103 protein-coding genes, 3 tRNA genes and 1 pseudogene (2 of these 107 cut by a window edge) are annotated in these 114,269 nt (G+C 69.4%); 64 read left to right on the forward strand and 43 right to left on the reverse strand.

Going from position 1 to position 114,269, the window contains the following annotated elements; translation table 11 throughout:
- From DDE18_RS15260 to DDE18_RS15270, 3 genes are all read left to right on the forward strand, one after another.
- A protein-coding gene (locus tag DDE18_RS15260; RefSeq protein WP_116573111.1) for an ExeM/NucH family extracellular endonuclease crosses the window boundary here: on the forward strand, positions 1-885 show its end. Its footprint begins 1,602 nt before the window's first position; 885 of the gene's 2,487 nt are visible here — the last part of the coding sequence; its start codon lies beyond the left edge, outside the window; its stop codon occupies positions 883-885.
- Between the two features lie 10 nt (positions 886-895).
- The gene (locus DDE18_RS15265; protein ID WP_116573112.1) at positions 896-1,375 is read left to right on the forward strand and encodes a CinA family protein; all 480 of its coding nucleotides are present in this window, start codon (positions 896-898) and stop codon (positions 1,373-1,375) included.
- Between the two features lie 69 nt (positions 1,376-1,444).
- Positions 1,445-1,750, forward strand: a complete 306-nt coding sequence (locus DDE18_RS15270; RefSeq protein WP_116573113.1) for a helix-turn-helix domain-containing protein — start codon at positions 1,445-1,447, stop codon at positions 1,748-1,750.
- A gap of 4 nt (positions 1,751-1,754) precedes the next feature.
- On the opposite strand, the gene DDE18_RS15275 is transcribed toward DDE18_RS15270, so the two are convergent.
- Together DDE18_RS15275 and DDE18_RS15280 are read right to left on the reverse strand one after the other, a co-directional pair.
- Entirely contained in the window at positions 1,755-2,534 is a 780-nt protein-coding gene (locus DDE18_RS15275; protein WP_116573114.1) for an Fpg/Nei family DNA glycosylase, read from the reverse strand.
- Entirely contained in the window at positions 2,527-7,020 is a 4,494-nt protein-coding gene (locus DDE18_RS15280; RefSeq protein WP_116573115.1) for an ATP-dependent helicase, read from the reverse strand. The genes DDE18_RS15275 and DDE18_RS15280 overlap by 8 nt, the downstream gene beginning before the upstream one ends.
- Positions 7,021-7,172: 152 nt before the next feature.
- Here DDE18_RS15280 and DDE18_RS15285 point away from each other — a divergent pair, with 152 nt between their 5' ends.
- From DDE18_RS15285 to DDE18_RS15315, 7 genes are all read left to right on the forward strand, one after another.
- The gene (locus tag DDE18_RS15285) at positions 7,173-7,628 is read left to right on the forward strand and encodes a WXG100 family type VII secretion target (RefSeq protein ID WP_116573116.1); all 456 of its coding nucleotides are present in this window, start codon (positions 7,173-7,175) and stop codon (positions 7,626-7,628) included.
- Entirely contained in the window at positions 7,625-8,572 is a 948-nt protein-coding gene (locus tag DDE18_RS15290; RefSeq protein WP_116573117.1) for a hypothetical protein, read from the forward strand. Before DDE18_RS15285 ends, DDE18_RS15290 begins: the two co-directional genes overlap by 4 nt.
- Entirely contained in the window at positions 8,569-10,020 is a 1,452-nt protein-coding gene (locus DDE18_RS15295; protein WP_116573118.1) for a PGAP1-like alpha/beta domain-containing protein, read from the forward strand. The genes DDE18_RS15290 and DDE18_RS15295 overlap by 4 nt, the downstream gene beginning before the upstream one ends.
- A 13-nt stretch (positions 10,021-10,033) precedes the next feature.
- Positions 10,034-10,870 (forward strand): hypothetical protein, encoded by an 837-nt coding sequence (locus DDE18_RS15300; RefSeq protein ID WP_116573119.1) that lies wholly within the window; start codon positions 10,034-10,036, stop codon positions 10,868-10,870.
- A gap of 65 nt (positions 10,871-10,935) precedes the next feature.
- On the forward strand, positions 10,936-11,862 hold the full coding sequence (locus DDE18_RS15305) for an ABC transporter ATP-binding protein (RefSeq protein ID WP_245916734.1): 927 nt from the start codon (positions 10,936-10,938) through the stop codon (positions 11,860-11,862).
- Positions 11,862-12,683, forward strand: a complete 822-nt coding sequence (locus DDE18_RS15310; protein WP_116573120.1) for an ABC transporter permease — start codon at positions 11,862-11,864, stop codon at positions 12,681-12,683. Before DDE18_RS15305 ends, DDE18_RS15310 begins: the two co-directional genes overlap by 1 nt.
- Positions 12,683-13,492 (forward strand): ABC transporter permease, encoded by an 810-nt coding sequence (locus tag DDE18_RS15315; protein ID WP_116573121.1) that lies wholly within the window; start codon positions 12,683-12,685, stop codon positions 13,490-13,492. The genes DDE18_RS15310 and DDE18_RS15315 overlap by 1 nt, the downstream gene beginning before the upstream one ends.
- A 1-nt stretch (position 13,493) precedes the next feature.
- Here DDE18_RS15315 and DDE18_RS23025 read toward each other — a convergent pair whose 3' ends face one another.
- Positions 13,494-13,982 carry a GNAT family N-acetyltransferase gene (locus tag DDE18_RS23025; protein ID WP_165821184.1) on the reverse strand — a complete coding sequence of 163 codons (489 nt, stop codon included), beginning with the start codon at positions 13,980-13,982 and terminating at the stop codon, positions 13,494-13,496.
- Between the two features lie 70 nt (positions 13,983-14,052).
- On the opposite strand from DDE18_RS23025, the gene DDE18_RS15325 reads away from it, so the two are divergent.
- From DDE18_RS15325 to DDE18_RS15350, 6 genes are all read left to right on the forward strand, one after another.
- A complete protein-coding gene (locus tag DDE18_RS15325) occupies positions 14,053-14,601 on the forward strand; it encodes a DinB family protein (RefSeq protein ID WP_116573122.1) in 549 nt (182 codons plus the stop codon).
- Positions 14,598-15,218 carry a class I SAM-dependent methyltransferase gene (locus DDE18_RS15330; RefSeq protein ID WP_116573123.1) on the forward strand — a complete coding sequence of 207 codons (621 nt, stop codon included), beginning with the start codon at positions 14,598-14,600 and terminating at the stop codon, positions 15,216-15,218. The genes DDE18_RS15325 and DDE18_RS15330 overlap by 4 nt, the downstream gene beginning before the upstream one ends.
- The gene (locus DDE18_RS15335) at positions 15,215-15,409 is read left to right on the forward strand and encodes a DUF3046 domain-containing protein (protein WP_116573124.1); all 195 of its coding nucleotides are present in this window, start codon (positions 15,215-15,217) and stop codon (positions 15,407-15,409) included. The genes DDE18_RS15330 and DDE18_RS15335 overlap by 4 nt, the downstream gene beginning before the upstream one ends.
- Positions 15,406-16,650: an MFS transporter gene (locus DDE18_RS15340; protein WP_116573125.1), complete on the forward strand. Its 1,245-nt coding sequence runs from the start codon at positions 15,406-15,408 to the stop codon at positions 16,648-16,650. Before DDE18_RS15335 ends, DDE18_RS15340 begins: the two co-directional genes overlap by 4 nt.
- 163 nt (positions 16,651-16,813) lie before the next feature.
- Positions 16,814-17,869: a recombinase RecA gene (recA, locus tag DDE18_RS15345; protein WP_116573126.1), complete on the forward strand. Its 1,056-nt coding sequence runs from the start codon at positions 16,814-16,816 to the stop codon at positions 17,867-17,869.
- Positions 17,859-18,509 (forward strand): regulatory protein RecX, encoded by a 651-nt coding sequence (locus DDE18_RS15350; protein ID WP_116573127.1) that lies wholly within the window; start codon positions 17,859-17,861, stop codon positions 18,507-18,509. Before recA ends, DDE18_RS15350 begins: the two co-directional genes overlap by 11 nt.
- Here DDE18_RS15350 and DDE18_RS15355 read toward each other — a convergent pair.
- Positions 18,464-18,838: a hypothetical protein gene (locus tag DDE18_RS15355; RefSeq protein WP_116573128.1), complete on the reverse strand. Its 375-nt coding sequence runs from the start codon at positions 18,836-18,838 to the stop codon at positions 18,464-18,466. The two genes, DDE18_RS15350 and DDE18_RS15355, sit on opposite strands and share 46 nt — an antisense overlap.
- A 138-nt stretch (positions 18,839-18,976) precedes the next feature.
- Here DDE18_RS15355 and DDE18_RS15360 point away from each other — a divergent pair, with 138 nt between their 5' ends.
- The 6 genes from DDE18_RS15360 to DDE18_RS23265 are packed head-to-tail and all read left to right on the forward strand — an operon-like array spanning position 18,977 to position 23,766.
- Positions 18,977-20,314: a sensor histidine kinase gene (locus tag DDE18_RS15360; protein ID WP_116573129.1), complete on the forward strand. Its 1,338-nt coding sequence runs from the start codon at positions 18,977-18,979 to the stop codon at positions 20,312-20,314.
- Positions 20,311-20,961, forward strand: coding sequence for a response regulator transcription factor (locus DDE18_RS15365; RefSeq protein ID WP_245916736.1), 651 nt, complete (start codon positions 20,311-20,313; stop codon positions 20,959-20,961). The genes DDE18_RS15360 and DDE18_RS15365 overlap by 4 nt, the downstream gene beginning before the upstream one ends.
- A gap of 59 nt (positions 20,962-21,020) precedes the next feature.
- The gene (locus DDE18_RS15370) at positions 21,021-21,746 is read left to right on the forward strand and encodes a GNAT family N-acetyltransferase (protein WP_116573130.1); all 726 of its coding nucleotides are present in this window, start codon (positions 21,021-21,023) and stop codon (positions 21,744-21,746) included.
- Positions 21,747-21,755: 9 nt separating this feature from the next.
- Positions 21,756-22,607: a PPK2 family polyphosphate kinase gene (locus DDE18_RS15375; RefSeq protein ID WP_116573131.1), complete on the forward strand. Its 852-nt coding sequence runs from the start codon at positions 21,756-21,758 to the stop codon at positions 22,605-22,607.
- Positions 22,604-23,392 (forward strand): HipA family kinase, encoded by a 789-nt coding sequence (locus DDE18_RS15380; protein ID WP_116573132.1) that lies wholly within the window; start codon positions 22,604-22,606, stop codon positions 23,390-23,392. Before DDE18_RS15375 ends, DDE18_RS15380 begins: the two co-directional genes overlap by 4 nt.
- A complete protein-coding gene (locus tag DDE18_RS23265) occupies positions 23,389-23,766 on the forward strand; it encodes a DUF3037 domain-containing protein (protein WP_116573133.1) in 378 nt (125 codons plus the stop codon). Before DDE18_RS15380 ends, DDE18_RS23265 begins: the two co-directional genes overlap by 4 nt.
- Before the next feature lie 6 nt (positions 23,767-23,772).
- Here the strand turns inward: DDE18_RS23265 and DDE18_RS15390 are convergent, their stop codons facing one another.
- The 4 genes from DDE18_RS15390 to DDE18_RS15410 form a co-directional block, all read right to left on the reverse strand.
- On the reverse strand, positions 23,773-24,519 hold the full coding sequence (locus tag DDE18_RS15390; RefSeq protein ID WP_116573134.1) for a hypothetical protein: 747 nt from the start codon (positions 24,517-24,519) through the stop codon (positions 23,773-23,775).
- Positions 24,520-24,667: 148 nt separating this feature from the next.
- The gene (locus DDE18_RS15395) at positions 24,668-25,411 is read right to left on the reverse strand and encodes a sirohydrochlorin chelatase (RefSeq protein ID WP_116573135.1); all 744 of its coding nucleotides are present in this window, start codon (positions 25,409-25,411) and stop codon (positions 24,668-24,670) included.
- Positions 25,412-25,526: 115 nt separating this feature from the next.
- The gene (locus DDE18_RS15400) at positions 25,527-26,270 is read right to left on the reverse strand and encodes a phosphoadenylyl-sulfate reductase (protein WP_116573136.1); all 744 of its coding nucleotides are present in this window, start codon (positions 26,268-26,270) and stop codon (positions 25,527-25,529) included.
- Between the two features lie 154 nt (positions 26,271-26,424).
- Entirely contained in the window at positions 26,425-28,167 is a 1,743-nt protein-coding gene (locus tag DDE18_RS15410) for a nitrite/sulfite reductase (RefSeq protein ID WP_116573138.1), read from the reverse strand.
- 348 nt (positions 28,168-28,515) lie between these two features.
- On the opposite strand from DDE18_RS15410, the gene DDE18_RS15415 reads away from it, so the two are divergent.
- Positions 28,516-29,952, forward strand: a complete 1,437-nt coding sequence (locus DDE18_RS15415) for a glycine hydroxymethyltransferase (protein WP_116573139.1) — start codon at positions 28,516-28,518, stop codon at positions 29,950-29,952.
- 77 nt (positions 29,953-30,029) lie between these two features.
- On the opposite strand, the gene glgA is transcribed toward DDE18_RS15415, so the two are convergent.
- A complete protein-coding gene (gene glgA / locus DDE18_RS15420) occupies positions 30,030-31,217 on the reverse strand; it encodes a glycogen synthase (RefSeq protein ID WP_116573140.1) in 1,188 nt (395 codons plus the stop codon).
- Positions 31,218-31,281: 64 nt separating this feature from the next.
- On the opposite strand from glgA, the gene glgC reads away from it, so the two are divergent.
- On the forward strand, positions 31,282-32,529 hold the full coding sequence (glgC, locus tag DDE18_RS15425) for a glucose-1-phosphate adenylyltransferase (protein WP_116573141.1): 1,248 nt from the start codon (positions 31,282-31,284) through the stop codon (positions 32,527-32,529).
- The gene (pgm, locus tag DDE18_RS15430) at positions 32,526-34,154 is read left to right on the forward strand and encodes a phosphoglucomutase (alpha-D-glucose-1,6-bisphosphate-dependent) (protein ID WP_116573142.1); all 1,629 of its coding nucleotides are present in this window, start codon (positions 32,526-32,528) and stop codon (positions 34,152-34,154) included. Before glgC ends, pgm begins: the two co-directional genes overlap by 4 nt.
- A 3-nt stretch (positions 34,155-34,157) precedes the next feature.
- Here pgm and DDE18_RS15435 read toward each other — a convergent pair whose 3' ends face one another.
- Together DDE18_RS15435 and DDE18_RS15440 are read right to left on the reverse strand one after the other, a co-directional pair.
- Positions 34,158-34,844, reverse strand: coding sequence for a response regulator (locus DDE18_RS15435; protein ID WP_116573143.1), 687 nt, complete (start codon positions 34,842-34,844; stop codon positions 34,158-34,160).
- Positions 34,841-36,430, reverse strand: a complete 1,590-nt coding sequence (locus DDE18_RS15440) for a sensor histidine kinase (RefSeq protein WP_116573144.1) — start codon at positions 36,428-36,430, stop codon at positions 34,841-34,843. The genes DDE18_RS15435 and DDE18_RS15440 overlap by 4 nt, the downstream gene beginning before the upstream one ends.
- 136 nt (positions 36,431-36,566) lie before the next feature.
- On the opposite strand from DDE18_RS15440, the gene DDE18_RS15445 reads away from it, so the two are divergent.
- Positions 36,567-37,952, forward strand: coding sequence for a cation:dicarboxylate symporter family transporter (locus DDE18_RS15445; RefSeq protein WP_116573145.1), 1,386 nt, complete (start codon positions 36,567-36,569; stop codon positions 37,950-37,952).
- Between the two features lie 27 nt (positions 37,953-37,979).
- Here DDE18_RS15445 and DDE18_RS15450 read toward each other — a convergent pair whose 3' ends face one another.
- A complete protein-coding gene (locus DDE18_RS15450) occupies positions 37,980-39,623 on the reverse strand; it encodes an acyl-CoA dehydrogenase family protein (protein WP_116573146.1) in 1,644 nt (547 codons plus the stop codon).
- A gap of 17 nt (positions 39,624-39,640) precedes the next feature.
- On the opposite strand from DDE18_RS15450, the gene DDE18_RS15455 reads away from it, so the two are divergent.
- From DDE18_RS15455 to DDE18_RS15465, 3 genes are all read left to right on the forward strand, one after another.
- Complete coding sequence (locus DDE18_RS15455; RefSeq protein ID WP_116573147.1) at positions 39,641-40,606, forward strand: YihY/virulence factor BrkB family protein; 966 nt, start codon at positions 39,641-39,643, stop codon at positions 40,604-40,606.
- A 2-nt stretch (positions 40,607-40,608) separates the two neighbouring features.
- Positions 40,609-41,703, forward strand: coding sequence for a potassium channel family protein (locus DDE18_RS15460; protein ID WP_245916738.1), 1,095 nt, complete (start codon positions 40,609-40,611; stop codon positions 41,701-41,703).
- A 77-nt stretch (positions 41,704-41,780) separates the two neighbouring features.
- Positions 41,781-43,760: an ATP-binding protein gene (locus DDE18_RS15465; RefSeq protein ID WP_116573148.1), complete on the forward strand. Its 1,980-nt coding sequence runs from the start codon at positions 41,781-41,783 to the stop codon at positions 43,758-43,760.
- A gap of 3 nt (positions 43,761-43,763) precedes the next feature.
- Here DDE18_RS15465 and DDE18_RS15470 read toward each other — a convergent pair whose 3' ends face one another.
- Genes DDE18_RS15470 through DDE18_RS15480 form a run of 3 tightly spaced genes read right to left on the reverse strand, consistent with a single transcriptional unit; the run spans position 43,764 to position 45,556 of the window.
- Positions 43,764-44,348: a Trp biosynthesis-associated membrane protein gene (locus tag DDE18_RS15470; protein WP_116573149.1), complete on the reverse strand. Its 585-nt coding sequence runs from the start codon at positions 44,346-44,348 to the stop codon at positions 43,764-43,766.
- Positions 44,341-44,691, reverse strand: a complete 351-nt coding sequence (hisI, locus tag DDE18_RS15475; RefSeq protein WP_116573150.1) for a phosphoribosyl-AMP cyclohydrolase — start codon at positions 44,689-44,691, stop codon at positions 44,341-44,343. Before hisI ends, DDE18_RS15470 begins: the two co-directional genes overlap by 8 nt.
- 43 nt (positions 44,692-44,734) lie before the next feature.
- Positions 44,735-45,556: an aminotransferase class IV gene (locus tag DDE18_RS15480; RefSeq protein ID WP_116573151.1), complete on the reverse strand. Its 822-nt coding sequence runs from the start codon at positions 45,554-45,556 to the stop codon at positions 44,735-44,737.
- Positions 45,557-45,693: 137 nt separating this feature from the next.
- On the opposite strand from DDE18_RS15480, the gene DDE18_RS15485 reads away from it, so the two are divergent.
- From DDE18_RS15485 to DDE18_RS15495, 3 genes are all read left to right on the forward strand, one after another.
- Positions 45,694-45,766 (forward strand) — tRNA-Gly (locus DDE18_RS15485).
- A 33-nt stretch (positions 45,767-45,799) separates the two neighbouring features.
- Positions 45,800-45,873: transfer RNA gene (locus DDE18_RS15490), tRNA-Cys, on the forward strand.
- 25 nt (positions 45,874-45,898) lie between these two features.
- Positions 45,899-45,973, forward strand: a tRNA-Val gene (locus DDE18_RS15495).
- Between the two features lie 165 nt (positions 45,974-46,138).
- Here DDE18_RS15495 and DDE18_RS15500 read toward each other — a convergent pair.
- The 13 genes from DDE18_RS15500 to DDE18_RS15560 all read right to left on the reverse strand — a co-directional run bounded on the left by DDE18_RS15500 (position 46,139) and on the right by DDE18_RS15560 (position 63,421).
- Entirely contained in the window at positions 46,139-46,336 is a 198-nt protein-coding gene (locus tag DDE18_RS15500) for a helix-turn-helix domain-containing protein (protein WP_116573152.1), read from the reverse strand.
- Complete coding sequence (locus tag DDE18_RS15505) at positions 46,329-46,568, reverse strand: hypothetical protein (RefSeq protein ID WP_116573153.1); 240 nt, start codon at positions 46,566-46,568, stop codon at positions 46,329-46,331. The genes DDE18_RS15500 and DDE18_RS15505 overlap by 8 nt, the downstream gene beginning before the upstream one ends.
- 170 nt (positions 46,569-46,738) lie before the next feature.
- Positions 46,739-49,432, reverse strand: coding sequence for a MobF family relaxase (gene mobF / locus DDE18_RS15510; RefSeq protein ID WP_245916740.1), 2,694 nt, complete (start codon positions 49,430-49,432; stop codon positions 46,739-46,741).
- Positions 49,433-50,058: 626 nt separating this feature from the next.
- Complete coding sequence (locus DDE18_RS15515; RefSeq protein ID WP_116573155.1) at positions 50,059-52,386, reverse strand: ATP-binding protein; 2,328 nt, start codon at positions 52,384-52,386, stop codon at positions 50,059-50,061.
- Positions 52,387-52,535: 149 nt separating this feature from the next.
- Positions 52,536-53,582: an AraC family transcriptional regulator gene (locus DDE18_RS15520; protein WP_170313289.1), complete on the reverse strand. Its 1,047-nt coding sequence runs from the start codon at positions 53,580-53,582 to the stop codon at positions 52,536-52,538.
- Positions 53,583-53,985: 403 nt separating this feature from the next.
- Positions 53,986-54,996: an NADP-dependent oxidoreductase gene (locus DDE18_RS15525; protein WP_116573157.1), complete on the reverse strand. Its 1,011-nt coding sequence runs from the start codon at positions 54,994-54,996 to the stop codon at positions 53,986-53,988.
- Complete coding sequence (locus tag DDE18_RS15530) at positions 54,993-55,421, reverse strand: nuclear transport factor 2 family protein (protein ID WP_116573158.1); 429 nt, start codon at positions 55,419-55,421, stop codon at positions 54,993-54,995. The genes DDE18_RS15525 and DDE18_RS15530 overlap by 4 nt, the downstream gene beginning before the upstream one ends.
- 348 nt (positions 55,422-55,769) lie before the next feature.
- Positions 55,770-56,672: an MBL fold metallo-hydrolase gene (locus DDE18_RS15535; protein ID WP_116573159.1), complete on the reverse strand. Its 903-nt coding sequence runs from the start codon at positions 56,670-56,672 to the stop codon at positions 55,770-55,772.
- A gap of 941 nt (positions 56,673-57,613) precedes the next feature.
- The gene (locus tag DDE18_RS15540; RefSeq protein ID WP_116573160.1) at positions 57,614-59,398 is read right to left on the reverse strand and encodes an AMP-dependent synthetase/ligase; all 1,785 of its coding nucleotides are present in this window, start codon (positions 59,396-59,398) and stop codon (positions 57,614-57,616) included.
- Positions 59,399-59,612: 214 nt separating this feature from the next.
- Complete coding sequence (locus DDE18_RS15545) at positions 59,613-60,095, reverse strand: tautomerase family protein (RefSeq protein WP_116573161.1); 483 nt, start codon at positions 60,093-60,095, stop codon at positions 59,613-59,615.
- A 61-nt stretch (positions 60,096-60,156) separates the two neighbouring features.
- On the reverse strand, positions 60,157-61,041 hold the full coding sequence (locus DDE18_RS15550; RefSeq protein ID WP_211754569.1) for an alpha/beta hydrolase: 885 nt from the start codon (positions 61,039-61,041) through the stop codon (positions 60,157-60,159).
- Between the two features lie 205 nt (positions 61,042-61,246).
- Positions 61,247-61,756, reverse strand: coding sequence for a hypothetical protein (locus DDE18_RS15555; RefSeq protein WP_116573163.1), 510 nt, complete (start codon positions 61,754-61,756; stop codon positions 61,247-61,249).
- A gap of 564 nt (positions 61,757-62,320) precedes the next feature.
- Entirely contained in the window at positions 62,321-63,421 is a 1,101-nt protein-coding gene (locus tag DDE18_RS15560; protein ID WP_116573164.1) for a tyrosine-type recombinase/integrase, read from the reverse strand.
- A gap of 1,424 nt (positions 63,422-64,845) precedes the next feature.
- On the opposite strand from DDE18_RS15560, the gene DDE18_RS15570 reads away from it, so the two are divergent.
- Entirely contained in the window at positions 64,846-65,172 is a 327-nt protein-coding gene (locus DDE18_RS15570) for a hypothetical protein (RefSeq protein ID WP_133241235.1), read from the forward strand.
- A gap of 14 nt (positions 65,173-65,186) precedes the next feature.
- On the opposite strand, the gene DDE18_RS15575 is transcribed toward DDE18_RS15570, so the two are convergent.
- Genes DDE18_RS15575 through DDE18_RS15595 form a run of 5 tightly spaced genes read right to left on the reverse strand, consistent with a single transcriptional unit; the run spans position 65,187 to position 71,407 of the window.
- The gene (locus DDE18_RS15575) at positions 65,187-66,356 is read right to left on the reverse strand and encodes a DNA cytosine methyltransferase (RefSeq protein WP_116573167.1); all 1,170 of its coding nucleotides are present in this window, start codon (positions 66,354-66,356) and stop codon (positions 65,187-65,189) included.
- Entirely contained in the window at positions 66,353-66,796 is a 444-nt protein-coding gene (locus DDE18_RS15580) for a very short patch repair endonuclease (RefSeq protein ID WP_211754570.1), read from the reverse strand. The genes DDE18_RS15575 and DDE18_RS15580 overlap by 4 nt, the downstream gene beginning before the upstream one ends.
- Positions 66,793-67,395, reverse strand: coding sequence for a hypothetical protein (locus DDE18_RS15585; RefSeq protein WP_116573168.1), 603 nt, complete (start codon positions 67,393-67,395; stop codon positions 66,793-66,795). The genes DDE18_RS15580 and DDE18_RS15585 overlap by 4 nt, the downstream gene beginning before the upstream one ends.
- Positions 67,396-67,415: 20 nt before the next feature.
- On the reverse strand, positions 67,416-69,077 hold the full coding sequence (locus DDE18_RS15590; protein ID WP_116573169.1) for a DEAD/DEAH box helicase family protein: 1,662 nt from the start codon (positions 69,075-69,077) through the stop codon (positions 67,416-67,418).
- Positions 69,074-71,407, reverse strand: coding sequence for an ATP-binding protein (locus DDE18_RS15595; protein WP_116573170.1), 2,334 nt, complete (start codon positions 71,405-71,407; stop codon positions 69,074-69,076). Before DDE18_RS15595 ends, DDE18_RS15590 begins: the two co-directional genes overlap by 4 nt.
- A 278-nt stretch (positions 71,408-71,685) precedes the next feature.
- On the opposite strand from DDE18_RS15595, the gene DDE18_RS15600 reads away from it, so the two are divergent.
- Positions 71,686-72,477 (forward strand): FRG domain-containing protein, encoded by a 792-nt coding sequence (locus tag DDE18_RS15600; protein WP_133241236.1) that lies wholly within the window; start codon positions 71,686-71,688, stop codon positions 72,475-72,477.
- Positions 72,474-73,628, forward strand: a complete 1,155-nt coding sequence (locus tag DDE18_RS15605) for a GmrSD restriction endonuclease domain-containing protein (RefSeq protein ID WP_116573172.1) — start codon at positions 72,474-72,476, stop codon at positions 73,626-73,628. The genes DDE18_RS15600 and DDE18_RS15605 overlap by 4 nt, the downstream gene beginning before the upstream one ends.
- A 72-nt stretch (positions 73,629-73,700) precedes the next feature.
- Here the strand turns inward: DDE18_RS15605 and DDE18_RS15610 are convergent, their stop codons facing one another.
- The 3 genes and pseudogenes from DDE18_RS15610 to DDE18_RS24275 form a co-directional block, all read right to left on the reverse strand.
- Positions 73,701-74,507 (reverse strand): protein NO VEIN domain-containing protein, encoded by an 807-nt coding sequence (locus DDE18_RS15610; protein WP_116573173.1) that lies wholly within the window; start codon positions 74,505-74,507, stop codon positions 73,701-73,703.
- Between the two features lie 360 nt (positions 74,508-74,867).
- Entirely contained in the window at positions 74,868-75,995 is a 1,128-nt protein-coding gene (locus tag DDE18_RS15615) for a DUF1173 family protein (protein ID WP_211754571.1), read from the reverse strand.
- Positions 75,970-76,161 (reverse strand): annotated as a pseudogene (locus DDE18_RS24275) (DUF1173 family protein); the annotation flags it as partial. The gene DDE18_RS15615 and the pseudogene DDE18_RS24275, both read right to left, overlap by 26 nt.
- Positions 76,162-76,497: 336 nt before the next feature.
- On the opposite strand from DDE18_RS24275, the gene DDE18_RS15620 reads away from it, so the two are divergent.
- The 3 genes from DDE18_RS15620 to DDE18_RS15635 all read left to right on the forward strand — a co-directional run bounded on the left by DDE18_RS15620 (position 76,498) and on the right by DDE18_RS15635 (position 79,473).
- The gene (locus DDE18_RS15620) at positions 76,498-76,851 is read left to right on the forward strand and encodes a hypothetical protein (RefSeq protein ID WP_116573174.1); all 354 of its coding nucleotides are present in this window, start codon (positions 76,498-76,500) and stop codon (positions 76,849-76,851) included.
- Complete coding sequence (locus DDE18_RS15625) at positions 76,848-78,281, forward strand: hypothetical protein (protein WP_116573175.1); 1,434 nt, start codon at positions 76,848-76,850, stop codon at positions 78,279-78,281. The genes DDE18_RS15620 and DDE18_RS15625 overlap by 4 nt, the downstream gene beginning before the upstream one ends.
- Positions 78,282-78,903: 622 nt before the next feature.
- A complete protein-coding gene (locus tag DDE18_RS15635) occupies positions 78,904-79,473 on the forward strand; it encodes a hypothetical protein (RefSeq protein WP_165821185.1) in 570 nt (189 codons plus the stop codon).
- Between the two features lie 310 nt (positions 79,474-79,783).
- Here the strand turns inward: DDE18_RS15635 and DDE18_RS22650 are convergent, their stop codons facing one another.
- Positions 79,784-80,176, reverse strand: coding sequence for a hypothetical protein (locus tag DDE18_RS22650; protein WP_133241237.1), 393 nt, complete (start codon positions 80,174-80,176; stop codon positions 79,784-79,786).
- Between the two features lie 241 nt (positions 80,177-80,417).
- Between DDE18_RS22650 and DDE18_RS15645 the strand changes: the two genes are divergently transcribed.
- From DDE18_RS15645 to DDE18_RS15675, 7 genes are read left to right on the forward strand one after another with little or no spacing between them, the layout of a single operon-like run.
- The gene (locus DDE18_RS15645; RefSeq protein WP_165821186.1) at positions 80,418-81,170 is read left to right on the forward strand and encodes an SAF domain-containing protein; all 753 of its coding nucleotides are present in this window, start codon (positions 80,418-80,420) and stop codon (positions 81,168-81,170) included.
- Between the two features lie 4 nt (positions 81,171-81,174).
- Positions 81,175-81,945, forward strand: coding sequence for a hypothetical protein (locus tag DDE18_RS15650; RefSeq protein WP_116573180.1), 771 nt, complete (start codon positions 81,175-81,177; stop codon positions 81,943-81,945).
- On the forward strand, positions 81,942-83,237 hold the full coding sequence (locus DDE18_RS15655) for a TadA family conjugal transfer-associated ATPase (protein ID WP_116573181.1): 1,296 nt from the start codon (positions 81,942-81,944) through the stop codon (positions 83,235-83,237). The genes DDE18_RS15650 and DDE18_RS15655 overlap by 4 nt, the downstream gene beginning before the upstream one ends.
- 4 nt (positions 83,238-83,241) lie before the next feature.
- The gene (locus tag DDE18_RS15660; protein WP_116573182.1) at positions 83,242-84,141 is read left to right on the forward strand and encodes a type II secretion system F family protein; all 900 of its coding nucleotides are present in this window, start codon (positions 83,242-83,244) and stop codon (positions 84,139-84,141) included.
- Positions 84,138-85,031: a type II secretion system F family protein gene (locus DDE18_RS15665; protein ID WP_116573183.1), complete on the forward strand. Its 894-nt coding sequence runs from the start codon at positions 84,138-84,140 to the stop codon at positions 85,029-85,031. Before DDE18_RS15660 ends, DDE18_RS15665 begins: the two co-directional genes overlap by 4 nt.
- 35 nt (positions 85,032-85,066) lie before the next feature.
- Complete coding sequence (locus DDE18_RS15670; protein ID WP_116573184.1) at positions 85,067-85,264, forward strand: hypothetical protein; 198 nt, start codon at positions 85,067-85,069, stop codon at positions 85,262-85,264.
- Between the two features lie 17 nt (positions 85,265-85,281).
- Entirely contained in the window at positions 85,282-85,707 is a 426-nt protein-coding gene (locus DDE18_RS15675) for a TadE family protein (RefSeq protein ID WP_116573185.1), read from the forward strand.
- Positions 85,708-85,795: 88 nt separating this feature from the next.
- On the opposite strand, the gene DDE18_RS15680 is transcribed toward DDE18_RS15675, so the two are convergent.
- On the reverse strand, positions 85,796-86,488 hold the full coding sequence (locus DDE18_RS15680) for an MBL fold metallo-hydrolase (RefSeq protein WP_116573186.1): 693 nt from the start codon (positions 86,486-86,488) through the stop codon (positions 85,796-85,798).
- Positions 86,489-86,497: 9 nt separating this feature from the next.
- Positions 86,498-86,806, reverse strand: a complete 309-nt coding sequence (locus tag DDE18_RS15685; protein WP_133241238.1) for a hypothetical protein — start codon at positions 86,804-86,806, stop codon at positions 86,498-86,500.
- Between the two features lie 27 nt (positions 86,807-86,833).
- On the opposite strand from DDE18_RS15685, the gene DDE18_RS15690 reads away from it, so the two are divergent.
- From DDE18_RS15690 to DDE18_RS15745, 12 genes are all read left to right on the forward strand, one after another.
- A complete protein-coding gene (locus tag DDE18_RS15690; protein ID WP_211754572.1) occupies positions 86,834-87,250 on the forward strand; it encodes a TadE family protein in 417 nt (138 codons plus the stop codon).
- The gene (locus DDE18_RS15695) at positions 87,250-87,672 is read left to right on the forward strand and encodes a pilus assembly protein TadG-related protein (RefSeq protein ID WP_165821187.1); all 423 of its coding nucleotides are present in this window, start codon (positions 87,250-87,252) and stop codon (positions 87,670-87,672) included. Before DDE18_RS15690 ends, DDE18_RS15695 begins: the two co-directional genes overlap by 1 nt.
- 54 nt (positions 87,673-87,726) lie before the next feature.
- Positions 87,727-90,906 carry a LysM peptidoglycan-binding domain-containing protein gene (locus DDE18_RS15700; protein ID WP_211754573.1) on the forward strand — a complete coding sequence of 1,060 codons (3,180 nt, stop codon included), beginning with the start codon at positions 87,727-87,729 and terminating at the stop codon, positions 90,904-90,906.
- A gap of 288 nt (positions 90,907-91,194) precedes the next feature.
- Positions 91,195-92,055: a hypothetical protein gene (locus DDE18_RS15705; RefSeq protein WP_116573190.1), complete on the forward strand. Its 861-nt coding sequence runs from the start codon at positions 91,195-91,197 to the stop codon at positions 92,053-92,055.
- Between the two features lie 78 nt (positions 92,056-92,133).
- On the forward strand, positions 92,134-92,382 hold the full coding sequence (locus tag DDE18_RS15710) for a hypothetical protein (RefSeq protein WP_116573191.1): 249 nt from the start codon (positions 92,134-92,136) through the stop codon (positions 92,380-92,382).
- Positions 92,379-93,338 carry a hypothetical protein gene (locus DDE18_RS15715; protein WP_116573192.1) on the forward strand — a complete coding sequence of 320 codons (960 nt, stop codon included), beginning with the start codon at positions 92,379-92,381 and terminating at the stop codon, positions 93,336-93,338. Before DDE18_RS15710 ends, DDE18_RS15715 begins: the two co-directional genes overlap by 4 nt.
- A gap of 18 nt (positions 93,339-93,356) precedes the next feature.
- Complete coding sequence (locus tag DDE18_RS15720) at positions 93,357-93,680, forward strand: hypothetical protein (protein WP_116573193.1); 324 nt, start codon at positions 93,357-93,359, stop codon at positions 93,678-93,680.
- A gap of 1 nt (position 93,681) precedes the next feature.
- Positions 93,682-94,509, forward strand: a complete 828-nt coding sequence (locus tag DDE18_RS15725) for a hypothetical protein (RefSeq protein WP_245916743.1) — start codon at positions 93,682-93,684, stop codon at positions 94,507-94,509.
- The gene (locus tag DDE18_RS15730) at positions 94,506-95,885 is read left to right on the forward strand and encodes a TrbL/VirB6 family protein (RefSeq protein WP_116573194.1); all 1,380 of its coding nucleotides are present in this window, start codon (positions 94,506-94,508) and stop codon (positions 95,883-95,885) included. Before DDE18_RS15725 ends, DDE18_RS15730 begins: the two co-directional genes overlap by 4 nt.
- A complete protein-coding gene (locus tag DDE18_RS15735) occupies positions 95,882-97,414 on the forward strand; it encodes an SCO6880 family protein (RefSeq protein ID WP_116573195.1) in 1,533 nt (510 codons plus the stop codon). The genes DDE18_RS15730 and DDE18_RS15735 overlap by 4 nt, the downstream gene beginning before the upstream one ends.
- Positions 97,415-97,672: 258 nt before the next feature.
- On the forward strand, positions 97,673-99,217 hold the full coding sequence (locus tag DDE18_RS15740) for an ATP-binding protein (protein ID WP_245916745.1): 1,545 nt from the start codon (positions 97,673-97,675) through the stop codon (positions 99,215-99,217).
- A 27-nt stretch (positions 99,218-99,244) separates the two neighbouring features.
- Positions 99,245-101,089, forward strand: coding sequence for a peptidoglycan DD-metalloendopeptidase family protein (locus DDE18_RS15745; protein WP_116573196.1), 1,845 nt, complete (start codon positions 99,245-99,247; stop codon positions 101,087-101,089).
- A 387-nt stretch (positions 101,090-101,476) separates the two neighbouring features.
- Here the strand turns inward: DDE18_RS15745 and DDE18_RS15750 are convergent, their stop codons facing one another.
- Entirely contained in the window at positions 101,477-102,268 is a 792-nt protein-coding gene (locus DDE18_RS15750) for a class II glutamine amidotransferase (protein WP_116573197.1), read from the reverse strand.
- Positions 102,269-102,949: 681 nt separating this feature from the next.
- On the opposite strand from DDE18_RS15750, the gene DDE18_RS15755 reads away from it, so the two are divergent.
- Together DDE18_RS15755 and DDE18_RS15760 are read left to right on the forward strand one after the other, a co-directional pair.
- Complete coding sequence (locus tag DDE18_RS15755) at positions 102,950-103,288, forward strand: histone-like nucleoid-structuring protein Lsr2 (RefSeq protein WP_116573198.1); 339 nt, start codon at positions 102,950-102,952, stop codon at positions 103,286-103,288.
- A gap of 267 nt (positions 103,289-103,555) precedes the next feature.
- Entirely contained in the window at positions 103,556-105,475 is a 1,920-nt protein-coding gene (locus DDE18_RS15760) for an AAA family ATPase (RefSeq protein ID WP_116573199.1), read from the forward strand.
- A 965-nt stretch (positions 105,476-106,440) separates the two neighbouring features.
- On the opposite strand, the gene DDE18_RS15770 is transcribed toward DDE18_RS15760, so the two are convergent.
- Positions 106,441-106,746: a DUF6221 family protein gene (locus DDE18_RS15770; RefSeq protein WP_116573201.1), complete on the reverse strand. Its 306-nt coding sequence runs from the start codon at positions 106,744-106,746 to the stop codon at positions 106,441-106,443.
- Positions 106,747-106,968: 222 nt separating this feature from the next.
- On the opposite strand from DDE18_RS15770, the gene DDE18_RS15775 reads away from it, so the two are divergent.
- The gene (locus tag DDE18_RS15775) at positions 106,969-107,931 is read left to right on the forward strand and encodes an HNH endonuclease family protein (protein WP_116573202.1); all 963 of its coding nucleotides are present in this window, start codon (positions 106,969-106,971) and stop codon (positions 107,929-107,931) included.
- A 688-nt stretch (positions 107,932-108,619) separates the two neighbouring features.
- Positions 108,620-109,180 (forward strand): helix-turn-helix domain-containing protein, encoded by a 561-nt coding sequence (locus tag DDE18_RS15785; protein ID WP_116573204.1) that lies wholly within the window; start codon positions 108,620-108,622, stop codon positions 109,178-109,180.
- 207 nt (positions 109,181-109,387) lie between these two features.
- Here the strand turns inward: DDE18_RS15785 and DDE18_RS15790 are convergent, their stop codons facing one another.
- Positions 109,388-109,735, reverse strand: coding sequence for a hypothetical protein (locus tag DDE18_RS15790; protein WP_133241239.1), 348 nt, complete (start codon positions 109,733-109,735; stop codon positions 109,388-109,390).
- 327 nt (positions 109,736-110,062) lie between these two features.
- Here DDE18_RS15790 and DDE18_RS23030 point away from each other — a divergent pair, with 327 nt between their 5' ends.
- The gene (locus DDE18_RS23030) at positions 110,063-110,215 is read left to right on the forward strand and encodes a hypothetical protein (RefSeq protein WP_165821188.1); all 153 of its coding nucleotides are present in this window, start codon (positions 110,063-110,065) and stop codon (positions 110,213-110,215) included.
- Positions 110,216-110,353: 138 nt separating this feature from the next.
- Here DDE18_RS23030 and DDE18_RS15795 read toward each other — a convergent pair whose 3' ends face one another.
- The gene (locus DDE18_RS15795) at positions 110,354-111,247 is read right to left on the reverse strand and encodes an SMI1/KNR4 family protein (protein WP_133241240.1); all 894 of its coding nucleotides are present in this window, start codon (positions 111,245-111,247) and stop codon (positions 110,354-110,356) included.
- 523 nt (positions 111,248-111,770) lie between these two features.
- Between DDE18_RS15795 and DDE18_RS15800 the strand changes: the two genes are divergently transcribed.
- Positions 111,771-112,298 carry a hypothetical protein gene (locus DDE18_RS15800; RefSeq protein ID WP_116573207.1) on the forward strand — a complete coding sequence of 176 codons (528 nt, stop codon included), beginning with the start codon at positions 111,771-111,773 and terminating at the stop codon, positions 112,296-112,298.
- Between the two features lie 511 nt (positions 112,299-112,809).
- A protein-coding gene (locus DDE18_RS15805; RefSeq protein WP_116573208.1) for a hypothetical protein crosses the window boundary here: on the forward strand, positions 112,810-114,269 show its 5' portion. It continues 508 nt past the right edge of the window; only the first 1,460 of its 1,968 coding nucleotides appear in the window; its start codon is at positions 112,810-112,812; the stop codon falls past the right edge of the window.

The raw sequence follows: 114,269 nt of genomic DNA on the forward strand, positions 1-114,269 counted from the left end.
GCCTGGAACCAGGTCAACTTCGAACGTCAGCAGGCCAAGATCGTCCGCGCGATCAACACGATGGACGCCGACGTGGTCTCCCTCGAGGAGCTGGAGAACTCGCGCGTCGTCGACGGCGGCGACCGCGACGAGGCCATCGCCTCCCTCGTGGGCGCCCTCAACGCCGACGCCGGGAACGTCCGGTGGGCCTACGTCCCGTCACCGTCGGCGCTGCCCGCCAGCGAGGACGTGATCCGCACCGGGTTCATCTACGACCCGTCGACGATCGAGGTGGTCGGGGAGAGCAAGATCCTCGACGTCCCGGCCTTCGACAACGCCCGCGAGCCGCTCGCGCAGGTCTTCAAGGGCACGGGCGGGCCGGCGGGGCAGAGGTTCGCGGTGATCGCCAACCACTTCAAGTCCAAGGCCTCGGGCTTCGACGACGGCACCGGCCAGGGCAACGCCAACCCCGACCGGGTGGCGCAGGCCAGGGCGCTGGTGGCGTTCGCGAACAGCTTCGCCGCCGAGCGCGACACGGACAAGGTGTTCCTGACCGGCGACTTCAACGCCTACTCGGAGGAGGACCCGGTCCAGGAGATCGAGGGCGCCGGCTATGTGGCCCTCACGTCCACGGACGACCCGGACGAGGAGAGCTACAGCTTCGCGGGCACCTCCGGCTCGCTTGACCACATCTTCGCCAACCCCGCCGCCAGGGCGATGGTGACCGGCGTCGACGTCTGGGAGACCAACGCCAACGAGTCGGTCTTCTACCAGTACAGCCGCTACAACTACGTGGGCACCGACCTCTACCGTCCGACCGTCTACGCGGCGTCCGACCACAACCCGGAGGTGATCGGCATCAACCTGCGCGGCCGGGAGACGAAGCCCCTGCACCCGCGGGGCTAGCATCGGGCCCATGAGCCAGGCGCTGCAGGACCGTCTCGTCGAGCTGGGCAGCACGGTGGCCACGGCGGAGTCCCTCACCGGAGGGGCTCTCGCCGTCCGCCTCACCCAGCTGCCCGGCTCGTCCGACGTGTTCCTCGGCGGCGTGGTCGCCTACGCCACCGAGGTCAAGGAGTCGGTCCTCGGCGTGCCGGAGCAGGTGGTGCGCGAGCACGGCGTCATCTCGGGGGAGTGCGCCGTGGCGATGGCCAGCGGAGTCCGCGACCTGCTGTCCGCGACGTACGGCCTCAGCACGACCGGGGTGGCGGGGCCCGAGCCGCAGGAGGGCCAGCCGCCCGGCACCGTGTGGATCGCGGTCGCCGGGCCGGAGGGGGTCGAGACGCGGCTGCTGGAGCTCGAGGGGGACCGGACCGATGTCCAGTCCGCGACCTGCGACGAGGCGTTGTCCCTGCTCGGTGGCATCCTCCGCATGGAAGGATCCGTGCTCGGGTAGCGTTGGCCTCCATGATGCGCCTCGACAGGGGCGTCCCCGGTGAGCCGGCTCGAGAGAAGGGAGAGGCGCATGGTGCTCTTTCGCAAGTTGCTCGGCGACGTGCTCCGCAGCGAGCGGGTCCAGCGTGGGATGACCCTCCGCGAGGTGTCTGCGGAGGCCCGGGTGAGCCTGGGCTACATCTCCGAGATCGAGCGCGGCCAGAAGGAGGCGTCGTCCGAGCTGCTCGCCTCGCTGTGCTCCGCCCTCGACCTGCCGCTCTCCGAGGTGCTGCGCGAGGTCTCCGACGCGGTCGCCGTCGAGGAGGCCGCACTGCGCGCCACCCCCATCACCGTCGCCCGGGCCCAGGCCGCCGACGTCGTCGCCTCCGCCGCCTGAGGCCTCAGGCCGGCTGGCAGGAGGGACACCAGTACGCCGCGCGCTCGCGGCCGTCCGGTCCCTGCATCTCCACCTCGACCGCCGTGCCGCAGCGCCGGCAGGCGCGCTGGCGGTAGACCCACGTGGTGCGTCCCCGCCGCAGGTCGCCCGTCGTCGACTGGGTGGAGCGGCCGACGTTGGTCGTCAGCACCTGGTGTGCCCGGCGGACCAGCCGCGCGAGGTCGGGCACCTCGCCCACGGGTCGGTCCGGGCGGACGCCCGCCAGGAAGCACAGCTCGGCGGCGTAGAGGTTGCCGATGCCGGCGAGCAGTCGCTGGTCGAGCAGCGCCTCGTGCACCGGTCGACCCGGCTCGGCCAGCAGCCTGCGCACGGCCTCGTCGGCGTCCCAGCCCGGCCCGAGCAGGTCGGGCCCGAGGTGTCCGACCGCGTCGTCCTCGCGCGCGGTCGGCAGCAGCTCGACGCCCAGGGAGAAGCCGACCGCCGTGCAGCGGGGCGTCTCGAGCACCACCCGGGCCTGGTCCGAGGGGCGCTGCCACCGCTCGCCGGGCCGGTGCACCCGCCACGCGCCCTCCATCTTGAGGTGGGTGTGCAGCGTCCACCGCTCGTCGCCGGCGATGCGGGTCAGCAGGTGCTTGCCCCGGGCCACGGTGTCCTCGACCCGCGCCCCGGACAGGTCGACCGTCGCGAGCTGGGGCACCCGGAAGTCGGTGCGGGTGAGCAGGTCACCGGACAGGGCCCGGTCGAGCATCCGGGCCGTGCGGTGGACGGTGTCGCCCTCAGGCACGCATCCTCAGCCCCTTGGGCGTCGCCACGAAGCCGGCCGCGTCCAGCGCCGCGCGGAGAGGGGTGTCGCCCGAGCCGAGCAGCGCCGCCCCGTCGGCCCGCTCGACCGTGAGCCGGCCCAGGCCACCGCGCCGGGTGACCTCGGCGAGCGCGGCCGCCGCCGGCGTGAGGCGGTCGGCGTCGTCGCCCCAGGTCAGCAGCGTGCGGCCGCCCCGCTCGACGTACATCGTCAGCGCGCCGTCGACCAGCACCACGAGCGCCCCGGCCTTGCGGCCCGGGCGGTGGCCACCGCCGTCGCCGGGCTCGGGCCAGGCCAGCGCAGCGCCGTAGGGGTTGGCGGGGTCGGTCGCGGCGAGCGCGACGGCGGCCGGCTTGGAGTCGTCGGGCTCGGTGAAGGTGCGCAGCCGGTCGACGGCGCCCGGTGTGCCGAACTGGGCGGCGCCCAGGCCCTCGACGAAGTAGCCGCGGCGACAGCGGCCGGAGTCCTCGAAGGCGGTGAGCACCTTGTAGACCCCGGCGAAGCCGCCCGGCACGCGCTCGCTGGCGACGGCACCGCGGGTGACCACGCCGTGGCGCTCGAGCAGGTGCTCCGCGGCGGCGTGCGCCCTGCGGGTGGGGTCGGGGTCGCGCTCGGGCAGCAGGGCCCAGCGGCCGGCCGTGCCCGGCGGGCCGGTGCGCACCGGCATCCGGCCCGCGCGCGGCGGCGTACGGCGCGTGCGGTGGGTGGTCCGGCCCGAGCCCGTCCGGGCCCGCAAGGGGGTGAGGGTGTCTCCGGCGACGTGGCCGCCCCAGGCCAGGTCCCAGAGCGTGTCGGCCAGCGCGGCGTCGGTGAGCGGCTCGTCGGTGGTCGCTGCGACCCGCTCCGCGAGCTGGCGGAAGAACCAGGCCCCACCGGGCTCGAGCGCAGCGAGGACCGCCCGGTGCAGGTCGCCGAGGTCGAGGGGGACGGGGTCGGGAAGGGTGAGCGGGGCCTGGTCGGCGAGGTGGAGGCTGACCCAGCCGTCGCTGCCGGGCAACGCGCCGTGACCTGCCCAGACCACCTCGCCGCTGGCGGCCAGCTCGTCGAGCAGCGCGGGCTCGTAGTCGCGGACCCGGCTGGCGAGGACGAGGGGCTCGAGCGCACTCGCGGGCACGGGACAGCCGGCGAGCTGGTCGACGACCGTGACCACGCCGTCCAGTCCGCGAAGCCGGCCGCCGACGTGCTGCCAGACGGGGAGGTAGCGGGCGAGGGTCTCCTGGGTGACCGGCTCGACCTCCTTCCGGAGGCGGGCCAGCGACCTGCGGCGCAGCTTGCGCAGCACCTCGGCGTCGCACCACTCGGAGCCGGAGCCCGCGGGACGGAACTCGCCATCCAGCAGCCTGCCGCGCGACACGAGGCGCTGCAGCGTGTGGCGGGCCACGGCCTCGCCGATCCCGAGCCGGGCCGCGATCTCGGCCGTCGTGAAGGGCCCGTGGGTGCGCGCGTAGCGGGCGACGAGGTCGCCGAGCGGGTCCTCGGACGGGTCGAGGAACGCCTCGGGAGTGCCCGGCGGCACCGGCACACCGAGGGCGTCCCGGAGGCGGCCGACGTCCTCGATCGTCGTCCAGCGTTCCTCGCCGGCGATGCGCACGGCGACCACGCGCCGCGCGTCGGCCAGGGCCGTGAGCCAGTCGACCGGGTCGGCGGTCGCACGAGAGGCGATCTCGTCCGCACCCAGCGGTCCCAGCAGCCGCAGCATGTCGGCGACGGCCTCCGCGTCCTTCGCCCGGCGCTCGGGTGCGAGCCACTGCAGCTCGGCCTCGACCTCGGCGAGCACCTCGGGGTCGAGCAGCTCGCGCAGCTCGGCCCGGCCGAGCAGCTCGGCCAGCAGGCCCTGGTCGAGCGAGAGGGCCGCCGCGCGGCGCTCCGCGATGGGGGAGTCACCCTCGTAGACGAACTGGGCGACGTAGCCGAAGAGCAGGTCGCGGGCGTAGGGCGAGGGCGACTGGGTCGCCACGTCGACGACCGACACCTCCCGGCGCTGCACCCGGCCGAGCAGGGCGACGAGCGCGGGCAGGTCGTAGACGTCCTGGAGGCACTCGCGCACGGCCTCGAGCACGATCGGGAACGAGGGATACTGCGCCGCCACCTCGAGCAGCTGGGCGCTGCGCTGCCGCTGCTGCCACAGCGGGCTGCGGCGGCCGGGATCGCGGCGGGGGAGCAGCAGGGCGCGGGCCGCGCACTCGCGGAAGCGGCTGGCGAACAGGGCCGAGCCGCCCACCTCCTGGGTCACCAGCTGCTCGATCTCGTCGGGCTCGAAGACCACCAGCTCGCCGCCGGGTGGCTCCGCGTCGGTGTCGGGGATCCGGATCACGATGCCGTCGTCGGAGGCCATCGCCTGGCCGTCGACGCCGTAGCGCTCCCGGAGCCGGGCGTTGATCGCCAGCGCCCACGGCGCGTGCACCGGCGTGCCGTAGGGGGAGTGGACGACCAGCCGCCAGTCACCGAGCTCGTCGCGGAAGCGCTCGACGACGAGCTGCACGTCGCTCGGGAGGACCCGGGTGGCCTCCTGCTGCTCGGTCACGTGGGCGACGAGGTTGGCCGCGGCGAACGCGTCGAGGCCACGCTCCACCGCCCGCTCCTCCGCCGCGCGCCGCGGGACTGACGCCAGCCCCCGGGTGAACTCGCCGATCGCCTCGCCCAGCTCGGCGGGCCGCCCGAGCGTGTCGCCCTTCCAGAACGGCAGGCGTCCCGGGATGCCCGGCGCCGGCGTGACGAGCACCCGGTCGTGGGTGATGTCCTCGATCCGCCAGCTCGTCGCGCCCAGCGCGAAGACGTCGCCGACCCGGGACTCGTAGACCATCTCCTCGTCGAGCTCGCCCACCCGGCGGCCGACGCCCTCACCCACGAGGTAGACCCCGAAGAGGCCGCGGTCGGGGATCGTGCCGCCGCTCGTCACGGCCAGCCGCTGCGCGCCCGGCCGCCCGGTGAGGGTGCCGCTGACGCGGTCCCAGACGACGCGTGGCCGCAGCTCGGCGAACTCTTCGCTGGGGTAGCGGCCGCTCAGCAGGTCGAGCGTCGCGTCGTACGCCGAGCGGGGAAGGCCCTGGAACGGCGCGGCCCGCCGGACCAGCTCGAACAGGTCGTCGACCGCCCACTCGTCGAGGGCGGTGGCCGCGACGATCTGCTGGGCCAGCACGTCGAGCGGGTTGGCGGGGATGCTCAGGGACTCGATCGCGCCGCTGCGCATCCGCTCGACCGCCACGGCCGTCTGCGCCAGGTCGCCCCGGTGCTTGGGGAAGAGCACCCCGCGGCTCACCTCGCCCACCTGGTGTCCCGCCCGGCCGACCCGCTGCAGGGCACTGGCGACGCTGGGCGGGGACTCGATCTGGACGACCAGGTCGACCGCGCCCATGTCGATGCCCAGCTCGAGGCTGCTGGTGGCGACGACGCAGGGCAGGCGTCCGCGCTTGAGGTCGTCCTCGATCAGCGCCCGCTGCTCCTTGGAGACCGACCCGTGGTGGGCCTTGGCGATCACCGCGGGCGCGCCGTAGGAGGCCCCGGACTGCGCCATGATCTCGGCGGGTGATGCGACCGCGCTGACCACGGCAGCGCCGGCTCGCTCGCCCGCGATCTCGTTGAGCCGGGCGGTGAGTCGCTCGGCGAGGCGGCGCGAGTTGGCGAAGACGATGGTCGAGCGGTGCTGCTCGATCAGGTCGACGACGTGCTCCTCGACGTGTGGCCAGATGCTGCTGGCGCGGGCGGGATCGCCCGACTCCTCGTCGTACTCCGCCGGCGCCGTCATGTCCTCGACGGGGACGACGACGCGCAGGTCCCACTGCTTCTCGCTGGGCGGGGCGACGATGTCGACGGGTGCGGAGCCGCCGAGGAAGCGGGCCACCTCGTCGAGGGGCCGCACGGTCGCACTGAGGCCGATGCGCTGGGCCGGCCGGTCGAGGAGGGCGTCGAGCCGCTCGAGGCTGAGCGCCAGGTGGGCGCCGCGCTTGCTGCCCGCCACGGCGTGGACCTCGTCGAGAATCACGGTCTCGACGCTGCGCAGCACCTCGCGGGCCTGGGAGGTGAGCATCAGGAACAGCGACTCCGGCGTCGTGATCATGATGTCGGGCGGCGTGGTCTGGAGGCGCCGGCGGTCGGCCGCGGGCGTGTCGCCCGACCGCACGCCGACGGTGATCTCGGGGACCGCCTCGCCGAGCCGCGCGGCGGTGTGGCGGATCCCGGCCAGCGGTGCCCGGAGGTTGCGCTCGACGTCGACGGCGAGCGCCTTGAGGGGCGAGACGTAGAGCACGCGGCAGCGCTCCCGCTTCGGCGGGACCGGGCTGGACGCCAGCCGGTCGAGCGACCACAGGAAGGCGCTCAGGGTCTTGCCCGAGCCGGTCGGGGCGACGACCAGCGCGTGCCGGCCCTGCGCGATGGCCGTCCAGGCGCCCTCCTGGGCCGACGTGGGCGCGGCGAAGGCGGCCTCGAACCAGGCGCGGGTGGGCGCGCTGAACAGGTCGAGGGCGGACATGCCGCTCAGTCTTCCACCGCCCACCGACACCGGCGCCCGGACGTTGTCCACAGCCCTCGAGGCCGCGGTTTCGACCGCACCCGGCGCGGGGCATCGTGCCCTCATACCCACGGGCGCCGAGGGGCGACCGGGCCGAGACGACGGGGGCACACATGTACGGGGACACCGGGGTGATCAGGCACCTCGCCCAGCAGATGGCCGACCAGGCGACGGAGATCCGCCTGGACGCCGAGGAGCTGGTGCGGGCAGCCGACACGGTCACGTGGGAGGGCACGGCGGCCCAGGCGATGCGCGAGCGGATGGCCGGCCGGGCGGTCGCCCTGCGCGGCACGGCCGACCAGCACGACGACGCCGCCCAGGCGTTGCGCGACCACGCCGACCGGGTCGACCAGCTCAAGGAGCTGATCGCCGACATCGCGGAGAAGGTCAGCTCGCTCGTGGAGGGCGCCAGGTCGCGGCTCGCCGCGCTGGCGGACAAGGCGATCGACCTGGCCACGTGGGTCACGCCGGACCCGATCGACCGGCTGCTCGCCTCGTTCTCGCCGCCGCCGATCGGCCACAAGGACTGGCTCGACGTGCCCGACCAGCTGCCCGGGGTGTTCCGATGAGCCAGGTCACCCTCGACGCCGAGGGCAACGAGATTTCGTACGACGCGGTGCGACCGCGCCGGGTGACGCTGACCCTGGCCCAGGTGGACCACCTCGCCGCGCTGGCCGCGCTGCCCTCTCCGGCCCGGCAGATGCTGGAGTCCGGCTCGGAGCCGAGCAGCCTGGCCACCCGCCTCGGAGGTGAGCTGCCGGATGTCGAGCCTGCAGAGCCGGGCGACGACGACCTGGACGGCTCGCTGCGAGAGCTCGGGCTGGTCGACGACGACGGCCCGGTGTCCGAGATACGCGCCGCCCTCCAGGTCTGGCACTCTGCGGCGCTCGCGACCGAGGTGGACCTGCTGTTGTCGCTGCGGATCGGCCAGGTTCGGGTGCGTGCCTGGCACCGCAACCTCGAGGACTGGGTGGTGGCCCTCTCGACGGCTGACCGTCAGCACTTCGAGCTGCTGTGGCTGCCCGCCGAGGACTGGTGGCGGGAGCTGACCCGGGTAGGCGTGGTCGAGCCCGCGCGCCTGGCGCCCGCGGAGAGGGACCAGGTGTCCCTGCCCGAGGTGATCGAGACGCCGTGGGAGCTGCTCCTGGCCACGGGTGAGGCGATCGACGCCGGCCGTCACGACCTGCTCGACCAGCTGGTGCAGGACTACTCCGGGCTCACCACCACGGGCAGCACCACCGACGACCTCGAGCCGGCGTCCGACGCCGACGTCCGGGCGTGGCACGAGACCCTCGAGCGCGCCTCGCGCGGCCGGCTACACGCAGCGATCATCGGTCGCAGCGAGCGAGGGCGACCCGGGGTCGGCGTCGTCGAGTGGGTGCTCTTCCACGACGGGTGGCGCTCCCTCACGCCGGTCCGGCGGGAGGGCTGGAACATCGTCCGCATCGAGCGGCGGGAGGCCACCGAGCTGTCCCGTCAGCTCGCGCTCCGCGCGGCGGCGGTGACGTCATGAGCAGCAACACCCCACTGCCCCCGATCCAGTCCGTCTCGGGCGGCTCGCACGGCGTCGAGGCCGGCTACGACGAGATGCTCGCCCTGGCGGCGCGCTACCAGCAGAAGGCCGGCGACTTCCTCGAGATGGCCGGGCTCGGCGCCCAGGTGATGGCCGACGGCGATCTGCTCGAGTCGGCCGTCCTGTCGCCGATCACGTTCGGGGACGCCGAGCTCCAGGTGCTCGACGCGACCGCCGGTCCGGACGGACTGACCGTCCGCGCGGTCGGCATCGAGGCAGACGCGCTCGCCGTGACGGCCTGCGTCTCCGCCTTCAGGGCGAGCGACACCTTCAGCAGGCAGCTCTCCGAGGCCGTCGACCACGCCTTGGGGTTCGGGCTGGGCCTGTTCATCCGCACCAACCTGGTGCCGCTGCTCGCCGTCGCCGGCGTCAGCTACGCGGCGTACACGCTGATGAGCGACGACCAGAGGGCCGCCGTGACGAGGTCGATGGGCCAGCTCCTCCACGACCACCCCGAGGTCGCCGAGCACCTCATCAACTCGGGTGGTGGCCTCCTCGAGGGCCTCACCCTGATGCCGCTCGGCGGCCTGAACACCGGGGACGGCCCAGTCGACGGCGCCACGACCAACGATGCCGCCAGGCTGCTCGCGCTGCTCTTCGGCAACGACTCGGCCTACTCGGTGACTGCCCATGACATCGACCAATCGCAGCACCTGACCAGCACTCCGACGTCGCTCACCGATCTCCTGCGCTCGCTGAACGACACCAACGAGCTCGACGCGGTGAAGAACGAGGACGGCGAGAACCACCTCAACGGAGCCATCCAGATCCAGAAGATCGTCGACGCTCAAGGGGACGAGCGCCACATCGTCTACATCCCCGGCACGGACGACATGGGTCCGGTCCCGGAGCGCGACGAGACGACCCGCGACATGCTGACCAACTACCAGCTGATCGGCGGCATGGACACCGCCTACGGCCAGGGGATCGCTGACGCCATGCGCGACGCAGGGCTGTCCGGCAAGGACGTGATGCTGGTGGGTCACTCGCAGGGCGGGATGGTCTCGACGTCGCTCGCGGCGGATCCGGAGTTCGCGAGGGAGTTCCACGTCAGGCACGTGGTCACCGCGGGCTCGCCCACGGCCCAGGTGCCCGAGATCCCGGGCGGCACCCGGGCGATCCACTTCGAGAACAGGGGCGATGCGGTCCCGCTCCTCGACGGCGAGGACAACCCCAACCAGCCCAACCGCACGACCGTGACGTTCGACGACGGCAACAACGACGTGTGCGGCAACCACGACATCGTGCACTACATCGGCGGTGCTCAGGCAGCGGATGCCTCCAGCATCGGTTCGATCCGCGACCACGTCGACCAGATGGGCAAGGATGGCTTCCTCGGGGGCGGCACGGTCGTGAGCGTCGACACCTACACCATCTCCCGCACGTGACAGGGAGGCACTCGTGACGCGCACGCATCGCCTGGTGGCTCTGGCGCTGGCTCCCGTGGTGCCGAGCCTGGCGTCCTGCGTCCCCTTCTCGCCCGAGGGAGGCCCGTGGAGCGGCCGTGAGCCCGCGCCGACGCGGGGCTGCGGCGAGTGCGTCGAGCAGGTCCGGCAGCTCGAGCGTCGCCTCGCGTCGGTGCGTGGCGTGGCAGAGGTGCGGGAGGTCAGCTTCTCCCAGGACTTCAACGACCGCGGCGAGCTGAGCCTCGGCCTCGATCTCCAGGCGGAGGACCTCGCCGGCACCGACATCCGTGCCGAGACGGACCGCATCGCGCGCGTCGCCTGGAGGTCCCGCATCGACCCCCTCGACGCGCTGGACGTGTCGGTGAGCCTGCGTTCCGGCTACCGCGACGAGGCCGTCTACGAGTTCGGTGTCGAGCCGGAGAGGTATGCGGCGATGTTCGGGCCGCGCCCCGATGGCGTTCCCGTCCCGTCCGTGGCCCCGGAGGGGGAGGTCGAGGGCTGTGGGGACTGCGAGGAGGAGGCGAGGGCGGTCGCTGTCGCAGCGATCGACATCCCGGGAGTGGAGGCCGTGCTGGAGTCGGACTTCGTCCCCGACTCGCCGACCAACGGCAACTCCCTGGACGTGACAGTGCGGGCCGACGCCGTCGACGCGGAGACGGTCACCGACGAGATCGCCGAGCTCGCATGGCGGTCCCACGTCACGCCGCTGGACTGGATCTCGGTCGGCGTGGTCACCGACGACGACATCGTGTCGACGCTGCTGGACGTCGACCCCGAGGGAGACGAGTGGGCAGCCCTCGAGGAGCGTTGGGGGCCGCGGCCGGTCGAGTGACGCCGTCGAGGCCCACCGGAAAAGGCGTTAGTGGCCTGTCGGTGCGCTCGTCTAGGGTCGCTGGGGTGAGCGAGTCGATGATCCTGGCGCGGGGGCTGCGGAAGTCGTTCGGGGAGTTCGACGCCGTGCGCGGCATCGACGTCGACGTACGCCGAGGCGAGGCGTTCGGCTTCCTGGGCCCCAACGGCGCGGGCAAGTCCAGCACCATGCGGATGATCGCCGCCGTCAGCCCGGTGAGCGGCGGGGAGCTGCGCATCCTGGGCCTCGACCCGGCCACCGACGGACCGGCGATCCGCGCGCGGCTCGGGGTGTGTCCGCAGGAGGACACGCTCGACAACGAGCTCAACGTCCGCGACAACCTCTACATCTACGGCCGCTACTTCGGGATCCCCAAGGCTGTCGTGCGAGAGCGCACCGACGAGCTGCTCGAGTTCGCGATGCTCACCGACAAGGCGAAGGCCAAGGTGGAGGAGCTCTCGGGCGGCATGAAGCGTCGGCTCACGATCGCCCGCAGCCTGATCAACAAGCCCGACCTGCTGCTGCTCGACGAGCCGACCACCGGGCTCGACCCGCAGGCGCGTCACCTGCTGTGGGACCAGCTGTTCCGGCTCAAGCAGGCGGGCGTGACCCTGGTGATCACCACCCACTACATGGACGAGGCCGAGCAGCTGTGCGACCGCCTCGTCGTGATGGACCGCGGCGTGATCGCGGCCGAGGGGTCGCCGCTCGACCTGATCCGCCAGTTCTCCACGCGCGAGGTCGCGGAGCTGCGCTTCGGGGTCGGCGAGCACGAGTCGCTGGCCGCCAAGGTCGAGGACCTCGGCGCCCGGGTCGAGGTGCTGCCCGACCGGCTGCTGGTCTACACCGACGACGGCGAGGAGGTGCTCGCCAAGGTCCACGAGCGTGGGCTCGAGCCGATCGCGGCGCTGGTGCGCCGCTCCACGCTCGAGGACGTCTTCCTGCGCCTCACCGGCCGGAGCCTGGCGGACTGATGAGCGCGACCCCGATCGCCTCCACCGCGCCGTCCCGGCTGTCCGTCCGCGACGGCATCGGCCGCCAGCTCGACTACTGGTGGACCGTCTACAAGCGCACGTGGCGCGGTGGCATCATCTCCAGCTTCGTCTCGCCGCTCTTCTACGTCGTCGGCATGGGCGTCCTGCTGGGCGGCTTCATCCAGGTCGATCCGGCGCGGCTCGAGGGCGCGCCGTCCTACCTCGCGTTCATCGTCCCCGGCCTGGTTGCCGCCCACGCCATGCAGATGGCGGTGGGGGAGACGACCTACCCCGTGATGGGCGGCATCAAGTGGCACAAGAGCTACCACGCCCAGATGGCGACGCCGCTGGAGGTGCGCGACCTGGTCAATGCCCACCTCGTCTTCGTGCTGGCCCGGGTCGCCTCCGCCTGCGCCATCTTCATGCTCGTGCTCGCGCCGTTCGGCGTCTTCGCGTCCTGGTGGGGGCCGTTCCTGGCCTGGGGCGCGCAGGTGCTCGTCGGGATGGCCTTCGCCACCGTCGTGTTCGGCTTCAGTGCCCGGCTGCGCTCGGAGGAGGGCTTCGGCGTGCTCTTCCGGCTGGGCGTCGTCCCGCTCGTGCTCTTCTCGGGGTCGTTCTTCCCCGTGTCGAACCTCGGGCCGCTGCTGGAATGGGTCGCGCGGTTCACGCCGCTGTGGCACGGGGTCAACCTGTCCCGGATGCTGTGCCTCGACACCGTCGACTGGCCGCTCGCGGTGCTGCACGTCGTGGTGCTCGGCACGATCACGGCCGCGGGGTGGCTCTGGGCGATCCGCGGCCTCGAGAGGAGGCTGAGCAGCTGATGGCCACCGACCAGGCGCCTCGCGCCGCGGCCTACCCGCACCTCACCCCGGGCGGCGCGCTCGCGGTGATCACGCTGCGCAACTTCACGACCTACCGGCGCTACTGGAAGCTCTTCCTCACCGGCTTCCTCGAGCCGGTGTTCTACCTCTTCTCGATCGGCATCGGCGTCGGCCAGCTGATCGACACGTTCGAGTTCAACGGCCAGCAGATCCCCTACGCCGAGTTCGTGGCTCCGGGCATGCTCGCGGCCAGCGCCTTCAACGGCGCGCTGCTCGACTCGACCTACAACGTCTTCTTCAAGCTGAAGTACGACAAGCTCTACGACCAGATGCTCGCCACGCCGCTCACCACGGCCGACGTCGCCCGCGGCGAGATCCTGTGGGGACAGCTGCGCGGCGCCACCTACTCCGGCGCCTTCCTGCTCGTGATGCTGGCCCTGGGGATGATCCACTCCTGGTGGGCGCTGCTGGCGCTGCCCGCGGCGCTGCTGATCGGGTTCGCGTTCTCGTCGGTGTGCATGGCGCTCACGACCTACATGAAGAGCTTCCAGGACTTCGACAAGATCACGCTCGCCCAGCTGCCGCTGTTCCTGTTCTCGGCGACGTTCTTCCCCATCACGGCGTACGACGGGTGGCTGCGCTGGGTGGTCGAGGCCACCCCGCTCTATCGCGGCGTCGTGCTCTGCCGGGAGCTCACGACCGGGTCGCTCACCGCCGCGTCCGCGGTGTCGGTCGTCTACCTGGTCGTGATGGGCCTGATCGGGCTGGTGGTCGTCAGGCGGCGGCTCGACACGCTGCTGCTGACCTGAGTCAGTCGAGCAGCTTCTGCAGCCACATCACGTCGAGCCAGCGGTCGAACTTCCTGCCGACCTCGCGCATGGTGCCGACCTCCTGGAAGCCGCACGCCCGGTGCAGCGCGAGGCTCGCGTCGTTGGGCAGGGCGACGCCGGCGAGCGCCACGTGCATGCCGTCGTCCCGCAGCGACCCCAGCAGGGCGTCGTACAGGCCGCGGCCCAGCCCGCGGCCCTGGGCACCGGGCGCGAGGTAGACGGACACCTCGCGGGTGTGCCGGTAGCCGAGCTTGGGGCGGTAGGGCGCCGCGTTGGCGTAGCCGAGCACGTCACCGCCCTCGACGGCGACGAAGAACCGGTCGCCGGGCACGGTGGACGCCAGCCGCTCCTGCCACTCCTCGAGGGGGCGGTGCTCGGTGTCGAACGTGGCGTAGCCCTCGTCGATCTCGCGGTCGTAGAGGGCAGCGACGGCAGGGAGGTCCGCTGGCTGCGCGGGACGGATCAGCATGGCGGCATTGTCGCGAACGGTGACCGGAAACCGGCGTGAGGGCTGCCCGTGCGGCTGGTTGGATGGGCACATGCCCAGCCTCGAGACGACCGGCGACCCGATCCCGCCCGACACCAAGGACTGGACCTGGGTGCTCGAGCGGCCCTGCCCCGAGTGCGGCTTCGACGCCGCAGCGGTCGGAGTGGCCGACGTGCCGGGCCTCGTCCACGACACCTCGATGGCCCTCGCCGACGCGCTGCTGCGCGCCGACGCCACGACCCGGCCGGACGCCACCACGTGGTCGGCGGTGGAGTATGCCTGCCACGTGCGCGACGTGCATCGCATCTTCGGTGAGCGGCTCGCCCTGATGCTCGCGGAGGACGAGCCGCGCTTCGCCAACTGGGACCAGGACGAGACGGCCGTCGCGGAGCGCTACGCCGAGCAGGACCCCGCCGTCGTCGCCGCCGAGCTGGTCGAGGAGGCCGGTGCGACGGCGGGCCTGTTCGCCGGGGTCACGCCAGACCAGCACGCACGCCGGGGCGTGCGCAGCAACGGCAGCGAGTTCACGGTCGAGACCCTGGGCCGCTACTACGTGCACGACCTCGTGCACCACGTGCACGACGTGGGGGCCCGTCCATGACCGACGCCCAGGCGGCCACGGTCCAGGCGTACGACGCGGACGCGGCCCGCTACGCGGCCGAGACGCGGGAGCTGCCCGAGTCCGTGCGGCGAGCCCTCGATGAGATCGTCGGCCGGCTGCCGTCGGGCGCGAGGGTGCTGGAGATCGGCAGCGGCGGCGGCCGCGACGCGGCGTACCTTGAGGAGCACGGCCTGCGGGTGCGGCGCACCGACATCACGCCGGGCTTCGTCGCCTTGTTGCGGGAGCAGGGACACCAGGCCGACGTCCTGGACCCGCTGACCGACGACCTGGCGTCGCCGGAGGGTCCGTACGACGCGGTGTGGGCGAGCGCCTCGCTGCTGCACGTGGCGCGGACCGACCTCGGCACTGTCCTGGCACGGCTCGCCGAGGCCACCCGGCCGGGCGGACTGCTGCGCATCTCGCTCAAGGAAGGCGACGGCGAGGCCTGGTCGACGCACGGGGCGATCTCGGCGCCGCGGCTGTTCACCTACTGGCGCGAGGAGGACCTGCGCCGGCTGGCCGACGCGAGCGGGTGGGTCGACGTCGCCGTCGACCATGTCATGGCGGGCCGGACGGAGCTGCAGCCATGGCTGGAGATCACGGCGGTGCGGGCATGAGGCACACCGAGTTCTGGGCTCGCATGGAGCACGCACTCGGCAGCTCCTACGCGAAGACCTGGGCAGAGATGACGGTGCTCTCCGAGCTCGGTGGGCGCACCCCGTCCGAGGCGCTCGCGGCCGGGATGGCTCCCAAGCAGGTCTGGGCGGCTGTATGGCGCAAGCTCGAGCTCCCCGAGGCGCAGAGATGACCGCGGCAGCGAGCGTCGACGTCGCCCGCGTGCAGTCGCGCACCCTCGGCACCCTCGTCGTCTCGCAGGCGGTCGGCGCCGTCGGGATGACCATCGGCGTCGCGACCGCGTCGCTGCTGGCGCGCGACATCTCCGGCTCCGACAGCATGGCGGGCCTGGCCCAGACGTTCCAGGTCCTCGGCACCGCCGCCGCGGCGTACCTCCTTGCCGGGCTGATGGCTCGGCGTGGTCGACGGGCCGGCCTGGTCACGGGCTACGTGCTCGGCGCGGGTGGAGCGCTGCTCGCCGTGGCGGCGGGGGTGGCCGACTCGATGCTCCTGCTGCTCGCCGGAGCGGTGCTGCTCGGCGCGACGACCGCGGCCAACCAGGGCTCGCGGTACGCCGCGACGGACCTCGCGCCGGAGGAGACCCGTGCGCGCGCGCTCTCGATGGTGGTGTGGGCGACCACGATCGGCGCGGTGGCGGGCCCGAACCTGACCGGGGTCGGCGCGGCGGTGGCGCACAGGCTCGACATCCCGGAGCTCACCGGCGGCTTCGCCCTCGGGGCGGTCGCCCTGGTGGTGGCGGCGGCGTGGGTCTGGCTGCGGCTGCGGCCCGACCCGCTCCTGCTGGCCCAGTCGGAAGCAGGAGTGGTGCACGAGACGGGGCGGGGGCGCTCGTGGGGCCGGTTCGTGGAAGCGGTGCGGGCGGAGCCGGCGCTGGGCGCCGCGATCGTCGGCATGGCCGGGGCGCACGCCGCCATGGTCGCGGTGATGATCATGACCCCGTTGCACATGGAGCACGGAGGTGCTCACCTCACCGTGATCGGGTTCGTCATCTCGATCCATGTCCTCGGGATGTTCGCCTTCTCGCCGCTGGTCGGCGCCGCCACCGACCGCTTCGGCCGGCCGGCCGTGCTGGTGGCCGGGGGAGTGGTGCTGCTGGTCTCCCTGCTGCTCTGTGCCCTGGCGCCGGAGGGCAGCTCGTGGCAGATCTTCGCCGGGCTGTTCCTGCTCGGCCTGGGCTGGTCCTTCGCGACCGTCGCGGCGTCGACCGTGATCAGCGACCGCACGCCCATCACGGCCCGCACGGACGTGCAGGGCACCGCCGACATGGCGATGGCGCTGACCGCCGCGGGCGGCGGCGCCGTGGCCGGCGTGATCGTCGACGGCTTCGGCTACCCCGTCCTGGCCGGGTTCTCCGCGCTCCTCGCCCTCGCGGTGGCGGGTGCCGGCGTGGTGGTGGCGCGACACGCCCGCTGAGGTGCGCGCTCGAACAGTTGTTCGGGCTAGATTGTGTCCACAGGCATGACGCGGGCCGAGGTTGTCCACAGCGTTCGACGTCCCTGACCAGGGGATGTCGGTGGCTCGTCCTAGCGTCGTCTACGTGCCTGGCCCATCAACGAAGCGAAAGAGGACACCTCCCATGGCTGCTGCAGGAGACCGCGAGAAGGCGCTCGACGCCGCCCTCGCCAACATCGAGAAGTCGTTCGGCAAGGGCTCGGTCATGCGACTGGGCGACGAGACCCGCGCCCCCCTCGAGGTGATCCCCACCGGGTCGATCGCCCTCGACGTCGCGCTGGGCCTCGGTGGCCTGCCGCGCGGTCGCGTGGTGGAGATCTACGGCCCGGAGTCGTCCGGCAAGACGACGGTCGCGCTGCACGCGGTGGCCAGCGCCCAGGCGGCCGGCGGCATCGTCGCCTTCATCGACGCCGAGCATGCGCTCGACCCCGACTACGCCAAGGCGCTCGGCGTCGACACCGACGCCCTGCTGGTCTCCCAGCCCGACTCGGGCGAGCAGGCCCTCGAGATCGCCGACATGCTGATCCGCTCCGGCGCGCTCGACCTCATCGTCATCGACTCGGTCGCGGCGCTCGTGCCCCGTGCCGAGATCGAGGGCGAGATGGGCGACAGCCACGTCGGCCTCCAGGCCCGCCTGATGAGCCAGGCGCTGCGCAAGATGACGGGTGCGCTCAACAACGCCGGCACCACGGCCATCTTCATCAACCAGCTGCGCGAGAAGATCGGGGTGATGTTCGGCTCGCCCGAGACCACGACCGGCGGCCGGGCGCTGAAGTTCTACTCGTCGGTCCGTCTCGACGTGCGCCGCATCGAGACGCTCAAGGACGGCACCGACATGGTCGGCAACCGCACCCGCGTCAAGGTCGTGAAGAACAAGGTGGCCCCGCCGTTCAAGCAGGCCGAGTTCGACATCATGTACGGCAAGGGCATCAGCCGCGAGGGTGGCCTGATCGACGTGGGCGTCGAGGCTGGCCTCGTCCGCAAGGCCGGCGCCTGGTACACCTACGAGGGCGACCAGCTCGGCCAAGGCAAGGAGAACGCTCGCCAGTTCCTCAAGGACAACCCCGACCTGGCCAACGAGCTGGAGAAGAAGATCCTCGAGAAGCTCGGCGTCACCCCGACCGTGGATGCTCCGGCGGACGACCTGTCCGACGAGCCCATCGGGGTCAATGACTTCTGAGCGGGCGCGGTCCGTGGAGTCCCGGCCTCCTCCTTCGTGGCTCGGTGACGTCCACGACGGCGTCGAGGCCTGGACCCGGGGTGCTGCGGCATCGCGCACCTCGCCGCCGCCCCCGGATCCCGTCCAGGACGGCCCCGAGGCCGACCACGAGGCCGTCGCCCGCAAGATCCTGCTCGATGCGCTGACCGGTCAGGCCCGCTCCCGCAAGGAGCTGGCCGACCGGCTCGCGAAGAAGGGCGTGCCCGACGAGCTGGCCGTGAGGCTGCTCGACCGGTTCACCGAGGTGGGGCTGGTCGACGACGAGGCCTTCGCGCGGGCCTGGATCGCCTCGCGGCAGTCGGGCAAGGGCCTGGCCCGCCGCGCCCTCGCCCAGGAGCTGCGCCGCAAGGGCATCGCCGACGAGGTCGCCCGCGAGGCGCTCGACGAGGTCGACCCGGACGACGAGGAGGAGGCGGCCCGGGCCCTCGTGCGCAAGAAGCTCCGCTCCATGCGCGGCGTCGACCAGGCCACTGCCACCCGCAGGCTCGCCGGGATGCTCGCCCGCAAGGGCTACTCGTCGGGCGTGGCCTTCGCCGTCGTGCGCGACGAGCTGCGTCAGGTTGAAGCGCCGACCGACGAGGACCTTGCGGGCGACTGGTAGCGCACCCGCTGCGGCCGGGTCACCCACAAGGCACCCGCAGCAGTGGCAGCGAACGCCAGATGCGCCGGAGTGCCGTTGGCGACGACCAGCCAGAGGTAGAAGACAGGGAGCACCCACAGGGTCATCCAGGCCCAGCGCGCCCGAGAAGCGATGCCCCACACCGCCAGGATGATGAGCAGGAAGGCTGACGTCACGCCGAAGCTCGAGATCAGGAACGTGGCGTCGCGCTCGAACGGGTCGGGTGCGAACCAGACGCTGACCGAGATGATGGCGAACACCAGACCGTGCGTGACGAGAACGGCCTGGCCGAGGCGGGCAGAGGTGGACATGGGCAACTCCTGTGGCTGTGGGCTTCTGGTGCCTCGACGTTAGGAGCGAAAGGCGCCTGCTCCCCACCGCGCTGGCCGTCGCGATCTTTACGGCACACCGCAGAGTGCGGACGCGGCGGACAGGACACACTGGCTGACATGAGCGGCGAGCTCCTGCAGGTGATGCTGGTCCCGGTGTGCTTCGTCCTCGCCGGCCTGCTCGGCCTGCGCGTAGGCACCCCGCGATCCCTCGCGGCGGCGCTGGTGCTGACGGGGGCGTGCCACCTCGCGGCACTCTCCCTGTCCGGCCTCGCCGTCGACCGGGTCCCGGGCACCGTCGGGTGGCACCTGCTGTCGCAGGTGCTCTTCGGTGCCGGCTTCGCCTGCCTGGTCTGGATCGCCGCCCGATTCCCCAGGGGTGGCCCACCGAATCGCCTGGTGACCGGCTGCTTCGGCCTCGCCGTCGCCGCCCCCGTCGTCGGCGGCTTCGCCGGGCCGAGCCCGACGGTGCTCGGAGGTGGCGGGGACCTGCGGGGTCCTGTGCTGGCCATCCTCCCGGAGCCATTGGCGGTGGCCGCCGCCGTGCCCCTGGCACTGCTGCCGGTGCTGGCCGTGGTGGTCTTCGCGGTGCGCTTCACCCGTGCCGACCGGGCCACCCGACGGCTGATGGCGTGGCCGATCGTCGGGATCGGCATCGTCGGCCTGCTCGCGGCGTCCGGCATCCTCCTCGGACCGCGGCTACCCGGCGTGAGCGACGCCGCCTTCCTCATCGGTGCGCCGATCGTGCCGCTCACGGTGGCCTTCGGGCCCGTCCGGCGCCGACTGCTCGTCCTGACCGAGCGCACCACCCGCCTCGAGGAGGACCTGGCCGCGCGGGTCGCCGAGCTCGAGGAGTCGAGGCATCGTCTCTCCGTGGCCGCCGAGGAGGAGCGCCGCCGGATCGAGCGCGACCTCCACGACGGTGCGCAGCAGGAGCTGCTCGCGCTGATGGCGCACGTCGAGCGCGCTCGCGGGCTGTCGGACACGACTGCCAGGGGCGAGGCGCTGGAGACAGTGGCCGAGCTGGCGCGCGGCGCGTACGCGACGGTCCGGTCGGTGTCGCACGGAGTGCGCCCGGCCGGCCTCGACGACTTCGGACCGGTGGCGGCCCTGCGGACCCTCGTGCGTGGCTTCCCCCTGCCCATGCACGTGGACGTCCGCGGCGAGGAGTCCCGTCGCTACAGCCCGGAGGTGGAGGGTGCGGCCCTCTCGTTCGCGAGCGAGGCGCTGGCCAACCTCCTCAAGCACTCCGGCGCCCAGCACGCGCTCCTGCTCATCGACGCGGGCGAGCGGCTTCGGGTGCGGGTGGAGGACGACGGTGCGGGCGGTGCAGACCCGCAGGGTCGGGGGCTGCGTGGGCTGTGTGACCGCGTCGAGGCCGCAGGCGGATCGGTCACGATCAGCTCGGTCCCCGGCCGCACGGTCCTCGAGGCCGAGCTGCCCGGGGAGCTGCCGTGACGAGGCTGCGGGTGGTGGTGGCAGAGGACCACCTGCTGGTCCGCGAAGGCGTGGTGGCGCTGCTCTCGGCGGGCGAGGACCTGGACGTCGTCGCGGCCGTCGGTGACGCGGACGCGCTGCGCCGCGCTGTCGACTCCCACCAACCGGACGCCGTGCTCACCGACATCCGGATGCCACCGCTCCAGGCGATGGACGGGATCACGGCTGCGCTGGAGATCCGTCGGCGACACCCGGGCACGGGTGTGGTCGTGCTGTCCCAGCACCTCGAGGAGGACTACGTCCGGGCACTCTTCACCGACGGGTCCGCTGGCCTCGGCTACCTGCTCAAGGAGCGGATCGGGGAGCGGGCCGAGCTGGCGGACGCGCTCCGACGCACCGCACGGGGTGAGTCGGTCCTCGACCGCCGGGTCGTGGACACGCTCGTCGGCAGCGGTCGCTCCCGCCTGGACACGCTCACCCCGCGCGAGCGGGAGGTGCTGGCCCTGATGGCGTCGGGTCTGACCAACCCGGTGATCGCCTCCCGGATGCACCTATCCCTCTCCTCGGTCGAGAAGCACGTCGGCGCCATCTTCACCAAGCTGGGGGTGGGTGAGTCGCCGACCCAGGACCGCCGCGTGAGCGCCGTGCTGGCCTGGCTGGATCGGTGACCGCGTCACGGCCGAGCGCCTAGGCTCGCCACCATGCCCGACCTCCCCGGTAGGTCCTCGTGAGCCGCCACCTCGTGGTCCGCAACGGTGGCCACGAGCTGGCGGGCGTCGTGCGCGACGGCGAGTCCTGGTACGCCGCGGCGCGCCGCACGGCCGCCCCCCTGACCGGGGAGCCGGTGCCGGTCGACCTGTCGGCCGACCCGCTGCTCTGGACGGTCGACCACGACCTGCTGGTGGTCCTGCGGCCGATGACCCGTGGCGACCTGCCGAGCGTGGCTCGGTGGCGGGCCCAGGCGCACGTCGACCGGTGGTGGCACGCCGACGGGCCGGCCACCCTCGAGCGGGTCACCGACGCCTACGGCGCGGACATCGACGGGACGACCCCGACCCGGATGTGGGTGGTCGAGGCCAACGGCCGCTCGGTCGGCTTCCTGCAGGACTACCGCATCCGCGACTACCCCGACTACGCCCTGCTCACCCCTGACCCCGACGCGATGTGCTGCGACTACGCCATCGGCGAGCCCGAGTGGGTCGGCCGCGGCCTGGGGGTCCGGATGATCTGGGCATGGGCGCTGCGCACGCTGCACCGCTTCCCGGACGTGAAGGCGCTCTTCGCCGCGCCAGACCACCGCAACTCGACCTCCCTGCGGATGCTGGAGAAGGCCGGCTTCGTCCAGGGCACCTGGTTCGACGAGCCCCAGTCGGACGGCTCGGTCGTCACGGTGGTCGGGTGCACCCTCGACGTACGCCGCGTGCTCAGCTCCGAGCCGCCGGCGGCCAACTAGGGTGCTCCCATGACGGACGCCCTGACCGATGTGCTGCGCCTGCCCCCCGGACCGGTCGAGCTCTCGGCGATCGAGACCGACGCGGCGCCGGGCTTCGACGGCGGCAAGTCCGACGGGGAGGCTGCCCTCTTCGCGATGGGCGAGGAGCTCTCGGACCTCCAGGAGCGGCTGTGGGCCGAGCGCACGACCGGGTCTCCGCGGCGCATCCTGCTGGTGCTGCAGGGCATGGACACCTCCGGCAAGGGCGGCACGATGCGGCACGCCGTGGGACTGATCGACCCGCAGGGCGTGCGGATCACCTCGTTCAAGGCGCCGACCGAGGAGGAGCGCGCCCAGGACTTCCTCTGGCGGATCCGCAAGGCCGTCCCGGAGCCGGGCTACGTCGGCGTCTTCGACCGCTCGCACTACGAGGACGTCCTGATCGCCCGGGTCCGCGACCTCGCGCCGCCCGAGGAGATCGAGCGGCGCTACGGCGCCATCAACGACTTCGAGGCCGAGCTGGTCGCCGGAGGCGTCGCCCTCGTCAAGTGCATGCTGCACATCAGCGCCCACGAGCAGAAGGAGCGCCTCCAGGAGCGGCTCGACAACCCCGAGAAGCACTGGAAGTTCAACCCCGGCGACCTCGACGAGCGCGCGCGCTGGCACGCCTACCAAGAGGCATACGAGATCGCCCTCGAGCGCACCAACTCCGAGGCCGCGCCCTGGCACGTGATCCCGAGCGACAAGAAGTGGTACCGCAACCTTGCCGTCGGGCAGCTGCTGCTCGACACCCTGCGCGGGATGGACCTGCGGTGGCCGGAGGCCGACTTCGACGTCGAGGAGCAGAAGCGCCGGCTCGCGGACGGGCCCCCGGTGCGGTGATCCCCACCGTCGAGGTCACCCGCTACGTCACGCCCCTGCGGGAGGGCGGCAGCCTGCCCGGCATCGTCGAGGGCGACGACCTGGGCACCTACGTCTGCAAGTTCCGCGGCGCCGGGCAGGGCGTGCGGGTGCTGGTCGCCGAGGTGGTCGTGAGCGGCCTGGCGACCCGCCTCGGACTGCGCACGCCGCGCCTGGTGGCGCTCGACCTCGACCCCGAGATCGCCCGCTACGAGGCCGACGAGGAGGTCCAGGACCTGCTCAACGCCAGCGCGGGCCTCAACCTCGGCATCGACTTCCTGCCGGGCGCGTTCGGCTTCGACGGAGCCCTGCCCGACCAGCACGGTCACACGGGGGACGCCGAGGCCGCGAAGGTGCTCTGGCTCGACGCCTTCACCGCCAACGTCGACCGCTCGTGGCGCAACCCCAACCTGCTCGTCTGGCACGGCGACCTGTGGGTGATCGACCACGGCGCGTCGCTCTACTTCCACCACGCCTGGCCCGGCGGGGTCGCCGACCCGCAGCGCTTCGCCCGCCAGCCCTGGGACCCCAGCGACCACGTGCTGGGCGCGTACGCCGATCGGCTGGACGCCGCCGACGGCGAGATCTCCCGCCTCCTCGACCGCCAGGCGTTCACCGAGGTCCTGGCGGAGGTGCCCGACGAGTGGCTCGAACCGGTGCCGGGTGCGGAGACCCCCGACGCCCTGCGCGCGGCGTACGTCGACTTCCTCACCGCGCGCCTCGCCACCCGCGACTGGCTGCCGCGTGTGGAGGGCGGTGCCGCATGAAGCTCGCCTACCAGTACGTTCCGCTGCGCTGCGTGCCGCGACCCGACCGCGAGGAGTTCCTCAACGTCGGCGTGGTCCTCTACTGCCAGGCGGCCGACTTCCTGCAGGTGGCATGGCAGTGCGACGCCGACCGGCTCCGGGCGCTCGACCCGCTGCTCGACGTGGAGCAGGTGTGCGCCGCGCTCGAGTTCGTCGAGGGGGTCTGCGCCGGAGACGAGCGCGGGGGAGCGGCTGCCGAGCGGCCGATCGGCCAGCGGTTCGGCTTCCTCAAGGCCCCGAAGAGCACGGTGCTCCAGCCCGGGCCGGTCCACGGTGGGGTCACCGCGGACCCGGCCCGGCAGTTGGAGCACCTGCTCGAGCGCCTAGTGGGCTGACCGCGGTCAGGAGGCCTCGTAGGCCCAGACGTAGCGCACCAGCATCGCACCGGCAGCGTCGGAGGTGCCCCAGACGTAGAAGCCGTTGCGGTCGCCGCCGTCCGCTCCGACGTCGACCCCGTCGAAGAGCGCGACGTCGCTGATGTTGCCCACCTCCGTGAGGTAGACGCACATGGTGCCGGGCGCGGGGTTCGGAGCGCTGGCGGTGCCGGCGCAGGCGGTGGTGTTGGTCTCGCCCGCGCGCACGTCTGCTGCGAAGGTGTGGGCGCCCAGCCACAGGTTGCGAGGCGCGGTGATCCTCAGCGGCGTGCTGGTCGTGAACGGGAGCGGGGCGTAGTCACGGATGGCGACGCCGGCGGCGCTGGTGTTGGCGTTGAGCACGCCACCGCCCTTGATCACCGTGCCTGCCGGCGGCGGGGTGAATGCGCTGGCGCCTGCGGGTCCCTGGGGACCGGTCGTGCCGGCGGGTCCCTGCGGACCGGTGGCGCCGGTCGCGCCGGTGGCGCCCGTGGCCCCTGTGGCCCCCGTGGCGCCGGTCGCGCCCGTGAGCTTCGACTGCTCGGAGCGCTTGAAGTCCTTCACCAGCAGCGAGCCGTTCTTGATGTCCTTGGTGGTGACGCTGTTGTCCTGGATCTGGCTTCCGGTGATGACGGCGGCGGCCGTGGCGCCGCCCGTGGTCGCGAGCACCAGGGCGCCTGCGGCGACGACGTGCACCGGGCGGATCCGGCGGAGCGGCTGGGAAACGTGGAACATGTGTGGGACCTCCTTGGTGGGCGCGGGTCACGTCGACCCGTCGCACACGAGGTGGCCCCACACACGCCTGGAATACACGGAGTGCCCGGGATCGGTGGTTTCCGACCCCGCTTTACGTAGTCCTACCTACGGCGCGGACGGCGGCTGTCTAGACCGGCACCAGCTCGACGGCACCGACGGCGTAGCGGGCCAGCACCGCGCGGGCGACCTCGGGGTGGGCGCCCATCGGCTCCGACACGGCGACGGCACCGGCCTCGAGGGCCAGCTCGGCGGCCCGGTCCGGCAGGAAGCCCGGGGCGAGGAAGAACGACGCGACCGCGATGTGTCGACGGCCCTCGGCGCGGAAGGCGCGCACGGCCTCACCGGCGGCCGGGGGAGCGGCCGACGCGAACGCCGCGCTGACGGGCAGCCGGTGGCGGGTGCCCCAGGTGCGGGCGATCCGGGCGACGGCCTGGTTGGCCAGCGGGTCTGACGAGCCGGCGGCGGCGAGCACGAGCGCGTCGAGCTCACGCACCCGGGCGGCCTTGAGGGCCTCGCGCAGGCGCAGGTCGAGCACCTCGAGGAATGCCGTCTCCATGCCGAGGATCTTCGTGGCGCGGATCTTCAGGCCCTTGTGTCGCGACGTCGCGTCCGCGATGGCCGAGGGCACGTCCACGCGGGCGTGGAACGCCTCGGTCAGCAGGAGCGGCACCACGACGATCTCGTCGAAGCCGGCCTTGACCAGCCTGTCCACGACCGACTGGAAGTCGGGCTTGGACAGGTCGAGGAACGCCGTCTCGATCCGCAGGTCCGGCCGCATGGCCTTGACCTCGGCGACGAGCGCCTTGATGGTCTCGGACGAGCGGGGGTCGCGGCTTCCGTGGGCCAGTGCCACCAGTGCAGGAGCAGCCATCAGCTGTGCCTCCCATCGGTTTCGTTGGGGTGGACGTCGACGCCGTTGTCGAGAGGGGTGATGCAGGTCGGGTGATCGAGCGGAGTGCAGATCCCTGGATCGAGCGAAGTCGAGATCATGCGTGGATCCCGCACTCGGTCTTGGAGGTGCCGGCCCAGCGCCCGCTGCGCGGGTCGTCGCCGGGGGCGACGCGGCGGGTGCACGGCCAGCAGCCGATGCTCGGGTAGCCGTCGTAGACGAGCGGGTTGACCAGGACGCCGTTCTCGGCGATGTACTGCTCGACCTGCTCGTCGGTCCAGCGGGCGATGGGGGAGACCTTGACCTTCCCCTTCTTCGCGTCCCAGCCGACGACCGGGGCGATCACCCGGTTGTGCGTCTCGGCGCGGCGCAGGCCGGTGGCCCACGCGTCGTACCCGTCCAGCGAGTCCTTGAGCGGCGCCACCTTGCGCAGCGCGCAGCACAGGTCGGGGTCGGTCTTGTAGAGGTCCTTGCCGTAGGTGGCGTCCTGCTCCGCGACCGACTGCACCGGCGTGATCGTGATCAGGTTGACCGGCATCGTGTGCTCCACCGCGTCGGCCGTGCCGACGGTCTCGGGGAAGTGGTAGCCGGTGTCCAGGAACACCACGTCGATGCCGGGCGCGACCGTCGAGGCGAGGTGCGCCAGCACCGCGTCGCTCATGGACGACGTGATGCAGAACCGCTCGCCGAAGGTGGCGACCGCCCACTCGATGATGTGCTCCGCGGGCGCGAGCTCGAGCTCGGCGCCGACGTGGGAGACCAGCTCGCGCAGCTCCTCGGGCGAGCGCCCCTCGGTGTGGGTCCCGCGGAAGTCGCGGGCTGCCTGGGTGAGTGCGCTCATGACGAGGCTCCTGCCGGTCGGACGAGTCCATCGAACTCGAGCCGGAACGCCCGGAGGCACGAGCGGCATTCCCACGCACCGTGTCCCTCGCGCGGGAAGAGGTTCTCGTCTCCGCAGTAGGGGCAGTGGAAGGGGACCGCGCGCTCGCTCATGCTCAGACGCCTTCCAGCACGGGCTCGGCCGGCTCGCCGGCGGGCGCCTCGCCGCGGAGGTGGACTTCGTCGGCGCGGGCAGCCCAGGTCGCGAAGCTCTCGCCCTCCTCGCGGTCGGCGAGGTAGGCGGTCACGACCCGGGTGACGTAGTCGTCGAGTTCGGCGCTGGTCACCTTGTGGGCGCGCAGCTTGCGGCCGAAGTTGGCGCCCAGCCCGAGGGCGCCACCGAGGTGCACCTGGAAGCCCTCGACCTGGTTGCCGTCGGCGTCCATGACCAGCTGGCCCTTGAGGCCGATGTCGGCGACCTGCGTGCGGGCGCAGGCGTTGGGGCAGCCGTTGACGTTGATCGTGATCGGGGTGTCGAGCTCGGGGAAGCGCTTCTCCAGCTCGGTGACGAGCTTGCGGGAGCGCTCCTTGGTGTCGACGATCGCGAGCTTGCAGAACTCGATGCCGGTGCAGGCCATCGTGTTGCGCCGCCAGTTGCTCGGCCGGGCGGTGAGGCCGATCTTCTCGAGGTCGTCGAGGAGCGCGTCGGTGTGGGCGCCGTCGACGCCGATCACCACGAGCTTCTGGTACGCCGTGAGGCGGACGCCCGCGGCGTCGTACTTCTCCACGAGGTCACCGAGCGAGCTCAGCGTGGTGCCGTCGATGCGGCCCACGACCGGGGCGGCGCCGACGAAGAACTTGCCGTCCTTCTGCTCGTGCACGCCGATGTGGTCGCCCTGGCGCTCGGGGGTCTCGGGGGACGGGCAGTCGACGAGCTTGCGCTCGAGGTACTCGTTCTCGAGCACCTCGCGGAACTTCTCCTTGCCCCAGTCGGCGACCAGGAACTTCAGGCGTGCCTTGGAGCGCAGCCGGCGGTAGCCGTAGTCGCGGAAGATGCCCGCCACGCCCTCCCAGGCATCGGGCACCTCCTCGAGCGGGATCCACACGCCGAGCCGGGCGGCGAGCATCGGGTTGGTGGAGAGGCCGCCGCCGACCCAGAGGTCGAAGCCGGGGCCGTGCTCGGGGTGCACCGTGCCGACGAAGGAGACGTCGTTGACCTCGGGCGCCACGTCGTGGCTGGGGTGGCCGGTCAGCGCGGTCTTGAACTTGCGCGGCAGGTTGGAGAACGCCGGGTTGTTCAGCGCGCGTCGCTTGATCTCCGCAAGCGCGGACGACCCGTCGATGATCTCGTCCTTGGCGATGCCCGCGACAGGCGAGCCGAGGAAGGGGCGCGGGCTGTCGCCGCACGCCTCGACGGTTGTCAGGCCGGCCGCCTCGAGCCGCTCCCAGATCGCGGGGACGCTCTCGATCTCGATCCAGTGGAACTGGATGTTGTTGCGGTCGGTGATGTCCGCGGTGTTGCGGGCGTGCTCGGTGGACGCGCCGCCGAGGGCGCGCAGCGCGTCGGCCGAGAGGATCTGCCCGTCGGTGCGGACCCGCATCATGAAGTAGCGGTCGTCGAGCTCCTCCTCCTCGAGCATCGCGGTCTTGCCGCCGTCGAAGCCGGGAGCGCGCTGGGTGTAGAGGCCCATCCAGCGGAAGCGGCCGCGCAGGTCGGCCGGGTCGATCGAGTCGAAGCCGCGCCGGGAGTAGATGCCCAGGATGCGCGAGCGGACGTTGAGCGGGTCGTCGTCCTTCTTGGACTGCTCGTTCTTGTTGAGCGGCTCGGTGTAGCCCAGGCCCCACTGACCCTCGGCGCGTTTGGGACGCGGGATCTCGGTGTGCTGGGCGGGCTCGGGCCGGTGGCGCAGGTCAGGCATGGGGGAGGATGGTCCTCTTCGCTGAGGGGCCGCGCGCGTCGTTGGGCGCGGTGGGGGTGAACGGGGGCGGCGTGGAAATCAGCGAGGCCAACAGATCATGCTGCGCGTGCGCATCAGGTCCACGTGGCGACGTACCACGAGGTGCGCATGGGTTGCAGCGGAGACCATGTCAAGGAGTCTCAGGGGGCGGACACCCTTTCCACAACTCGCAATCTCATGTCCTGAGACGCTCCGCCACGATATGAGACGGCCGACGCGGCGGCACGCGCGAGCGCCGCAGTCTCTGCGGCTCAGGTCACATCGTGTCCGGGTTCGATCCGCGGTCGGGAACGGCTCTAGGCTGTCGCCATGAGCGACTCCCTGATCAGCAGCGCATACTCCCAGGCCCTCGAGGTCATCGGCTCGGTGGAGCCCCGGATCGCCGAGGCCACGCGCCAGGAGCTCGCCGACCAGCGGGCGTCGCTCAAGCTGATCGCGTCGGAGAACTACGCCTCGCCCGCCGTGCTGATGACGATGGGCACCTGGTTCAGCGACAAGTACGCCGAGGGCACCGTCGGCCACCGCTTCTACGCGGGCTGCCAGAACGTCGACACCGTGGAGGCGATCGCCGCCGAGCACGCGCGCGAGCTGTTCGGCGCCCCCTACGCCTACGTCCAGCCGCACTCCGGCATCGACGCCAACCTCGTCGCCTTCTGGTCGATCATCGCCCACCGCATCGAGGGCCCCTGGCTGCAGAAGTTCGGCGCGAAGAACGTCAACGAGCTGACCGAGGAGGACTGGGAGTCGCTGCGCCACGAGATGGGCAACCAGCGCCTGCTGGGCATGTCGCTCGACGCCGGTGGCCACCTCACCCACGGCTTCCGCCCCAACATCAGCGGCAAGATGTTCCACCAGCAGCAGTACGGCACCGACCCCGAGACCGGGCTGCTCGACTACGACGCCGTCCGCGCGAAGGCCCGGGAGTTCCAGCCGCTCGTCATCGTCGCCGGCTACTCGGCGTACCCCCGCCGCGTGGACTTCGCGAAGATGCGCGAGATCGCCGACGAGGTCGACGCCACCCTGATGGTCGACATGGCCCACTTCGCGGGCCTGGTCGCCGGCAAGGTCTTCACCGGCGACGAGGACCCGGTGCCGCACGCGCACATCACCACCACGACGACGCACAAGTCGCTGCGTGGGCCGCGCGGCGGCATGGTGCTGGCGCAGGAGGAGTACGCCTCGAGCGTCGACCGCGGCTGCCCGATGGTGCTCGGCGGCCCGCTCTCGCACGTGATGGCCGCGAAGGCAGTGGCCTTCGCCGAGGCGCGCACGACGGAGTTCCAGGCCTACGCGCAGCGCGTCGCCGACAACGCCAAGTCGCTCGCCGAGGGCTTCCTGACCCGCGGCGCGCGGCTGGTCACCGGCGGCACCGACAACCACCTGGTCCTGCTCGACGTGACCTCCTTCGGCCTCACCGGCCGCCAGGCCGAGTCGGCGCTGCTCGACGCGGGCGTGGTCACCAACCGCAACTCGATCCCGGCCGACCCCAACGGCGCCTGGTACACCTCCGGCGTCCGCCTCGGCACCCCCGCCCTGACGACCCGCGGCTTCGGCCACGACGAGTTCGACAAGGTCGCCGAGCTGATCGTCGACGTGCTCAGCAACACCGAGCCCGGCGCCACCAAGGCGGGCGACCCGTCGAAGGCGTCCTACCGGCTCGGCGACGGTGTGGCCGTCCGGGTCAAGGCCCAGGCGGGCGAGCTGCTCGACAAGCACCCGCTCTACCCCGGCCTCGAGCTCTCCTGACCCTCGGCGGCGGTGAGCGGTGGGATAGCAACCGAATCAGCGTGGACAACGGTTGCTAGGCCACCGCCCAGCCGACCTCAGAGCAGCGAGCGGTAGATCCCCAGCGTCTGCTCGGCGATCGCCGGCCAGCTGAAGTGCTCGATGGCCCGCTCGCGGCCGGCCTTGCCGCGGGCCCGGGCCCGCTCCGGGTCGCTCACCGCGTCGACCAGCGCCGCACCGAAGTCGGCGACGTAGCGCTCGGGGTCGAGCGGCGTGCCCGTGCCGTCCGTGGCCTGCTCGATCGGCACCAGCCACCCGGTCTCGCCGTCCACCACGACCTCGGGGATGCCGCCGGTCGCGGTGGCCACCACCGCGGTCTCGCAGGCCATCGCCTCGAGGTTGACGATGCCCAGCGGCTCGTAGATCGACGGGCAGGCGAAGACGGTCGCGGCGGTGAGGAGGCGTACGACGTCGGGCCGGGGCAGCATCTCGGCGATCCAGACCACGCCGTCGCGCGTGGCGCGCAGGTCGTCGACCAGGCCCTCGACCTCGGCCAGGATCTCCGGGGTGTCCGGGGCGCCGGCGCACAGCACCAGCTGCACCTCGGGCGGCAGCGTCGCGGCGGCCCGCAGGAAGAGCGGCAGGCCCTTCTGCCGGGTGATCCGGCCGACGAAGATCACGCTCGGGCGGTCCGGGTCGACGCCGAGCTCGCGCACCCGGTCGGGGTCGACGGCGGGGGACCAGTCGGTGGTGTCGATGCCGTTGTGCACCACGTGCACCCGGGCGGGGTCGACGGACGGGTAGGACCGCAGCACGTCGTCGCGCATGGCGGCGCTCACCGCGACCACCCCGGCCGCCCCCTCGTACGACGTGCGCTCGGCCCAGCTGGACAGGGCGTAGCCGCCACCCAGCTGCTCGGCCTTCCAGGGCCGCATCGGCTCGAGGCTGTGGGCGGTGACGACGTGCGGGATGCCGTGGAGCAGCGAGGCGAGGTGGCCGGCCATGTTGGCGTACCAGGTGTGCGAGTGCACCAGGTCCGCGCCGGCGCAGTCGTCGACCATCGCGAGGTCGACGCCGAGGGTGCGCACGGCGGCGTTCGCCTTCGCGAGGTCTGCCGGCTCGGCGTACGCCGTGGTGCCGGGCTCGTCGCGGGGCGCACCGAAGCACCTCACGCGGGCCTCCACGTCGGCCAGCCCGCGCAGCGCGCGGACCAGCTCGGCGACATGGACTCCGGCTCCGCCATAGACCTCGGGCGGGTACTCCTTGCTCAGCACGTCGATTCGCATGGAGGAGAAACTACTCGCGAGCCGCCCTCGACCGCCTCCCCTTCCTGTGGCTAGGTTCACACCCATGAGTGCACACGGCCGCAAGAAGGTGCTCGCCATCGTCCTCGCGGGAGGGGAAGGGAAGCGGCTGCTGCCGCTGACGGCCGACCGGGCCAAACCGGCGGTGCCCTTCGGTGGCATCTACCGGTTGATCGACTTCGCTCTCTCCAACGTCGTCAACTCGGGCTACCTCAAGGTGGTCGTGCTGACCCAGTACAAGTCGCACAGCCTCGACCGGCACATCTCCACGACGTGGCGGATGTCGACGATGCTCGGCAACTACGTCACCCCGGTGCCGGCCCAGCAGCGGGTGGGGAAGCGGTGGTACCTCGGCAGCGCCGACGCGATCTTCCAGTCGCTCAACCTGCTCACCGACGAGCGCCCCGACATCGTGGTCGTGGTCGGCGCCGACCACGTCTACCGCATGGACTTCTCCCAGATGGTCGACGAGCACATCGAGTCCGGGGCCGGCTGCACGGTCGCGGCGATCCGCCAGCCGATCGAGCTGGCCGACCAGTTCGGGGTCATCGACGTCGACCCGGAGTCGCCCAAGCGCATCCGTGCCTTCCTGGAGAAGCCGACCGACCCCGTGGGCCTGCCCGACTCGCCGGGGGAGGTGCTGGCGAGCATGGGCAACTACGTCTTCGACGCCGAGGCGCTGCGCGACGCGGTCACCCGCGACGCCGACCTCGAGCGGTCCAAGCACGACATGGGCGGCGACATCGTGCCCTGGTTCGTCGACAAGTCGGAGGCGGCGGTCTACGACTACAAGGACAACGACGTGCCCGGCTCCAACGAGCGCGACCGTGGCTACTGGCGCGACGTGGGGACGATGCGCTCCTACTACGCGGCGCACATGGACCTGGTCGCTCCGCTGCCGGTCTTCAACCTCTACAACGGCCAGTGGCCGATCTACACCAGCTACGACCCGCTGCCCCCGGCCAAGCTCGTCGAGGGCCACGCCGGCGAGGCCATCCCCACCTTCAACTCGATCCTGTCGAACGGGGTCGTGATCACCGGCGGCACGGTGAGCAGGTCCGTGCTGTCGCCTGGGGTGTACGTCGACGAGGGGGCCTCGGTGTCCGACTCGGTCATCCTCCCCTGCGTCCGCATCGGTCCCGGCGCCGTCATCCGCAACGCCATCATCGACAAGAACGTCGTCGTGCCGCCCGGGGTGGAGATCGGCGTGGACCCCGAGGCCGACCTCGCCCGCGGTTTCGCCGTCGAGGACGGCCTCACGGTGCTCGCCAAGGGCCAGGAGGTCCCGTCATGAGTCGCGCGGGCACGCCCGCCCAGCCGCAGGACCTCGTCGACGTCGCGCACCTGGTGACGGCCTACTACACGCAGCAGCCCGATCCCGACGACGTCGATCAGCAGGTCGCCTTCGGCACCAGCGGCCACCGCGGCTCGAGCCTGAAGACGTCCTTCAACGAGCAGCACATCGCCGCGATCACCCAGGCGATCTGCGACTACCGCGCCGAGCAGGGCTTCGACGGGCCGCTCTTCATCGGCCGCGACACCCATGCCCTCTCCGAGCCCGCGTGGGCGACCGCCCTCGAGGTGCTCGTCGCCAACGACGTGACGGTCCTGGTCGACGACCGCGACGGCTACACGCCCACCCCGGCGCTGTCGCACGCGATCATCAAGGCCAACAGGGGAAGGACCAGCGGCCTCGCCGACGGCATCGTCGTCACCCCCTCGCACAACCCGCCCGCCGACGGGGGCTTCAAGTACAACCCGCCCCACGGCGGGCCCGCAGACTCCGATGCCACGGGCGTGATCGCGCAGCGGGCCAACGAGCTGATCGCGGCCGGCCTCGACGGCGTACGCCGGGTGCCGTTCGCACGGGCGCGCGCGGCCGTGTCGGCGTACGACTTCCTGGGCAGCTATGTCGACGACCTGCCCTCGGTGCTCGACCTCGACAAGGTCCGGGAGGCGGGCGTGCGGATCGGCGCCGACCCGCTGGGCGGCGCCAGCGTCGCCTACTGGGGCGAGATCGCCGAGCGGCACGGCCTCGAGCTGACGGTGGTCAACCCGCTGGTCGACCCGACGTGGCGGTTCATGACCCTCGACTGGGACGAGAAGATCCGGATGGACTGCTCGTCGCCGAGCGCGATGGCCAGCCTGATCCGCCGCAAGGACGACTACGACGTGGCGACGGGCAACGACGCGGACGCCGACCGGCACGGCATCGTCACCCCGGACGCCGGCCTGATGAACCCCAATCACTTCCTCGCCGTCGCGATCGGCCACCTCTTCGGCGGAGCCCGGCCCGACTGGCCGGAGACCGCGCGGATCGGGAAGACGCTGGTGTCCAGCTCGATGATCGACAAGGTCGCGGCCGGCCTCGGCAAGCCGCTCGTCGAGGTGCCGGTGGGCTTCAAGTGGTTCGTGCCCGGGCTGGTCGACGGCTCCTTCGGCTTCGGCGGCGAGGAGTCGGCCGGCGCGTCGTTCCTGCGCAAGGACGGCACGACCTGGACGACCGACAAGGACGGCCTCCTGCTCGCGCTGCTGGCCAGCGAGATCCTGGCGACCACCGGGAGGACACCGAGCGAGCACTACGCCGACTTGGTGAAGCAGCACGGCGAGCCGGCGTACGCCCGCGTCGACGCGCCCGCCGACCGTGAGCAGAAGGCCAAGCTCGCGGTGCTCTCGCCCGACGACGTGAAGGCGACCGAGCTGGCCGGCGAGCCGATCACCGAGCGGCTGACCGAGGCGCCCGGCAACGGCGCGAAGATCGGCGGGCTCAAGGTCACCACCGAGTCCGCGTGGTTCGCTGCCCGGCCCTCGGGCACGGAGGACGTCTACAAGATCTACGCCGAGTCGTTCCGCGGGCCCGATCACCTCGCCCAGGTGCAGGCCGAGGCGCGCGAGGTGGTCGCCGCGGCGCTGGGCTGAGGCTCAGGCGGTCCGCCAGCGGTATTCGACCTCGGGGCGGCCGGAGCCGCCGTAGCGCGGGCTGCGCGTGACGAGGTCCGCGCCGGCGAGGTGCTCGAGGTAGCGCCGTGCGGTGACCCGCGACGAGCCGATCGCGGCGGCCATCTCCGTCGCCGACAGCGGCGTGTCGGAGCCTCGGAGGACCTCGGTCACCTGGCGCATCGACTCGGCGCTCATGCCCTTGGGCAGCGGAGCCGTGGCCGAGGAGGGGCGCAGGGTGCCGAGCAGGCGGTCGACCTCGTCCTGGGCGACGTCGTCGGAGGCGCCGGCCAGCTCCGCGCGGTAGGCGGCGTACTGCTCGAGCTTGGCCCGGAACGTGGCGAACGTGAACGGCTTGAGGAGGTAGAGCACCACGCCCTGGGCGACCGCGTGCCGCACCACGTCGGCGTCGCGGGCCGACGTCACGGCGATCACGTCGCAGAGGTGGCCGGCGGCGCGCAGCCGCTGCAGCAGGCCCAGCCCGTGGCCGTCCGGCAGGTGCATGTCGAGGAGCAGGAGGTCGACGTGCCGGTCCCCAGCGAGGTGCCGCATCGCCTCGCCGGCCGACCTGGCCACGCCCGCGACCTCGAAGCCGGGCACCCGGCCGACGTACGCGCTGTGCGCCTCTGCTGCCACGGCCTCGTCCTCCACCACCAGCACGCGCACGGTCATGGCCGGCCTCCCCGGTCGCCGGTGAGGCAGACCTCGACCTCGGCGCCACCGAGGGCGGAGCTGCCGATGCGGACGGTGCCGCCGTGGCGTCGGGCGACCTGCGCCACGAGGGCGAGGCCCACGCCGCGGCCGGCACCGCCGCCCGCCTTGGTCGACCATCCGCGCTCGAGCACGTGCTCGCGGTCGGCGGGGTCGATGCCCGGTCCGTTGTCGCCCACGCGGAGGGAGAGGTGGTCGGCGTCCCATTCAACCGCGACCTCGACCCGGGCACCCTCTCCGCCCGCGACGGCGTCGAGGGCGTTGTCGACGAGGTTGCCGGCGATCGTCACGAGGTCGCGGGGCTCGACGGGCAGCGGGTCGGGAGCGACCGCGCCGTCGACGGAGAGGACGATGCCCCGCTCGGCTGCCTCGGCGGACTTGCCCAGGAGCAGCGCGGCCAGCACGGGGTCGTCCACCGCGCCGACGACGCGGTCGGTGAGCAGCTGGGCGACCTGCAGCTCCTCGGTGGCGAAGTCGACTGCCTCATCCGGCCGGCCCATCTCGATGAGGGAGACCACGGTGTGCAGCCGGTTGGCCGACTCGTGGTTCTGCGCGCGCAGCGCCTCGGTCAGGCCGCGCACCACGTCGAGCTCTCCGGTCACGGCCTGCAGCTCGGTGCGGTCGCGCAGGGTCACCACGGCGCCGACCTCCCGTCCCTTCCAGCGGGCCGGGGACGAGCTGACGACGAGCACGTGGTTGCCGGTGACGTAGACGTCGTCGGCCTCCGCGGTCTCGCCGACAGCAGTGCGCACCAGCGCCGGGGGGAGTCCCAGCTCGGCCACGGGCCGGCCGACGACGTCGTCGGGCAGGTCCAGCAGCCGGCGGGCCTCGTCGTTGACCAGCTGCACCCGGTCCTGGTCGTCGAGGAGGAGCAGTCCTTCGCGTACGGCGTGCAGCACCGCCTGGTGGTATTCGAACATCCGGCCCAGCTCCGCCTCGCCGAGGCCGTGGGTCTGCCGCCGCAGCCGGCGGCTGATCAGCAGGGCGCCGAGCAGCCCCACCCCGAGCACGACGGCCCCGGCCAGCGCGAGCGGCAGCAGCGCCCGGCGCAGCTCGGCGTCGATCCGGTCGACGGTGATCCCGACGGAGACCAGCGCGACGACGGCGCCGTCGTCGATGACGGGGACGACGGCCCGCATCGAGGGACCGAGGGTGCCGGTGTACTCCTGGGTGAACACCTTCCCCTCGGGTGCGCCGCCGAGGTCGCCGATGAACGGCTTCCCGATCTGCGCCGGATTGGTGTGCGTGTAGCGCGTGCGGTCGAGGCCCATCACGACGACGAAGTCGACGTCCGTGTCCTTCCGCACCCGCTCGGCGTACGGCTGCAGCTCGGCGGACGGGTCGGGGGACTTCAGCGCGGCGTGGACGGCGGGGGAGTCGGCCACCGCCTGCGCGACCGAGACCGCGGTGTCGACGGCGCTGTCCCGTGCGTCCTGGCGCGCGTCGTACGCCGCGAGGCCGAGCGCAGCGCCCACCACGAGGAGCACCACCAGCACCTGGAGGAGGAGCACCTGGCGGGCCACTGATCCCTCGCGCGACCGGCCCATGGGCGCATTGTGCCGCACCCGGCGGGAGTGGCGTCCGTCACGAACTCAACGAACAGAACAGTGACCGCTGTCACAGCGGCAACCAGCATGAGTGCGTGGCACCGGGCACCCGGCCCGGGCCGGCTCTGGAGGAACGATGACCCCCACCACGGAGACGCCCGGCGGCGCCGTACGGCGCAAGGACCGGACCCATTACCTGTACATCGCGGTGATCGCCGCGGTCGCCCTCGGCATCCTCGTCGGCCTCGTCGCACCGGCGTTCGCCGTCGAGCTGAAGCCCATCGGCCAGGCCTTCGTCGGGCTGATCAAGATGATGATCCAGCCGGTGATCTTCTGCACCATCGTGCTCGGCGTCGGGTCGGTCCGCAGCGCCGCGAAGGTCGGCAAGGTCGGCGGCCTGGCGCTCGCCTACTTCCTGACGATGTCGACCGCGGCGCTGGCCATCGGTCTGGTCGTCGGCAACATCCTGCACCCGGGCTCGGGCCTGCAGCTGACCGAGGAGGCCGCCTCGGCGGGCGCCGAGCAGGCGTCGGGCGCGCACGCCACGACTGCCGACTTCCTCCTCGGCATCATCCCGGACTCGCTGCTGTCGGCCCTCACCTCCGGCGAGGTCCTGCAGACCCTGCTCGTCGCCCTTCTGGTCGGCTTCGCCCTGCAGGCGATGGGCCGCACGGGTGAGCCGATCCTCCGCGGTGTCGGCCACGCCCAGCGCCTCGTCTTCCGCGTCCTCTCGATGATCATGTGGGTCGCTCCGGTCGGCGCCTTCGGCGCCATGGCCGCGGTGGTCGGCGAGACCGGCGTGGACGCGCTGAAGAGCCTCGCGGTCCTGATGTTCGGCTTCTACGTCACCTGCGCGCTGTTCGTCTTCGTGATCCTCGGGGCGCTGCTCAAGCTCACCACCGGCATCAACCTCTTCTCGCTGCTGAAGTACCTGGCCCGCGAGTTCCTGCTGATCGTCTCCACCTCGTCCTCCGAGTCGGCGCTGCCGCGCCTGATCGCGAAGATGGAGCACGCCGGCGTCGACAAGCCCACCGTGGGCGTGGTCGTCCCGACCGGCTACTCGTTCAACCTGGACGGCACCGCGATCTACCTGACGATGGCCTCGCTCTTCATCGCCTCGGCGATGGGCGACCCGCTGTCGATCGGCGAGCAGATCTCCCTGCTGCTCTTCATGATGGTCGCCTCCAAGGGCGCCGCCGGCGTCACCGGCGCGGGCATGGCCACGCTGGCCGGCGGGCTCAGCTCGCACCGCCCGGACCTGGTGGACGGCGTCGGCCTGATCGTCGGCATCGACCGGTTCATGTCGGAGGCCCGTGCGCTCACCAACTTCGCCGGCAACGCCGTGGCGACGGTGCTCATCGGCACCTGGACCGGCGGCCTCGACCGCGCGCAGTTCGACCGCGTGATCGCCGGGGACGACCCGTTCGACGAGACCACGATGCTCGACGAGGACGAGGCCTACGGCGACCCCGTCGAGGCCGCTCGCGAGGACTCCAACACGGGGCAGCCTGCTCTCGTCTGACCCGGATCTGTCGGCGCCCAGCCTGTCTCAGGACAGGCTGGGCGTCGCCCTGTCCACGATCGCCCGCAGGTCGCCGCCGGTGAGCGCGCCGAACGTGCCGCCGTACGACGTGCCCAGGCGTGAGGCGCAGAACGCGTCCGCCACCTCGGGCGGGCCGAAGCGCACCAGGAGCGAGCCCTGCAGGCAGGCGGCCATCTGGCCGGCCAGGCGGCGGGCGCCGACCTCGAGGCCGGTGACCTCGCCGAGCAGCGCCAGGGCGTCGTCGATGGCCCGGTCGAGCCGCGGGTCTTCGCCGCGGGCGGCGCCGACCTCGGTGATCCACGCGGCCAGCGCCTCCGGCTCGCGGGACAGCGCCCGCAGCACGTCCAGTGCGTTGACGTTGCCCGAGCCCTCCCAGATCGAGTTGAGCGGCGACTCGCGGAAGAGCAGCGGCAGCCCCGACTCCTCGACGTAGCCGTTGCCGCCGAGGCACTCCAGCGCCTCGGCCACCATCGCCGGCGTGCGCTTGCACACCCAGAACTTGGCCAGGGGCAGGGCGATCCGGCGCAGCGCCGCCTCGTGCGCGTCGTGCGGCGCGTCCACGGCCGCCGCCAGCCGCATGGCCAGCGCGGTCGCGGCCTCGGACTCGACGGCGAGGTCGGCCACGACGTTCTGCATCAGCGGCTTGTCGGCGAGCAGCGAGCCGAACGCCGAGCGGTGGCTGACGTGCCACGACGCCTCGGCGAGGGCGCGCCGCATCAGCGAGGCGGACCCCAGGACGCAGTCGAGCCGGGTGGCGGCCACCATCTCGATGATCGTGCGGACCCCACGTCCCTCGTCGCCGAGCCGCTGGCCCAGCGTGCCGTCGAGCTCGAGCTCGCTCGACGCGTTGGACCGGTTGCCGAGCTTGTCCTTGAGCCGCACCAGGTCGATTCGATTGCGGGTGCCGTCGGGGAGGACGCGCGGCACGACGAAGCAGGTGACGCCGCCTTCGGCCTGGGCCAGCACCAGGAACATGTCGTTCATGGGCGCGGAGGTGAACCACTTGTGCCCGCGGAGCGCATACCAGCCGTCGTCGCCGGCCGGGGTCGCGGTGGTGACGTTGGCCCGTACGTCGGAACCGCCCTGCTTCTCGGTCATCCCCATGCCGGCGAGAGCTCCGCGCTTCTCGGCGTGCGGGCGGAGGCCCGGGTCGTAGGTGGTGGACGCCAGCAGGGGAGTCCACTCCTTGGCCAGGGCGTCATCGGCCCGCAGCGCCGGCACCGCGGCGTACGTCATGGAGACGGGGCAGCCGTGACCCGGCTCGGTCTGGGACCAGGCGAAGAACCCCGCCGCCCGGCGCAGGTGGGCATGCGCGTCGCCCTCCTCGGCGCGCGTCCACGGCGTGGCCGCGAGGCCGTGGCCGATCGCGCGCTCCATCAGCCAGTGCCACGAGGGGTGGAAGGAGACCTCGTCGACGCGGTTGCCCCAGCGGTCGTACGGCGTGAGCTCGGGGTGGTGCCGGTTGGCGAGCATCCCGTGCTCGCGTGCCTCGGCGGTGCCGGCCGCGGCTCCCAGCCCGACCAGCGATTCCACCACCTCGGCGCCGCCGTGGCGGGTGACCGCGTCGACCAGCGCGCGGTCGGACGTGACGACGTTGTGGCCGACCAGGGGCGGCGCCTGGTTGGCGGATGCCCGGATGTCGCTGTCCATGGCCTTACGGTAGGCCCATGGTCGAGGCGAGCCAGCAGCATCCTGCCCTGCGCTCGATCCGCTCCGGAGCCCTCGGCGCGCGCGAGCACCTGTGGCGGATCATCGTCACCACGGCCGGCTCCTGCCTGCGCTACCGCGTCTCCGGGCTGGCGGCCGAGGCGGCGTTCTTCGCGGTGCTGTCCGTGCCGCCGCTGGTCTTCGCCATGGCGGGTGCGATCGGCTTCGTCTCGGAGCGCTTCACCGCGGCCCAGGTGGAGGACGTGCGCCAGGCGGTGATCGACCTCTCGAGCCGGGCGCTCACCGACGAGGCCGTCAACAAGATCATCACCCGCACCATCGACCAGGTCCTCGAGGGCGGTCGCTACGACGTCATCTCCGTCGGCTTCGTGCTCGCCCTCTGGTCGGGCTCGCGGGCCCTCAACGTCTTCGTCGACACCATCACGATCATGCACGGGCTGGGCGGGCACCGCGGGATCCTCCGGACGCGGGCGCTCTCCTTCGTGCTCTACATCCTGGCGATGCTCACCGGCATGGTGAGCATCCCGCTCATCGTGGCCGGGCCCGACCTGGTCGGCCACTGGCTGCCGCGCCGGCTCGAGTTCCTGATGGGCTTCTACTGGCCCACCGTCGTGGTGCTGTGCATCTGCTTCCTGGCGACCCTCTACCACGTGTCCGTGCCGGTGCGGACCAACTGGAGCTTCAACCTTCCCGGTGCGGTCTTCAGCCTGTTCTGCTGGGTGGCCGGCTCCTGGGTGCTGCGGTGGGTGCTCACGGTGACGGCCGCCGAGTCCAAGTCGATCTACGGCCCGCTCGCCGCGCCGATCGCGGTGCTGCTCTGGCTCTACCTGCTGGCCATCGCCGTGCTCATCGGGGCAGCCGTCAACGCGGCCTTCGACACCGTCTTCCCGCAGAAGACGACGACCCGCGCGCGGCTCGAGCTCGTGCAGCGGCTGCGGCAGCGCATCGCCATGAAAGACTCCTGAGCGTGTCGGAGGCCCTCACCCCACCCGCCGGATCCACCACCGGTTCGGTCGCACTCCCGGCTGTGGTGCGCTCACCGTGGTGGGAGCTCGGGCGGCGGTTGTTGGCCGCCCTCTCGATCCTGGTGGGCACGGTGCTGCTGGTCTACCTCGATCGTGGCGGCTATACCGACAACAACGACCCCGAGCGGACACTGTCGCTCATCGACGCGATCTACTACACGACCGTCACCCTGAGCACGACCGGCTACGGCGACATCGCCCCGGTCACCGAGGGAGCCCGGTTGGTCAACGCGTTCATCATCACCCCGGCGCGCATCGCCTTCCTGGTGCTGCTGATCGGCACCACCCTGGAGGTCCTCGCCTCCCAGGGCCGCGAGATGTTCCGGGTCGCCCGGTGGAGGAAGAACATGGGAGAGCACGTCGTCGTCGTCGGCTACGGCACCAAGGGCCGCAGCGCCGTCGACACCCTGGTCAACAACGGTCACCCCCGGGAGGCGATCGTCGTCGTCGACCCCAGCCCGCTGGCGCTGGAGGAGGCGCACGAGGACGGCCTCGCCGTGGTCACGGGCGACGCGACGCGGCGGGAGGTGCTGCGACGCGCGGGCGTCGACAGCGCGACCCAGGTCATCATCACCACCGACAGCGACGCCTCCAACGTGCTCTCGACCCTCACGGTCCGCCAGCTCAACCCCGACGTCTGGATCGTCGCTGCCGTGCGCGAGCAGGAGAACGTGCCGCTGATGCGCCAGTCGGGCGCCAACTCGGTCATCACCTCCTCCGACGCCGTCGGCCGCCTGCTCGGGCTCTCGGCGATGTCCCCGATGCTCGGCACGGTCATGGAGGACCTGCTGGCCTACGGCGAGGGGCTCGAGGTCGCCGAGCGGGAGCTGCTCGTCAACGAGGTCGGCAAGCAACCGCAGTCGCTGCCCGACCAGGTGATCGCCGTGGTCCGGGACGAGAAGGTCTACCGCTACTTCGACCCGGTCGTGTCGCTGCTGGCCCGCGGCGACCGCCTGATCGTCGTACGGCCCGCCAAGGAGCTGCCGTGGGCACCCCGGCCGGGCACCCACGGCGAGGACCTCGCGGACGACGCGTGAGGCGGCGCACGAAGGTGGAGGCGTTCGCCGAGATGCAGTGACCGGCGCCCGACGGCGCGCTTTACTAGTGTGACCACATGAGCTCTCGGGCATTGGCTCGCTCTCTCGCGTGGGCGCTCGCCTACCTCGCGGCCGGTTTCCTGGGCCGTGCCACCGTCGGGGAGGGCGGCACCCTGGGCCTGGTGTGGCCGGCAGCGGGGGTCGGGTTCCTGTGGCTGCTGCTCCAGGACCGTTCCAGCCGGGTCTTCGACATCACGCTGCTGGGCGGCGTCGCCTTCGCGGTCAACCTGGCCACCGGGGCGCCCTGGCTCCAGGCCTGCCTGATCGGCGTGGCCAACGTCGTGCAGACGGTGCTGATGGTGGGGCTCGTGTCCCGCCTCATGCCACGCCTGTGGGGCTGCGGCGGGCGGCGCACGGTCGACGCCGTGTCGACACTGGCCGCGTTCGTGTTCTCCGCGTCGGTCGCCTGCCTGGCCGGCGTCGGCATCGGCACCCTGGGGCTCACCTTCCTGGGCAACCCGCAGGACCTGCTTTCTGGCGTGGTCTGGTGGGGCCGCAACACCGCGGGCATCCTCGGTGTCGGGATCCTGGGCCACCTGGTGCTGCACCGGCGACGGTTCGGTCCCCCTGAGCGTGCGGGGGCCCTGCAGGGCATGGGCGGTCCCCGCGAGCTCCTGACGCTGGCCGCTGTCACCGCCGGTGTCTACCTGCTGGCCTTCACCGCCGAGCTCCCGCTGGCGTTCCCGCTGCTCGCCGTGACGGTCTGGGCGGGGCTCCGGTTCTCCACCCTGGTCGCGGCGACGCACTCCGTCCTCTGCGGCGCCGTGGCGATCGCCTTCACCCTCGCGGGCATGGGGCCGTTCGCCAGGGTGGCAGACGCCCACACGGCGGCATTGCTCGCCCAGCTGTTCCTGCTCCTCGAGCTGGTGATGGCGCTCGCGCTGGCGACCTCCGCCGACGAGCGCGACCGCCTGGGCTCATCCCTGATGGCCGCCCAGGAGCAGACCGCGAGCCAGGCTGCCCTGCTCGCCACCCTGATCGACTCGATGTCCGAGGGCATCGTCGTGTTCAACGATCGCGGCGAGGTGGCCAGCGCCAACGACGCGGCGTACCAGGCGTTGGGTCTCGCGCCGGGGGACGCCGGGGCACTGATGCGCCAGGACGGCCGGCGCTGGCCCGACGGCTCGGAGATCGCCCCCGAGGATCAGCCGTCCCGCCTTGCCCTTGGGGGCGAGAAGGTGCGTGACATGGACCTGCTGTTCCGCGGGGCCGACGAGGTCAACCGGATCCTGGCTGTGTCCGCGACCCCGCTGCCGCCGCAGCAGGACGGCACCCGCCGCGGCGTGCTGGTCCTCCGGGACGTGACCGACGACCGGCGACAGCGCGAGGAGCTGGGCGCCTTCGCGGGTGTGGTGGCCCACGACCTGCGCAACCCGCTCCACGTGGTCGAGTCGTGGGCGGAGGTCCTGCAGGAGCAGTTCGAGGCGGCGTCGGAGGGACAGGCGATCGACGCCAGCTCTGCCCTCGGCATGCTCGGTCGCATCCGCGGTGCCAGCGGCCGGATGCGCACGCTCATCGAGGACCTGCTCACTCAGGCCACCTCGCAGAGCCGCGCCCTCGCGGCCAGCCGCGTCGACCTGGAGGGCCTCGTCGGCGAGGTGGCGGCCGCGCGTGGGATCGATGAGGTCGTTCGGGTGGGGGACCTCCCAGAGGTGTACGCCGATCGCGGCATGACCCGGCAGCTGATCGACAACCTGCTGGGCAACGCGGCCAAGTACGTCGCACAGGGCGTCACCCCGCGGATCCTGGTGACGGGGGAGCAGCGGGGGGTCCAGGTCTTGGTGCGCGTCGCGGACAACGGCATCGGGATCCCTGAGGGCCACCAGCAGCTCGTGTTCCAGTCGTTCCACCGTGCACACCAGGACGGCTACACCGGCACCGGCCTCGGGCTGGCGATCTGCGCCCGCATCGTCGAGCGGCACGGGGGACAGATCGCCGTGACCTCGCGCGAAGGTGGCGGGAGCGTCTTCGAGCTCACCCTGCCGGCGCCCCGCTGACGATCACTCGGTGGGGTCGCGGCCCTCGTCGATCGCACGCCAGATGTCGAGGTTGCCCTCCGGCTGCTGCTGGTCGGCCGCCGTCCCCGACGGTGCGTCGTACCTGCTGCCCATCTCGGGCCACGACGGCGCCAGCAGCACCGCTGCCGCCGTGGCGACCAGCGACAGGAGGCCGGCGACCAGGGCGGCCGCCCACCAGGCGGTGACGTGCACGACGGCGGTGTCCTCGCCGGATGCGGACATCAGCGCCCGGGCCAGGCTGTCCTGCAGGTCGCGGAAGGCCACCGCGGCGGTGACGACCAGCCCGAGGGCGGCGAGGGCCCCCAGGGCGGCGACGACGCGGCGTACGGCGCCCCGGGTGACCAGGACGACGCCCCAGCAGGCGAGGAGCACCAGGCCCAGCGCGGCCGCGAGCGGCGACTCCTGGGCCGCGGTGATGTCGATCGCGGCCGCGTAGGCCGAGCTCCCGGTGTCGACGCGCCCCGACGACCCCTCGACCCACGGGCGGGTGGCGGCGACGGTGGCCAGCACGGCCGCGGCGAGCCCGCCGAGGACGACCGGGCCGAACGTGCGGCGTCGGTCAGGCATCGGCCGCGTGGACCAGGTCGGCGTCGAAGCAGGTGCGGTCGCCGGTGTGGCACGCGGCGCCCTCCTGGTCGACCTTCACCAGCAGCGTGTCGCCGTCGCAGTCGAGGCGCACCTCCCGCACCCACTGGCGGTGGCCGGACGTCTCGCCCTTGACCCAGTATTCCCCGCGCGAGCGGCTCCAGTAGGTCGCGCGGCCGGTCTCGATCGTCCGGGCGAGCGCCTCGTCGTCCATCCAGCCCAGCATCAGCACCTCGCCGGTGTCGTGCTGCTGCACCACGGCGGGCACCAGTCCGTCGGGGGTGCGCTTGAGCCGGGCAGCCAGGGCGGGATCGAGATCGCTCACCCCTCCAGTATCCCGTCGGCTGGTCGAGCGCAGTCGGGACCCCTCACGGGTCGGCGGTCTCGGCCTCCCGCTCGGCCCAGGTCCGCGCGCACTCGGCGGTGACCGGCCCGGGCCCGGGCAGCTCGCGGTCGTCCCAGCGGGTGATCGCCTGCACGTCGCGGGTGGTGGAGACGAGGAAGGCCTCGTCGGCCGCCTGGGCCACCTCCAGGGGCTCGTCGACCTCGCGACCCCCGCACCACTCGAGCACCAGCGCACGCGTCACGCCGGCCAGGCAGCCGCTGGCCAGGGTCGGGGTGCGCAGTTCGCCATCGACGACGTAGAACACGTTGGAGCCCGTGCCCTCGCAGAGGTGGCCGACCGTGTTGGCGAAGATCGCCTCGGTCGCGCCGTGCTCGGCCGCGCGGGCGAGGGCGATGACGTTCTCGGCGTACGACGTGGTCTTGAGGCCCGTGGTAGCGCCACGCTCGTTGCGTGGCCACGGGACGGTGACGACGCTCGTCGTGGCCGCCGGGGGAGTGGCGGCGGCGTAGGCCACGACCAGGGTGGCCGGACCGTCCCCCCGGCCGGAGCCCATCGGGGCGGGGCCGCCGCTGTAGGTGATCCGCAGCCGGCCGAAGGGCTCGCTGGGACCCTCGAGGACCTCCGCGACCCCCCGGCGTACCTCCGCCTCGTCCGGCACCGGCAGGCCGAGCCCCTCCGCGGAGCGGGCCAGCCGCTGGAGGTGGCGGGTCAGGGCGAACGGCGTGCCCTCGACCACCTTGATCGTCTCGAAGACACCGTCGCCCACGGTGAAGCCGTGGTCCGTCACGGAGAGCGCAGGGCCCTCGGGGTCCTGGGTGAGCCGGCCGTTGATCCACGCGCGCATGGGGACACTCTAGGAGCCGGTTGGGACCCGAACAGGGGGCGACCCGCGCGGGGGACGGACCCGATTTTGGTGCCCGTCGGGCGATGGGCTACTGTTCTGCTCGCACTTCCGGCCGGGGAACCGGCAGGAAAGCGCAAGCGGACGTAGCTCAGTTGGTAGAGCGCAACCTTGCCAAGGTTGAGGTCGCGAGTTCGAGCCTCGTCGTCCGCTCGGAGAGGTCTCTCCCAGCCGTAGGACCTCCGCGGTGGGTTGGCCGAGAGGCGAGGCAACGGACTGCAAATCCGTGTACACGGGTTCAAATCCCGTACCCACCTCCACGCTCCAAAGACAAATCAAGAGCACGGGCGATTGGCGCAGCGGTAGCGCGCTTCCTTGACACGGAAGAGGTCACTGGTTCAAACCCAGTATCGCCCACCAGAGAACACGCAGGTCAGAGGCCCTTTCGAGGGCCTCTTTCCATGTCGCGTGCAACATACGTGCAACAAGCTCACTGCTTGTTCCGGCCACCAACTGCCACGGGTGCTGGTCGTTCGGCCGGTTGGTTCGGTCACCGCCCGTCACGATCAAACCGCCTGCCCGCCCTCAGCATCGCGCTGAGGGGATCTGCCGAGGCGCGGCCTCGAGGTCCTCGAGCTTGATCCGGATGGCGCGCTTGCCGCAGCGGTACGCCGGGAGTGTGCCGGCTGCGATCCAGCGTCGGATCGTCTTGACCGAGACCGACATGGCCTCGGCGGCCTCGTCGAGGCTGAGGTAGACCGGGATGGCGCGTCGTTCAGTCATCGGAACGCCCCTCCGCGCGTGGGTCGGTGGCGGAGGCGAGGAAGCGTCGGGCTTCGGCGACGGTGATGTAGAGCCGGCCGATGCCTTGGAAGCGGGTCCATCGTGGGCCGACGCCGCGCCGGCGCCAGTCGCGGACGGTGCGTTGCGGTGTGCGGATGAGGTCGCAGAACTCCTCGAACAGGATCAGGTTGTTGTCGTCCCAGTCGTCCGGGATGCCGATGGGTGTCACCATCAGGTTGCCTTTCGTCGTGGCCGCCGACGGATTCGGCGACCCATCTGGAGAAGCAACCTCGCGCTCGGCGGATCGGACATTTGTGACCGCTGCTGTCGAGACCGGAGCCTCTCCTGGTCTCCTATGTCGTCCAGACCCTCCGGGCGATCAGTCGGCGACGAGGAAGTTGGTCAGCGACCCATCCCGCGGGAACCCGGAAGGGAAGTGGGTGGGGAGGTCGGGATCGGCTGAGGCGGGCGCCGGGCACCGTCCCGCAGCGCCGCGGCCTGCAGTCCGATGGGACGCGACGGCACGTTCGGCCCGTACCGGTCGATGTCGTCGGCGGCCTTCTGGGCGGCGTGCTCGGGTCCGAGGTCGGCGCGGTCCCGGCTGAAGACCTCGACCCATTGGCTGCGGGCGTCGTCGAACGACTCGGCGACGAGGTGGGCGGTGTTGTGGTGGCGGCCGCGGGTCATGGCGACGTACGCGGACGCGGCGCCGGTGGTCTCGCCGAGCGCGATGTGGGCGGAGTCGACGGTCTCGCCTTGGGCGCCGTAGGCGGTGGTGGTGAAGGCGAGCTCGACGTGCTTGCTGACGTACTCGGTGGGGATCGTGCGTTGGCCGGCGCGGCCTGTGACGAGCAGGCTGCCGTCTTCGCCGATTCCGGCGACGGTCCAGGTGTCACGGTTGGCGACGGCGAGGGCGCGGTCGTTTCGTCGGGTGGCGACTCGGTCGCCGAGACCGATCCGCTCACCACGGCGCGTGATGTGCTCACCAGCCCGCTCACCAGCGCCCTCACCAGGGCGCTCACCAGACTGCTCACCGAGCGGTACGTCAGCGCCGTGGCGGCGGTCGCGGATGGCTGCGTTGAGCGCAGCGACCTGGTCACGGGTGTCGGCGATGACGAGCCGGTCACCCGTGTCAGCGCCGTCGGCGCCGATGGCGGCCAAGGCTGCGGTGCGTTCGACCTCGCTGGCATGGAGAACGATCTGGCCGCGCTCATAAAGCATGTCGAAGACCTCACCAGGGCGCTCACCAGTGCGCATGAGCAGGCTGAGGTCGGCGTACGCCGGATCGCTGAACCGGTGTACCGACTCGAGCTCGAGGTGTCCCGCGGGTGACACCCAGCGTGCGGCGAGGTCGAGGACGCCACCGCGGCCGACTGCCGGCAGCTGGTGGCGGTCGCCGAGGAGCGCGACGGTCGCGTGCGCCCGGTCGGCGATGGCGAACAGCGCGCGGGCGGTGTCCTGGTCGAGCATGCCGGCCTCGTCGACGAGGAGGACGTCGCCGGGGAGAAGCCGTGCGCGGGCCCCGGGTGCGGCGTCAGTCTGCGACCAGTGGCCGTCCTGGTCCCAGCGGTAGCCGTGTTGGTGGATAAGCCAGGCGGCGGAGAAGGCGTCGGCGCCGACCTGCTGCTTCGCCGCCTGGGCAGCCTTGAGGGTCGGGGTGACGACCACCAGTCGACGATCGGCGTCGTCAAGTACCTCGCGTGCAGCAGCGAGTGTCGTGGTCTTCCCGGTGCCGGCGGCACCTTCGACCACGAGCAGACCGGCGTCGCCGGCGAGCGCCGCGACGACGCGTCGTTGCGCGGGGTCGAGGTTGTCGATGCCGCGGAGCCGCACGGCTCCGGTCACCGGTTGCGAAGCGCGGGCAGCGAAGGTGTCGACCAGGTCGGCCTCGACCGCCAGGACCCGCTCGGAGGTCAGGCTGCGGACGTGCTCGGGGACGTCATCGCGTTTGATCAGCGGCACGCACCGTGTGAGCGCACGGTCGGCGATGTCTTCGACCAGCTCGTTCCGGACCGCTGGTTCGGCGACGACCCCGACGGAGGCGATCAGTCGTTCGGCCTCGCCGCGGATGTCGGGTGCGTTCCACGCGGACCGCTTTGCGCCGAGCCGGGTGAGCACGAGGTCGGCGGCGACGTCGCGGCTGAGCCGACCAATCTGGAGACCCGGCCCTGTCGCCGGGCTGGTCGGTGGCGTGAACCCGAGGTCGCGCAGTTCGCTGGTCCACGCGGCGACGAGGTCGGCGCCGCTGCGGGGCACAACCTTGTCCGGTCGCGCGTCCGCCCACGCGCGTCGGTCCCAGGTACGGCGCAGGCGCGGCCCGGGCTCCTGGCCGGGGTGCTCGGCTCGCCAGGCGGCCTCGTACCGGTCGACGTTGCGGCCGATCTGTGCGGCGCGCTGGCTGAACCCGCCGGCGTACGGCGCGAGCTGACGGATCTCGCCGTCGTCGCCGAGCGTGTAGCCATGTCCGGCGAGGGCCGCCCGGAACTCCAGGTCGCACATCACGGCCGCGTGCCCGATCCCGTTGAGCGCCTCGATGCTGTCGACCACACCGACCGAGTGCAGTCCACGCCACGCCCCACGGCCGAAGACACGGGCATTGATCTGCACGTGCAGGTGGCGGTGCGGGTCGCCGGCCCGCGAGGTGTAGTGACGCACGACGGCCGCCTCCACCAGCTCCACCGGGACCTGCACCTGCCTGCCCCGTGGCCCGACCCGCGTGGTGGCGTGCTCGGCCACCCACCCGATCACCTCACCAGCCGCCCGATCCATCGCCGCGTCGTACGCCCTCGCGATGTCCGGGTGCAGCGCCGCGGCCAGCGACCACGACTTCGGCCCGTTCACCACGACCTCAACGAACCGCAACGCACGGGCGTCGTCACGCAACCGTCCCTTCGCCGCCCCGGTCAGCACGTCGTAGCCCGCGACCCAGCGCTCGTAGCTCGGGCCGTTAAGATCACCGACCCGCCGCACCGCACCGGGGCGCGCGATGTAGTGCGCGGCCAGACCGCTTCCCTCGGCCAGGTAGTCGTCTGCACGCGAGTGGTCCGCCTCCACGTAGGAGCGCGCAGCCGCCGCAGACCCCCGGTAGAACTTCACCCCACCACGCATCGCCCTCGTCACCGCCCGTCAGTACTCGTCACCTAGCCTTGAAATGACGCTCGGCCCGCCCCGAGGGGCGGACCGATCTACGGACCTTCGTAGCATGCGTGCCGCTCGGTTTGGAGGCTTCCGTGGACCGTGGAGGGCACGCGTCTTTGAGGTCGTGAATGTTCGTCAAGGGTTGTGATGCGGTCCGTTGAGGGAGCGCGCGAACGTGAAGTTCTGGGACATATGCGGGGAGAACCGGCCGTAGATGAGCCGGTCCGCCCGCAGCAACCGTGCTGGGGCATGCGCTGACAGTGGGCTCGAACCAGGCGGGCAGCCGGCTGGACAGACGCCCGCACGCACGGCCTCAGCCCAGAGGGTTCGCGCCTGACCCGGATGGTGGAACCTGCTGACGTGCCGTTGCAGACAGCCGGCTGTGGCGAGATGGTCGTTTAGCCACGACCGTTAGGACAGCGGCCTGGATCACCACGCGCTCGATGAAAGCCGGCGCGCTCCGCTCGTCCCCTTCAACAGAACTCGCCTCGTGCTCCGTGCATATCTCGAGGCATAGGTGGCATCCCTGGCGACCGCAAGCGGAAGACCGTGATCCGTCGGCATTGACGGGCGGGAAGCGGGCGTCACGGCTTTGAGCGCTCGGAGACCCAGACTGCGACCTGGGTGCGTGAGGTGAAGCCCAGCTTGACGAGGATGTGCTCGACATGGGTCTCGACCGTGCGTCTGGAGATCACCAGTTTTCGCGCGATGTCCTCGTTCGTGAGTCCGGTTGCGAGAAGTTCGGCGATCTGGTGCTCGCGCTTGGTGAGCACAGCAGGCCCGCTGTGGGGCTCGGGATTGGTATCCCGACCAGGCGCTGGCTTCTCCTCGAGCGCATAGGCGATCGCGGAAGGCAGGTCCATTTGGGCTCCTTCGGCGTACGACACGGTGAAGAGTTCCGACCCCAGGGCTTCCCGAGCGCTCTTCTCACTGTCCTGACGTATCGGGAACAGCCCCGAGTTTGCCTCCAGCGAGGTCGCCATCAGCGTCCACAGTGCGTCAGCCGCCCCTAGCAACCGGGCGGACCTGGAGGGATGCTCACCGGCATGCATCCAGGCGAGCGCTTCGAGACATAACGCAACGCCCAGCCGGTCGTCCATGCGCCGTTTCAGCTCGAGACTCAGCCTTACAAGTTCGACCGACCGCGTGCGGTCGCCGCCATCGGACCACCCGGCCAGGCCGAGGCCCAGCAGCGAGAAGGACCGGTACCAGGACTCCCCGGCCGCTTGACAGATGTCGATGCAGGCCTGATGAGCGGCCGTTGCGCGTTCGAGGTCCCCAGCCGACCAGTAGGTCATCGCCTGGACCGCGCGGGTCTCGGCGATATCGCGCAGGTTCCCACCCGACTGGAGGCCATCGAGCGCGCGCTCGAAGTTGTCGAGGGACTCTGCAAAGTCGCCGAGCAGCATCTGATGCCATCCCGCCACCTGGTCCACCAAGGCAATGGCCGGTGAGCCGATGTCGCGGGCAAGCTCCTGGGCTTCGGCTAGGAGGGACTCCGCGTCCTGCCGGTCGCCTTGCAGCGCAGCGAGCCCACACGCTGCACGCAGACCCCGAAATCGGGTGAGGCCGTGTTCCGGCACCAAGGGGAGCAGGCGGTGCAGCCACCCCCTGACTTCGCTGAGGGCCCCATACGCCAAGGCGTACTTGCGAAGGCGCGAGGCGAGCTCGAGCCCGGCGGTGGCCTCACCGGGTTCGGTGCAGCAGAACTCTAGGGCGAGCCGGAGGTTAGCCTCCTCGCGCCGCAGCCGTCGCATCCAGTCCACCTGCCGCGCGCTTATCCAGTCCGCGTCGACGCGGGCTAGGAGATCGGCATAGAAGTCGCGGTGCGCGCGCCGTGCGCTCTTGAGTGAACCGGCCGACTCCAGGCGCTCCAGACCGAACTGTCGGAGCACCTCATGCATCGTGTATCGGGCACGACCATCGCGCAGTGCGATCGTGAGGATTGACTTGTCGACCAGGGACTGCACGAGGCGGGAAATCGAGTCCCTGGTGGCCGAGGCATCAATGTCGGCGCCGACATACTGGATGGCGTCCATCTCGAAGCCCCCGGCGAAGACCGATAACCGTTCCCACAGGTCACGCTCCGCGGGTGAGCACAAGGTGGAGCTCCACTCGATGCACGCAGACATCGTGCGATGCCGCCCCGGTGCGCTGCGGCTGCCGATGTCGAGCAGCAACCAGTGCTCGCGAAGCCCTTCGAGCAACTCGGACGGTGACATGGCACGAAGCCTCACCGCGGCCAGCTCCAACGCCAGCGGAATGCCCTCCAGGTGCTCACAGATACCGAGCACCGCTGCTCGGTTCTCCTCATCCACGCTGAAACCGGAAATCACCTGGGTTGCTCGTTCGACGAACAGGCGTACTGACTCATACTCGTTGAGGGCGCCCTGATGCGCTGCCGGCGGCACTGACAGCGGAGTGACCGGCAGAACTGTCTCTCCAGCGATACGCATGGCTTCCCTGCTCGTGGCCAGAATGCGTAGCCGTGGGCAGCTCCTCAGCAAAGTGTCAGCCAGTACCGCGCAGTCGTCGACGAGGTGCTCGCAGTTGTCCAGGACCAGCAACAGCTCACGTGGCCTTAAGTACTCGGCCAGCCGGATCGCCCCGAACTCGCCGGACCGGTCGTGGATGCCCAGCACCGCTGCGGTCACGTCGGCGATCAGCCCGGGATCGGACAACTCTGCGAGCGGGACGAACCAGACGCCATCCGGCGTCGCGCGCCGCAACTCGGCGGCAACCTGCAGCGCGAGCCGGGTCTTCCCCACGCCGCCCAGCCCCGTCAACGTGACCAGCCGCGACTCGGACAGCAGCCGCCGCAGCTCGGCGCGATCGAGCCGCCGACCGACAAACGCAGTCAGTTCTGCCGGCAGACTCCACGAAGCGTCGTGCGCCAAGGCCAGTTGGCTCATGTCGATCAGAGTAAGCCTCGGATGCAGCTCAGAGTCCAGGTCGACGCATGCGCCCTGATGGCATCAGTGGACGGCCGTCCAGAGGCTCGGGAGACATCACACCGCGCACCTCACGCAAAGGCTAGAAACGCGCCAGATGCTCGACACCATCACGACGCTTCCACGCCTCCATCGCGTCGGACGATCCCGGCCCGGTGTGGTCGATCATCGATCGGATCGACGCCGGCGTCGCGGGCGTACATCTGGCGGTACTCGCGAGCAGAAATTCCGAAGACCTCACGAAACTCTTTGCCGAGATGACTGGCGTCGTAGTAGTTCCATCGGTGCGCGATCCTCCCGATCGTCAGGTTGGTGTTCAAGAGGTCCTGACGCACCGCGGCAAGCCGTTGCGCGCGGACCGCTGACTTCATGTTGTCGCCGGTGAGCGCGAAAGCGCGGTGGATGGTGCGGGTCGAGACCCGGTGAGCGGCCGCCAGGTCTTCGAGACGGACGGGGCCGTGCTTCAGTCGCTCTTCGATCGACCGTTCCAACTGCGCACGCAATGCCGGAAGAGCGGACTGGTCGCTCACGCAGACCCCCTCCGATCGGACGATGCCCGCGACCAGTGCGACCAGTGCCGTCCGTGCGGCCTCTGCCTCAGTGGCGGTCATCTCCGGAAGTTCCTTCCACACTTGGTCCAGGAAAGCGTTGAAAATGCTGACCAAGGGACGATCTGGTCCCAATGCGAGGGATCTGTGGACCTTGAGGCCGCTTTCCGCGGCCATCAGGGCGGCACGAGGAAGCAGTAGCGTGCGCTTCCGCACCCCTTGCTGCGTGGCGAAGCTGCCACGCCCCGCGCTCTCACTGCTCGTGATGACGAGAGCTCCCGGGCCGAACGCGCTTTTGGTGCCGCCGTACGACAGAATTTCCTCACCGCCGTGTCCCGCGATCACCACGACGACGTCCCGCTCGGGTTCTTCTCGCAGCGTGTTAGTAGTCAGGTATCCCTCCATGGGAGGGCAGTCCCAGTTCGTCAACAACAGGTCCGCCAGGTCGGCCGAAGCCACCTTGCCGGCCCCACGGTCGTCGCGGGGGAGCCGGATCCCTACCGCGCAAAACCGTTCACGCATGGTCTGTTCCCACAGCCCTTCACGATCGCCGACCTGATGCAGCGGGTCCACGGCTTGGTCGATCGCGTGCGACACGGCGACGGTCATAGGGGCCGCCTCCACGAGCCTCCGATGGGCGAGTGAACTTCGATGTTCACGAGGTACCTCCAGGACTGCGGATTCCGCACAAACTTGGCTTACTAAGCGCATGCTTATTGACTCTGAACTGTGGCACTCGCTCGGAGCCGCGTCAACACCTCCAGCGATGCCGTCGAGGCACCAGCCACTCGAGCAGGAAGATGGGTTCCCGTCAACCCCTGAGAGGTCCGAGTGGCACAGTCCGGCCGCCTCGATCCGGACCAGCAGTTCGTCACCGAGAGGCTCGTCCAGGGAGCTCACGCGGATAGGGCGTGAGTCGGCGAAAGGACGCGACGCCCCGCTGTTCTCGAGAACAGCACCTCGGATCTTCACTGGAGCACCCCTCCTTGCGTCCTGCACTGGCCAGCTCGCATCAGGACGGATCGGCCACGTGGATCATGCGCTTGCCGACGTTGGTCCCGTTGAGGACGCCGATGAGGCCCTCGGGCGTCTTCTCGAGGCCTTCGAGGATGTCCTCGGTCACCGCCAGGGAGCCGTCGTCCAGCCAGCCCTCGAGCGCCTGGAGTGCTTCGTCATTGCGGTCCGCGAAGTCGGTGTAGAGGAAGCCCTGCATCGTGAGGCTCTTGACGACCAGGACTCCGGGGACTCCGCGTGCTCCGCGTGAAGGGTTGGTCGTGTCGTACTGGGACACGACGCCGCAGCAGACGATGCGACCGCGGTGGGCCATGACACTGAGGGCCGTGTCCAGCGTCGTACCGCCCACGTTGTCGAAGAAGACGTCGATGCCATCAGGGCAGGCCGCCTTGAGGGCCTTGCGAAAGTCGTCGTCGCGGTAGCTGACCGCTGCATCGAAGCCGAGCTCGGAGGTGAGCCACTTCTGCTTCTCCGCGCTGCCACAGATGCCGACGACGCGACATCCGTGCAGCTTGGCGATCTGACCGACGAGGGCCCCGGTGGCACCGGCGGCCCCTGAGACGACGACGGTGTCCCCGGCCTTGGCTCGTCCGACCTCGAGCAGGCCGAAGTAGGCGGTCAGGCCCGTGATGCCCAGAACGCTCAGGTAATAGGAGAGCTTCCTGGTGGGACGGAGCGGGTTCAGCTCGCCGGACTCGACGACCGCCGACTCCTGCCAGCCGAGGTGGCCGGTGACGATGTCACCGACCGCGAAGTCCTCGCTGCGGCTCTCCGCCACCTGACCGATGGCGAAGGCGGGCATCGTGTCGCCCACCTGGATCGCGCTGCGGTAGGTGGCGCCCTGGAACCAGGCACGCTGAGCGGCGTCGATGGAGATCCACAGGACGCGGCACCGGACCTGGCCGTCGGCCAGGTCAGGCAGAGGCGCGGTCTCCAGCTCGAAGTGCGACGTCTCCAAGTGTTCGGTGGGCATCGCCGAAACGCGCCACCGCCTGGTGTGCTCGCTCACGAGACGGTCACCCCCGGGATGGCCGGGAGGAAGCGTCGCAGACCGTCGTACTGCATGACATTGAGGGTGTCGAGGTACTCGTTGACCGCGACGATCTTGCCTTCACTGCCCCGCACGATGAGCACGTACTCGTTGTCGTAGCCCTCGCCGGTCGCTCCCACGGTCGAACGCACCCGGATGCGGGCAATGCTCCTGCCACCCTCGGCGTCGAACTCCTCGTGGATGTCAACGTGGGTGCCGGCCGACTTGTCGTAGGCCGCCAGGGAGATCTTGTTGAACGCGACCACAGCCTCCTTGCCCTCGTGGGTGCCGCCGATACGACCCAGCGAAGTGGGCAGCGTCCAGCTGATGTCATCGGCGTACAACTCCTGCATCGCGGCGACATCGCCCAACGCGCGCGCCAGGTCTCCTGCGAGTGTGCTCATGTAAAACTCTCCTTCGGCCGCAAGTGGATGCCCGGCCGGCCCAGTGCTCATTGCTCCGCTTGCGCTGGAGCACCTGCCGCTGTGCCGGGCGGGACGCAATATTTGGGGTGACTGACCCCTACCTCAGACACTGCGGACGACCGCCCGTTCGTCCTGCAGGAGGTGGACGCATCTGGACAGGGTGATCGTTGCCCGCGGCCGGTGGCGCAGCGAGCCAGGTGTCGCGCAAGGCTCCGCGACCGGCCACGTTGGGTGGGACACTTGGATATGGCGCCGGCCGGGTCGATGCGCGTGGCGTTGGTCCCGGCTTGCTCGACCAGTGCGCGTCGAACGGGGTCTGCCTCTGAGCTACTCCGCGTCGCGCGCCGCGAACGCAGCGAAGGCGGAGAACTCCAGCGACCAAACCTGGCCGTGGTACGGGAACTTCTCCGTCATGATGGCAGTCAGCTCCTTGGCGTCCTTCGCAACCTCGAACGCGGCTGCGAACTGCTGGATGTAGGCACGCATCTCGGCGATCATCGTCTTGACCGCGTAGTCGTCGCCGTCGGGCCTGCGGTGTCCGGCCACGACCATGCGGGGGTTCAAGTTTTCCACGACGTCCACGGTCTCGAGCCAGTCCGACCATTCCTCCGGTGTGGAGAGGCCGAGCATCGGGTGGATCTCGTTGTAGATGGCGTCACCGGCGATTACGACGTCGATCTCGGGAACGTGCACGATCGTGGTGGGATGGACGTCGGCCTGCTTGACCTCGATGATCTTCAGCGGGGAGCCGTCGACGTAGAGCGTGTCGCCCTCGAACGGGTCGGGAAGCGCGCCGTAGGGAACGCTGGTGTCGCCGAACATCATCTCCCACAGCTCGGCATATTCGGCCATGGCCCCCGGGATCGCCTCGACGACATGTGGCAGCGCGATGCACTTCGCCTCGGGGAACCGCTCCTGCAACGGACCAATGCCCAGGTAGTGATCAGGGTGCGCATGCGTGATGTAGATCGTGGTGAGGGTCTTTCCTGTGCGCTCGATCAGGTCACCGAGGTCTCGAACGTCGTCCTTGAGGTACTGGGCGTCGATGAGAACGGCCTCGGTCGGGCCGCTCACGATGGTGGAGGATGAGGGCGGAAAAGTCCCGGTCTCTATTCCAGGATACGGAGTCCGGATCTCAGGCCACCGACCGTTGAACACCGTTGCGCGGGTCTGCGGCACGGCGGGTGTCGATTCCGAGCTTGCGTCCGGCGATTTAGCGTCAAGATCCACGATATTCCTCCAGGTTGCGGGGTGGGCAGCGCTCTATTCCCAACGTACGAGCAGGGGATCTCAATGACGTAGGCCGAATTCGCCCAACCGCGGTAGAGAAAAGACACGAAATTGCGCACGCACTCGGCACGCCGGTCGCTGAGCTGGCTACGGCCATCCGCAGGTCCTGAAAGGACCCACGAACTACGCACGGCCATCACGCGCCGGTCGATCGCCGCGAGCACGAAGGCGTTCCTGCCGATTAGCTCGGGGACCTACACCAAGCCGGGCGGCGCTGAACACCTCAGCGAAGGGCTCCAGACGCATCTCTTGGCGCACGAAGTACGAACTCCTCATCAGCGCGGAGTTGCTGGTCGTCTGCGTCGGGGCCCCGGACGGCGCGCTGTGCGCCCGCGCCGTCAGGGTCGTGACAGCCGTCCACGACAAGCGCGCAAACAGGCTTCACGCTGCCGATCTCGCGGTGCGCCTCGAAGGGAGTTTCGATCCTTCGAGCTTCGACGAGGGGTTATTGGGCGACCATTGGCCGGAGGGCGCGCAAGCCGTGGTTCGCACCTCTATCGCGCAAAAGGCCCGGAACCACAGGATCCATATGTTGCCGGGGGAACTTCGCCGACACGATGCCGATGAGGTCTTGAGCTCTTCGCGCGGTCATACGCGGCCGCGAATTCCTCGATGAGGAACGGAATTGCTGAATCTCGTGTCAAACCGCGACACCGTCGCCGTCGGGTCGACGGTATGCGGCGACGGTCATACGCGTCTTTGGTCTTCACGGGGTCGACGGTTCCGAAACCAGTCACAGTGCCCGTCGGACAGAAACGGGGAAGAGTCACCGAAGGTGGAGCTGCAGCACGAAACTGCCCTTCTCAGTTTGGAAGTCACCACCGGCACGACTGTTCGTCGAGGGCGTTCGTGCGTTCAGCGTTGCCTCGCGTGCAAGACGTCTATGTCGAGTAGAGGTCGTCGATCTGAGTGGCGTACTTTGTCGTGACATTCCTGCGTTTGAGCTTCATCGTGGGCGTGAGCTCGTCGCCTCCGGGCAGCCAGTAATCTTCGACCACCCTGAACTTCTTGATCTGCTCCACTCTGGAAAGTTGCGAGTTCGCAAGATCGACCCCGGCTGCAACCTCGGCGATGACGGCCGGATCGCTTGCCGACCTCCCGGCAGCTGCGTCGGGGTCGAGGGAGATCAACGCGACGTTGTAGAGCCGCCCGTCACCGATGCAGGCGACCGGCCCGATCAGCGGGCTGCTCGACCGCAGCCGTGACTCGATATTCGCCGGGGACATGTTCTTGCCGGCCGCATTGATGATGATCTCCTTCTTGCGATCGACGATCCGCACGTAACCGTCCTCGTCGACCGTCCCGATGTCACCGGTATGGAGCCACCCGTCCGTATCAATCGCCTTCGCGGTCTGTTCCGGCTTGTTGCGGTAGCCACGCATGACTGTCGCTCCACGGACGAGCAGCTCCCCGTCCTCGGCGACTGCCACCTCGATTCCGGGCAGGGGTAGCCCCACCGTGCCCTCCCTGATGGCGTCGCGCGGATTGATGGTGATGGCAAGGGACGTTTCGCTCATGCCCCACGCTTCGCAGATGGGAACACCGATTGCCGAGAAGAAGTCGAACACGTCGCGGGGAGTCGGGGCAGATCCAGAGAGGACCCAATCTATGTCCTCCAGGCCCAGCATTCGACGGAACCGGTCACCGACGAGCGCGGCCGCGACCGATGCCTGAATGTCGAAGATCTTGCCGGGCGAACGGTTGTCGCGTCCGGCCTGTGCCTTCTTGATCCCGGTGTCGATGGCCCAGCGCAGCAACGCGCGCCGTGCCAGGTTGGTGTCGGCCTCGAGCTGAGCCTCCAATTTGGCCTTGGCCTTCTCCCAGATACGGGGCACCGGATGGAACACCGTCGGACGCACCTGCGCGACGGCATCCAGCACCTCGCCGCCGACAGCACATGTCGTGACGGTGAATCCCCAGGTCATCAGAGCGCAATAGTGCGCACCCCACCGATCACCGATGTGCGCCGAGGGAAGGAAGGAGATGAAGCGACCGCCCGGTGTGGTGGGCATTGCTTCTTGCAGCGCACGAATCTGAGCCATCAAGTTGTGGTGAGTCAGTTCCACACCCTTGGGTGGGCCCGTGGTGCCAGAGGTGTAGATGAGCGTGAGGACGTCGTCAGGACTGACCGCCGACCACGTTGCTTCGAAATCGAAGTCCGGGTCGCCGGCAGCTTCCACGTCCTCGAGGCTGAGTGCCCCCTCCTGCGCGCCGTCGACCACGACGATCGTGTCGAGGGGGATGCCGCCATCGCGCACGGCCACGAGGCGTTCGACGAACGCGCGCTCGGTGATCACGATTCTGTTCGCAGCGTCGCTGAAGAGGTATTCGATCTGGTTGGGTGCCGAGGTGTTGTAGATGGAGAACGGTAGGGCGCCCAGGTGCATGGCGGCCAGGTCGACGATGTGAAATTCGGGCCGATTCGTGAGCATGATGGCGACGGTGTCGCCGGGCCGCACACCCAGCGCTGCCAGGCCGGCCGTCAGGCGTCGGACTCGCTCCGAGAGTGCGCCGAATGTCAGGGAGACGCCTCCGTCGACCGTGCGCAGAGCGACTTGGTCGGCCCGCGCGGCGGCGGTGATCTGGAACGCCTCGCACAGGGTCGCGGCCTGTAGCGCCTGGGTGAACGCCTCGTCGGGATCGATGGCGCCTTCGACTACGTGCATGTGTGATCTTTGCCTTTCGTGTGATCGCCGCCGCAGTAGGGAGCGATCCTGACCATCTCGATGTCAAGGGTGTTTGCTGTTGAAGGTCACGTGGGGCAGGCGTGAGCATTCCGACCTTCTGAACTCGCTGAACGGACCGACGGCACGGATCTCTGGCCCCAGAGACCCGTGCCGGGACTACACAGCGTCGGTCAGACTGTGAATTCCTCCTGACTTACACGCCCCCGTCCAGGCCCACGAGCGAACCATCCGGGTTGAAACCGGCCGTTTCGCTCCAGTCGTACGGGGACGCTTTGCCCTCCTGCCGCCACCGCATCTCCGCGGGCGAGCGCCACGGCGGCGGGGTGAACCCGTCGACCGTCCACAGATCTCGCGGCATCTCCTCGATGCTCATCTCCCATACGTATCCCCGCCCGTCGAGCCAGGGCCGGATGGTCTCGGTCAGCAGGTTCATGACGAACTCGCGCATCACCCGGGTGTTCATCGATCGTGCAATGTGCTCCACCTGGATGCGAACAAAGTTGTCGTCGGGCTCGCCACCCCTGAACGCGTTCCTCTTCTCCACCTCATAGAAGAACACGTCGCAGTAGAAGGCGGGCATCTCGGCCGCATAAAGAGCTGTGATCGCCTTTGCGAGGTCGTCTTTGTCTTGGTCGGTGTAGGCCCCAACAGGGTGGTGGATTCTCCAGAACGGCATGATTGCTTCTCCTTTTGTTGTAAAACGAGTGGGTTGTGAAACGAGTGATCACACTTTGATCTCAGACGGGTGCGGAAGCGACCTTCGGCGCCAGGTGTTCGAGGAAGAAGTCGCGTGCCGCGCTCGAGGAGAGCTCGAAGGGGTGACCGGTGTATGCGTCGAAGTGTCCGCCGGGGATCGTGACGAGACGCTTGGGCTCGGCCGCGGTCTCGAACGCCTCCTTGGCCCACTCGGCGGGCGTCACGACGGTGTCGTCCTCGGCGACCACCATCAGCAGCGGGGTAGGAGCGACGAACTTGAGGAACTGGCCTGGCTCGTAGTTCAGCTCCAACGAGCGCATCGTCAGTTCGTTGCGCCACGCGGTCCCCTCGTAGGGGGAGAAGAACTCGTAGGCATCGGGCATCGGGAAGGCTGCCGGCTGCGTGGGGTCCGCGGTGACCACCGGGATCGTCGCCGGTGCCTCTCCTCGGGCTCGCGCCAGGCGATCGGTTGTCTGCCCGTCCCATACGTCCTGCCAGAACTCCTCGGGCACGCTCGCCTCGAAGGTGCGCCGCATCGAGATCCCAGGAATCTGACCGCACACGGCCTTCACGCGCCGGTCGATCGCCGCGACCACGAAGGCGTTGCCGCCTGAGTAGCTCGAACCCCACACCCCGATCCGTGAGGCGTCGACCTCGGGCCGGCCCTGCGCGTAGGTGATCGCGTGCTGGGTGTCGTGAATCTGATCCCACGGGTCCAGCTCCTGCCGCGGCTTGCCCACAGCGGTGTCCGAGGCACCGAACCCGCGATGGTCGTACACCACACAGGCGAACCCCGCGGCACTGAACACGTCAGCGAAGGGCTCCAGACCCATCTCCTTGGTGCACGAGACTCCGTGGGTCAAGATGATGCACGGCGCCGGGCCGGACACACCCTCGGCCGGGTAGAACCAGCCGCGCAGAGTCACTCCCTCAGCATCGAACTCGATATCTTCGCGCATTGGCTTCTCCATTTCAGTAAAACAGCCTGGGGATGTTTGGCCAGATCCTCTGGGTGCGTGCCGCGCCGTGGCACGCGCCTCACCGATCGCGCCGGACCTCTGAGGTTCGACCTTGGCAAGTCGCGCGAACAAGGTGTGGTGCCGACCACATCAAAAGTACGAGCACCCGGCCTCAGCTATTTAGGCCGAATTCGCCCACCACTGGTAGAGAGTGGACACGAACCAACCCGAGGACCAAGACACGCGGGTCGCTGGGCTGCGCGGGCCCGTCGAATATTGGCGCGCGGTTTCGGGCGCGCACGAAGCGAATGCCGCCGATTGCGGCGTCGGCCCAGAGCGCCTCCACGTGGAAGGCGGCGATGCCGTCGCGCTCGCCCACGACGAAGTGCAGCTCGCCTCGGTCGAGTGCGATCCGGTCGCCGTCGGTTCCGTACCGAGGGCGGCTGCCCACGCGCTCGCCAGCTTCGCCGGCTCGCGGGCTGTCAAGGTCGCTCGCCGTCACGCGGCCCGGTGTCGACGATACGTCTGCTGTCAGCCACGTCAGGGGGTGACGAGCACCTTCAGGCCATGTCGCGTCCATCGACTTGTAGCCGTCGGGGACCTCGTCGAGAACCGATGGTGCGATCGAAGATTCTTCCGTCTCCCCGGTGCCGGCGAGCACGGCGGGCAGTAGCTCGGCCATGTAGGCGCGGCTCGACGCGAGGCACCGTTGAGGGTGATGTTGCCGGCGAACAGGCTGCCGAAGCCGATCGAGGCCTTCTCGAGCGCAGAACGGCACGCCGCCAGCACATGCGCGAAACGCTCGGCGGCGTGCACGCGCCTCGTGGATCGCGCCGGACTCCCCGGTTTCGAGTTGTCGGCCGCACGAGCAAGACGTGTGCTGCCTGTCACAGCAAGGTACGAGCAGGCGGTGTCAGTGACGTAGCTCTCGAACCGTGCCGCGCCACGACCATCTTCATGGGGCACCAGCACGCAGACCACATCGGTGGGTCCGCCGACGGATCGGACGACCCAAAGCGAAAGGAGGAGGAACGCGCGGATGACTTGTACCCGAGTTTGAGGACGACGCTTTCGCGCAGGATCAGCGTTATGACCATTTCCGTAGCGGAGAGTCGCCAAAGGGTTGAACCCGGGTAGGCCCGGCTTTGCCGGCGCGCCACGACGCGGCCTGCGGCCCAGCCGCCCTGAGAGCGGTGGACGGGGCGCGGCGGCGTCCCAGCGGTGAATTGGCCTCCCAAGTGCCTGGTTAGAGGTCTTTCGTCGCCAGGGCCGACAGGGCTTCGGCTATGACCTTGTCGCGATTCTCGGCCGCGTGTTGGTATCGCAATGCTGCGCCCGCGGTGGAGTGTCCGAGGCGGGCCATCAGCTCAGCCAGTGTGGCGCCGGTGCTGGCGGCCAGGACCGCTCCGGTGTGGCGAAGGTCGTGGAACCGGAGGTCGGGCCTTCCGGCTTCCTCGCGTGCCTTGTAGAAGACCTTGTAGAGCGTGGCGGGCGCCAGGTGCTTGGTCGGGTCTCCGGCTGCGGGGAAGAGGAGTCCGTCGCGGCCTCCGGTGATGTTGCTGGCCAAGTGGGTCTTGACAGCGGGGAGCAGGTGCGGCGGGATGGCTACATCTCGAGTGCCTGCGTCTGACTTCGGGGTCCCGATGACAAACGTGCCGTCGACCCGCACAACTGCGCGGCGTATCTTCACCACGCCGCGGGTGAGGTCGACGTCGTGTCGACGTAGCTCGGTGATCTCACCGAACCGGAGGCCACACCAGGCGGCGAGCAGCACCATCAGCCGGTAGCGCTCCGGCATGGCCTGAGCGAGCGCTCCTATTTCCGGCAGAGTCGCCGGCTCGATCTGCTTGGCACGCTTCACGTTCCCGGCGCCGCGGATGTGGCACGGGTTGTGAGTGATGAGGCGACGCTGCACGGCGTCTCCGAGGATGGTCCTGAGCAGCCCGTAGGCGTGCGCTCGAGACGTAGGGGCCGAGTCCCCCAGCCGGTAGTACCAGTCGTCGACGAGGTCGGCGGTGATGTGCTTGAGCGCTATATCGCCGAAGGTGGGCAGCAGCTTCGCGTCGAGCATCTTTCGGTAGTGATAGCGGCTGCGCGGCTTCAGGGTGCGGTTCGTCAGCCAGCGTTCGGCGTGCTCCCCGAACGTGATCGGAGGCTTGGTCGTGGGCGGGGTCCAGTCCTCGCTCTTGATCTCGCGACGTCGGTCAGTGAGCCACCCCTCGGCATCCTCAGCCGTCTCAAAGGTGACCGCTGCCTTGTGTCGGAGGGTGTCGGGGCCGAGGTAGGAGGCTTGCCACCGTCCAGATGGGAGCTTCCGGATCGCTCCGAAACCGCGTCTGCGTGCCATGCCTGGATCCCCCTCGCGTGCAACAACGTGCAACAAGGATGGCAGAGACTGTCCGTTTGCGTCCACGCCAAGAGGCGATACAAGATTGTATTTCCGCAGGTCAGGGGCCTAAAGGTCACTTATGTCCAGTATCGCCGATACCTCGGCAGAAGATTTCAAACCCAGTATCGCCCACTGGACCGGAAACAGCCTCTGACCTGCGAAAACAGCAGATTGGGGGCTGTCCGCTTTTGGCTCGCGTGTCCACTACGTGTCCATGGAGATCCCGTCTCCAAGCAGCGTGAACAGCAGCTCTATGTCTCCATGAGCTGCGGCCGGGAGTCGAACATCGCCTACGTGGCTCTCGACCAGCCGGACGACAGCCACTCGACGTCCGAGCCTGATGACGTCACGGCTCGCCCCGTGCTCTTCGGGGTGCTCCAACACAGCGGCGCAAGCATGTCCGCGCACCAGACGATTGAGGCCGAGTACGCACGATCGCGTCGATGACCGGCGCGAGCTCCTCCTCCACCGCGGGGCTGCCGCCTCCGCCCGCGCCTGATCGCCGGGTCTCATCCCGGAGCCGTTAGGGGAGATGTCCGCTGAGGACCGGCGGTCGATCGACGAGCGCGCGGAGCTCATCGAGACACGGGCCTATGCGCTGGCTGCCGCAGCTGTCGAGGCCGGTGCGCCTTGGGCGCGCCGATTGGGGACAGCGCCGACCGAGCCGATGGCCTACGAATCCTGGTTACGCGCGGCAGCGACAGTCGCCGCGTATCGCGATCGCTACAAGATCGAGTCTGATCTGCCGACTGGCGGAGGGGGCACTAGCGACGCTCAACGGGCCGACCGCCAGCGCGCCCTCGCCGCCGGCCGCGAGGCGGTATGGGTCTCGTCCCTCCGCGCGCCGGAGCCGCATGCGCCGGCCGCTCAAGTTCGTGCCGTATCGAGTCCATAGACGTCACAAGTCGTGGCCGTCCACAGGTTGGTGACGCAGTCGTGCCGAATGTCCCGTCGCGCCGTACGACGGAGGTGTCCCGTCCGAGTCCAAGGGAGGCCGCCCATGTTGTTCTTGATTGCATTGCCCGTTCTAGTCCTCGTAGCAGCTGGTCACCGATGGCTGCACGCGTACGCGCCTACGAACAATCTGCTGGCCTCTCGAGCGCGGCTGGCACCGCAAAGATGGCGCACTGTGCTGCTCCTCGTGGTCATCGCGATGATCCTCCTACTCGCGATGCGAGTGATCGAAGTGTGGGTCGGCTCAGGAGGGCCGAGCTGGCTGAATCTCGTGGTCCTGGTCCTTGCGTGGGACACGATCAAGTTCGGGATCGCATCCTGCCTAGTGGCCTTCGGCTGCGTGCGAAAGCTTGCAGTCGCTGCCGCGTCAAGCAGGCGACGTTGTCAGAACGGTGGCGCGTGTGCTTGACGCAGTCGACAATCGTCAGGTGGTCATCGTCTACCTCGACAGCGCCCCTGAGAACGTCGTCCCGGAGCTCGGGTTGAGGGTCGTCTCGATCCTCCCTGAGCGTTGGAACGGATGGCTCCGGCCCCTGGCGACCGCAGACGCCTTCGGCAACTTCCTCGATGCGTGGAGACGCAATGATCCGAACGGGATCTGGGGCTGGGCTACCGAGGTGGGCGACACCCTCGTGTGCAGCCGGTCCGACGACGACGAACCGGCGGAGGAGTTCCCGAAGGTGGACACGCTCCCTGACGGACGCGCCGTCTACGACTTCACCGGGTGGACCTGGGTGGAGGGTGCTGAGGTGTAGCGGCGTGCCCGCTCTCAGAGCCCCACGTGGTTCCGGAGACGTCGCGCAAGCAACTCGGCGATCGGCACGGCAACAGCGTTTCCGATCGCCCCCATGCTGCGGGAACGGGCAACCGGAAACTCGTAGTCATCAGGGAACCCCTGGATGCGAGCCGACTCGCGCACGGTCAAGTAGCGCAGCGAGTTGTCATCGAACCGAATCATCGCCTCGCCACCACTGACTCCGTGGACTCCGGCCTTGATGGTCTTGGCCGGCCAGTCGAAGGGGCTTCCCGAGTGCTTGGGGTAGGCACGAGCACCTGGAATCCCTCGATGGTTCGTGACGCCTTCGGCATCGACACCATTAACGGGCTCGGGTAGGCCCACGACAGCGTCGCGGATGGTCTGCCAGCGTGCCTTCTCCGGACGACCTAGCTCCTTAAGTTCTCGCTTGCGCTCCTCCATGCCGTCAGGCAGTACGGGCATCGCCATGCCGTGTGAGGTCCAGTAGTCGCCCGTGACCCACTGGTCGTAGAGCAGCGCGTCGCGGCTGAACTCGCCATCGATCTTGTCTGGCCAGGTATCGGCGTTCGGAAGGTCCGTTCGGATCCCGATCAGAAAAACGCGGCGCCGGTTCTGCGGCAGGCCGAAGTCAGCGGCGTCGATCAGATGCTGGGTGACGTGGTACCGCAAGGAACGTGGCCGAGCCTTCTTGATCCGAGCATCGTGCTCTGCCCAGAGTTCATCCTCGGTGGGGGTCACAGTCGGCTTCTCGAGCTGATGCCGGATGTAGGAGAAGTACGGCGAGAAGGACGGCCTCGTGAGCCCCGGGACGTTCTCAAAGATCACGAACTTCGGACGCAGCTTCCGCACGACGTCCAATGCCGCCGGAAACATGTTCCGATCGTCATCATCGCCTGCGTGCACACCTGCCAGCGAGAACGGCTGGCACGGGGGCCCGCCCGCTACTAGGTCGACCTGTCCTTCCTTGAGGTCGGTCTGTTTGAGCCAGATGCGGACGTCCTTCTCGTGCACATCGTCCTTGTTCCAGAGGTTCGGGTGCAGCTCCGCGTTGTGTCGAAGGATCGTCGCGGCGGGCTTGTGCCACTCGACCAGCGCAAGGTGTTCGAACTCGGCATTGCGAGTCCCGAGGGCCATGCCGCCGCCGCCCGCGAACAGCTCCACGGAGGTCAACGAGTTGCTCATCGGTCGGTGCCCTCCCGCCGACTGCGAACGGCAAATTCGACCCGATCCGCCGCTGAGACGACATCACGCTCGACGTCGGACGCCCAGACGCGTATCACCTGCCAGCCGGCGTCAGTCAGCGCCTGAGTGACCTGCGCGTCTCGCTGCATGTTGCGGCTGATCTTCTTCATCCAAAAGTCTGAGTTTGCGTGGCGGAACTCGTCCTCGAAGGACTTGTAGCCACGTGTCCGCCATCCGTTGCCGTGCCAACGGTCGCCATCCACGAAGCAAGCGACCCGGGCTGGCCCGAACACGATGTCGGGCTTACCAACCAGATTCGTAGACACTCGGAAGCGGAGTCCTCTCTTGTGCAGCTCACGGCGCAGGGCCATTTCGGGTCGGGTCCCGGTATGCCTGACAGCCGACATGATTCGGGAGGTCACCTGGGGGTCGCGCGTCACGTCTGGTCGCCGCCCTTCGACTGACGAGCGGCCACGCGGTAGTACTTGATGGCGATAGAACAGCGCTCAGCGATCCGCTTGTGGTGCGCCCTCTCCCCACGCGTGACCGGGTGATCCAACGTCTCCAAGATCACGATGCATCCCTCGTGGCTCGGGTTGCTCGCGAGGTGGTTGATCGTCGCCCACACCAGGTGGCGGAGGTTCTTCGCCGCATCCCACACGACGTAGGTCGTCGCGCCGTCGATCTTGGCGAGACAGTGAAAGGGCTTGACCCCCTGGCTGTTGTCGACCACAGCGGCGTCGGAGCCGAGAGCGTGCTGGACGAGTTGCTCAGCGGTGGGCCCGACGGAGGTGCCGAACCTCGCGTACCTCCCGGCTCCGAGCCGAGCCCGTCCGTACTCCTTCATCGGGCCGTCTTTGATCCATGAGCGGGCGTTCTCAATGCTCATGTACCTGGTGAGGACGCCGCCGATCTCGGGATCGGTCACCCAATCGTCGTACTGCGCGGTTCGGTTGTTGGCCGGCAGGTGCTCCCAGTCGAGCCGATCCGCGGCGGCATATAGAGCCTTGACCACACCGTCGATCTGATCCTTCGGCACGCGGCGGGACTCTGCGGCACTCATGATGCGGGGAGGTCCGGGTCGAGGAACTGGAGACGTGCGTCATCGTTCGCCGTCTCAAGGTCAGCGGCGTCAAGAATCCACTGCTCGAGGAGAGACTCGGCCCGAGCGTCGCTGAAGCTGATCTCCGGCTGAGGCACGTCGGGAACGACCTCGATCTCGTCCGCATTGGTCTGCCTGCGCAGGTTGAGCAGGGCAGCGACACGACGCAGGTCACTGACGAAGTCGAGCGCGATCACCTTGTGCTTGCCCTCGCGGAGCCTCAGGCCCCGCCCCAACTGCTGGACAAAGATCCGACGACTGTGGGTTACGCGGGCGAAGCAGATGATGTTCACATCGGGCACGTCGACGCCCTCGTTCAGGATGTCGACGGCAGTCAAGATCGGGACCCGGCCGGATCGGAAGTCGAGAAGGCGAAGCTGTCGATCGCGAACCTTCAAGCCCTCGTGGATTGCCTGAGTGTTGGACCACTCTGGCGTGCGGCGGATCAACTCCGCCATGCGTTCAGCGTGCTCCTTCGTCTGGCAGAACACGATGGCCCGCGGGTCGAGCGTCGACCGCCAGGCTGTGCTCAGCTCGTCAAGGATCGCCTCGTCGCGCTGCGGCAGGAACAACTTGGAGTTGAGCTCCTTCATCGAGTAGGAGCGCCGTGACACGTCCTTGACGACATCCCAGTCGATGTTGTCGAGGAACAGCCGGTAGTCGACCTGGGCGAGGTAGCCGAGGCGCATTCCCTCGCCGATGCCCAACTTGTAGGAGGCAGGCCCGAAATGGCTCTCGATGTCGTACTTGTCACCGCGCCACGGCGTCGCGGTGACCCCGAACTGGCTGGAGTCGCTCAACTCGGCCAGCAGTTGTCCGTACTGACCGTCCTCTCCCACATGGTGGGTCTCATCCACCATGACCAGGGAGGGCCGGTAACCCGCTAGCGCCACGTTGAGGGCACTCGCAACGGTCGCGAAGGTAACGCCGCGCAGGTCTTTGGGCTTCTCGTCGCCGGTAAGCACCTGGGTCTTCACGGTCTTCGGCAGGTGTCTCCAGAGGGCGCGCTCAAGTTGCGCGACGAGGTCCTTGGTGTGAGCAGCCACCAGGATGTCGGCTTTCGGGTCCAGTGAGAGGTGGTGAGCGATCACCTCTCCGCCGACGACGGTCTTCCCCAAGCCGGTGGCGAGCACAAGGAGCGCGCGGCCCTCGGTGTCGAGGTCCTCGATCAACGAGGCAACGGCTTCGCTCTGGTAGTCCCGCAGCCGGATTCGCACCGGCTGGTCCGCAGCCTGCTCCCACAGCTGCAGCAGGTCGGCGCCGGTCCAGAAGTCGATGCGCTGGCCGGTGCGAGCCAGGACCTGAGCGCGCGCCACAGCGTCTCGGCTGGGACGAACGTTGGTAACGACAACGCCGCGATCCGCGCGGTAGTGGTCCATTGCGTTGGAGACCTCATCGACCGCACTCTTCGGAACGCTGCCCTGCTTCTGCCACTTGGCCTGGAACACCCATTTCTGCCCGGCGATCGTGGCGAGCAGATCGCCACCTTCGTCGCCCGAGCCGTCGATGTTCGAGATGTCGCTGTACCGCAGCAGGGCAAGGAGCCGCTCGACCTGCGTGGTGAACCGACGCTCACCCCCAAGGATGAGGTGCCTGGGATCAACGAAAGAGTCGTTCACGACGAGTCCTCGGGCGCGTCGACCAGCTCCGCTTCCAACAGGCGGCAGCTCAACCGACCGCGGTTGAGTTCATCGGGCCGCCGCCGTGTCTGGTGCTCCGCCAACTGGCCGGCATCGTTCAGGTACCCGATCAGACGGTTGACCGTGAGCGCACGGGCGTGGCTGTCCGTGAACGTCTGGTACGGCGCCCGGAACACTCGGCCATCGAGGAACTCACCAGGACGTTGCTGGATGAGCCGGGAGATGGCAGCAGAGGACGCGTACAGAATCCAGGCGCCGCTCTCTCGAGCCTCCTGCCAATCGGCATCCATCCCCTCCTGAGCGAACCGCTGCTCGGCGGCTGCATGCTCAGGCTCCATCACGTAGCCCCAGAACCCCTCCGAGTTCCCCGAGATCACCGGCCGCATCGTGCGTCGCACGCGGTCAAGCAACGAGTGAGCGGCACCGCCGAGCGCCGTCGGGGTCACCTTCTGGTCGGGCAGGCAACGATCCATCAGGTCAGCGATGATCGAGCTGAGCGCCTGATTACTGCCTCGACGATCTCGGATGTGCTCGGCGACCCCGAGGACGGCGTACTCCCGCGGGTCCGCGCCAAAGTCAGTGAAGAGACTGTGGCCGAAGTCCACGAACACGTGAACATCGGTTCCGCGCTGCTGCTGAACGTAGACGGGCACCCGCTGGCCGCTCGTGTCCGCGACCTCGGTGCCGTTCAGGCCGTAGACGGTCACCTTCAGTGCATTGCCGAAGCCAGGCAGCGCGTACTCACCAGAGATATCGTGGAGGACCTCTCCCTGCTCGCGGTACCGCTCCTGCTTCTGGTCCTCGGTCTCACGGGGCGGAGTCGGGTCCCCGGGCTGCGGCTGGGAGTCAGTGGGCTCGGGGATGTCCAGCCGGGATCGAGCGTCGTCGTCGCCGGCGTCTCCGGGGTCGGTCGATTCAGGAGGCACGATGACCTTTGGCTCATCGTGCTGCTTCGCCTGCTCGTACCAGATGTGGTCGTGCTGGTACGCAGGGTCACCTTTGCGGAACAACTTCGCCCACTCACGGGCCTTCTCATGGATCGCGTGGTCGCCATCTCCGGGGACCAGGTACTTGAGGCCGGGATCCAGCCGTCGGTAGCCGGTGAAGAGACGACCGATCGGGGATTCGTTGGTCGGGTAACCCGCTTCGCGCGCGATATTCGGACGGAGAGGACCGTCCCCACGCAACGTGCGAACAACCTGCTTCCATTCGATCGTGTTGTACTCGAATGCGTTCTTCTGGTAGTTGACCCGCACGTGATCGATGTGGATCTCGCCCACGATCCGGCCCTCGTTCGGGACCTCGATCGGGTATTCGCTCTCTGGGCGAGCTCCTAGTTCGTTTGGATCCTCCCACGCGAAGATCCGCACGTCCCGAACAAGGATCTTGCGACCGTTGCGGAGGAAGTCGATGCCGAAATCGGACTTGTGGGAGTAACGCTGGATGCCCAGCCAACCCGTAATCCGGCGCTCGCGCTCCTCCAGCTCGGTACTGCCGCACTCCTCGCACTCGCGGACAGTCAGATCCTGCCAACGGCCACAGTCGTGGCAGGCGTTCAGCGACGGCAACTCCTTGTCGATCTCGATGTACGCGGGGTACTTGACGCCCCGCTGCACCACCGAGCGGTCCTTGTTCCAGATGCAGGGCAGCAACGGCTGCACGGACTTGCCGTCGACCCGGAGGGAGAAGTCACGCTCGCGAAGGAGAAACGAGTAGACGTCGCCGAGCAGGTCCCGGATCTTGGTCTGCTGGCGCGACAGGAGGTCGTGCTGCTCCTGCTTCAGGTCGCTGACGATGACCTGGGTGCCGTGCTCAGCCGGGTCATCCTTGGGCTCGCGGATGACGGGCACGACGAAGTTGTCCTGGGTGGCCATCTTTCGGAGGTCCAGAGTGACACTCACCCACTCGGAGTCCCCGGCACGGGTCGTGCGGACCTGGGTCGTGTTGCCGAGTCGAGCGGTCGCGATGTTGAAGCCCATGCCGAAAAGTCCGAGCTTGCCGTAGCGGGCGTTGCTCGACCATCCGGCGGACAGTGCCATGTTGAGGTGGTCGAGGCTCATGCCCCTCCCGTTGTCGCTGATCCAGACTTGCGCGTCGCGGTGGTCAGAGTCCCGGCTGGGCAGGCTGATGGTGACCGTCGGCGTGTCGTCCTCCGGAGGATCCGAGAGGAAGTCATCGAAGGCGTTGTCGATCAACTCGGCCAGGCACTGCCACGGCGCGAATTCGATGTCACCGAGCACCGCCAGCAGCCGCGGATGCGGCGTGACATCAATGCTCTCCCCGCCGATGGAGACTTCCTCATCGACCACAACTGACCCTTCCCTCGACCCTCGTCCGCTCCGTCTTGATGCGACTTTCCGACCCTAACCTCAGCGTCCGACACAGCTGACCGGAACGGCCCGTGTCGACTCTGAAAGGCTGAGCTCGTGCGGGGTCGGGCGGCCCCGCCCCGGCGTTTGTCCAGGTGACACGAAGCCCGCCAGTCTTCACTCGGCGAAAGTGTCGGCACTCGCGGACCTCGAGCGCTCCTCTCTCAGTGCGCGTGATCGACCGTCGCGACCGAGAGTCGGCTGCCAACTTGACGGCCGTGACTGACGGGGCCGCCGATGCAAAGCCTGCCATTCCGACGATCGGGTCGGTGGAGGCCCTCATGCGGGTGCTGGCACCTATCACGGCGGACGGCCGCGAAGTCTGGTACCGAGGTCACCGCGACCTGAGTTGGCGGCTTGAAGCATCCGCCTACCGATTGGAGCGCCACAGGACGGGCGAGCGAGCCATGCTGGCCAGATTCCGCCAGGAAGCTGCCGCAGCCGGGTTGCAATACGCGTTCGACGAATGGGGGTGGATCACCTTCGCCCAACACCACGCGCTGCCGACTCGACTGCTTGACTGGTCGCAGGGACCGCTCGTGGCGCTGTTCTTCGCCTGCGAGCTGGGACATGATTCCGACGCGACAGGCGTTGAGACGGACGGGGAGTTCTTCGTCCTCTATCCGAACGATTTGAACGTCGAAGCGGGGGACAACGACGGCGGACATCCACGGCTCCTCGCGGACGGCGACGGCAAGCTCCGGGACTACCTCCCTGGAAAGGATGCTGAGAACCCCTCGAAGCCCCGCGCGGTCATCGCCCCATTGGTATTCGACCGGATTCGCTTCCAGACCGGCACGTTCACCGTGGCCCAGCTTCCTACCGCTACCACTGATACAGAGCCGATGAGGAAAGCGCAGGCGTTGCAATCGTTCACCGTCCCTGGGGACGCCAAGGCGAACCTCCGCGAGCAGCTCGACGCTCTCGGCTTCAACGAGGTCTCCATCTATCGAGACCTCGACCGCATAGCGGCCCGCATCAAGAACGGCCACGGGCGGGGTGCGGCATGAAGATCAGGACGGAACTCCTGCCGGAGATCAGCGTCTCGCGGTTCATGCGTATGAAGAACGTCGTAGATCTCGACCCGCCCTATCAGCGTGAGGCCGACGTCTGGAAACCCGCCGCCCGCAGCGTTCTGATTGATTCGATCATCAACGGCCTCGACGTGCCGAAGCTGTACTTTGAGGCCGCGACCGCGCGGAGGGTCGGGCCTGAGGGCCTCGCCTATCAGTACGCCGTCATCGACGGAAAGCAGCGCCTGGGTGCCATCCTCGCGTTTCTCTCGGGCCAGCTCGCGTTGGCGGAGGACTTCCTGTATTTCGAAGACGAAACTGTCAAAGCCGCAGGAATGACGCTCCCCGCCCTGGAAGAGCATTACCCACTTCTCGCTCGGCGGTTTCTCGATTACGAGTTGCCGATCGTCAGGGTCACCAGCGATAGCGGCGACCTGATCGAGGAGATGTTCCAGCGCCTCAACGCGTCAACAGCCCTCAACGCCGCAGAACGCCGGAACGCGCTGACCGGCCCAACCAGGGATGCCGCGAACGCGCTCGCTGAGCACCAACTGCTGGTCGCGCGCTCGCCGATCCGCAGCGCCCGCTACAAGTACCGCGAACTGGGGGCGAAGTTCCTGGCGATCGAGCACCAGTTGGCTACGCGCGGGAAGATCGTCGATACGAAGGCGGACACTCTTTACGACCTCTTCGTGGCGACGCGGGGTGCGTCCCCTCGTATAGCCGCCGCAGATATGGACGGCTACAAGGCGCACGCTGTGCAGACTCTTGACCGGATGGTCAACATCTTCGAGGGGGACGATCGACTACTCGCATCGATCGGCACCGTCGTTGTCTACTACATCGCGTTCCGGAACCAGGCCTTCGCCGACGAGGTCAACCGCGGGATGCTGGCCGAGTTCGAGGACCTCAGACGCCAGGCAGCGCAGATGGTCGAGGACGATCCGGCGTACACGCGAGCCGCCAACGCGAGGCTCCGCGAGTACAACGGCCTCGTGCAGTCGACCAACGATGGGCGAGCGATCGCGCGGCGCGCGGAGGTCCTTGCGACTTACGTCGCCGGGCACACGCCAGGGGACCCGTTGGCCGGTCTGGACGGACTCGGCGACGGCGAATTGCCGGACCGGGACGAAACCGAGGAATCCTAAGGCCCTAGCCTCAGAGGATCTGGGTTGGATTGCATTCAACTCATCCGCTCGGACGCCAAGAGCGGGCCGACGTCAGACGACCCGGCCACGCCACTGACTGACCTTCATCTCAACATCGTCACCATCAAGTGCACCGTCTCGCACGGTGAGGGTCGTGTGACTACCGGCGGTGACATCTATTCCGCTCACAACAACCAGCGTGTAGCGATCTTGATAGCGGCGAGAGAACTCGCGTTCGCCGTCGCTCATGAAGAAGACAGGCGCGGCGGACTGGGTGCCCTTCACCTCGACGTACCTAAGGGGGCTCTTGGCCTGACCGACCAGCAGATCAAAGCCCGGGTTGTTACGCGGCATCTCCTTCACGTGCACTTTGAACCGCTCGCACATGGCGGCGATCGCCGCGTTGACCGAGATGCGCTCAACCCTTCGGGACGTCTCCGCGTCCGTGTATACCGGGGATACCTGTTCAGCTTGATTGCTCGTCAGATTGGCAGGAACGGAGCCCACACTGAGGATCTGATCGAAGCGCTCGTCGGAGAGCGGCCGCACTCCCTGCCCCCAGTAGACCTTGTCGCGCCAGTAGGTGGTGTCGGCTTCGTAGTAGGACCCGGCAGGGTTCTTCAGAGGGACTGGCTTCTCGAAGTACCTGACGTCGTCCACGCGGCAGATGCGCCTGCCTGCTGCGGGGCTTGGCCTGACATCGCCGACGATGCCGTAGCCGATGTAGCCGATGCGCGGAGTCTGATAGACGAAACGCTCGCCTGGCTGGATCCAGGCTTCGTAGCGCCCATCGGGATACTCATACTCAATGCCCGTGCGGTCCCCATACAGGTGTCCAGAACGCGCGACTCCGCCGACTTCAACCAGGACCACAGGCATCCCGTGACCCTAGTTGCCAACGGCGCCCGGCCGCAGGAGGTTGGAACCGCGCCTTTGGGCGAGCGCGTTGGAGGGCGGCAGCCCCGTCTGTGCCTGGGAGGCCGGGCCAGTGGGCCGCACTGGGGCCGCAGAAGAACGAAAACGACCCCTGGCGCTGGAAGACGTTGGAAGGTGTCTTCGCAGGTCAGGGGCCGTTGTCAGGCACTCAGTCGGTGGGCGTCACCCACGCGTGACTAAATGTCGTAGTACTGATTGAACTGAGGTGCTCTGGAGCCCGCGCGCTGTGACCGTGGGTGGAGCACTCGTAGCTCGCTCATGCTCATAGAGCCGGGGCGGCAGGGGCCTAACAAGCGACCCCTTCTATGCGTTTCTACTCATACTGTTTGGGCGCTGTCGCAACGGCCCGGGACTCGAGGCGGCAGGCGGCGGGAGTGGTGGCATGTCTTCGCCGATGGCCCAGGTCCAGATCTCGGTGTCGGTCTCGGTGGCGCGCTCCCTGGCGGCTTCGCGGTCGGCCTCGTCGTTGACGAGGAAGGCCGCGGTCGGAGTTGGGGTGTCGGTGAACACCAGGGAGGCCATGGGCTTGTCGCCGGCGAGGTTGTAGCGCAGGGACTTGCTGAAGCGGCGGTGCTGGCCGATCGCGACGTGGAGGAGCAGCTTGTCGGGCTGGGACTCGTACGGGAGCCAGTTGTGGTCGGTCATGACGAGGGAGACCTCTTCGGCGGTGGCCAGGCCGCAGCGGCTGAGAGAGAAGGTTGCGATGACCATGAGGTGGCCGTTCTCGTCGATCTGCCAGAGCTCGAGCTCGTCGCGGAAGTGCCTGTTGAGCCGGCCGAGCAGCACGTCGTCGAGCATGAGCGGCGCGTCGGGCAGGTGCTTGACGAGGAGCTTGTGGCCGAACCGGGCGGGCTCGATGGCCTTGAGCTCGCCGATGAGCATCATGAACTGCTGGCCGTGCCCGGGTTGCTGGAGGCGTGCCCAGCAGGAGAGTCGGCGGGCGGCGATCTCGGTCTTCTTCTCGGCGGTGAACGGCTCGGGGATGAAGAGGCGGGCCAGGAGCGGTTTGCCCCGGGTCATCTTCCCGTGTGCCGCCGCGCGCAGGTGCCAAGAGACGACGCGCCAGTTTCGTTTGCCGGCCATGCCGGGTGACCAGGTGGCGAGCTCGGCCTCGTGCCATAGGTAGTGCAGGACGGCGCGCAGGGAGAGACGCTTGGGGTCGGTGGTGGCCGAGTCGGCCGCTCCCGCCCCTTGACTCCCGGTGCCGGCGGGAGCGGCGCGTTCGGTCGTGGACATGCGGAATCCGAGTCGGATGGCGGTCAGGCCGCTGTCGGGTTCCTCGGTGATCGCGGCCCCGAGGACTTGCCCGAGCCCGGAGAGGGCTTCGGGTGGCAGGTAGGAGGGGCCAGCGGGGGGCGTGGGCCAGGCCGGTGTCAGGCATCCGCTTGACCACGTAATGGTCGGCGCCGATCTTGGCGACGTACATCGCAACGCCCCGCGGTCGGCAGAGGCACAGGGGGCGGACGCGGTCGCTGTGGGCCCGGGCGAGCAGTGACTGGATCTCGCCGTTGGTGGTGCGGGTGATCTGGCAGCCGTAGAGCTCGAAGGTCTGGCGCTCAGTGGGCGTCGCGCCCGTCTCGGTCGTCGATGTCCGCATGCCGTCGAAAGGCAGCCGCTCCGGGGCTGGATCGGACAACCGTGCCGGGGCCACCGACGTGCCGTGTCATGTCCGGGCGCCCTCGAGGGGCGCCCTGGGCGGTGTCGAGAGCGGAGGAGATTCGTAGGGCCTGTGACCGATCTGGCCGGCTCCCTGTTGCTTGTCCAGCGCGTGGCAGGACCCAGAAACGACAGGGCCAGAAGTTGTGCACAGGGCGCCTCGCACCAGGTGTTCTGCACAGTTTTCCACAGCTTGTCGGCTGTCGGGTCGGCGTGAGCGCCGGCTCGCTGGACTCTGTTTCGGAACTGGTCATCGACCCAAGGGAGGGCGCCAGAGATGGAGAAGACCGTCGTGTGGCATGAAGAGCGGGCGTGGCTGGAGGCGCACGCGCTGCTGTCGGAGCTGAGTCGTCCGTACGGGCCGATGCCCAACGAGATGGCTCGCTGCTACCTGCGTGATGCGCTGCACGAGCTGACCGGTTTCTGGGACCTGGTCGACCATGCGCCTGCGGCGGAGATCTACCCGGTGGGGTTCGAGTCGCTTGAGGACGCGCGGGCTCGGCTGGGGGTCGTGGTGGCGCAGCTGCTGACCGACAGTCCCAGCCTCGAGGAGAGCCTGCGGATCACCCGGGCGGGGGACTGGATCGACACGGCGTGGGCCGAGCTCGAGACGATGGGTGAGACGGCGTGATCGCGCACCCGACGTACCGCGACCACGCGGAGTTGTCGGCGACCCTCTTTCAGCGGCTCGTCGGGGCCCGATCGGCACCGGCCGCCCAGGCGGACGTGGATCGGCTTCTCGAGTGCCGAGACATCATCGTGTCCTCGCTGCTCGAACGTCTTGAGGCGGTGGGTGTGAGCACCGCAGGCACCTGGTCGAACCCGCACCGCGAGCTTCGCCGGCGGGGCGTGCGCGTGAGCCCGACCCCGCCCGAGCTGGTCGGATTAGCGGTGGCTCCGGCGGAGAGCGTGCGCCGCCTCACCCGCGTGCTCAAGACTTTGCCGCGGGTTCCTGAAGACCGGCGGCGGGCACCCTCGGACGTGCTGGACGGGGCGTCTGCTGATGCCACGGTGAACCTGTGGCGCGATGCGGCCAGGTACGTCACCTCTGCAACCGCGACCCTCACCGAGTCTGCGGAACGCCCGTGGGAGACCGATGACGGTACGGCGTGGTGGCTGGTCCGTGACGTTGCGGCGCTGACCGAGGCGGTATTGGTGGCTGACGCTGACCTCGACGAGCTCGGGCTGCTCAAGACGCTGGACCAATCCCCGGGTGGGGAGCCTCGTCAGGTGCAGCGGATGTTGGCTGCCCATTGCGGTCGGGTGGCGAACTGGTCGGCCACCAGTGATGCCGCCGAGATGGCTGGGCGGCGTGAGCGAGGCTGGGATCTGGACCAGCCTCGGCCGGTCTCTCAGGCAGCGGACCTGCCTGCGGCACAGCGGCTGTTGGCCGGCTACCTGCGGGTGTCGAACCGAGGCAATGCCGTGGTCGACGCGCGGGACCCCGTCATAGGCCTGCACACGGTCAGGGCGATGGTGACGGTCCAGTCGAAGGCGTTCCGGGCTGCGATCGAGTGGGCGGAGGCATTCCCTGAGCTGGGGAAGTTGCCGGCCGAGCTGGAGCAGGCCCATGAACTCGTCATACAACTCGAGGCCCAGCTGCCGCGGGTCCAAGAGGCCGTGCCACAGCTGCCACCCCGGCACACGCAACTGCAGGCCAAAGAGATCTCAGACGCCGTCGGGAAACTGCAGCTCCAGGCCCGCCTGGAGGGCACACCGCCGATCAGCCAGGACGAGCTCGTGAGGTGGTCCCAGGCTCTGCACCAGACCAACGTGGGGCTGGGGATCGCAATGCGGCGCGAGATCCGGCGTCCGAACACGAACTTCCGCTGGGTGGAGCGCCCGGTCGAAGACCGGTCAGGGCCAGGGCGCAGGTCAGGCATCGACGTCGCGGCGGAGCAGCTGGCGAAGTCGGACGCTCCGACGCTGCCGGCGTCGCGGTTCATCGGTACAGCCCAGCGCGCGGCGCTGTCGTCGATGCTGGCCGAGACACCACCCGCGGAGCGAGTCCCAGCCACGTTCCCGCGCAAGGTTCCGGGCATGAATGGCCCGGGACGGTGAACCTCACACCAGCAGGCGTGAGGTGGGATCAGCCCAGCAGAAGGCTGATGCCCGCAGTTCGGGCCTGGCCTGACAAGGGCCTAGGCAGATTGCACGACCTGATCAACAATGAAGGCTCCGCTTCGGGGCGGTATCTCGGAAGGACGCACAGCGTGGCGCGTCATCATCTGCGGCACCGGGGGAACGCAGAGCCCTTCGGGCAGTGGAGTGCGGCCACAGTCACTGTGCGGCCCGCCGTTCGGAACAGCACCACGGCCCGACCTGGCTCACCCCTCCCCGACACAGCTCGCGGCCCACGCCATCCCTTTCGGCTGAGGCATTCCGAGCCGCCCGACGTGACACCGAGCAGGAGCCAGGTCGGCCGGCCGAACTGGTCAGGAACACGTCTCTCGGCGAACGGGACAGGCATCGCTGGACCGACTGCGACGGGGGTGTCTTGTTCGACCGTCGCGAGGCCGCCTTCCGCAGCCGAGGCACCGAACGAGGAAGCCATCCGGTGCGCCCACAGGCGCTCGAAGCTCGCGCGCGACCTGGTCACCCGGCGGTTCGCGGGTCCGGCTCCTCAATCCTGCCGCTCTCGCTGGAACTCGGACACAGTCACCGACTCGGGAGGTATCTGACGATGCTGAGCCGTACCCGCACGACCCTCGCCTCGCTCGCCACCGCGGTTGCGTTCCTCGCGGCCACGAGCGCCTGCAACGAGGCAGAGGGGCCGTCGACGACGATCCCGAGCGAGACGCCCAGCTCGACGCCGACCGAGACCCCGACCCCCGAGACCGATGCGGAGAAGGCCGCCGCGGGTCTCGAGGCATACCTGGCCGTGCGCGACAAGGCATACCAGACCGGGGTGATTCCCAAGACGCTCCCCAAGGTGGCCGACACCAACATCCACCTCGCCCTGCAGGAGTCGATGCGGTTCCGCCTGGAGACCAAGATCCGTGCGACTGCTCACTACGGCCACTCGCTTCGTGAGCCGAAAAAGATCGGCGCGACGAGCTACCAGATCACCGACTGCGAAGACTGGAAGGCCGCGAAGGAGATCAAGCGCGGCGGCGAGCCCGTCACCCAAGGGCACCCGAACGGCGAGGCGATGGCGAACCCGATCACCGTCACCTACCAGGTCAAGCTGATCGACGGCCGCTGGAAGGTCAACTCAGCGCGCTTCGGACGGAACAAGCCATGCAACGCCTGAGGCTCATCTTGGCTATCGGCTTGGCGGTGCTGATGTCCGTCGCCCCTTGCGTGTCCACCATCGCGGCCGCCGGTGAGCCTGAGTGTTATCCGGTGCAGATCCCTTGTCCGCCGAACAGCGGGAAGGACGTCTGCTGGAAGCAGGTGTGCACTGGAGGTGACGACCACGGTGGCGGCGACGACGGCTCTGGGACCGGCACCGGGGGCGAGGCCTACACGAAGTGCATGTTCGCAGGGCGAGAGGTCCCGTGCGTTGGCCCGGCTGGGACTTGGTCTGCGGCCCACTCGTGCTGGCTGACGCTGACGACTCCTCAGCAGCCCCCGCCGGCGGGCACGAAGGATGAGGACGGTGACTGGTACTGGTGCACGCCCCCGCCGCCGTATATCGGGTCCCGCCCGCCGGTCTGGATCGAGGGTCCGGCAATCACATGGGTGGATCCTGGGCCGCTGGCGGCCCAGGTGGCCGGCACAATGCCGCTCGCGAAGCCGGAGACGCATATGGCGCCCAAGCCGCCGCTCATGACGTATGTGGGGCTGGAGACCTGGTTGTGGATTCCCGAGTCCCAGTGGAAGCCGCTCTCGGCCTCGACGAGCCTGAGCGGGGCGACGGTGACGGTGACCGCCACGCCGGTCCGGGTCAGCTGGAACATGACCGAGGCGTCGGTGCGGTGCTTCTCGCCCGGGCGGCCGTGGGTCCGGGGCATGTCCTCGGATGAGGTGACCGACTGTGACTACGTCTACCAAACCGTCTCGGATGGTCAGCCGGACGGTGCGTACAAGGTCAGCGCGCAACTGGCCTACAAGGTCGCCTGGACGTGCACCGGGCCATGCCTGGGAACGGAGGGCTCCCTGGGGATCCTCCCGGGGCCGGTCTCCGACAGGACCAATCTCCGCGTGGGTGAGCGGCAGTCCGTCGTCATTAGATGACACGCAGAGGGGATGAAGATGAGCACCGAGACGACACAGCGCCCACCCGCCGGGGCGAAGGGCCGGATGCCTGCCCGGCGCAACAACGACGATGGCCTGCTCGCCGGGGGCCGCAAGGCCGTCGGCGGGCCGCAGCAGCCGCGGACCCGGTCCTGGGGACTGGTGACGCTCGCCGCACTCCTGGTCATCGGGTCCGGTCTCACAGTCGCAGCCTGGGGCCTGCACGCCGGGGAAAAGGTCTCGGTGCTGGTGATGGCCACCGGCGTCGCGAAGGGCCAGGTCGTCGAGCGCGAGGACCTCGCGTCGCGCGCTGTCGCCGGCGTCTCCGACGCGATCGCGGCGGAGGCGGTGGACACCGTGATTGGTCAGACGGCGGTCGTGGATCTGGTGCAGGGCCAAATCCTGACCGCTGCGATGCTCACGGCCGAACCCGTGCCCGGTCCGGGTGAGTCGATGATCGGCCTGGCGCTGGACCCGACCAGGGTCCCGGGTGCCGGCCTCGAGGCCGGTGACCAGGTCGACGTGATCGCCGTTCCCGGCAATGGCAGCAACAACAGCTCCGCCCCCGACAGTGCCCTGGATGACCCGGTGCTGCTGGCGAGCGGGGCGCAGGTCTATGACGTGGGTGGAGAGGCCGCGGCCGGTGGCCAGCTCTTGGTGACGTTGATCGTCGACGAGAGCACTGCATCCAAGGTCGCTGCCTACTCGACCCAGAACCGGGTTGCCGTGGTGGAGACCGCGCCAACGGGCATGACTCCGGCGGGGGAGTGAGGCCATGTTGATCAGTCTGGCGTCGGTGAAGGGCTCGCCCGGGGTGACATCTACGGCCCTGGCCATGGCTGCGGTGTGGCCGCGGCCGGTGGTGCTGCTCGAGGCGGACGCCTCTGGTGGCGGCCTGGCGTACCGGTGCACAGCGGCCACCGGCGGGCCGCTCCCGGCCACCAAGGGCATCTTCACCCTCGCCGCCGCTATCCGGGGCGGGATGCCTAGCGGAGACGTCGTGGTCGACCATGCGCAGCTGCTGGCCTGTGGTGTGCGGGTGGTCCAGGGTGTCGTCTCACCGATGCAAGCACGGGGTATGGGAAGCCTGTGGTCGACGATCGCCGAGGCCTGCCAGACCAGTGGGGTCGATGTGATCGCCGACCTTGGTCGGCTCGACCGGGCCAGCGTCACGCTGCCGATCGCGCAGGCCTCGGACTACGTGCTGCCGGTCGCGGCCGCCACCTTGGAGTCGGTGATGCACCTGCGCGGCCAGCTGCCTGAGCTTTCGGTCGCGCTGCGCCAGCACGAGGTTGGGCGACTGGTCCCGCTCCTGGTCGGCCCGGACGGCCACGCGGCCCGGGACTGCCGGGACCTCGACGAGCTCCTGGACCAGACCGGTGTAGGCGCGGAGCCGAGCCGCCCGGTACCGGTAGACGCGCGCACGGTCCAGCGACTGGAGGCGGGGGAGAGGGGCAACGGCCGGCTGGGGCGGACATTGCTGCTGCGCGCGACCCGGCTGGTCGCCGGAGCGCTGCTCGAGGAGGGGGCGGTGAGCACTCGATGAGGGTTGATCCGGACCTGCTGAGGTCGGTGCACCGTGAGGTCGGTGACCGGCTGCAGCGGGAGCAGGTCGAGCGACGTCGCGGCGGCCGGGACCCCTTGGTGGGGCTGGGGGAGCAGCAGTACGCCCGCAAGCTCATCGCCGACGTGATCCGCGAGCACGCCGAGCAGCTGCTGGCGCGCGGCCAGTCGCCGCTCGACCCTGGCGCCGAGCGGGAGCTGGCCGAGGGAGTTCATGCGCGGATGTTCGGAGCTGGCCGCCTCCAGGGGCTGCTCAACGACGAGTCGATTGAGAACATCGACATCAACGGCTGCGACGAGGTGTGGGTGACCCGGGCCGGGAGCGCACGGCACGATCGGGTCGAGGCGGTGGCCACCAGCGACGAGGAGCTCATCGAGCTGGTCCAGGGCCTGGCGGCGTACTCGGGGCTGAGCTCGAGGCCGTGGGATGCGGCCAACCCAGAGCTGGACCTGCAGTTGCCGGACGGGTCGCGTCTCTCCGCGGTGATGTCGGTGTCCGCCCGGCCGTCGGTGTCGATCCGGCGGCACCGGTTCGACAAGGTCGAGCTGGGCGACCTGGTCGGCAACGGCACCTTGAGTGAAGACGCGGCCGACTTCCTCAGAGCGCTGGTGAAGTCGAGGGCCAACGTGATGGTCGCTGGGGCAACTCGCGCCGGCAAGACGACCCTCCTGCGGGCGATGGCCGCGGAGATAGGTCCGGAGGACCGGATCATCACCGTGGAGCGGGCCCTCGAGCTCGGCCTGCGGAAGAACGTCGAGCGGCACCCGAACTGTGTGGAGTTCGAGGAGCGGGTCGCCAACAGCGAGGGCCAGGGCGCGGTCTCGATGGCCCGGCTGGTGCGCCGCACCCTGCGTCAGAACCCCGACCGTGCGATCGTCGGCGAGGTCCTGGGGCCCGAGGTGATCGACATGCTCAACGCCATGGGCCAGGGCAACAACGGCTCCATGTCCACGATCCACGCCAGGACCGCGCGCGACGTGTTCAACCGGATCGCCACCTACGCCATCCAGTCCGAGGAGCGGCTCCCGCACGAGGCGTCGTACCAGCTGATCGCCGGCGGCCTGGACTTCGTGGTGTTCGTCAGCCGGCATCCCAGCACCGGGGCGAGGCGGGTCGACACCATCCTCGAGGTCAACGGCTACGACGGGACCGTCCAGGCCTCGGAGATCTTCGCCGCCCAGGGCGCCGCGACGGCCGAGTGGACCGGTGTGATGCCCGCGAGGACCGCGGAGCTCGAGTCGGCCGGGTGGGTCATCCCGAGCGGGAGCTGGTGAGGCCATGTCGCCGACGATGTTCACGGGGCTTGCGCTCGGACTCGCGCTGGGCGGATCGGTGCTGCTGTTGGTCACCGCACTGATGGGGTGGAAGCCCAGGGCCGCCCGTCCCCAGCGGCGCCGGGGTGAGGTCCTGTGGGGCAGCGAGGCACGACGCCGTGCCGCGCTCGCCGTCGCCGCCGCTCTGGTCGTGGCGGTGCTGACCAGGTGGCCGGTGGCCGCCGGCGCCGCCGCCGGCGTGATCTACCTGTGGCCGACGATGTTCGGCGGCGGCCGCGCGGCCGCAGGCCAGATCGAGCGACTCGAGGCGCTGGCCACCTGGACCGAGTCGCTGCGTGACTCGATCGCCGGATCGGTTGGCCTCGAAGAGGCGATCAGACACTCCCTGCACGCGGCACCGCCGGTCTTGGTGCCTGCACTGGAGAGGCTCGATGGCCGGGTCCGGGTGCAGATCCCGCTCCCGCAGGCCCTCGCCGGATTCGCCGAGGAGTTCAAGGACGCCTCCGCCGACTTGGTCGTCGCCGCCTTGATCCTCAACTCGCGCCTGCGCGGACCTGGGCTGGTCGCAACGCTGAGCTCGCTGGCGTCCGCGGCGCGCGAGGAGATCGACATGCGCCGCCGGATCGAGGAGGGCCGCAAGGCGCTGCGCAGGGCCGCGCTGATCATCGTGACCGTCACCGGCCTGTTCGCAGCAGGCGTGGCGGTGTTCTCCCGTGACTACGTCGCGCCGTACTCGAGCCCGGCCGGGCAGCTCATGCTCGCACTCGTGCTGAGCGTGTTCGCTGCCGGACTCATGTGGATCCGAGCCGCCGCGAACGTCCACCCGCCCGAGCGCTTCCTTGTGGGCGTCGACCAGGTCGACCACGCCCTCCACGGCCACCCGACCCTGGGAAGGGTGCGATGACGACCGGGCTTCTGCTCGGCTGCCTGCTAGGTGGGTCGGCGTGCCTGTTCCTCTTCGCCCTCGTTCCGCCGCGGCCGCGGCTGGCCAGCGCGGTCGCAAAGTGGGAGCAGGGCCGGGCCCGGCATGCGGGCCTGACGGCTGGGGAGAGCGACGACCCTCGGGAGCGGATGGGTCGGTGGATCCTCGCGCGGCTGGCTCGCCGCGGCGTCACCCTTGACCAGCTGAGGGCAGACCTCGCACTGACCGGCAACACCCTCGAGGCACACCTGGTCCGCAAGGCAGGGCTGGGATTGTTCGGGTTGCTGCTGCCGGCGTTCCTAGCAGGCGCGGTGATGATCCTCGGGATGCACCCGCCGATGACGTTGCCCGCGCTGGGCGGCCTGGCGTTGGCGAGCTTGTTCTTCTGGGTGCCTGACCTCGAGGTGACCCGGCAGGCCCAGCAGCGCCGCCACGAGCTCCGCCGGGCGCTGTCGTGCTACCTGGACCTGGTCTCGATGAGCCTGGCCGGCGGCCGCGGCATGCCCGAGGCGCTCCCGACCGCGGCCCGCATCGGCCGCGGCTGGGCCTTCGAGCTGATCCGCGACACCATCGAGCACGCCCGCTACACCGGCATCACCCCATGGGCGGCACTGGCGGACCTGGGCGAGCGGACCCGGATGCCCGAGCTGCAGGACCTCGGCGGGTCGCTGCTGCTGGTCGCCGATGACGGCGCCAAGGTCCGGTCGTCTCTGACCGCCCGGGCGGTCTCCCAGCGCCGCCGGCAGCTCGCCGAGGCCGAGGGCGCCGCGGAGAAGGCGGATCAGACCATCCAGATGGCTCAGGTCGTCCTGGCCGTCGGGTTCTTCCTGTTCATCGGCTATCCCGCGTTCATCGCGGTGATGGCCGTCTAGGACGCATCGCCAGCACTCACGGAGGAGAACAGCAGATGCAGGAGATCCAGTTCATCCAGGCGTGGGCCACCCTCGCCATCGCTCGGGTCAAGACCAGCCGCGACGAGCGGGGGGCCTCCGAAGTGGCGGCGGTCGTGATCATCACCGCCATCGTCGCCGCGGCCGCGATCCTGATCGCGGCCGCCATCATGGGCAAGTTCAAGACCAAGGCCGACACCATCCCCACCGAGTGACTCGGACGGGCAGAGCCATGGCCAGCGCGCGGGACCAGCAAGGTGCGACCAGCGTCATCCAGCTGGTCCTGGTCGCCCCCGCGCTGCTCGCGATGATCATGGCGATCGTTCAGTTCGGGCTGGTCGCGCACGCCCGCAACGTCGCCGAGCAGGCCGCCCAGGAGGGCGCCGCCACGGCGCGCAGGTTCGACGGCACCACGGCCGCAGCCGAGGCCGACGCGTTGAAGTACCTCACCCTGCTCGGCTCCCACACCCTGAAGAACCGCACCGCGGTCGCACACCGGGGCCCTGAGAGCGCCTCGGTCACCGTGACCGGGGACGTGCTCAGCTTGCTCCCCGGGATCAAGCTCCACGTCGAGGAAGCTGCCGCCGGGCCGGTGGAGCGCTACGTCGCCCCATCCGGCGAGTCCGCGAATTCTGAAGGGGCTGGCGGTGGGAACTAACGCGCCTAGCCTCTCGGGGAGCGCCGTTGTGGGCGTGGGTCCGCGCACCCAGGCCTGCGGTCGGGCTTGTGAAGGTGGAGGACTGCGCTCAGGGGATCCAGACCGCGGCGTCGTGAGCGAAGACGACTTGCTTGGGATCGAACTCAAGCAGGCGGGCCATCCAGGAGCTGGCGCGTGGCAGGGGTTGTTCGTGCCCAAGATCGAGCGCTCGCGCGGCAAGCGCGTCGGCGGACCACTGGGAGGCGGTGTCGTGCGCCTGGCCCGCGAGGACGATCGAGCCGTCATCGCACTCGAGGACGACAGATTGATGCCCATCAACGTGTCCGGGCGTAGGAATGATGTGGACGCCGGGCGCGATCTGGGTCTCGCCGTCGATCAGCTCATAGCTTGCTCCGGCGAAGTCGACGAGTTCTGGGACCGTGTAGTCCGTTGTTTGGGCGGTGTGCAGTTCGACCCGCTGGCAAAAGATCGGTCGGTCGCTGAAGGACGGGTTGCCACCGATGTGGTCGAAGTGCAGGTGGCAGTTCACGACGATATCGATGTCCTCGGTCGTGAGGCTCAGCGCTCTGAGGGCGTCCTCGATCCTGACGCGCTGGGGCCGGTACCAAGCCTCGGTCTCAGCGTCGGCGTCGCCGAGGCCGGTATCGAGAAGGAGCAGGCCGGCGGGGGTACGTGCGAGGTAGCCGAGCACGGTCTCGACGCGAGGGCTTCCGGTGTCCGTCTCCTCGGCAGGGCGAACGAATGTCCCCAGTTCGAGCCGTGTCACGTCCTGGATCCGCATTGCTCCACATTAGGAGTCGGGGTCGAGCGAGAGCAGGGACTCGTGGATCTGGCCGGCGTGCGCGGGCAGAGGGTCGCGGCGTTCGTGGCTGCCGGCGCGGATGCGGGCGATCGGGTTCACGAAAGGAACCTCGCGGGCCTTGACGAGCGTGAGGATCGAGCAGAGCACGGCGCCCATGGCGGAGCGGGGATACCCGGCATCGGGAAGCACTGTGCGGACGTCGGCGGGAGTGATGTCGCGCAGCGAGGAATGTCCTTGCTCGGCCCAGACGGAGAGGGCGGGCATGGCCCAGCGCAGGTGGAGCCGGACGGAATCCACGGCATGGGGGATACCGGTGGTGCAGCCATGACCAGCTGGCAGCGCGGCGAGCGGGGCACCGCGTCGGTCGAGCTGGTGCTGATCGCCCCCGTGCTGATCGTGGTGATGCTGTTCGTGGTCGGGCTGGGGCGGATGGCCCATGCCCGGCAGCAGATCGACGCGGTGGCGGCAGATTCTGCCCGCGCCGCCTCCCTGGAGCGGAACACTGCGAAGTCGGCCGAGGCAGCGAGGACCGCCGCGGCAGCATCCCTGGGCGAGGCGGGAGTGAGCTGCACACGGCTGGACGTGCACGTCAACCTCGACAGGTACCAGCCCGGTGGCCTGGTACGGGTGACCGTGTCATGTGTCGCGGAACTCGGCGACGTCGCCCTGGCCGGGTTTCCCGGTACCAGGAGGTTCACCTCCGACGCCGTGGTGCCGATCGAGAGCCACCGGGCCAGCTGATGACGACAAGGACAGCGACGGTGCAGGACGAGGAGCGGGGCGCTGCTTCCCTGATCCTGGTGCTATTCACCATCGCCCTCCTGACCGTGGCCGGCGTGGTGATCGACACCGGGTATGCGATGGCCGCGAAGCGGCAGGCGATCCACCACGCCGAGCAGGCCGCGCGGATGGGCGCCGACGCGCTCAACCGGGGCGCGCTGCGCGACGGCGTCACCCAGGTCGACCCCACCCGGGCGAAGAACAAGGCCGAGGCCTACCTGAGCCTCGTAGGGGCCACCGGCACCGTGGCGGTCAACGGCGGCGAGGTCACCGTGACCGTGACCGGGAAGCAGAACACCAAGATCCTGTCGGCCGTCGGGATCGGAGCGATCCCCTTCGCGGCGACCGCGACAGGGCTCTCGATCAACCAGGACGCGAACTAGCCCGCCCCGCCGGGGTGCGGCACAGACCCCGGCAGCACAGAGGAGAAGATGAGGATGCGACTGCTCAAGGCCGCGGCTGCGGCGATCATCCTGGTGGGGTTGGTCGTGGTGCCCCCGTGGGCGCTGATGCGGTTCATCGGGAACCCGTGGCCGGCCGAAGGCCTGTCGTGGTCGGCACCCCTGACTGACGGGGCCATCATCGGGCTGCTCGCGGTCGTGGTTTGGGTGCTGTGGGCCCAGCTGATGGTGTGCGTCCTGGTCGAGGCGACCGCCGTGGTGACCGCCGATCGGGTTCAGCTGCCAGCCCCCTTCACACTCGGGGTGCAGCAGCAGCTCGCACGGCGCTTGCTGACGGCGATCGTGGTCGCCACCGTCTCGACGCCGGTGGCCCTGGTCGCAGCGGACGTCGCCGCACACGGTGACACCGGGCCCGACGAGCCAGCCCGGAGAGCCACTGGAGCCGCGTCCACCGACGCGCGCAGCAACCCTTGGGCTGCCGCCGGCACGCACACCTCGGCAGGGAGTCAGACCGCCCGTGCGGAGCGGCTCGGCGGCGACCGGCGGCCTGACGCGCCGGCAGGCCGGGTGACAGTGATGCGACTGGACTCGTTGTGGTCCATCGCCGAGCGAGTCCTGGGGGAGGGCGACCGATGGCCGGAGATCGCAGACTTGAACGAGGGCCGCGTCATGAACGACGGGACGCGATTCGCGGCCGCTGACCACATCAGGCCCGGCTGGGAGCTGCTCGTCCCCGGTGCGCCAGCCGGCCGGGCGGCCGCCGAGGTGCTGCCCGAGGTTGTGGTGGAGAAGGGCGACACCCTCTCGCAGATCGCGCTCGAGGAGCTCGGAGACGCCAACGCCTACCCGCGCCTGGTGGAGTCCACCGCCGACGTCGTGCAGCCGGGCGGCGCACGGCTGACCGACCCGGACCTGATCCTTCCCGGCTGGACCATTCCCATCCCCGGGCAAAGGCCCGCCGTCGATGACCACGAGCGTGCCCCCGAAACCCAACAAAGGAGCCGCGCGCGACGCGAGCCGGCGCATGGCACGACGGAGCCCACACCGTTCTCGCCGGCGGAGAGCCTGCCGGATCCACGTACGGTCGACGAACCGCCCAGCACGGGCACGACCGCAGCCCAGGCCGCGGGGGAGGAGCAGGACGACGACGGGTTCTCGCTGTTGCGTGCCCTGCTCGCCAGTGGGCTGTGCCTCTCGGCAGGGGCGCTGGCCCTGGTGGCGGGCAACCGGCGGCGGCAGTTCCGGCAGCGACGACCTGGGTGCACCATCGCGTCCACCCCAGCAGAGCTCGTCGGCGTCGAGCAGGCGGTCGTGGAACACGGGCGGCAGGCGCAAGACGATGTCGAGTTCCTGGACCGGGCGCTTCGGCATGCCGCCGCCTGGTGTCGGGCCAACCGCGCAGCCTTGCCACAGTTGGGCGCCGCCGTGCTCGGGCAGCAGGAGTTGACGCTGCTGTTCGCCGAGCCCGCCGCCGGAGTGCCGGTGGGGTGGAACGCGACCGAGGATGCCCGGGCCTGGACGCTGTCTCGGTTGACGTTCCTCGAGGACGAGCTGCTGACCCAGCCCGCGCCCTACCCGGCGCTGGTGACGATTGGCCAGGACGAGGGCGACCGCACGTGGCTGCTCGACCTGGAACTTCTGGGCGTCGTTGGGATGGCCGGACCTGCCGAGCAGGTGGCGGACCTGACCAGGTTCCTGGTGGCGGAGCTGGCCGTGAACGGCTGGGCGGAGGGGACCGAGGTCCTGTTGGCCGGCGGGTTTGGTGCCGAGCTGGTGCCCCTGAACCCAGCCCGCCTGCGGCAGGTCGACCGGGAGACGGCCATGACCCGCGCCGCGGCGCTGACCAGCGACGCGACTGCCAGCGAACACAACCTGGGCGCCGACCTGCTCACCCGGCGCAGGAACGACCACCTGCTCGACAGCACCGGACCGGTGGTGGTCGTGGTGCCCGGCCGAGCCGACGCCGACCTCGTGGAGGTGCTCCAGCGGCGCGACCGGTCCCGCGTCGTCGTCATCCACGGCGATGACTCCTCACCGGCGCTCGAGCTGAGGGACGACGGGAGGGCGTTCCTGCCGCGCTGGGGGATCAGCGTCCAGGCGCTTACGCTGCCCCAGGCCGAAGCAGACGCGATGGCCGCCCTGGTCGCCTCGACCCGCAACACGGCCGACGAGCCGATGCCGGTCACCGCCGAGGAGACCGGACCGCTGGGCGGGTACGCCAAGGCGGACGGGTCGCTCCGCGACGAGCTCACCGAGCCTCGCCGTACCGACGAGCACGACGCGTCCTCGGTTCTCCCCGCACCGGACGTGGTGTATCTGGCCACGGCCGCGACGACGCCTGAGAACCTGGCGGCTCTTGGGCCCAGTGTTCCCGAGTCGACCCGGGCCGAGCTGGCGGCGATCGACCCCACGCTCGACCAGGACCTAGCCGACTGGTTCGACTCGACGTCCATCCGACCCAAGGTGCACCTGCTGGGGCCGGTCGACGTGACGGCCGTCGCCGGGACCCGGGAGGGCATCTCGAACCTGGCCGGCACGATCGAGCTCATCGTCTACCTGGCCTGCTGTGAGCGCGGCGTGACCGGCGAGCGGGCCGCCGAGGCGTGCGGCTGGAAGACGGTCAAGACCGTGCAGAACCGGGCGATCGATGCCCGCAGGCTGCTGGGAACCCGGCCCGACGGCAGCGACTGGTTGCCGGACGCGGGCAAGACCGAGAGCGCCCGGCGAGGTGTACCGACTTATGAGCTCGACAAGGGCCCGGGCGGCGTACTCGTCGACGCGGACCTGCTGGTGCGGTTGAAGTTCCGCGCCCACAAGCGCGGTGACGACAGCCTCGAGGACCTGGTGACCGCACTCTCGCTGGTCCAGGGCGAACCGTTCGACGACCTTCGCCGAGGCGGCTATGGCTGGCTGTTCGAGGGCCAGCGGCACGACCAGATCCTGGTCGCCGCGATCCACGACACCGCGCACGTGCTCGCCACCCGGGCCGTGGCAGAGGGCCGGACCGACCTCGTCCGGCAGGCTTGCGAGGCCGCGCGCCGGGCCAACCCGCACAGCGACGTGGCCTGGCTCGATCTGGCGGCCGCCGCCGAGGCCGACAGCGGCCGCGCGGCAGCCGACGAACTGGTCCGTTCCCGGATCCTCGACCGGGTCGACGAGGACCTGCCCCCGCGCACCGAGGCGGTCATCGACCGTCGCGGATGGCTGACCGGCTGAGCCCGCCGCCGAACCCTGCACGGCCCCCACCGTTCGGCCCCGTCTCACCCGTGTGAGACGGGGCCGAACCGTGTCCCGGGAACGGGCGCTAGGAACTTCTTGAACTGACCTGGCCCTCGCGGGAGCCCGGAAAAACGGCTTTGACCTGCGGGTTTTGCGGTGGTGGGCCGGCTGGTGGGCGCCCTGGTTCCCCCGACGGCGACGTGGTGGGCGTCGTGGTGGGCGCCGTGGTGGGGGACAGGTCCTGCAGTTGGCGCGTCCTGCTCGCCTCTCCACCGGAGGACCGCCATGTCCACCATCAACGCCGCCAGCGCTCCCGCCACCTATCCGCCCCTCCCGGGCTCACGGGCTCCTGCCCCGGTGAGCACGTCCGGCCAGAGCCAGCTGGCCGAGGTGCTGTTCAGCGACCTGGCCCGGACCGGCAAGTGGTCGAGCTGGTGTGAGGCCGATCCCCGGCTCGAGGGGATGGTCAGCCTCGAGGACGCCGTCGACGCCTGGCAGCGTCGGCGTGATCCCCGCACCTACGCGGTGGTGGCCGCCTTGACCTCGATCGGGTCCCGACGCGGCGGCGACGACGACGACGCGGCGCTGGCGGTGGTGCTCCTGCTCGGGCCGGGGATCGTCCGACTTGGCGTCACCCTGCGCGACGTCTGCGAAGTCGACGACGTGCGCACGGCGGTCTGGGAGGAGGTCAAGCTGGCAGAGCCACAGATGGGCAACCTCGCCGCCCGCTACCTGTTGCAGCGTGCCCGCCAGAGGCTGACCCGGCCCACGGTCGCGGCGCGACGCTCGGAAGTCTCCCTTGATCAGCAGCTCGGTTGGGGCGGACCGCTGCCGTCCTCGCGGTTCGGCGCCGGCCACGTTCATGACCACGGCCGGGCCGTCGCCGCGTCGGCCGCAGACGACCCCGTGCGCGACCTGGTGGACGTGCTGACCTGGGCGCGGGAGGGCGGCGTCATCGAAGCCGACGAGGTCGAGCTGCTGGTGGAGCTGATCGCGGCGGCCAACCACGGAGTCGCCACCGAGGACGCACAGCGACTCCTCGGCGAGCGGCGCGGGGTGGGGCTGCGGACGATCCGCCGCCGCCGCGACGCCGCCGTGGCGCGACTACGCGCCGCCGCCCCGGCCTACCTGGCCGCGACCGCCTGAGCAGGCGTAGTGGCACGCTCCTGCAGCACACCTGCGCCCCCTGTCCGATCCGGACACAGGAGCGTTGCTGTCCTAGGCATGAGCCAGCCAGCCCCCAGCGCGCCCCCCGACCCTAGGCCCACCCCCGAGGTCGTGGCCGACCTACTTGGGGTGGTCGCCGCGCACGACCTCCACCATGCCCTCAGCGACCTCGAGTGCCTGCTGGCGCAGCTGCGCGCCGGCGCCAAGGAGGCGCAAGTCGCGCGCGGCGTGCTCCGCAACACCCCGGCCGAGGTCCTGCGTCAAGGTGTCCGGCTCAGGGCAACACGAAGCGAGCCGACCCGATGAGCACCCCCACCGCCCCGGCCCTCGCCACCACCACCGACGCCCGGCGCGTACGTGCCTACTCCACCCTGGAGCTCCGGGCGGCCGCCTCGGCCCTGGCCGCCGGGAAGTTCGCCTGTCGGCCTCCGACCTCGGCACCGGGTGATGCAGAACCCACCCCCACGGCGACGAGCGCCACCGCGGCCGGAGCGCCCGACGCAAAATCCTGCGCCACGCAAGCCTCGTCCGAGGCCCAGGTCACCGGTTCGCCGACCAAGGTGCCGGGGCTGGGCCCGATCGCGCGGGTCTGGGCCGCCAACGCCGGTGCCGGCGCCTCGACCATCACCCTGGCGCTCGCCGATGCCGCCGACGCAGCCGGGAACCGGACCCGGATCCTCGACGCCGCCGCACCAACCTGGTCCGGGCTCCTCGGGGCCTCGGCCATCGAGCTGGGCGCCGGCGATGGTTGGCGGCGCGGACGGCGAGGCAGGGCCGTGCTGCTCGACCGGCTCGAGGACCCCGTCCAGGCACCGGGCCTGATCCCCGCCCCACGCGAGCTTGCCGACATCGACCTGACCGTGCTCGACACCGGCTGGACGGCCCGCGAGCTCGACACCGCCACCACGGGCGGCACCCGATCCTGGGTCACCACCATCCCGGCGGCCCTCGAGGTCCTGGTGACCCGGGCCAACACACTCGCGCTGAGTCAGACCGAGACCGTCCTGGCTGGACTCGACCACGCCCAGGTGGCCCTCGTTGTCGTCGGCGCCAGCCGCTGGGCGGGCCCCGAGTTCACCGCCGCCGGGCGGCGGCTTCGTCAGCTACATGAGGACAACGCCGTGGTGTTCGTGCCCTGGCTCTCGGCCAGGACCTGGCCCGGTCTCGGTCCCGACCCGCTGCCCAAGCAGCTCATGCACGCCGGCCGGCAGCTGCTGGACCGGATCTCCCTCACCGGGCCGCTCGGTGCGGACCCTGCCTAGACGGAAAGGGAAGTTCAGATGATCATCCACGTCCTCACCGAGATCCTCACCCAGCTCCCGGGCTCCTTGCAGGTCGGCGCGATCAGCAACGTCTGTGCGAAGGCACCCCAGGGCGTCGACGGGTACGTCAACGACGTCCTCGGCTGGGTCAAGTACGGCGTCATCGCCATCATCATCGGCGCCGGCTTCGCCTCCACCGGGGCCTTGGTCGTGGGCAAGCTCGGCTCCATGGGCCGGGCCGCACAGATTGGGGCCTCGGGCCTGTTCTGGACCGTCCTCGGCGCGATCGCGTTCGTGACGATCTACGGCGTTCTCAACGCCATCGTCGGGAACGGATGCTGACGTGTCCCGCCTGACCGGTTTCGCGACCTGGGCGGTCGACCCCCACACCGAGTGGACCCGCACCAGGCTGCAGGTTCTGCTCCTCGGCACCGTGGTCGTGGTCCTGCTACTGATCGGCGGCGGCGCCTGGTCCGTCCTCAGTCTGCTGCGCCCCGACCCAGCCGACCCGGCCACCACCGCCACGACGGCTGCCGGCACACCGGCCCAGGCCGGGACCGCCGAGGACCGGTTGGCCAACCAGCCCCTGCCCCAGGCCCCGCTGGAGAACGCCCAGCCCGGCCCCCTCTCCACCGGGACCACCGGCACCCTGCGCATCCCAACGCCCTCCGCCATCGGGCCTGCGAACGTGTCCACCGGGTTTCCCCACACCCCCGAAGGCGCCCTGGCGCAGCTGATCGCGATCGACCAGACCGCACTCAGCTCGGCCTCGGTGCAGAACGCGCAGGCGGTCATCACCAGCTGGTCCGAGCCCGGCGGCCCGACTGCGCACACCTGGTCCGGGGTCCGGGCGGTGGCCACCCTGCTCTCGGCAGCGGGACTGCCCGCCGACGCCGCCGGCGACCTGGCGGTCACCGTCGAGCCCGCAATGGGGTTCATCAAGGGCACCGTCGGAGCAGACTTCGTCGTCCCCTGCGTCGACCTTGTGATCAGCACCCACCAGGCAGGCACCACCGAACGGATCGCTGCCGCCGACTGCCAGCGGATGGTCTGGGACGGCGACCGCTGGGTCATCGGTCCCGGCGACGAGCCCGCCCCGGCTCCGTCGCTGTGGCCCGGCACCCAGGCGTCCTTCGATGCGGGCTACCGGTGGCTGGAGGCTGCGCCATGAGCCTCCCGAGCACCGCGGTGATCGTGCCGATGATCGACCTCAACCCGCTGGACTGGCTCGGCGACAAGGCCAAGGAGGTGGGCGCCGAGGGGTTCACCTCGATGATGATGGGGTTGTGGTCGGCCGCCATGTGGCTGCTGGAGACGTCGTTCCAGATCCTCGACAGGTTCGTCACCCCCAACGTTCAGGACCCCGACCTCAAGCACCTCTACGGGATCACGCTGTGGGTCTCCCTGGCCGTGGCACTGATCGTGGGTCTGGGCCAGATCGGGTTGGCGGTGCTGCGTCAGGACGGCCGCGGCTTCGGCACCCTGGTCGTCGGCATCATCCAGTACGGGGCGGTGCTGTCGTGCTGGGTCGTGGTCTGCGGCGGGCTGATCGCCGCGACCGCGGGTCTGACCCATGGCCTGCTGCATGCCCTGCTGGACGTCAACGACTTCAACGGCTACACCGCCTCCGACAGCTGGGTCGACACCGTCTCGGGCACCGTCGAGGCCGCCACCTTGGGGGTGACGGCGATCTTCGTGCTGATCCCCGCCTCGTTCGGCTACCTGGTCATCATGCTGGTGCGGGCCGCCGCCCTGCTGATTCTGACCGCGACCATGCCGATCGCGGCCGCCGGCGCGTTGAGCGAAGGCATCAGGTCGTGGATGTGGAAGTCGATCCGCTGGTTCCTCGCCGCCTGCCTGATCTCCCCGCTGCTGGCGCTGGTCCTCGGGCTGGGGGTGCAGATCGCTCACGCCGGCTTCCCCGACGGCGCCGAGAAGGAGCAGGACGAGCTCCTCGGCCAGGCCTTCGAGGTCTCCTCGACGGCCTCCAACATCGGCTTGTCGGTCGTCGGTGCGGTGATCATGCTGGTGGCCTGCTTCACCCCGATGGCGCTGTTCCGGCTCCTGGCCTTCGTCGATCCCGGCACCGCGTCCGGCGCCTCCTTCCGCTCGACGATGAACGCCAACGGCGGCGTCGCCGGCCTGCTCTCGGGTAAGCAGGGCCAAACCCAAGGCGAAGGCTCCGGTGCGGCCACCCAGACCGGCTCCGACGGCCGCACCGCCTCGGAGAGCTCTGCCGACGCCGAGACAGCCAACCGGTTCCAGTCCAAGGCCGCGCATGCTCTGCCGGTGGCCGGCACCGTGATCGGCGGCGCGATCACCGCGACCGGCAAGGTCGCCCAGTACGGCGCCTCGATGGGCGTCGACGTGCTCGGCCAGTCCGGGATCGGGGGCCAGGGCTACTACGACACCAGCCACCACCCCACCGGGACGAAGCGGCAGCAGCGCCGGCGGCGCCCGGTCAAGGATGCCGACCACGACGGCGTCGCCAACGACATCCCACCCGAAGCCCAAGCGGCTGTGGAAGATGGCGCGGTCCTCGGATGAGCGTCTACGGAGCATCGGCCACCCGTGACCGGCAAGGCTGGTTCTTCGGCCTCACCGGCCCCCAGGTGTTCATGGTGCTGGCTGCCGCCTTTCCCTGCTGGATGGCGATGGCAGTCGGCCAGTGGCTCTACCTGCTCGGGCTGGTCCCGCTGTGGGCGCTGGTCACGGTCCTCATCTGCCTGCCCATCCGAGGCTGGTCGGCCTGCCAGTGGATCGGGGTCTTGGTCCGCCACCTGGCCGGCGCCGCGTTCGGCTGGTCCCGGTTCCAGTCCAGGGCGGCCGCCGGCGACCTCGACCTCGGCGACGGGCACAACGACCACGGCGACGCGGGGGAGGCCGACCTGCCCGGCATCCTGTCCGGCATCGAGATTCACGACGGACCGCCCATGACGGGACACCCGGCGCGCCCAGCGATCATCCAGAACCACAGCACCCGCACCTGGGCAGCCACGGCCCGGATCGTGCATCCCGGCATCGGGATGAGCGACGAGGACGACCGGTTCCGGATGGGCGCCGGGCTGGCCGAGATGTTCGAGGCCGCCACCGCCGGGAACCAGATCGACCTGATCGCCCTGCAGGTGCGCACCGTCCCCGACGATGGCACCGAACGCGCCGAGTGGGTGCGCCTCAACGCGCGACGCGAGGAGCCGGACGTCTCCGGCCACGTCCACGCCCAACTCGACACCATGACCGCCGGAGCCGCGGTCCGACGGGAGGCACTCGTCACTGTGGTGGTGCGCGAGGACGTGATCAGCAAGGACGCCAAGCGTGCCGGCCGCGGGGTCGCCGGCCGCGCCCGCATCCTCTACTCCCTCCTAGCCGAGGTGGAGGCCCGCCTGACCGGGTCGATCGGCTGCACGCGCGTGACCTGGCTGGACACCGCCGACCTCGCGGTGGCGATCCGCACCGGCTTCGAGCCCGGCGACGCCCCGGCGCTGGCCGATGCCGCCATCCAGCACCTCACCGACGAGTCGATCGCCACCGGCGTCCCGGTCGCCGCTGCCGGCCCGACGTACGCGCACACGGCGATGCGCTCCTACCGGCACGGCGAGTGGGAGTCGATCTCCTCCACGATCCTGCTGCCCCGCAAGGGCTCCCGCATGGGCGCCCTGGCGCGGGTCCTGGTGCCCTCCCAGCCGGGCGAGCGGCGCTCGCTGACGGTGTTCTACCGACCGGTCTCCCAACTGGCCGCCGACAGGTCCACCAGCCGGGCGGAGATGTCGGCGGCCATGGGGGCCGAGATGCGCCGCAAGGTCGGCCGGGTCGAACGCGCCAAGGACCGCCACGCTGTCGACCAGCTGCGCCAACGCGACGAACGACTCGAGCGGGGACGGTCCCTGGTCAGGGTCTCCTCGGCGGTCTCGATCACGGTGCCCTCGACGTGGAACGCCCAGGACTTCGGCCGCCGCCTGGACGCCTCGATCCGCATGTGCGGGTTCGTTCCGCTCCCGCTGGACGGAGCCCACGACGCCGCGTTCGCCGCGGCGACCATCCCCCTAGGTGCCGGGCTGCCGACCAAGCGCCGCTGACCCCATCCAGCAGGGGAGCTGTGGGTGAGCGTGTCACCGCCGACCCGGTCACGGTGTTGTCCGATCCGCCGCGCTGGCTGTTGCTGTCCCCCTCATCGAGCCCACCAGGTGGAGGAGCGAGCCGATGTCCACGCACACATCCGTGCCGGATGGCCGGGGAAGGCGGCCGCGCGAGCTGGACGAGTTCTCGCCCGCGAGCCCTGCGCCCGGCTCCGACGCAGGGCCGACCACTCCCGCCGAGTTGACGAGGTGGTGACCGTGGCCGGGACCAGGACCACCGCCACGTCGGGCCGCCGCGCCGTCCGGTCGTCGGGGACGAAGGCGGCACGGACGATCGACGACCTGCTGGCCGACTTCGGCACCACGATGCCGCGCAGGGCTGCACCGGCAGCCGAGCCCCCGGCCGACCGGCTCTTCCCGAAGGCGGTCAAGGCACGCGGGACCCGAAAGGTGGGCCTCGGCTGGGCCGCGACGCTTCCGCCGTTGGCCGGTTACCAGATGACCTCCGAGCAGACCCCGGTCCTGTGGCCCCTGATCTCCGGGGACGGGCTGCCGCCGTGGGGAGCGGAAATGGGCTACGACGTGCTCTCCGGTGGCAAGTTCTATTGCGACCCCATGGGGTGGGTGCTCGATGACACCATTCCAGTCACCAATCCCAACATCTTCATCTTCGGCAAGCCCGGCCGCGGCAAGTCCGCGATGGTCAAGGCGTTCATGCTCCGGATGATCCGGTACGGCTACCGCTCCCTGGTCCTCGGGGACGTCAAGGACGAGTACGAGGACATCGCCCGCTTCCTTCGAGTCGAGCCGTTCCGCATCGGCCCCGGTCTGCCCGGCAGGATCAACCCCCTCGACTTCGGCCCACTCGGCCTCGACTGGCAGACCCAAACCCGCGAAGAGCAACACCGGCGCGCAACCGTGACGTTCAACCGCTGGCTGTTCCTCATCCGCGGCCTGGTCGGCTCCCAAGGGGTCGCGTTCACCCCGACCGAGGAACGGGTGATCAACAAGGTCCTGCGACACCTCACCGGCTGGACAGCCGGTTCTTCCCGGCTCGCACCGGTGACGATCCCCAAGGTGTGGGCCGCCCTGGATGCACCGTCCGGCGAGCTGGTGGCCGACTGCCGGTACTCCTCGAGACAGGACTTCTTCGACGGCACCCGCCAGCTGCGCGACGCGCTCGGTGCACTATGCGAGGGCTCGCTGCAGGGCATGTTCGACACCGAGTCGACCTTCCACCCCGATTGGCGCGAGCCGATCCAGACGCTCTCGCTGCGCTCCCTGCACGACACCGGCAACAACGTGGCCGTCGGGATCGCCCTGATGTGTCTCAACTCCTGGGGTCAAGGGATGCGCGAGGTCGCCGCCGCCGGCGACCGCCGCATCGTGCTGCGGGACGAGGCCTGGCTGCAGACCCGCCTGTCCTTGGAGGCGGTGATGGCCCTGGATGCCAACCTGCGGCTGTCGCGGACGGAGGGCGACATCCAGGTGGTCACGTACCACAAGCCCTCCGACCCGCTCTCGGCCGGCGACCAGGGCAGTCAGGCGGCCCAGATCGCCAAGGACCTCCTCAACCTCTCCGACGTCCGCATCCTGATGGGCCAGGACGAGGCCGTCGCCGCCGAGCTCGGCGCCCTCCTGGGCCTGAGCGACCTGCAGCAAGGCGTCGTCACGGGGTGGGCGATGCAGGAGAAGGGCCGCGCCCTGTGGATGGTCGGCGACCAGCGATACAAGGTCCAGACCCTGCTCACCCCGCTGGAGAAGCGCCTCACCTGGACCAATGACGCCATCGACGTCGCCTGAGCCGGTCCTGCGAGCGGGAGCCCTCCGATGAGCCGCGCGACCAAGCTGGCGCCGCTGCTGCTGGTAACAGCCGTCCCGATCCTCCTGCTGCTCACGTTCGTCGGCGGAAGCGGCGCCGAGCGCCCGACAGATCCGTGCACCACCATCTCGGTGCCAGGCGGGGAACAGGTCGGCGACACCCAGCTCGACGCCGAGCAGATGCAGGTCGCCACCGAGGCGGTCCGCGCGGTGCGCGCGTTCGAGGCGACCGCGGACAAACCGCACGCGGCGGTGATCGTGCTCGCCACCGGGTTCCAGGAGTCGCAGCTGCGTAACCTCGACTACGGCGACCGCGACTCCCTCGGCTTCCTCCAGCAGCGACCGTCCCAAGGCTGGGGCACCCCCGACCAGGTCCGGGACGTCACCTACGCCACCACCACCTTCCTGCACCATTTGATCGAGGTCCCCGGCTGGGAGACCCGGAGGGTCACCGAAGTGGCCGCCGACGTCCAGCGACCCGCGGAGGAGTACCGCGGCCTGTACGAGCAGTGGGTGCCCCTGGCAACCGACCTCGCCGAGCAGCTGTGGAGCACCAGCGGATCCGCCGCCACCGTGAACACGCCCCCCACCGACGGCACAACAAGCGCCGTTCCGGGGTTGGTGCGGCTGCATCACGCCAACCTGTTCGTCGGGAAGAACCAGGCACAGTTCCGCGAGGACCTCGGCGCGGTGGTGGCCGACCGGCCCGACTTCGTGACCCTCAACGAGGTCTACCACCGCTCGCCCGGCGACCTGCAGCCCGATGGCTACCAGGCCTGGCACCCGGCCGGACCCCGCGACGCCCGCGACACCGCGGTGCTGTGGCGCACCGACACCTGGACCCTGGCCGGCAAGGGCACCGTGCTGATGCACAACCGGAATGTGAAGTGGGGCACCCGTTACGTCAACTGGGTGACCCTGACCGCCGCTAGCGGATCAATCGTCTCAGTGATCTCCGGGCACGCTTCCCCGGGCGGGCCAGGGCGGGAGGGTCTGTATGCGGAGTTCCGCACCCGGCTCGTCTCACTGACAGCCGAGCTCGGCACACAAGGCCCCGTCCTGTTCGGCGGCGACCTCAACATCCAGTACCCCCACCGGCAGCCCGCCCAGGCGAAGGCCTTCGAGGACTCGTACGCCGCCGCGGGTGCCCGCACGACCTACGGAGTCCTCGGAGAGCCAGCCGGGGGATGGGCAACCGGCGGCGCGCACTTCAACGCCACCATCGACTACATCATCACCGCAGGTGCCCTCCCGGTCAGGCACGCGACCACCGGTCTGCGCCACTCCGACCACCGGATGCTCTCCGCCGAGATTCAGCTGGGCGGGGACCCGGCCGGTGCCGCGACCCCCCTGGGCAGCATCTCCGGCAACACCCACGCCTGCGATCCGACCATGCTGGCCGCCTCCGGCGGAGCCGTCGTGTATCCGGTGCCAGCACACCTCGCCTCGAGCAACCAGAACAACTGGGGGAGCCACGGCGCCCACTGGAGCGCCTGGCACACCGGCACCGACTTCTCCGTCGCCTGTGGCACCCCGGTCCTGGCGGCGCACGCGGGCACGATCGAGATCGACACCAGCCAGAGCTGGGCAGGGGAGTGGCTGGTCAAGGTCACCACGGGGCCTCGTCACCTGACCACGTGGTATGTGCACATGCAGACATTGCGCGTCACGCCGGGACAGATCGTCCAACCCGGTCAGCAGATCGGTGAGGTAGGCGCCCTCGGAAACGTCAGCGGCTGCCACCTGCATTTCGAGGTCCACCTGAAGAACGGGCCGATCTACGGGCCGGACAATGTCGATCCGACCACGTGGCTGGCCGTCAACCTCGGCAAGCCCACCGGAACCGAGCGGTGACTCACGTCGGCCGGCCATTTTCAATGCGCACGATCACACATTCAGAGGTGCAGACAACGGCAACCAGATCGACGGGGTCATCAGGAGCGTCGGGGCCGGCCCTAGCGATCAATGGTCCTGGGATCGCGATCATCGGCCTGCAATAACGCCGCGAGGCGCCTCGTAGAAGCCGGCTACGCAAGTTGAGAGAGGCGCCTCGGGAAGACATCCAGGTTTCAAATCCAGGGGCTCCGCGATCGCAACCATGGGTGAAGTGGGAACCGGCGTCGACGACGAGACGGCACGGGGCCCGGCCAAGGGATGGCACGCTCGAAATCGTCGCGACGTTGAATTCCTTGACGCGGCGGAAGGACGCCCCCATGCGCGACTCGACGGTCTCCGCTGTCGTCAGATGCTGAGCCGTCTGAGTTCAAGAGTGGAGAGGTTCACCGAAGCCGCGGTGTTGTCGGGAACCGGTGTCCAGCCTTGGGGGTCGATGCCGCTGGAGATGACGTGCACGGCATTGCGGGTGAGTCGGAAGTCCATTGCGAAGTAGTCATCGGTGTGCCGGTAGGGAAGCTCGTCGTCGGAGGTGAACAGCTTGCGGAGGCCCTGGATTGGAGTGGAGGCCCGGCTGTTGATATGCACGCCGTACATGTGCGTGGGCGTGAGCAGGAATGCGTTGAGGCTCGCCTCGGGAAACTCGCGGGTGAGCACGTCGAGGGCCCAGCGCAACCCATCCTCGTCGTCACCGCGTTCGGCGATGCATTGCAGCGCGAAACGGAAGTACCGCTCGCTGTCGGTGCTGCCACGCAGCGCGGCGCGTGTTGCTGGCTTGAGCAGGCGCTCGAGCCGATCGATGGGAGAGATGTTTCCGTTGTGTGCGAACGCATACCCGTCCTCCACGAACGGATGGGTGTTCTCCGGGGCCACGCGGAGCCCGGGTGATGCCCATCGAAGATGGACCATGCCCGCCCGGCCGAGCCGCTCCTGGGTCAACCGCGCGTATGCCGGGTCCCGGAGTGCCGAGACTGCGGAGGTCACGGACCGGAGGGTGTGGTCGGTAGGGTCCCGCCACGCCATGCCCCATCCATCGCCGTGCACCGCGGTGAGTGCGGTGAACGCCTCGAAATCGTCCTCCCCCAACACGTCGATGACGGAGAGCGGCTGACGGGCGACATAGCCGAGGAGTCGGCACACGGTGCGGCGAAGCCCTTCTTATCCTTCTGGTCGAATGTTCCGGAGTCCCCAGCACGAGAATCCTCGCCGCCAGCTGGGATGGCAACTGTGCTGCGAGACTGGCGGGGATGCGCACCAGTGCTGTGTCGTGCCCCTGGCCACGCTTTTGTTGCGACGGAGGCGGATTCGCCTAGTGCCGCCGCCCGGTAGGGATCTCGCCTGCTTGTTCTGTTGATCCAGGACCGATGGCTGGCGAGGCGCTTATCCAGGCGGCCGGGCTCTCGTTCTCTACTCTGCATCCCTCGCTCGCGGCGGGTTGATCGCTCCGCAATTTTTCGGTGATGGGAATCATGCAGAAGGCTGGCGCTTGGTGTCGCGAAGATGGTGCTCGACGAAGTGCGCAAGCCACAAAATCAGGCGCGAATCAAGCAGGCCGTACAGAAGGTCAAGGCAAGACGAGAGCGCGGCCGCGCACGCTAAGAGGGAGCCCACAGGTAGGTCGACGCGATGCGACGCCGGTCGCGGGTGTGGAACGTGGGGCGGTTAGTCCCAGTGGTTCCTCCACGGGCCGGCGCTGCTGCGGGCTGACCGGCATGGCCTTTGTTGGTGGGTTGCCGCTGGGATCCCCTCACGCGGAAGAGGGTGGTTCTTGGCTGCCCACTCGAATGGACGTGGAGTCACCGCGCGCGTCATCATCGGCGTATGGCCAAGACCACTATTACTCAAATCACCGACGACTTGGACGGCTCCAAGGACGCGCAGGAAGTCTCGTTCTCCTACCAGGGCACCGACTACACCATCGATCTGGGAAAGAAGAACATGGCGGCCTTCGAGAAGGCGTTGAAGCCGTACATCTCGGCTGCTACCAAGGTATCGAAGCGTGCCGCTAGATCAGGCCGCTCGGCAAAGCCGAGAACCGCGAATCAGAATCTCGCGGCCGTGCGGGCTTGGGCCAAGAGCGCCGGCCTCGAAGTCTCGGACCGCGGCCGTATCCCCAAATCCGTTCTCGCGCAGTACGAGGCGGCCCAGCGTAGTAGCTGACACGTGGCCGCCGGCTGCGCCCGGCTGCGACTTCGGTTCTCACCCATAGGCGGCGATAGGATGCGCATCTGTGTCCGGCCGTCCGGGCACGGAGGTTCTGGACGCCGACACTCCACGCGTCAGGTGCGCGGAGCATTGCTGGCTCGATCAACATGGGCGCCGATGACGTCAACGGCGACCTCGACAACCCGTTGTTCGCGCCGTCGACGGGTGTCGACCTCCTGGGCCGCTCGATAACTATGCTGCTCGGGACGAAGGGGGAAGGCGATGCGCCTGTCCAAGCTAGTGATCCACGGCTATCGCAAGTTGGTGGACACCGAGTGTCGGTTCTCGGGCAAGTTGACTGCGATAGTTGGTCCTAACGAGGCCGGGAAAAGCACGTTGCTAGAGGCCCTCCTCTCGGTGCAGAACGACGACGAGATTCCTCCATCCGCGTACCCATACGGGCAGACTGTTGCCAAGGAATCGGCAGCGCTAGAAGTCTGGTACCGGCTGACTGACGAAGACGTGCGGGCCCTGGGAGAGTTGGACTCCGACATAGTTCCTGCGTTCTACGTGGTAACTAAGACCTACGAGGGTCGTCGCTCGCACCGAACCCACCCTCATATTCAGCGACGCACGCAGCCCCGTCAGGCAGCGATAGCAGCAGTCGCTAGGTACGCGACTACTTCCAGTGCACGAAGTCTCGATCGGACGGATGACGGCGATGGGACCGGGGACGCTCTCGACCAGGTGCAGAACTTGCTTGAGAACCGCGCGCTTGATTCAACAGTGAGCAACGAGGAATGGCAATTAGTCGACGAACTAGCGGCCGAGCTTGCCCGCCCCGAGATCTCGGCTCGGGGACGACAGGCAAGCGAGGCGCTCGCCGACTGGTGGAAGCAGATGCGTGAGGAGAGCCCGAGCGACGTTGCCCTCAAAATGTTGGACGCAAGAGAGCCCTTGTTCGCCATGTTTGGGGACAGCGAGCGCAATCTCCGGTCCAGTTACGACATTGGGGATGTCGCTGATGACCCCCCTGCCGCCCTCCACAACATGGCTCAACTTGCTGGATTGGACCTTCGGTCTCTACGGGACGCGTACCTCGGGAATGACCCCGGCGCAGTCGCGACCGCTACGGAGTCGGCCGATCAGGCTCTGAAGGAGAGAGTCAATGAGGCTTGGAAGCAATCTGACGTAGTTGTCCGCATGCCATTGGATGGGGGCACTCTCCATCTCTTGGTCAAGACTGACGCCCCTCGATACAACCGCGTGGCCGAGCACAGTGATGGCTTGAAGACGTTCGTCGCGCTTACAGCCTTCGCCTACGGCTTGCAAAATGCTGGCGTCCCGCTGGTCCTGCTAATCGATGAAGCGGAGCAACACCTTCACTATGACGCACAAGCCGACTTGGTGAGGATGCTTGAGCGGCAGCAGGTTGCAGACCAAGTTGTCTTCTCGACGCACTCGGCAGGATGTTTGCCTTCCGATCTAGGCACTGGGATCCGAGGCGTTGCGCCCATGGAGGGTCAAGGTCGGAGCAAGGTCACCAACTCGCTGTGGCAGATAGGCCCAGGTTTCACCCCGCTGTTGATGGCGCTGGGGGCCGGCGCCGCGGCCTTCGCCCCATCTCGCTACGCCGTGCTGGGGGAGGGAGCTACTGAGATGCTGCTCCTTCCGACTCTCATACGAGAGGCCTTGAACGTCGACGAGCAACTTGACTATCAAGTCGCAGCAGGTCTCGCCGAAGTCGCCAACTCGGACCTTCGTGATCTCGAGCTCGAGGCACCTCGCGTGGTCTATGCAGTCGATGGGGATGCCGGGGGCGACGCCCACGTGACTCGTCTGAGAGCTGCTGGAGTGCCGCCAGACCGCATCGTGCAATTGGGCGGACCGGGTTCGGGGCTAACTGTGGAAGACCTCCTGAAGGAAGATCTCTACCTGCGCGCAATCAACGAGGTGCTCACACAGCTTGGGAGTCCTCAGCTGTTGAAGAAGGCGGACCTCAATGTCGGCCAGACCCGCGGGGCGGCAACACGCTCCTGGTGTCGCAATGCTGGATCGCCCGAGCCGAGCAAGCCTGCCGTTGCCGTAGCACTCCTCGAGCTCGCAGAAGACACGAAGTTGCTCACGAGGGATGGCGGAAGGGTGCTCAAAGCCATGCACCAAGCATTGATTGCCGGCCTGGGCATTCATCCCGCGCCGTAGGAATCCTACGGAACTGGCTGCCAGGGCGTACCGCTCAAACTGACAGCGACCCGGATCGACCTTCCACCGTCAGCCCAAGGGTTGATATGGGAACTATGCGCCCATTCTGGGCGCAAAGGGCTACGTCTACGCTCGCCGACCGGGGCATGTTGGTGGCGCCGCAGCCGGTTGCCGAATGTGCAGCATGCACCGCGAGGTTGATCAGGCTCAACCGGCCCGAGCGACATCTGCCCAAGTCAGCATGCGGTGGTTGTTGTCACTGCGGTCAACACCGCAAGCACCCCCGTCAGGCGCTGCGCAAGCAGATGCGCCCCTGGACCCCCTTCTCGGGGAAGGGGCCTCAACCGCGGACCGCGGCGAAGTCGACGACATCGTGTCGGGCAGATCCCATGACCGTTAGCGGGCAGTCCTCATGTCCGCCAGCGGGCATTTTCGTGGCCGTCTCCGGGCAGTTTCTCGTGGCCGCAGATCGAGGGCGAGTCCCCCGGTGGGTCACTCCATGTGCGGCCTAAAGGGGAGGAGCGCAGGTGCCGATGCTGTATGTAGCGGGTCGATAGGGCCTGTTCAGCAAGCGAAGGAGTAGGGAGCGTGACATGGCATCCACGGGCTTTTCCTTACACGTGGGCGAGGTCGTCTCCTTGACTGCGCTGGGCCATCCCACCGAGGCCAGGGTGCTCTCCCGATCATGGAGCCCCGCGCTGGGTGAGGTCGTTCAGCTTCGCGAGGAACGCCACGGGCAGCCATCCTGCGTGATCGTGTTGTACGGCGAGCTGTTGGACGGGTTGGTCCCCGCCTGACGACGTGGATGTCCGGGCCTGACCTCGGGCAAGACGAGGAAGCGGCATGGGGCTAGCAGGGCCGTTCCAACGTTGCAGGAACCAGCTTCCAGATCGGTCATCCCTCACCAGGCCGCACAGAATGGGGAACCACGACGCGCGGTGGCTTCGGCATAGCGACCGGGTCGCTCAGGGCCGCCACTCAGGCCGGCAGTCGGGGTGGTCGGCGTATGCGCCGGCGAGGTCGCGGAGGGTTTCGCGGGCCATGTCGGGAGCGTCGTCGGACTTCCAGCCGTCCCCCGCGAACGTCTCCGCGCACCGAGCCACGATGCGCCGCTTGGCCTCGACGTCGGCCAGCACACGGGAGTAGTGATCCGGCGGGTGCGGGCTTCGGCGGCCCACGTGGTGGGTCCGGATCGCGACCCGCTCCTGTCGCTTCGCCCAGGCGTGGTCCTCGGCGAGACGGGCCTGCAAGAACTCGATCAGGGCGTCCATCCCGCTCATGATGCCCGGCCGCGGCCGACTCGGGGCTCGGTCGGTGGCGACACCAGTGAGGGGCCGGCCGGCGGTCGCAACATCGGGCAGCGGTTCGATGCCATCCTCACGTGGATCCCAGGAGTAGAAGCGCTCAACGGGGGCGCCTGTGAGCGCTCCGGCCTCGCGAGGCGCCGCGTCCCTGGGGGCATTGTCGGTGCCCGCCCGCAAACTGGGCGGACCATGAAGCTCCGCATCCCTGCCTCCGCCGCCCTCACCGCAGCCTTCGTCGGCTCGGTTCTCACCGCCTCGCCCGTCCACGCCGGATCGCGCGTCGACGCGCGCAATGACCGGGCCAGCGTCGCCGCCGGTGCCACCAAGACCGTCAACGTGCTCGCCAACGACCGCGCCCCGCGCACTGCCCGGGTCAAGGTGCTCTGGTCGGCCGGCGTAAGCGCCCAGGTCAAGCGAACACGCAAGGTACGCATAGCGGTTCCCGCCGGAACCACCGCCGGGGTCTACAAGATCCGCTACAACGTGACCGCAGGTCGCCACAGCGACAGGGCGGTCCTGCGCGTAACCGTGCCCAGCGCCACACCTACACCTGAGCCGGAGCCGCACTCGCAGTCGGGCACCCTGACCGCACTGATCGCCTCGTTGCCGGTGGCCGCGGAACAGCGCACCGGCTACGACCGTGACCTGTTCAAGCACTGGAACGGCGGTGCGATCTACGGCGACGGCTGCGACACCCGCAGCGAGGTCCTCAAGGCCGAGGCGGTCATCCCGGTGGCCGCCGACACCGCCTGCCCGATCTATAGCGCCCGAAGCGGCGGCGGCTCCTGGTACTCCTACTACGACGGCCTAACCAGCGCCGACCCGTCGTCGTTCGACATCGACCACATGGTCCCGCTCGCCGAAGCCTGGGACTCCGGCGCCTACGGTTGGGACGCCGCGACCCGTGAGGCGTTCGCCAACGACCAAGGCGACGCTCGCTCGCTAGTCGCGGTCTCTGCGTCCGCGAACCGCGGCAAGGGCGACCAGGACCCGGCCGAGTGGCTGCCGCGGCTGGAGCGATGCCGCTACATCGGCGAATGGGTGGCGGTGAAGCACCGCTGGGACCTGACCGCCGACCAGACCGAGAAGGACGCCCTGGCCTACACCGCTGGCGGCTGCGAGAACGTCACCATCGTCATCATCGAGCGCTGAAACGAATGCGTCGATGACTCAGATGCGTGAGGTGCCGCGATCCCATCCCTAGGGCTACGCCTTCCAGCTCGGCCCGGTGGCCTTGCACGTACCCATTCGATGCTCGCCCCGGTGAAAGCATCAGAACGGGCGACGGTCCCGATTCACCTAAGTCGAGCTACGCCTTGGGCGATCAGAATCGCGCGGGGATTCTGCGCGCTGCATTGCGCCCTAGCAAAGAGAAGTCGCCGACATGAGCCCTCGCCCTGTCGAGAGCAGGCGAGAACCGGGGGAGTCGGTGCACGATTGCCCCATGTCGGTCGCGGGGAACGCCAAGCTTGGGAGCAGCGCCCCCGTCTGGATCTCCTGGGAGGCCGCGTCCCAGCTGACTGGGATTCCGGTGCCGACCATCGAGCACGCGGTGCGGGTCGGCCGCATCGCCCGACGGGCTCGGCACGGCACCCCATCCCACCCTGGACCGCAGCGGGATGCTCGAGTGGGCTGAGTGGTACCGCGAGGTCCAAGACCCAGCTCGAGCACAAGCGTGAGGAACGGCGCCTCGAGCTTGAGCGCCGGCGCGTCGCGCGCGAGCAGCGGCGCAACGAGCGCGAGCGGCTGGGGGGCCGCGGCGGCGGCGCCGGTTGTCGGCCGTGAGCCGCCCGAGCCTCAGGGTTGGCTCACGACCAGACAGGCCGCCGAGGTCCTTGGAGTGACGCCGGCCACCGTGCACCGCCACGCCGGCAGCCTCCAGACGTACCACGGCGCGCAGATGTGGGTCACCGAGGTTTCGGTCCTGCGCCTGCGTGAGGAACGCGGGCAGTGGATGTCCTGGCAGGAGGCCGCCGACCTGATCGGTTGCAGCCGGCACGTGGTCGCGAAGCTGCTCGAGGCAGGGCACCTCCACCAGCGCCAGGTGAACCGGACGGCCTCGCTGTCCCGAGCCTCGGTGGAGGCCGCGGCCCGCGTCTATGCCGAGCAGCAGGCAGCGGCCGCCCAGGCGCGGGCGGCCCGGCAGCTGGCCAAGGAGCAGGCCCTCCTCGAACGCACCGCTCCGCCGGAGAACGGCGAGGTGTGGATCGACGTGACCACCGCGGCACTCCTCCTCGGCGTGACAGCCCACGCGGTCCGCCAACGCATCCGCCACGGGCGGTTCCCAGCCAGCCGCCGTGGCGGCCCGCTGTGGGTGCGTCGGGCAGATGTTGAGCAGGCCTCGGCCGTCACGGCGTTCCACGCCAAGGTCGACGCAGTCGGCCTGGGAGACTTCATCTAGGGGAGCCTCGGGGGTGCTGCGGCACTAGGCCCCGTGCCGGCTGGCCTGCGTGGGCTCAGCGGACCACCCGCAGGTGTCGCTGTCGAAATGCGAGGAGCATTGGTGTGCTCGCGGCCGGCTACTTTGACATATCGAGCCTCCTCAGTCAGCGGTCGTCAACGTGCCCGCAACGCGGCATGAGCGTGTATCCGAAGAGCCGGGCTGGATTCAGCCGTCGACCGCGACGAGGTCAACCCAGACTGTCTCCAACCCGGCGGGGTCGGCTTCGTCGGTAGACACGATCAGGCGGGTTCGCCCACTTGGGGCAGGAATGACCAGCATCCCGTCCGCGTCTCCGAGCGACACTGTCTCTTGAGGAGTGGCGATGACGGTGTCGCACAAGACGTGCCTCTCCGTCCCTTCCTCATGAACCAACGAACGCACGTGGATCGTTGCGGTAGCCCAGTCCCAGTCGCCTCCGAACCTGTCGGCCTGGATGTCCTGAGCGTGCCGAACGCACAGCGTGACCACGTCGCGGCCCGTTGCCACGGCGCGCCCATTGAACTCTGTGGGCACCTCCGCCAGAGGGTCGCCTAGCACTGCGATTCCCCAATGCCATGGTCGCGTCAGCGTTATCTCAGCCAGCGGTTGCATGAGCCCGAGCGCAGTTCGACGCGCCGACCCGAGAGAGCACGCTCATCGACACGACCGCTCAGCGGCATGTGAGTGCGTGGGCGAGAGGACCGAGGAGTTGGGGATCGTTGACCCACTGGGGAGGGCAGGACGTGACTCCTAAACGGTCATCGCGCGAACGGCGCCTTCGCCCGTGGTCGGCTGCTCGGCGCCGTCCTACCCTGGACTCAGGGACATGAGAGATCCAGCCAGAATCGAGGCGATTCACACATGTCAGCGATCTCAGGCAACCACGGCGACAAAGACCACGTCCAGGAAGACCGCGTCCACAGCGAAGCACCCGCCGAGGGCGATCCCGAGTTCGACGAAACCGAGATCCGGGCACATTCCATGGATCCTGCAGAAGGCGCCGACGAAGACTGAGCCGCTTAGCTGCGACGAGGACCGCGCTGGGTCGAACGAGGCAGATCACCACGCGCGATTCGCGGCATGGTCGGGCGCTTCGCCCCGACAGCGGCATGGTCGGTCGGCCAGGGGTAATGCACGCGCTCGCGAGCCCGGTCAGGCCTCTGGGTCGAGAAGCCGCACGGCTACGGCTTCCGCATGAGTAGCGTGCGGAGCATCCGGGGTGATGACCACATCGAACTCGAATCGGCCCGGACTGGCGGGGCCGAACATCGTGACTGCTGAGGGACACCAGATGTGCAAGACGCCGGTGCCGTCGTCGACGGAGACCCGAACGCCTTCGCTCAGCCCCCAGAGCTCCAGAACCTGCGCGTGCACTCGCCCGGACACTCCCGCCACGAGGTTCCTCCGCAGTGCCGCGATCGTTGTGGTCGCGCCACGGGCATGCTGCTCTGCCGCCGCGGGACCGGCCGAGGCGAGCCAGTGCTCCGGCCATGCGGAAGGGTGCCAGTCCACCTCCATCCGGTCGCCGTACCGCGGGTGAGGGTCGCGCACGAGGCGGTCTCGCAAGGCGGCTTGGAACGCTGTGTCGTCGAAGCGCAGGAACGTCTGTCCGTCGCGCTCATGACGTTCGACGCGGCCAACCTCCAGGGTCTGGGCGGCGACCTCGAGGTACGAAGTGAGGTCGCTGGCCACCAGGACGAATGGCTCGAGGCCGTACGCCCAAGTGAAGCACGCGCCGCCTGTTCCGGGAGGGCCGTCGAGCTCCACGAGGAGGAATGCGTGGCTTTCGTAGCAGACCGGGAATAGGAGATCGGGTGTCATGCCGGGCTGCTGCTGGTGCTCGTGCCAGCACTCGAGGGCGAACTGTGGATCGGCCGCGTGCGGATGCGGGAACAGAGAAAGGCTTGAGCTGTAGCCGTCAGTCAGGCGCCAGAACTGCTCGACCTCTGCCGGCAGCCGCCAGGGCGAGATTGCGGCTGCGACCTCGCCTACGGCTGCGGGGTTCTCCTGGGTTCGCAGCTCGGATGCACCGAGCACGGCGAGCACTCGCCGCAGCTCGCGGAGGGCCGCACCCATGGCGAGCGCTCGGTCTGACGAACCAGTCACCCGTCAATAATCCAAACCGAGCCGCCATGCCGGGCGAGTTTGGGCAAGTTCCCCGCGGAAACCCCAGCGGTGCAGCGCGCGCTGTCATCGGTGCGGGTTCAGGCGTTGGCACCGACCCACAGGCGGCGGAAAGACGCACGTCTGCTAACACATGGATTGCGTAGATCCGGGCGTGCCGAAGACGAAACGGGCCAGCAATTGGGGCTCTGCGAAACCCCTCGGTGCTCGCTACGCGGCGCGCCCGATGCCCGTGCAATGTGAATCTGATGCTGGTGCGGTGGCTTGGCCGAAGATAGCTGAGCCGGGTTCGAGTTCGCAGCTGCCGGCCAGAGGGCCGACATGAACCGGGTCGAAGCCAGGGAGTGGCGGCCGAGGGCTGGTCGGTCCATGATTCTCCGGGGTGTCGAGGCAGATCTGCTGGTTCGGGCACGCCTGTCGGTGGGAGCGGCTACCGTCCGCAGCCATGAAGGAGATCTGGGCGGCGCTGGGGGCGATCGCAGCAGTGGTGGCGGTAGGCGTAGCCGTTGCGCAGCTGGGCGGTCGGCGCGGCATCCAGCGCAAGGCGATCCGCGAGGACCTCGAACTGCTCAAGTTGCTGGACGGCAACGAGCACGCGCGCGTACGCGCGAGGCTGCGGGCCCGAGTCACGAAGAAGCTCGAGCAGTACGAGCCAAGTCCAGACGCGAAGGCACGAAGCCGAGCACGAAGGGAGCTCGCCGGGGGATTCGTTCTGCTCGCTGCCATCGCGGTGGTGATCATCAACGTCTTCGACGTGACCGGCCTGTGGGTGAACCTGCTGCTTGGTGGTGCGCTCGGCCTTGCAGGCAATGTCGTGCTGTGGATCGTCACAAGCCGACGCGAGAAGGCCGAGCAGGACCAGGCCGTCGCCGAGGTTCAGATCGAGGGTGTGCTGCCCCGCAAGGTGTCCAGCTTCTCCATGACCATGGATCCGGAGAACACCGCAGCGTCAGGCAACGGGCGCAGCGCGTAGCCGCGACGCGTGCATGGACGACTCCGCGAGCGCCACCGGGCCGTCAACTCGAATCCAGCCTTCGGTCCTACCGTTCATGGGCCATGAGGAGCGCCGCCACGCGGCGGAATGACGCTACTTGAAAGGCCAGAGTGGCACACGTACGCGACGTCCCTGCCGGACCTCACCGACGGGGCGGCAACGGCTTGCGCGATCGCTCCCGAAGCAAGGCCTCTTGTCACGCAGACGGGGTGAACATTGGCAACCGTGTCATGGATCCGTTCATGCGGCGTTACCGTGAAGCGTGGGATCACAGGCTCTAACCCAGCGGCAGTTTCTTGCGCTGCGCCCAGGTCAGAGGATCCGCTACGAGTGCTTCGATGACAATTGGATCACTCATCTCTACGAAGGTGTCATCTCTCTGACATCTTGGCCCGCTGAGCACCCGCGTGCGTGGCAGTCTGGGGGCGCCTTCCTCAACATGGAGGCGACCCGCGATGACGGGAGTCGCGATGTAATCACTGATCGACGCATGATTAAGGCCGTCCTTACTGGACCGGACCCAATTCTGGAGCAGAAGGCCGCCGCCTGGATGGCCACCCGGAGCCTCAAGTACCTTCGGCAGAGGCGGGGCCGGTTGGCGACTGAATTGGCGGGGCGCTGGTCCACCGAAGCCCGCGAGCCGATCGACGAGACGGTGATGGCCGTGCCGTTCAACCTCGATGACGGCATGCGGTTCAAGCTATTGGGGCGTCGCGATCAACGGGTGGGCGAGTTCCGACTCCCCGACGGCCCCCTGCTCATGCGGGTCGAGGGTCTCCGCTCGCAAGCCGCCTCAGCACTTGCACGACACGGAGTGCACCTGGCCGTGCCGGACTCGGAGCGTCCCTATGCCAACGCCGGCTGCCGGATCCGGGCCGACGGCCGATGGACGATCCATCCCATCATGAGGGAACAGCTGCTCACCGAAATCGAGCTCGGCTCTTACATCCCTCAAGAGAAGGCGTTACGCACCAGATTCCCGGAGTTCGCCGACTTGCTCCTTGCACTCATCGTGCGTCACGGGCGAATGGTTGAGTCGGTTGACACCTCCACACCCCCGGAGCATCTAGATCCCGTGCTGACCATGATCTCAGGTCATATGAGACAAAGAGCCGACCTAGATATCGACATCTCCATGCTGCAGGCGCTCCTGCGGCAATCACCGCCCGTGGACGATTGGCCGTACGAACCCGAACCCGAGTTTGATGAACCACCCGCAAGGCAGCTTTCAGTGGCTGTCCAAGCAGGCGTCCCCCGATTCGTTTCCTCGACCCTGTCGGCTCGGTGGAAGGCCACTGGATGGTGGTGGGATCTAGGCTACGAGGGCGGATGGGAGTGTCACTTCGCCGGCGAGCGGTATGCACACGGCGCATTGAGCCTCGACGTCCAGAGGGTCATCGCGGGGACTTCTGCAACCATGACGCTCCCTGATCACGCTGGCCAGGTGCTGGAAGCCTGGGCCACACGATTCCCACTGCACGCACCGTTGGCGGCCGCCCTAGAACTTCGCGACCTGAACCCCGACTGGTGGCAGTCGCAGCTAGACGACGCCGCTCTCATGGCGACGGCCACAACCTGGACCCACACCATTGCAGGGCTTCTAGAAGGGTTGCCACGGGACGAGACCATGTACGCCCCGGGTCCGTGCGGGATCAAGGAAACGCTGCTCACCTACGCGGCCGCGTCGTTGATCAGCCTGCTTGGTCCGACGGCCCAAGCCGCCGTCAGCGACGAGGTCCGCGACTGTCGCATTTGCGGAACCCCATTCCGCTGTCGGTCCCTGGGGGCTGATGCCGTGTACCACTTCGGGCAGGATCAGTTCTGCCCGCTCTGTCTTGAGGACGCCTTGAACGGCCTGCTCATCGACCAAGGAACCGATCCGCCGTGGCTGGAAACCGCAATATGGGCGATTCAAGCGGTGTCCTCGGAGTTCGGCGGTCCCCCGTCTCG

The sequence above is a fragment of the Nocardioides gansuensis genome, assembly GCF_003076135.1.
Classification (GTDB): Bacteria; Actinomycetota; Actinomycetes; order Propionibacteriales; family Nocardioidaceae; genus Nocardioides; species Nocardioides gansuensis.

Excerpts from the sequence above, each read along its gene's own strand:
- DDE18_RS15675 (WP_116573185.1), top strand. The coding sequence starts at position 85,282 with ATGGCCAGCGCGCGGGACCAGCAAGGTGCGACCAGCGTCATCCAGCTG.
- DDE18_RS15545 (WP_116573161.1), bottom strand. The coding sequence starts at position 60,095 with ATGCCGTTCTGGAGAATCCACCACCCTGTTGGGGCCTACACCGACCAA.
- DDE18_RS15285 (WP_116573116.1), top strand. The coding sequence starts at position 7,173 with ATGTACGGGGACACCGGGGTGATCAGGCACCTCGCCCAGCAGATGGCC.
- DDE18_RS15330 (WP_116573123.1), top strand. The coding sequence starts at position 14,598 with ATGACCGACGCCCAGGCGGCCACGGTCCAGGCGTACGACGCGGACGCG.
- DDE18_RS15605 (WP_116573172.1), top strand. The coding sequence starts at position 72,474 with ATGAAGATCAGGACGGAACTCCTGCCGGAGATCAGCGTCTCGCGGTTC.
- DDE18_RS15295 (WP_116573118.1), top strand. The coding sequence starts at position 8,569 with ATGAGCAGCAACACCCCACTGCCCCCGATCCAGTCCGTCTCGGGCGGC.
- DDE18_RS15745 (WP_116573196.1), top strand. The coding sequence starts at position 99,245 with ATGAGCCGCGCGACCAAGCTGGCGCCGCTGCTGCTGGTAACAGCCGTC.
- DDE18_RS15480 (WP_116573151.1), bottom strand. The coding sequence starts at position 45,556 with ATGCGCGCGTGGATCAACGGCCGGCTCACCCAGGACCCCGAGGGCCCT.
- DDE18_RS15355 (WP_116573128.1), bottom strand. The coding sequence starts at position 18,838 with ATGTCCACCTCTGCCCGCCTCGGCCAGGCCGTTCTCGTCACGCACGGT.
- DDE18_RS15465 (WP_116573148.1), top strand. The coding sequence starts at position 41,781 with ATGAGCTCTCGGGCATTGGCTCGCTCTCTCGCGTGGGCGCTCGCCTAC.
- DDE18_RS15645 (WP_165821186.1), top strand. The coding sequence starts at position 80,418 with ATGAGCACCGAGACGACACAGCGCCCACCCGCCGGGGCGAAGGGCCGG.
- DDE18_RS15335 (WP_116573124.1), top strand. The coding sequence starts at position 15,215 with ATGAGGCACACCGAGTTCTGGGCTCGCATGGAGCACGCACTCGGCAGC.
- DDE18_RS23025 (WP_165821184.1), bottom strand. The coding sequence starts at position 13,982 with ATGCTGATCCGTCCCGCGCAGCCAGCGGACCTCCCTGCCGTCGCTGCC.
- DDE18_RS15340 (WP_116573125.1), top strand. The coding sequence starts at position 15,406 with ATGACCGCGGCAGCGAGCGTCGACGTCGCCCGCGTGCAGTCGCGCACC.
- DDE18_RS15440 (WP_116573144.1), bottom strand. The coding sequence starts at position 36,430 with ATGGGCCGGTCGCGCGAGGGATCAGTGGCCCGCCAGGTGCTCCTCCTC.
- DDE18_RS15695 (WP_165821187.1), top strand. The coding sequence starts at position 87,250 with ATGACGACAAGGACAGCGACGGTGCAGGACGAGGAGCGGGGCGCTGCT.
- DDE18_RS23265 (WP_116573133.1), top strand. The coding sequence starts at position 23,389 with ATGAAGCTCGCCTACCAGTACGTTCCGCTGCGCTGCGTGCCGCGACCC.
- DDE18_RS15620 (WP_116573174.1), top strand. The coding sequence starts at position 76,498 with ATGGAGAAGACCGTCGTGTGGCATGAAGAGCGGGCGTGGCTGGAGGCG.
- DDE18_RS15730 (WP_116573194.1), top strand. The coding sequence starts at position 94,506 with ATGAGCCTCCCGAGCACCGCGGTGATCGTGCCGATGATCGACCTCAAC.
- DDE18_RS15665 (WP_116573183.1), top strand. The coding sequence starts at position 84,138 with ATGACGACCGGGCTTCTGCTCGGCTGCCTGCTAGGTGGGTCGGCGTGC.
- DDE18_RS15515 (WP_116573155.1), bottom strand. The coding sequence starts at position 52,386 with ATGAGCCAACTGGCCTTGGCGCACGACGCTTCGTGGAGTCTGCCGGCA.
- DDE18_RS15500 (WP_116573152.1), bottom strand. The coding sequence starts at position 46,336 with ATGACTGAACGACGCGCCATCCCGGTCTACCTCAGCCTCGACGAGGCC.
- DDE18_RS15445 (WP_116573145.1), top strand. The coding sequence starts at position 36,567 with ATGACCCCCACCACGGAGACGCCCGGCGGCGCCGTACGGCGCAAGGAC.
- DDE18_RS15290 (WP_116573117.1), top strand. The coding sequence starts at position 7,625 with ATGAGCCAGGTCACCCTCGACGCCGAGGGCAACGAGATTTCGTACGAC.
- DDE18_RS15575 (WP_116573167.1), bottom strand. The coding sequence starts at position 66,356 with ATGAGCAACTCGTTGACCTCCGTGGAGCTGTTCGCGGGCGGCGGCGGC.
- DDE18_RS15540 (WP_116573160.1), bottom strand. The coding sequence starts at position 59,398 with ATGCACGTAGTCGAAGGCGCCATCGATCCCGACGAGGCGTTCACCCAG.
- DDE18_RS15705 (WP_116573190.1), top strand. The coding sequence starts at position 91,195 with ATGTCCACCATCAACGCCGCCAGCGCTCCCGCCACCTATCCGCCCCTC.
- DDE18_RS15455 (WP_116573147.1), top strand. The coding sequence starts at position 39,641 with ATGGTCGAGGCGAGCCAGCAGCATCCTGCCCTGCGCTCGATCCGCTCC.
- DDE18_RS15400 (WP_116573136.1), bottom strand. The coding sequence starts at position 26,270 with ATGAGCGCACTCACCCAGGCAGCCCGCGACTTCCGCGGGACCCACACC.
- DDE18_RS15530 (WP_116573158.1), bottom strand. The coding sequence starts at position 55,421 with ATGAGCACACTCGCAGGAGACCTGGCGCGCGCGTTGGGCGATGTCGCC.
- DDE18_RS15760 (WP_116573199.1), top strand. The coding sequence starts at position 103,556 with ATGCGCCTGTCCAAGCTAGTGATCCACGGCTATCGCAAGTTGGTGGAC.
- DDE18_RS15265 (WP_116573112.1), top strand. The coding sequence starts at position 896 with ATGAGCCAGGCGCTGCAGGACCGTCTCGTCGAGCTGGGCAGCACGGTG.
- DDE18_RS15610 (WP_116573173.1), bottom strand. The coding sequence starts at position 74,507 with ATGCCTGTGGTCCTGGTTGAAGTCGGCGGAGTCGCGCGTTCTGGACAC.
- DDE18_RS15470 (WP_116573149.1), bottom strand. The coding sequence starts at position 44,348 with ATGCCTGACCGACGCCGCACGTTCGGCCCGGTCGTCCTCGGCGGGCTC.
- DDE18_RS15670 (WP_116573184.1), top strand. The coding sequence starts at position 85,067 with ATGCAGGAGATCCAGTTCATCCAGGCGTGGGCCACCCTCGCCATCGCT.
- DDE18_RS23030 (WP_165821188.1), top strand. The coding sequence starts at position 110,063 with ATGTCAGCGATCTCAGGCAACCACGGCGACAAAGACCACGTCCAGGAA.
- glgA (WP_116573140.1), bottom strand. The coding sequence starts at position 31,217 with ATGCGAATCGACGTGCTGAGCAAGGAGTACCCGCCCGAGGTCTATGGC.
- DDE18_RS15650 (WP_116573180.1), top strand. The coding sequence starts at position 81,175 with ATGTTGATCAGTCTGGCGTCGGTGAAGGGCTCGCCCGGGGTGACATCT.
- DDE18_RS15410 (WP_116573138.1), bottom strand. The coding sequence starts at position 28,167 with ATGCCTGACCTGCGCCACCGGCCCGAGCCCGCCCAGCACACCGAGATC.
- DDE18_RS15635 (WP_165821185.1), top strand. The coding sequence starts at position 78,904 with ATGCTGAGCCGTACCCGCACGACCCTCGCCTCGCTCGCCACCGCGGTT.
- DDE18_RS15700 (WP_211754573.1), top strand. The coding sequence starts at position 87,727 with ATGCGACTGCTCAAGGCCGCGGCTGCGGCGATCATCCTGGTGGGGTTG.
- DDE18_RS15390 (WP_116573134.1), bottom strand. The coding sequence starts at position 24,519 with ATGTTCCACGTTTCCCAGCCGCTCCGCCGGATCCGCCCGGTGCACGTC.
- DDE18_RS15315 (WP_116573121.1), top strand. The coding sequence starts at position 12,683 with ATGGCCACCGACCAGGCGCCTCGCGCCGCGGCCTACCCGCACCTCACC.
- pgm (WP_116573142.1), top strand. The coding sequence starts at position 32,526 with ATGAGTCGCGCGGGCACGCCCGCCCAGCCGCAGGACCTCGTCGACGTC.
- DDE18_RS15505 (WP_116573153.1), bottom strand. The coding sequence starts at position 46,568 with ATGGTGACACCCATCGGCATCCCGGACGACTGGGACGACAACAACCTG.
- DDE18_RS15415 (WP_116573139.1), top strand. The coding sequence starts at position 28,516 with ATGAGCGACTCCCTGATCAGCAGCGCATACTCCCAGGCCCTCGAGGTC.
- DDE18_RS15710 (WP_116573191.1), top strand. The coding sequence starts at position 92,134 with ATGAGCCAGCCAGCCCCCAGCGCGCCCCCCGACCCTAGGCCCACCCCC.
- DDE18_RS15450 (WP_116573146.1), bottom strand. The coding sequence starts at position 39,623 with ATGGACAGCGACATCCGGGCATCCGCCAACCAGGCGCCGCCCCTGGTC.
- DDE18_RS15360 (WP_116573129.1), top strand. The coding sequence starts at position 18,977 with ATGAGCGGCGAGCTCCTGCAGGTGATGCTGGTCCCGGTGTGCTTCGTC.
- DDE18_RS15375 (WP_116573131.1), top strand. The coding sequence starts at position 21,756 with ATGACGGACGCCCTGACCGATGTGCTGCGCCTGCCCCCCGGACCGGTC.
- DDE18_RS15690 (WP_211754572.1), top strand. The coding sequence starts at position 86,834 with ATGACCAGCTGGCAGCGCGGCGAGCGGGGCACCGCGTCGGTCGAGCTG.
- DDE18_RS15435 (WP_116573143.1), bottom strand. The coding sequence starts at position 34,844 with ATGACCGTGCGCGTGCTGGTGGTGGAGGACGAGGCCGTGGCAGCAGAG.
- DDE18_RS15560 (WP_116573164.1), bottom strand. The coding sequence starts at position 63,421 with ATGGCACGCAGACGCGGTTTCGGAGCGATCCGGAAGCTCCCATCTGGA.
- DDE18_RS15270 (WP_116573113.1), top strand. The coding sequence starts at position 1,445 with ATGGTGCTCTTTCGCAAGTTGCTCGGCGACGTGCTCCGCAGCGAGCGG.
- DDE18_RS22650 (WP_133241237.1), bottom strand. The coding sequence starts at position 80,176 with ATGCCCCGGACCCACGGCCGCCCGGGCGAGAAGCACCGCACCGACGCC.
- DDE18_RS15325 (WP_116573122.1), top strand. The coding sequence starts at position 14,053 with ATGCCCAGCCTCGAGACGACCGGCGACCCGATCCCGCCCGACACCAAG.
- DDE18_RS15520 (WP_170313289.1), bottom strand. The coding sequence starts at position 53,582 with ATGACCGTCGCCGTGTCGCACGCGATCGACCAAGCCGTGGACCCGCTG.
- DDE18_RS15280 (WP_116573115.1), bottom strand. The coding sequence starts at position 7,020 with ATGTCCGCCCTCGACCTGTTCAGCGCGCCCACCCGCGCCTGGTTCGAG.
- DDE18_RS15755 (WP_116573198.1), top strand. The coding sequence starts at position 102,950 with ATGGCCAAGACCACTATTACTCAAATCACCGACGACTTGGACGGCTCC.
- DDE18_RS15800 (WP_116573207.1), top strand. The coding sequence starts at position 111,771 with ATGAAGGAGATCTGGGCGGCGCTGGGGGCGATCGCAGCAGTGGTGGCG.
- DDE18_RS15680 (WP_116573186.1), bottom strand. The coding sequence starts at position 86,488 with ATGCGGATCCAGGACGTGACACGGCTCGAACTGGGGACATTCGTTCGC.
- DDE18_RS15350 (WP_116573127.1), top strand. The coding sequence starts at position 17,859 with ATGACTTCTGAGCGGGCGCGGTCCGTGGAGTCCCGGCCTCCTCCTTCG.
- DDE18_RS15715 (WP_116573192.1), top strand. The coding sequence starts at position 92,379 with ATGAGCACCCCCACCGCCCCGGCCCTCGCCACCACCACCGACGCCCGG.
- DDE18_RS15720 (WP_116573193.1), top strand. The coding sequence starts at position 93,357 with ATGATCATCCACGTCCTCACCGAGATCCTCACCCAGCTCCCGGGCTCC.
- DDE18_RS15775 (WP_116573202.1), top strand. The coding sequence starts at position 106,969 with ATGAAGCTCCGCATCCCTGCCTCCGCCGCCCTCACCGCAGCCTTCGTC.
- DDE18_RS15660 (WP_116573182.1), top strand. The coding sequence starts at position 83,242 with ATGTCGCCGACGATGTTCACGGGGCTTGCGCTCGGACTCGCGCTGGGC.
- glgC (WP_116573141.1), top strand. The coding sequence starts at position 31,282 with ATGAGTGCACACGGCCGCAAGAAGGTGCTCGCCATCGTCCTCGCGGGA.
- DDE18_RS15770 (WP_116573201.1), bottom strand. The coding sequence starts at position 106,746 with ATGGACGCCCTGATCGAGTTCTTGCAGGCCCGTCTCGCCGAGGACCAC.
- DDE18_RS15395 (WP_116573135.1), bottom strand. The coding sequence starts at position 25,411 with ATGGCTGCTCCTGCACTGGTGGCACTGGCCCACGGAAGCCGCGACCCC.
- DDE18_RS15555 (WP_116573163.1), bottom strand. The coding sequence starts at position 61,756 with ATGGCCGAGCTACTGCCCGCCGTGCTCGCCGGCACCGGGGAGACGGAA.
- DDE18_RS15735 (WP_116573195.1), top strand. The coding sequence starts at position 95,882 with ATGAGCGTCTACGGAGCATCGGCCACCCGTGACCGGCAAGGCTGGTTC.
- recA (WP_116573126.1), top strand. The coding sequence starts at position 16,814 with ATGGCTGCTGCAGGAGACCGCGAGAAGGCGCTCGACGCCGCCCTCGCC.
- DDE18_RS15655 (WP_116573181.1), top strand. The coding sequence starts at position 81,942 with ATGAGGGTTGATCCGGACCTGCTGAGGTCGGTGCACCGTGAGGTCGGT.
- DDE18_RS15310 (WP_116573120.1), top strand. The coding sequence starts at position 11,862 with ATGAGCGCGACCCCGATCGCCTCCACCGCGCCGTCCCGGCTGTCCGTC.